General features: G+C 60.1%; 93 protein-coding genes, 1 tRNA gene and 4 pseudogenes (2 of these 98 cut by a window edge). 58 read left to right on the top strand and 40 right to left on the bottom strand.

Translation table 11 applies throughout. The annotated features are described in order from the left end of the window. Nucleotides 1-399: the 5' end (the start) of a phosphate ABC transporter substrate-binding protein PstS gene (pstS, locus tag NMB39_RS13715; protein WP_494339059.1), read on the bottom strand. 633 nt of this gene lie to the left of the window's left edge; the window shows 399 of its 1,032 coding nt (coding positions 1-399); its start codon is at nucleotides 397-399; its stop codon lies off the left edge, out of view. 431 nt (nucleotides 400-830) lie between these two features. On the opposite strand from pstS, the gene moaA reads away from it, so the two are divergent. Both moaA and NMB39_RS13705 read left to right on the top strand, forming a co-directional pair. Continuing rightward, complete coding sequence (moaA, locus tag NMB39_RS13710; RefSeq protein ID WP_306958000.1) at nucleotides 831-1,829, top strand: GTP 3',8-cyclase MoaA; 999 nt, start codon at nucleotides 831-833, stop codon at nucleotides 1,827-1,829. 538 nt (nucleotides 1,830-2,367) lie between these two features. Further along, on the top strand, nucleotides 2,368-3,264 hold the full coding sequence (locus NMB39_RS13705; protein WP_494339060.1) for a LysR family transcriptional regulator: 897 nt from the start codon (nucleotides 2,368-2,370) through the stop codon (nucleotides 3,262-3,264). Between the two features lie 48 nt (nucleotides 3,265-3,312). Here the strand turns inward: NMB39_RS13705 and NMB39_RS13700 are convergent, their stop codons facing one another. Further along, nucleotides 3,313-3,771 (bottom strand): Hsp20 family protein, encoded by a 459-nt coding sequence (locus tag NMB39_RS13700; protein WP_046068267.1) that lies wholly within the window; start codon nucleotides 3,769-3,771, stop codon nucleotides 3,313-3,315. Between the two features lie 229 nt (nucleotides 3,772-4,000). Between NMB39_RS13700 and NMB39_RS13695 the strand changes: the two genes are divergently transcribed. Then, nucleotides 4,001-4,429, top strand: a complete 429-nt coding sequence (locus tag NMB39_RS13695; protein WP_057023961.1) for a glycine zipper domain-containing protein — start codon at nucleotides 4,001-4,003, stop codon at nucleotides 4,427-4,429. 86 nt (nucleotides 4,430-4,515) lie between these two features. Here the strand turns inward: NMB39_RS13695 and treS are convergent, their stop codons facing one another. Together treS and NMB39_RS13685 are read right to left on the bottom strand one after the other, a co-directional pair. Then, nucleotides 4,516-6,579 (bottom strand): maltose alpha-D-glucosyltransferase, encoded by a 2,064-nt coding sequence (treS, locus tag NMB39_RS13690; protein ID WP_494339061.1) that lies wholly within the window; start codon nucleotides 6,577-6,579, stop codon nucleotides 4,516-4,518. Between the two features lie 168 nt (nucleotides 6,580-6,747). Further along, nucleotides 6,748-7,557 carry an AraC family transcriptional regulator gene (locus tag NMB39_RS13685; RefSeq protein WP_057023963.1) on the bottom strand — a complete coding sequence of 270 codons (810 nt, stop codon included), beginning with the start codon at nucleotides 7,555-7,557 and terminating at the stop codon, nucleotides 6,748-6,750. Between the two features lie 187 nt (nucleotides 7,558-7,744). Between NMB39_RS13685 and NMB39_RS13680 the strand changes: the two genes are divergently transcribed. Genes NMB39_RS13680 through NMB39_RS13660 form a run of 5 tightly spaced genes read left to right on the top strand, consistent with a single transcriptional unit; the run spans nucleotide 7,745 to nucleotide 14,172 of the window. Then, nucleotides 7,745-9,370: an APC family permease gene (locus NMB39_RS13680; RefSeq protein WP_306958002.1), complete on the top strand. Its 1,626-nt coding sequence runs from the start codon at nucleotides 7,745-7,747 to the stop codon at nucleotides 9,368-9,370. Nucleotides 9,371-9,381: 11 nt separating this feature from the next. Beyond that, a complete protein-coding gene (locus tag NMB39_RS13675) occupies nucleotides 9,382-10,308 on the top strand; it encodes a 4-hydroxyproline epimerase (RefSeq protein WP_057023965.1) in 927 nt (308 codons plus the stop codon). Between the two features lie 35 nt (nucleotides 10,309-10,343). After that, the gene (locus NMB39_RS13670) at nucleotides 10,344-11,291 is read left to right on the top strand and encodes a dihydrodipicolinate synthase family protein (RefSeq protein ID WP_494339062.1); all 948 of its coding nucleotides are present in this window, start codon (nucleotides 10,344-10,346) and stop codon (nucleotides 11,289-11,291) included. A 59-nt stretch (nucleotides 11,292-11,350) separates the two neighbouring features. Then, entirely contained in the window at nucleotides 11,351-12,922 is a 1,572-nt protein-coding gene (locus tag NMB39_RS13665; protein ID WP_494339063.1) for an aldehyde dehydrogenase (NADP(+)), read from the top strand. 2 nt (nucleotides 12,923-12,924) lie between these two features. Further along, nucleotides 12,925-14,172 (top strand): NAD(P)/FAD-dependent oxidoreductase, encoded by a 1,248-nt coding sequence (locus NMB39_RS13660; protein ID WP_494339064.1) that lies wholly within the window; start codon nucleotides 12,925-12,927, stop codon nucleotides 14,170-14,172. A 39-nt stretch (nucleotides 14,173-14,211) separates the two neighbouring features. Here NMB39_RS13660 and NMB39_RS13655 read toward each other — a convergent pair whose 3' ends face one another. Both NMB39_RS13655 and NMB39_RS13650 read right to left on the bottom strand, forming a co-directional pair. Beyond that, entirely contained in the window at nucleotides 14,212-15,195 is a 984-nt protein-coding gene (locus NMB39_RS13655) for a GlxA family transcriptional regulator (protein WP_198721147.1), read from the bottom strand. 355 nt (nucleotides 15,196-15,550) lie between these two features. Next, complete coding sequence (locus NMB39_RS13650) at nucleotides 15,551-16,159, bottom strand: LysE family translocator (RefSeq protein WP_057023969.1); 609 nt, start codon at nucleotides 16,157-16,159, stop codon at nucleotides 15,551-15,553. Between the two features lie 320 nt (nucleotides 16,160-16,479). Here NMB39_RS13650 and NMB39_RS13645 point away from each other — a divergent pair, with 320 nt between their 5' ends. Further along, complete coding sequence (locus tag NMB39_RS13645; RefSeq protein WP_057023970.1) at nucleotides 16,480-16,734, top strand: hypothetical protein; 255 nt, start codon at nucleotides 16,480-16,482, stop codon at nucleotides 16,732-16,734. A gap of 62 nt (nucleotides 16,735-16,796) precedes the next feature. Here the strand turns inward: NMB39_RS13645 and NMB39_RS13640 are convergent, their stop codons facing one another. After that, nucleotides 16,797-16,964 (bottom strand): hypothetical protein, encoded by a 168-nt coding sequence (locus NMB39_RS13640; RefSeq protein WP_164484823.1) that lies wholly within the window; start codon nucleotides 16,962-16,964, stop codon nucleotides 16,797-16,799. 227 nt (nucleotides 16,965-17,191) lie between these two features. On the opposite strand from NMB39_RS13640, the gene NMB39_RS13635 reads away from it, so the two are divergent. Further along, nucleotides 17,192-17,458: a hypothetical protein gene (locus NMB39_RS13635; protein WP_057023971.1), complete on the top strand. Its 267-nt coding sequence runs from the start codon at nucleotides 17,192-17,194 to the stop codon at nucleotides 17,456-17,458. Then, nucleotides 17,446-17,979 (top strand): hypothetical protein, encoded by a 534-nt coding sequence (locus NMB39_RS13630; protein ID WP_057023972.1) that lies wholly within the window; start codon nucleotides 17,446-17,448, stop codon nucleotides 17,977-17,979. Before NMB39_RS13635 ends, NMB39_RS13630 begins: the two co-directional genes overlap by 13 nt. A 144-nt stretch (nucleotides 17,980-18,123) precedes the next feature. Here the strand turns inward: NMB39_RS13630 and NMB39_RS13625 are convergent, their stop codons facing one another. Beyond that, nucleotides 18,124-18,939, bottom strand: a complete 816-nt coding sequence (locus NMB39_RS13625) for a DUF4377 domain-containing protein (protein ID WP_494339065.1) — start codon at nucleotides 18,937-18,939, stop codon at nucleotides 18,124-18,126. Between the two features lie 347 nt (nucleotides 18,940-19,286). Here NMB39_RS13625 and NMB39_RS13620 point away from each other — a divergent pair, with 347 nt between their 5' ends. Continuing rightward, a complete protein-coding gene (locus NMB39_RS13620; RefSeq protein ID WP_172833416.1) occupies nucleotides 19,287-20,249 on the top strand; it encodes a bifunctional GNAT family N-acetyltransferase/nucleoside diphosphate kinase regulator in 963 nt (320 codons plus the stop codon). 242 nt (nucleotides 20,250-20,491) lie between these two features. On the opposite strand, the gene NMB39_RS13615 is transcribed toward NMB39_RS13620, so the two are convergent. Together NMB39_RS13615 and pvdQ are read right to left on the bottom strand one after the other, a co-directional pair. Further along, nucleotides 20,492-20,565 (bottom strand) — tRNA-Cys (locus tag NMB39_RS13615). Nucleotides 20,566-20,779: 214 nt separating this feature from the next. Beyond that, the gene (gene pvdQ / locus NMB39_RS13610; RefSeq protein ID WP_494339066.1) at nucleotides 20,780-23,059 is read right to left on the bottom strand and encodes a bifunctional acylase PvdQ; all 2,280 of its coding nucleotides are present in this window, start codon (nucleotides 23,057-23,059) and stop codon (nucleotides 20,780-20,782) included. A 236-nt stretch (nucleotides 23,060-23,295) separates the two neighbouring features. Here pvdQ and NMB39_RS13605 point away from each other — a divergent pair, with 236 nt between their 5' ends. Then, a complete protein-coding gene (locus NMB39_RS13605) occupies nucleotides 23,296-23,676 on the top strand; it encodes a fe2+ zn2+ uptake regulation protein (RefSeq protein WP_198720064.1) in 381 nt (126 codons plus the stop codon). 1 nt (nucleotide 23,677) lies between these two features. Here the strand turns inward: NMB39_RS13605 and NMB39_RS13600 are convergent, their stop codons facing one another. The 6 genes from NMB39_RS13600 to NMB39_RS13575 form a co-directional block, all read right to left on the bottom strand. Further along, the gene (locus NMB39_RS13600; protein WP_043047691.1) at nucleotides 23,678-23,872 is read right to left on the bottom strand and encodes a hypothetical protein; all 195 of its coding nucleotides are present in this window, start codon (nucleotides 23,870-23,872) and stop codon (nucleotides 23,678-23,680) included. 117 nt (nucleotides 23,873-23,989) lie between these two features. Next, complete coding sequence (locus NMB39_RS13595; protein WP_164484852.1) at nucleotides 23,990-24,739, bottom strand: ABC transporter permease; 750 nt, start codon at nucleotides 24,737-24,739, stop codon at nucleotides 23,990-23,992. A gap of 17 nt (nucleotides 24,740-24,756) precedes the next feature. Further along, nucleotides 24,757-25,956 (bottom strand): ABC transporter substrate-binding protein, encoded by a 1,200-nt coding sequence (locus tag NMB39_RS13590; protein ID WP_057024015.1) that lies wholly within the window; start codon nucleotides 25,954-25,956, stop codon nucleotides 24,757-24,759. After that, nucleotides 25,943-26,746, bottom strand: a complete 804-nt coding sequence (locus tag NMB39_RS13585) for an ABC transporter ATP-binding protein (RefSeq protein ID WP_057024016.1) — start codon at nucleotides 26,744-26,746, stop codon at nucleotides 25,943-25,945. Before NMB39_RS13585 ends, NMB39_RS13590 begins: the two co-directional genes overlap by 14 nt. Next, nucleotides 26,743-27,804, bottom strand: a complete 1,062-nt coding sequence (locus NMB39_RS13580; protein ID WP_057012623.1) for an acyl-CoA dehydrogenase family protein — start codon at nucleotides 27,802-27,804, stop codon at nucleotides 26,743-26,745. Before NMB39_RS13580 ends, NMB39_RS13585 begins: the two co-directional genes overlap by 4 nt. A 40-nt stretch (nucleotides 27,805-27,844) precedes the next feature. After that, nucleotides 27,845-28,405: a carboxymuconolactone decarboxylase family protein gene (locus NMB39_RS13575; protein ID WP_043047696.1), complete on the bottom strand. Its 561-nt coding sequence runs from the start codon at nucleotides 28,403-28,405 to the stop codon at nucleotides 27,845-27,847. Between the two features lie 103 nt (nucleotides 28,406-28,508). Here NMB39_RS13575 and NMB39_RS13570 point away from each other — a divergent pair, with 103 nt between their 5' ends. Then, on the top strand, nucleotides 28,509-29,414 hold the full coding sequence (locus tag NMB39_RS13570; protein ID WP_124412379.1) for an AraC family transcriptional regulator: 906 nt from the start codon (nucleotides 28,509-28,511) through the stop codon (nucleotides 29,412-29,414). Here the strand turns inward: NMB39_RS13570 and NMB39_RS13565 are convergent. Beyond that, nucleotides 29,411-30,322 (bottom strand): LysR family transcriptional regulator, encoded by a 912-nt coding sequence (locus NMB39_RS13565; RefSeq protein ID WP_057024018.1) that lies wholly within the window; start codon nucleotides 30,320-30,322, stop codon nucleotides 29,411-29,413. The genes NMB39_RS13570 and NMB39_RS13565 overlap by 4 nt on opposite strands. Nucleotides 30,323-30,437: 115 nt before the next feature. Between NMB39_RS13565 and NMB39_RS13560 the strand changes: the two genes are divergently transcribed. The 23 genes and pseudogenes from NMB39_RS13560 (at nucleotide 30,438) to NMB39_RS13450 (ending at nucleotide 60,577) form a co-directional block, all read left to right on the top strand. Then, nucleotides 30,438-31,433 (top strand): aldo/keto reductase, encoded by a 996-nt coding sequence (locus tag NMB39_RS13560; RefSeq protein ID WP_494339067.1) that lies wholly within the window; start codon nucleotides 30,438-30,440, stop codon nucleotides 31,431-31,433. 135 nt (nucleotides 31,434-31,568) lie between these two features. Further along, nucleotides 31,569-32,654: pseudogene (locus tag NMB39_RS13555) on the top strand (cache domain-containing protein); the annotation flags it as partial. A 63-nt stretch (nucleotides 32,655-32,717) separates the two neighbouring features. After that, nucleotides 32,718-33,563 (top strand): methyl-accepting chemotaxis protein, encoded by an 846-nt coding sequence (locus tag NMB39_RS13550; RefSeq protein WP_371851108.1) that lies wholly within the window; start codon nucleotides 32,718-32,720, stop codon nucleotides 33,561-33,563. An 89-nt stretch (nucleotides 33,564-33,652) separates the two neighbouring features. Next, complete coding sequence (locus NMB39_RS13545) at nucleotides 33,653-34,111, top strand: SRPBCC family protein (protein ID WP_057024021.1); 459 nt, start codon at nucleotides 33,653-33,655, stop codon at nucleotides 34,109-34,111. 82 nt (nucleotides 34,112-34,193) lie between these two features. Then, nucleotides 34,194-34,640, top strand: coding sequence for a DUF411 domain-containing protein (locus NMB39_RS13540; protein ID WP_494339068.1), 447 nt, complete (start codon nucleotides 34,194-34,196; stop codon nucleotides 34,638-34,640). 3 nt (nucleotides 34,641-34,643) lie between these two features. Beyond that, a complete protein-coding gene (locus tag NMB39_RS13535) occupies nucleotides 34,644-35,087 on the top strand; it encodes a YqaA family protein (RefSeq protein ID WP_494339069.1) in 444 nt (147 codons plus the stop codon). A gap of 45 nt (nucleotides 35,088-35,132) precedes the next feature. After that, nucleotides 35,133-36,134, top strand: a complete 1,002-nt coding sequence (locus NMB39_RS13530) for an alpha/beta fold hydrolase (RefSeq protein ID WP_057024024.1) — start codon at nucleotides 35,133-35,135, stop codon at nucleotides 36,132-36,134. A gap of 25 nt (nucleotides 36,135-36,159) precedes the next feature. Continuing rightward, complete coding sequence (locus NMB39_RS13525; RefSeq protein ID WP_494339070.1) at nucleotides 36,160-37,113, top strand: D-2-hydroxyacid dehydrogenase family protein; 954 nt, start codon at nucleotides 36,160-36,162, stop codon at nucleotides 37,111-37,113. Nucleotides 37,114-37,600: 487 nt separating this feature from the next. Beyond that, complete coding sequence (gene glgA, locus NMB39_RS13520; protein ID WP_082636684.1) at nucleotides 37,601-39,157, top strand: glycogen synthase GlgA; 1,557 nt, start codon at nucleotides 37,601-37,603, stop codon at nucleotides 39,155-39,157. Nucleotides 39,158-39,177: 20 nt separating this feature from the next. After that, nucleotides 39,178-40,923: a malto-oligosyltrehalose trehalohydrolase gene (gene treZ / locus NMB39_RS13515; RefSeq protein WP_494339071.1), complete on the top strand. Its 1,746-nt coding sequence runs from the start codon at nucleotides 39,178-39,180 to the stop codon at nucleotides 40,921-40,923. Beyond that, nucleotides 40,920-43,004, top strand: coding sequence for a 4-alpha-glucanotransferase (malQ, locus tag NMB39_RS13510; protein ID WP_494339072.1), 2,085 nt, complete (start codon nucleotides 40,920-40,922; stop codon nucleotides 43,002-43,004). The genes treZ and malQ overlap by 4 nt, the downstream gene beginning before the upstream one ends. Next, a complete protein-coding gene (locus tag NMB39_RS13505) occupies nucleotides 43,001-45,751 on the top strand; it encodes a malto-oligosyltrehalose synthase (RefSeq protein WP_124356140.1) in 2,751 nt (916 codons plus the stop codon). Before malQ ends, NMB39_RS13505 begins: the two co-directional genes overlap by 4 nt. A 23-nt stretch (nucleotides 45,752-45,774) precedes the next feature. Continuing rightward, nucleotides 45,775-46,041 carry a DUF2934 domain-containing protein gene (locus NMB39_RS13500; RefSeq protein WP_494339073.1) on the top strand — a complete coding sequence of 89 codons (267 nt, stop codon included), beginning with the start codon at nucleotides 45,775-45,777 and terminating at the stop codon, nucleotides 46,039-46,041. 109 nt (nucleotides 46,042-46,150) lie between these two features. Continuing rightward, a complete protein-coding gene (gene glgX / locus NMB39_RS13495) occupies nucleotides 46,151-48,310 on the top strand; it encodes a glycogen debranching protein GlgX (protein ID WP_198720051.1) in 2,160 nt (719 codons plus the stop codon). Nucleotide 48,311: 1 nt separating this feature from the next. After that, a complete protein-coding gene (locus NMB39_RS13490; protein ID WP_057024032.1) occupies nucleotides 48,312-49,310 on the top strand; it encodes an acyl-CoA dehydrogenase family protein in 999 nt (332 codons plus the stop codon). Continuing rightward, nucleotides 49,307-50,065 (top strand): PIG-L deacetylase family protein, encoded by a 759-nt coding sequence (locus tag NMB39_RS13485; protein WP_057024033.1) that lies wholly within the window; start codon nucleotides 49,307-49,309, stop codon nucleotides 50,063-50,065. The genes NMB39_RS13490 and NMB39_RS13485 overlap by 4 nt, the downstream gene beginning before the upstream one ends. Then, a complete protein-coding gene (locus tag NMB39_RS13480) occupies nucleotides 50,062-50,661 on the top strand; it encodes an SAM-dependent methyltransferase (protein WP_494339074.1) in 600 nt (199 codons plus the stop codon). Before NMB39_RS13485 ends, NMB39_RS13480 begins: the two co-directional genes overlap by 4 nt. Next, entirely contained in the window at nucleotides 50,658-51,317 is a 660-nt protein-coding gene (locus tag NMB39_RS13475; protein WP_198720047.1) for a glycosyltransferase family 2 protein, read from the top strand. Before NMB39_RS13480 ends, NMB39_RS13475 begins: the two co-directional genes overlap by 4 nt. 179 nt (nucleotides 51,318-51,496) lie before the next feature. Further along, nucleotides 51,497-52,258 (top strand): PIG-L deacetylase family protein, encoded by a 762-nt coding sequence (locus NMB39_RS13470; protein WP_198720046.1) that lies wholly within the window; start codon nucleotides 51,497-51,499, stop codon nucleotides 52,256-52,258. A gap of 249 nt (nucleotides 52,259-52,507) precedes the next feature. Continuing rightward, nucleotides 52,508-55,075, top strand: coding sequence for an autotransporter family protein (locus NMB39_RS13465; protein WP_494339075.1), 2,568 nt, complete (start codon nucleotides 52,508-52,510; stop codon nucleotides 55,073-55,075). A gap of 293 nt (nucleotides 55,076-55,368) precedes the next feature. After that, nucleotides 55,369-57,522, top strand: a complete 2,154-nt coding sequence (locus NMB39_RS13460; protein ID WP_494339076.1) for a TonB-dependent siderophore receptor — start codon at nucleotides 55,369-55,371, stop codon at nucleotides 57,520-57,522. Between the two features lie 1,160 nt (nucleotides 57,523-58,682). Next, nucleotides 58,683-59,198 (top strand): annotated as a pseudogene (locus tag NMB39_RS13455) (methyl-accepting chemotaxis protein); the annotation flags it as partial. 251 nt (nucleotides 59,199-59,449) lie between these two features. Continuing rightward, nucleotides 59,450-60,577, top strand: a complete 1,128-nt coding sequence (locus NMB39_RS13450) for an ATP-binding protein (RefSeq protein ID WP_464005515.1) — start codon at nucleotides 59,450-59,452, stop codon at nucleotides 60,575-60,577. Between the two features lie 44 nt (nucleotides 60,578-60,621). On the opposite strand, the gene NMB39_RS13445 is transcribed toward NMB39_RS13450, so the two are convergent. From NMB39_RS13445 to NMB39_RS13425, 5 genes are all read right to left on the bottom strand, one after another. Then, on the bottom strand, nucleotides 60,622-63,051 hold the full coding sequence (locus NMB39_RS13445) for a TonB-dependent siderophore receptor (protein ID WP_198720042.1): 2,430 nt from the start codon (nucleotides 63,049-63,051) through the stop codon (nucleotides 60,622-60,624). Nucleotides 63,052-63,126: 75 nt separating this feature from the next. Next, a complete protein-coding gene (locus NMB39_RS13440) occupies nucleotides 63,127-64,095 on the bottom strand; it encodes a FecR family protein (protein ID WP_494339077.1) in 969 nt (322 codons plus the stop codon). Next, nucleotides 64,092-64,625 (bottom strand): sigma-70 family RNA polymerase sigma factor, encoded by a 534-nt coding sequence (locus tag NMB39_RS13435; RefSeq protein ID WP_057024044.1) that lies wholly within the window; start codon nucleotides 64,623-64,625, stop codon nucleotides 64,092-64,094. The genes NMB39_RS13440 and NMB39_RS13435 overlap by 4 nt, the downstream gene beginning before the upstream one ends. A 191-nt stretch (nucleotides 64,626-64,816) precedes the next feature. After that, complete coding sequence (locus tag NMB39_RS13430; RefSeq protein ID WP_306958021.1) at nucleotides 64,817-65,482, bottom strand: TIGR02466 family protein; 666 nt, start codon at nucleotides 65,480-65,482, stop codon at nucleotides 64,817-64,819. Between the two features lie 87 nt (nucleotides 65,483-65,569). Next, complete coding sequence (locus tag NMB39_RS13425; protein ID WP_494339078.1) at nucleotides 65,570-66,358, bottom strand: NAD(P)-binding domain-containing protein; 789 nt, start codon at nucleotides 66,356-66,358, stop codon at nucleotides 65,570-65,572. Between the two features lie 143 nt (nucleotides 66,359-66,501). Between NMB39_RS13425 and NMB39_RS13420 the strand changes: the two genes are divergently transcribed. Both NMB39_RS13420 and NMB39_RS13415 read left to right on the top strand, forming a co-directional pair. After that, nucleotides 66,502-67,122 carry a LysE family translocator gene (locus NMB39_RS13420; RefSeq protein WP_057024047.1) on the top strand — a complete coding sequence of 207 codons (621 nt, stop codon included), beginning with the start codon at nucleotides 66,502-66,504 and terminating at the stop codon, nucleotides 67,120-67,122. A 65-nt stretch (nucleotides 67,123-67,187) separates the two neighbouring features. After that, nucleotides 67,188-67,289: pseudogene (locus tag NMB39_RS13415) on the top strand (methyl-accepting chemotaxis protein); the annotation flags it as partial. A 78-nt stretch (nucleotides 67,290-67,367) separates the two neighbouring features. On the opposite strand, the gene NMB39_RS13410 reads toward NMB39_RS13415, so the two are convergent. After that, nucleotides 67,368-68,312 (bottom strand): aromatic alcohol reductase, encoded by a 945-nt coding sequence (locus tag NMB39_RS13410; protein ID WP_494339079.1) that lies wholly within the window; start codon nucleotides 68,310-68,312, stop codon nucleotides 67,368-67,370. Between the two features lie 47 nt (nucleotides 68,313-68,359). On the opposite strand from NMB39_RS13410, the gene NMB39_RS13405 reads away from it, so the two are divergent. After that, on the top strand, nucleotides 68,360-68,803 hold the full coding sequence (locus NMB39_RS13405; RefSeq protein ID WP_082636685.1) for a winged helix-turn-helix transcriptional regulator: 444 nt from the start codon (nucleotides 68,360-68,362) through the stop codon (nucleotides 68,801-68,803). A gap of 129 nt (nucleotides 68,804-68,932) precedes the next feature. On the opposite strand, the gene NMB39_RS13400 is transcribed toward NMB39_RS13405, so the two are convergent. Together NMB39_RS13400 and NMB39_RS13395 are read right to left on the bottom strand one after the other, a co-directional pair. After that, on the bottom strand, nucleotides 68,933-75,058 hold the full coding sequence (locus tag NMB39_RS13400; RefSeq protein WP_494339080.1) for a YDG domain-containing protein: 6,126 nt from the start codon (nucleotides 75,056-75,058) through the stop codon (nucleotides 68,933-68,935). 39 nt (nucleotides 75,059-75,097) lie between these two features. Beyond that, entirely contained in the window at nucleotides 75,098-76,870 is a 1,773-nt protein-coding gene (locus NMB39_RS13395) for a ShlB/FhaC/HecB family hemolysin secretion/activation protein (RefSeq protein ID WP_494339081.1), read from the bottom strand. A 448-nt stretch (nucleotides 76,871-77,318) separates the two neighbouring features. On the opposite strand from NMB39_RS13395, the gene NMB39_RS13390 reads away from it, so the two are divergent. Next, on the top strand, nucleotides 77,319-77,900 hold the full coding sequence (locus tag NMB39_RS13390; RefSeq protein ID WP_494339082.1) for a DUF6630 family protein: 582 nt from the start codon (nucleotides 77,319-77,321) through the stop codon (nucleotides 77,898-77,900). Between the two features lie 169 nt (nucleotides 77,901-78,069). Here the strand turns inward: NMB39_RS13390 and NMB39_RS13385 are convergent, their stop codons facing one another. The 4 genes from NMB39_RS13385 to curA form a co-directional block, all read right to left on the bottom strand. Continuing rightward, on the bottom strand, nucleotides 78,070-78,369 hold the full coding sequence (locus NMB39_RS13385) for a hypothetical protein (protein ID WP_057024052.1): 300 nt from the start codon (nucleotides 78,367-78,369) through the stop codon (nucleotides 78,070-78,072). Between the two features lie 106 nt (nucleotides 78,370-78,475). Further along, complete coding sequence (locus NMB39_RS13380; RefSeq protein ID WP_198721427.1) at nucleotides 78,476-78,838, bottom strand: VOC family protein; 363 nt, start codon at nucleotides 78,836-78,838, stop codon at nucleotides 78,476-78,478. 112 nt (nucleotides 78,839-78,950) lie between these two features. Further along, the gene (locus NMB39_RS13375; protein WP_057024054.1) at nucleotides 78,951-79,397 is read right to left on the bottom strand and encodes a GNAT family N-acetyltransferase; all 447 of its coding nucleotides are present in this window, start codon (nucleotides 79,395-79,397) and stop codon (nucleotides 78,951-78,953) included. Between the two features lie 57 nt (nucleotides 79,398-79,454). Next, nucleotides 79,455-80,486 carry an NADPH-dependent curcumin/dihydrocurcumin reductase gene (curA, locus tag NMB39_RS13370; RefSeq protein WP_057024055.1) on the bottom strand — a complete coding sequence of 344 codons (1,032 nt, stop codon included), beginning with the start codon at nucleotides 80,484-80,486 and terminating at the stop codon, nucleotides 79,455-79,457. Nucleotides 80,487-80,621: 135 nt separating this feature from the next. On the opposite strand from curA, the gene NMB39_RS13365 reads away from it, so the two are divergent. The 4 genes from NMB39_RS13365 (at nucleotide 80,622) to NMB39_RS13350 (ending at nucleotide 85,366) form a co-directional block, all read left to right on the top strand. Next, nucleotides 80,622-81,209 (top strand): TetR/AcrR family transcriptional regulator, encoded by a 588-nt coding sequence (locus NMB39_RS13365; protein WP_046068320.1) that lies wholly within the window; start codon nucleotides 80,622-80,624, stop codon nucleotides 81,207-81,209. Nucleotides 81,210-81,445: 236 nt separating this feature from the next. After that, on the top strand, nucleotides 81,446-81,886 hold the full coding sequence (locus NMB39_RS13360) for a bleomycin resistance protein (protein ID WP_494339083.1): 441 nt from the start codon (nucleotides 81,446-81,448) through the stop codon (nucleotides 81,884-81,886). A gap of 802 nt (nucleotides 81,887-82,688) precedes the next feature. Next, nucleotides 82,689-84,311 carry a methyl-accepting chemotaxis protein gene (locus NMB39_RS13355; RefSeq protein WP_057024057.1) on the top strand — a complete coding sequence of 541 codons (1,623 nt, stop codon included), beginning with the start codon at nucleotides 82,689-82,691 and terminating at the stop codon, nucleotides 84,309-84,311. Between the two features lie 302 nt (nucleotides 84,312-84,613). Then, complete coding sequence (locus NMB39_RS13350) at nucleotides 84,614-85,366, top strand: methyltransferase domain-containing protein (RefSeq protein ID WP_057024058.1); 753 nt, start codon at nucleotides 84,614-84,616, stop codon at nucleotides 85,364-85,366. Between the two features lie 110 nt (nucleotides 85,367-85,476). On the opposite strand, the gene NMB39_RS13345 is transcribed toward NMB39_RS13350, so the two are convergent. The 3 genes from NMB39_RS13345 to NMB39_RS13335 all read right to left on the bottom strand — a co-directional run bounded on the left by NMB39_RS13345 (nucleotide 85,477) and on the right by NMB39_RS13335 (nucleotide 88,519). Further along, complete coding sequence (locus NMB39_RS13345; protein WP_231989027.1) at nucleotides 85,477-86,169, bottom strand: PA1136 family autoinducer-binding transcriptional regulator; 693 nt, start codon at nucleotides 86,167-86,169, stop codon at nucleotides 85,477-85,479. A 23-nt stretch (nucleotides 86,170-86,192) separates the two neighbouring features. Beyond that, nucleotides 86,193-87,071 (bottom strand): glyoxalase III HchA, encoded by an 879-nt coding sequence (hchA, locus tag NMB39_RS13340; protein WP_494339084.1) that lies wholly within the window; start codon nucleotides 87,069-87,071, stop codon nucleotides 86,193-86,195. 233 nt (nucleotides 87,072-87,304) lie between these two features. Then, complete coding sequence (locus tag NMB39_RS13335) at nucleotides 87,305-88,519, bottom strand: aldose 1-epimerase family protein (RefSeq protein ID WP_057024061.1); 1,215 nt, start codon at nucleotides 88,517-88,519, stop codon at nucleotides 87,305-87,307. Nucleotides 88,520-88,984: 465 nt separating this feature from the next. On the opposite strand from NMB39_RS13335, the gene NMB39_RS13330 reads away from it, so the two are divergent. Both NMB39_RS13330 and NMB39_RS13325 read left to right on the top strand, forming a co-directional pair. Continuing rightward, nucleotides 88,985-90,346 carry a basic amino acid/polyamine antiporter gene (locus NMB39_RS13330; protein WP_231989057.1) on the top strand — a complete coding sequence of 454 codons (1,362 nt, stop codon included), beginning with the start codon at nucleotides 88,985-88,987 and terminating at the stop codon, nucleotides 90,344-90,346. 77 nt (nucleotides 90,347-90,423) lie between these two features. Then, nucleotides 90,424-90,966, top strand: coding sequence for an Hsp20/alpha crystallin family protein (locus NMB39_RS13325; RefSeq protein WP_057024063.1), 543 nt, complete (start codon nucleotides 90,424-90,426; stop codon nucleotides 90,964-90,966). Between the two features lie 62 nt (nucleotides 90,967-91,028). Here the strand turns inward: NMB39_RS13325 and NMB39_RS13320 are convergent, their stop codons facing one another. Beyond that, nucleotides 91,029-91,925 (bottom strand): universal stress protein, encoded by an 897-nt coding sequence (locus NMB39_RS13320; RefSeq protein ID WP_494339085.1) that lies wholly within the window; start codon nucleotides 91,923-91,925, stop codon nucleotides 91,029-91,031. A 315-nt stretch (nucleotides 91,926-92,240) separates the two neighbouring features. Here NMB39_RS13320 and fnr point away from each other — a divergent pair, with 315 nt between their 5' ends. Continuing rightward, nucleotides 92,241-92,987 carry a fumarate/nitrate reduction transcriptional regulator Fnr gene (gene fnr / locus NMB39_RS13315; protein WP_494339086.1) on the top strand — a complete coding sequence of 249 codons (747 nt, stop codon included), beginning with the start codon at nucleotides 92,241-92,243 and terminating at the stop codon, nucleotides 92,985-92,987. A 305-nt stretch (nucleotides 92,988-93,292) separates the two neighbouring features. Then, a complete protein-coding gene (locus NMB39_RS13310; protein ID WP_057024066.1) occupies nucleotides 93,293-93,856 on the top strand; it encodes a GNAT family N-acetyltransferase in 564 nt (187 codons plus the stop codon). A gap of 208 nt (nucleotides 93,857-94,064) precedes the next feature. Here the strand turns inward: NMB39_RS13310 and NMB39_RS13305 are convergent. Beyond that, nucleotides 94,065-94,979, bottom strand: a pseudogene (locus NMB39_RS13305) (universal stress protein). Between the two features lie 200 nt (nucleotides 94,980-95,179). Here NMB39_RS13305 and NMB39_RS13300 point away from each other — a divergent pair. Further along, nucleotides 95,180-96,139: a diguanylate cyclase domain-containing protein gene (locus NMB39_RS13300; RefSeq protein ID WP_057024068.1), complete on the top strand. Its 960-nt coding sequence runs from the start codon at nucleotides 95,180-95,182 to the stop codon at nucleotides 96,137-96,139. Here the strand turns inward: NMB39_RS13300 and NMB39_RS13295 are convergent. The 3 genes from NMB39_RS13295 to NMB39_RS13285 are packed head-to-tail and all read right to left on the bottom strand — an operon-like array spanning nucleotide 96,081 to nucleotide 98,687. Beyond that, nucleotides 96,081-97,319, bottom strand: a complete 1,239-nt coding sequence (locus tag NMB39_RS13295; protein ID WP_057024069.1) for an MgtC/SapB family protein — start codon at nucleotides 97,317-97,319, stop codon at nucleotides 96,081-96,083. The two genes, NMB39_RS13300 and NMB39_RS13295, sit on opposite strands and share 59 nt — an antisense overlap. 42 nt (nucleotides 97,320-97,361) lie before the next feature. Next, a complete protein-coding gene (locus tag NMB39_RS13290) occupies nucleotides 97,362-97,577 on the bottom strand; it encodes a hypothetical protein (protein WP_057024070.1) in 216 nt (71 codons plus the stop codon). Nucleotides 97,578-97,613: 36 nt separating this feature from the next. After that, entirely contained in the window at nucleotides 97,614-98,687 is a 1,074-nt protein-coding gene (locus NMB39_RS13285) for an NAD(P)-dependent alcohol dehydrogenase (protein ID WP_057024105.1), read from the bottom strand. A 259-nt stretch (nucleotides 98,688-98,946) separates the two neighbouring features. Between NMB39_RS13285 and NMB39_RS13280 the strand changes: the two genes are divergently transcribed. Continuing rightward, entirely contained in the window at nucleotides 98,947-99,873 is a 927-nt protein-coding gene (locus NMB39_RS13280; RefSeq protein WP_464006911.1) for a universal stress protein, read from the top strand. A 148-nt stretch (nucleotides 99,874-100,021) separates the two neighbouring features. On the opposite strand, the gene NMB39_RS13275 is transcribed toward NMB39_RS13280, so the two are convergent. After that, complete coding sequence (locus tag NMB39_RS13275) at nucleotides 100,022-100,915, bottom strand: LysR substrate-binding domain-containing protein (RefSeq protein WP_494339087.1); 894 nt, start codon at nucleotides 100,913-100,915, stop codon at nucleotides 100,022-100,024. 94 nt (nucleotides 100,916-101,009) lie between these two features. Here NMB39_RS13275 and NMB39_RS13270 point away from each other — a divergent pair, with 94 nt between their 5' ends. The 5 genes from NMB39_RS13270 to NMB39_RS13250 all read left to right on the top strand — a co-directional run bounded on the left by NMB39_RS13270 (nucleotide 101,010) and on the right by NMB39_RS13250 (nucleotide 105,990). Further along, nucleotides 101,010-102,215: an MFS transporter gene (locus tag NMB39_RS13270; protein WP_494339088.1), complete on the top strand. Its 1,206-nt coding sequence runs from the start codon at nucleotides 101,010-101,012 to the stop codon at nucleotides 102,213-102,215. Nucleotides 102,216-102,231: 16 nt separating this feature from the next. Next, entirely contained in the window at nucleotides 102,232-102,633 is a 402-nt protein-coding gene (locus NMB39_RS13265; protein WP_057024074.1) for an ester cyclase, read from the top strand. A 54-nt stretch (nucleotides 102,634-102,687) separates the two neighbouring features. Further along, nucleotides 102,688-103,170, top strand: a complete 483-nt coding sequence (locus tag NMB39_RS13260; RefSeq protein ID WP_057024075.1) for a VOC family protein — start codon at nucleotides 102,688-102,690, stop codon at nucleotides 103,168-103,170. A gap of 280 nt (nucleotides 103,171-103,450) precedes the next feature. Then, entirely contained in the window at nucleotides 103,451-104,827 is a 1,377-nt protein-coding gene (locus NMB39_RS13255) for a pyridoxal-phosphate dependent enzyme (protein WP_057024076.1), read from the top strand. Further along, a complete protein-coding gene (locus tag NMB39_RS13250) occupies nucleotides 104,824-105,990 on the top strand; it encodes a cystathionine gamma-synthase (RefSeq protein WP_494339089.1) in 1,167 nt (388 codons plus the stop codon). Before NMB39_RS13255 ends, NMB39_RS13250 begins: the two co-directional genes overlap by 4 nt. A 1,744-nt stretch (nucleotides 105,991-107,734) precedes the next feature. Here the strand turns inward: NMB39_RS13250 and NMB39_RS13245 are convergent. Continuing rightward, on the bottom strand, nucleotides 107,735-109,933 hold the full coding sequence (locus NMB39_RS13245; protein WP_494339090.1) for an OsmC domain/YcaO domain-containing protein: 2,199 nt from the start codon (nucleotides 109,931-109,933) through the stop codon (nucleotides 107,735-107,737). A 145-nt stretch (nucleotides 109,934-110,078) separates the two neighbouring features. After that, nucleotides 110,079-113,582: an AAA domain-containing protein gene (locus tag NMB39_RS13240; RefSeq protein WP_494339091.1), complete on the bottom strand. Its 3,504-nt coding sequence runs from the start codon at nucleotides 113,580-113,582 to the stop codon at nucleotides 110,079-110,081. A gap of 375 nt (nucleotides 113,583-113,957) precedes the next feature. Here NMB39_RS13240 and NMB39_RS13235 point away from each other — a divergent pair, with 375 nt between their 5' ends. Beyond that, nucleotides 113,958-114,518, top strand: coding sequence for a cysteine hydrolase family protein (locus NMB39_RS13235; RefSeq protein ID WP_494339092.1), 561 nt, complete (start codon nucleotides 113,958-113,960; stop codon nucleotides 114,516-114,518). Between the two features lie 13 nt (nucleotides 114,519-114,531). Continuing rightward, nucleotides 114,532-115,343: the 5' portion of an NAD(P)/FAD-dependent oxidoreductase gene (locus NMB39_RS13230; protein WP_494339093.1), read on the top strand. 241 nt of this gene lie beyond the right edge of the window; only the first 812 of its 1,053 coding nucleotides appear in the window; the start codon lies at nucleotides 114,532-114,534; its stop codon lies beyond the right edge, outside the window.

Raw genomic sequence — 115,343 nt, 5'->3', positions numbered from 1 at the left:
CAAAAAGATATTCGAGTAAACGTCGCGTGGCAGCTTGAGGCCCTTGGGATTGCCCGGCAGGTTATACGCCAGCACGATTTCACCCGCAGTCATCGGCAGCAACTGCACGCCTTCAGCAACCTTGGCGATGTCTTCGTCTTTCATGGCCGAGTCACTAGCGGCGAAATCGACGGTTTTGTTCAGGAAGTCCTGCACACCGGCGCCGCTGCCCTTGGATTGATAATCCACGGTGACGCCAGCGGTCTTCTTGCTGAAATCCTTGAACCAGGTGAGGTAGATCGGTGCAGGGAAGCTGGCGCCGGAACCGGTGAGGCGCACGCTCTCGGCGGCGAAGGTCACGGAGGAGGCACAAAGAGAAACCGTAACGGCCAGTGCTGCAGACTTCATCAAGCTTTTCATTAAAAGGAACTCGTTGTGGTGACGGGCTCCCGAACTGTGCAGCAGGGTTGTTACATTTTTATGAAAATTGAGTGGCAAACCGGGGTTTTGTCCCGGTTTGCCACTACAGCCCGGTATTTTTAGGCCATTGGTTAGTAACAAAATGCGACTGCAACGCTGCGATCCCGAACATTGGCAAAACTGAATGCATGCAACCTGCCCTCCAACGAACAGCTGTACAGATGAGCCGCTTCGTCATTATTTTTCAGCGGATTAAAAACTCGACCCACCTAGATTAAACCGCCATAGATTTCATCGATCAGCCGGTTGGCGATAGTGATTAGACGCCCCTCAAAAACAACTTTAGCCTGCAGCCAAACAAGGCTTTTATACCTATCAAGGCCTCCAAAACACTGCCATGACCACTCACTGGGTCGCCGCCGGAGGTTTTAATGAGCGATAAAATCCTGATGGATCGATATTCTCGCCGGGTCGACTACCTCAGAATGTCGGTGACCGACCGCTGCGATTTCCGTTGTGTGTATTGCATGGCCGAAGACATGCAATTCCTGCCGCGCCAACGCATCCTCACGTTGGAGGAGCTTTATCAGTTGGCTGAAAGCTTCGTCGCCCTGGGCACGCGCAAAATCCGCCTGACCGGCGGCGAGCCCCTGATTCGCCCAGGGGTGGTTGATCTGTGCCAGCGCATCGCCGCCCTCCCCGGTCTGCGCGAGCTGTGCATGACCACTAACGGCTCGCAGTTGGGCAAGCTCGCCATCCCCTTGTTCGACGCCGGCCTCAAGCGCCTGAATATCAGCCTCGACAGCCTGGACCCAAAACGCTTTCGCGAACTGACGCGCACCGGCGACCTGGCCAAAGTCATCGCCGGTATCGACGCCGCGAATGCTGCGGGTTTTCAACACACCAAACTCAATTGCGTGGTGATGAAAGGCCGCAATGATCACGAGATCAACGACCTGGTGGCGTTCGCCATCGAACGCGGCGTGGATATCAGCTTTATCGAGGAAATGCCCCTGGGCGAGATCAGCGAACACAGCCGTGCCGAGGCGTTCTACTCCAGTGCGCAAGTGCGCGAGCGCATCGCCGAACGCTACACCCTGATCGACTCCGCCGAATCGACCCAGGGCCCGTCACGCTACTGGCGCCTGGCCGAAGCGCCGCATATCCGCCTGGGCTTTATTTCCCCCCACAGCCACAACTTCTGCGGCACCTGCAACCGCGTGCGATTGACCGTGGAAGGCCGCTTGCTGCTGTGCCTGGGCAACGAGCATTCGGTCGACCTCAAGGAGGTGCTGCGCCGTTACCCGGGTGAACCGCAACGGTTGGAAAACGCCATCCTTGACTCGATGAAGATCAAACCTTATCGACACAACTTCGAGCTAAATGACGACGTGCAGGTGGTGCGTTTCATGAGCATGACCGGCGGCTAGCTGGTGCGATTTTCCTTGTGTGGGCGCCTGACGCAGGAGCGCTGGACACTTTTGATTTAGCGGTTGGGCACGGATTAAAAGTGGGAGGGACGTGCCCTTGACGAGGCTGTGTCAGCAAATGCACCTTTGACTGACTCACCGCCATCGGGGGTAGCCCTAATGCCAGCCAGTTAAGGCTTTTGTAGGAGCGAGCCCGCTCGCGAAAACCCACAGGCACCGCGTTCATTCAGGAAGCACGCGTTATCGTTGACGTATCTCGCGAGCAAGCTCGCTCCTACAGAGGGCGATGTACGCTTAACTGACTGGCATTAGGGCAAGCCCCACCCACATTTGGATCTCCAGCGAGGTAGAGACGTCGTTACTGCACTTGAACTCCGTTACGGCTGAACAGGTTATCGAGCGAATCAATCACTGCGTCAATACTTGGACGTGCCTGCCGTTACAATGAGATCGTCTGTTCATTCATTCGCCGGGTTACGCGGGTTTCCAGCACCTCGCGCCTTGAACGGCTTCTCATTTATTCCCAGGCAGGTGCCTTATGGACATAAAGCAACTTAAATTCCTGATCGCGCTGGAGCAGACCCGGCACTTCGGCCAGGCTGCCGCACGCTGCCATATCACCCAGCCGACCCTGTCGATGCGCCTGCGCAACCTGGAAGATGAGCTGGGCCTGGAACTGGTTACCCGCGGCCAACGCTTCGAAGGCTTCACCCAGGCCGGTGAGCGCGTGCTGGCCTGGGCCAGGACCCTGCTCGCCGCCCATGACGGCCTGTTTGCCGAGGCCGCCGCGTGCCGTGGCCAACTGGTCGGTAACCTGCGACTGGGCCTAGTGCCGCTTAGCGCATTCAACCCGATCAGCTACATCCAGGGCTTGTCCCACACCTTTCCGGAGCTCAAGTTCAGCCTGACCTCCATGAGCTCGGACAAAATCATCGAAGCCTTGGGCACCAACCAGCTCGACCTGGGCGTGTGCTACCTGGACCATGTGAACGCCAACTACCTGGATTTTTTCGAACTGGGCGAGACCCGCGTCGGCCTGCTGTATGACACCCGTCATTTCCATTTCGACGGCACGGAAATGAGCTGGGAAGACGCTGCCGAATTGCCCCTGGGGATGATCAGTAATGGCATGCACTACCGCAAGTCCATCGACCTGAGCTTCCGCAGCCGCGGCCTCGATCCGCAGCCCATCCTTGAAAGCGATTCGACGTACCAACTGTTCCAGGCCATCCACGAAGGCTTCTGCTGCGCGATCATGCCCCTGGACAGCGGCCTGGAAAGCCCGATCGAGAACCTGGCGTTCATCAACCTGCCGGACGCCAGCGTCCTCGCGCCCCTGGGCATGGTGATGCGCAAGACCGAACCACGCTCGGCCATTGCCGAGAAGTGTTTTGCCGAGGCCAGGAAGTTGTTCGCAACCAAGACCGAGGTCTGACGCGCATAAAAAAGGCGCTCCGTAGAGCGCCTTTTACCGCCGTTTGCTTTACTGCACACTTACCTGACGCAGTTCAGGCTTGGCCTCGCCGCCAATCGTGATGCGTTTTGGCTTGGCCTCTTCAGGCACCTCGCGCAGCAGGTCAATGCTCAGCAACCCGTTGGTCAGGGCTGCGCCACGCACTTCGATGTGGTCCGCCAAGCGGAACGACAACCGGAACGCACGTTGGGCAATGCCCTGGTGCAGGTAAGCGACCTTATCGTCGGTTTCGCGTTTTCCGCCGGAAACCGTCAAGACGCCCCTTTCGACCTGGATATCCAGGTCCTCCTCGGTCAGGCCAGCGACGGCGATGACAATGCGGTAGGCGTCGTCACCGTGCTTTTCCACGTTATGAGGCGGATAGGAATTCGGAGCCTCGCTACGCAGCGCTGACTCGAACAGGTCATTGAAGCGATCAAAGCCCACCGATTGACGGAACAGTGGGGCCAACGAAAGGGTAGTAGCCATTTTAAAATCTCCTGAGTTTCTCCAAGTGATTTAGTACGCGACCCGAATTCGGCATCGCGTGATGAAAAATTTATGGACGCGGAAACGGAATTCAAGAGGGCCACAAGAAATTTTTTTCTTGCGTCAATGACTATCGCAAAAACCGCAGTGATACCGCATGTGCTCTAATCTGAATGCCGGGCGTGCTTTAAACCGTGAGCGCCTGAGACAGCCCTTGAGGTAAAAAAAAATGAAAATGACATTCCCTGCCCTGGCATTGGGCATCCTGATTTCCCAGGGGGCCCTGGCCGCCGGAGATGGCACTGCCGCGCTGGGCGGCGGTGTCGGCGGCGCGTTGGGCAATGTGGTAGGTCAACAGCTCGGCGGATCGACCGGCGCGGCCATCGGTGCAGGCGTGGGCGGCGCAGCGGGTGGCGCGGTTGGCGCGCAAAAGGGCAATAAAACCGAAGCGGCGATTGGCGGCGGGGTCGGCTCTGCCGGCGGCTCGCTGATCGGCAACCGCTTGGGTGGCAGCACCGGTTCTACCATCGGCGCGGGTGTAGGTGGCGCCGCAGGTGGTGCGCTGGGTAATAACCTGGCCGATGACGAGAGCAATCATCGTTCAGGCGGTGCGAAGCACAAAGGCAACAAGCATAAGCACAAGAATAAGCATCATTGATCGTCTGATGCTGTTCTGATTGCAAACAAGCCGGGCTCAAAGGCGTTGAATTCTTTTCAACCCGGCTTGTCAACACCCGCCCCGTGTTATATCGGCGAGCTGCTCACTACCCGCAACGCCAAGCCTTCATAGGCATCCAGCGTGATAGTGAAATCACCCTCGGCGCTCAGGTCGCCTTCCACCCGTTCATTGATGATGTCCACTACCATCCCCGCCGCGATATCGGGCAAGTGCAAGGTTTCGGTGATCGGCGTCGCACCGAAGTTCAGCGCAGTGATCTGCGTGCCCTTACCGGCCGGCAACTCGTGGACCATGATCAACAACGCGGGGTTTTCCACGTCGGGCACCAGTATCTGGCGACTGGCGGCAATGTCGTAGGCGCGGCGCACGGCGAGGATTTTTTGCAGTTGCGAGGCAAATGACTCCGGGTCTTCCAACTGGCTGTTCAGGCTGCCATACAGACTTTTCGAGCGTGGCATCTGCCCGGCCGACAGCTCGGCATCGGGGTTGAGATCGACCAGGTCATAGGCGCCGCGATGGATCCAGCGGGTATCGCCATCGGCCATCAAGTGCGCAACCTCTTCGGCCGCCAGCGGCAGCGCGCCCACCAGGTCCCAGCCGGATAATGCAAACACGCCGGGCTGCATGGCGTTGTACATCACCAGCAGCAGATGGATCTGGCGGATCTGCTGGATATCGGCCGGGGTGATCGCTTCGAGGTCGCGAATCCCCAGGGCGGCGGTGATGATGCTCGCAGTGGTGCAGGACACGCCATTGGTGACGAACTTGAGGTTATACGGCGCATGCTCGCCGGTCAGGCGTTCGTACATCTGCTCGCGGATGTGCTCGCGCAGGATGTTGCCGGGAAAGGTCTGGCCCTGGAACATGAACGTGTCATGGGCGTGCAGCGTCCAGAAATGCACCAGCTCCAGGGTCAGTTCGTCATGGTTCTGCAAGGCGTGGATCAGTGACCCCGGATCAATGCCAAGGTTGTGCATCTGGCGCAGCATCAGGCGCAAGAATTCGGTGTCGCCCATCAACAACGCATGCTGGTAGGCCGGCCGGGTGATGAAGTCATAGGACAGGTCGGCGCCGCCGTGGGACATGGAAGCGATGTCGTCCACGGTCAGGTTGAGTTCCTGGAAGCTGAACCCGCCAGCCTTGCGGATCGCCCCGCCGAGCAATTGGTTGCCGGTGATCGACAGCGGATGGCTTTCCGACCAGGCCGTGCCGTCGAGCTTGCGCTCCACGCCGAGAAAACCGTTGGCGTCCAGGCGCAGGATCTTGGCGCCCATCACATCAATGGCGTGCAGCGCATCGCCGATGATCATCTGCTGCGCGGCGAACGACGGGTCCAGCCAGTTCAGCGACGGTTGGCCTTCCTTGAAGTAATGCAGGTACACCCAGCGCCTCGGCTTGCCATCCACGCCGAGCACCACAGGTGTGGCGCTCCAGTCGGTTTCCTTCACCCCGGGCTCGAAGAAAATCACTCGTTGCAACTGGCCGACGATGTAGTGTTTGTCACGCAGCGCGTCCACCTGCGCCGGGCTGAGGTTCTGCGCATCACGGCCCTCGGCCACGTCAGGCAGCAACGGCCAGTCTTCCTCGCGGATTTCCACCATGTGGTAAAGCCCGGGGTAGTCCTCGTAGGCCATCTCCGCCAGGCGAAAATCGGCGCCCTTGCCGGTGTGGGATGGGATCACGTCGTCGATAATCACCGCATTGTGCGCGGCGGCCATGCGCGTCAATGCCTGCAACTGCGCCTCGGTGCCCAGCTGTGGGTCGATATCGAAGCTGATACGGTCGAAATTTCCGTCGATGGTCGGCGTGTGCTCGGTGCCAGACAGGCCACCGGACTTCTTCAGCGGGCCGTTATGAATGCCCTGGATACCAATTTTTGACAGCGCATGCCACAGGCTTTCATCCCCCAACGCCTCAAGCACCGTGCCGTCTTCGCGGGTGACGATCGACGCCGGGTATGCGGTGAACCACACCGATGACAAGGCTGAAGCGTCACGCGGACGTGTATGTGCGTACGGCTGCTGCCACAAACGACCCTGTCCGGAATACAGTTTGGCCCGCTGTCGCGCCGCATGCAGCATGGATTGCTGCACCAGCCAGTTCACATGGTCGTTGTTCGCCGCAGTCATAAGCTCGATACCTGTGGTGGTCAAAAGGTTACTCGTAAGCATAGGAGGGGCGGGCGCGCCATTCGTTGCATTGAAATGGAGCCAAGGCAGGCAGCCATCCAAAAATGTGGGAGGGGGCTTGCTCCCGATAGCGGTGCTTCAGTCGATTCTTGTGTGACTGACACACCGCTATCGGGAGCAAGCCCCCTCCCACATTGGACTTTCGTGTGTCCGCCCTCCTGGTGTTGCTTGTCGATACTGCCTGGGGGTGAACCCGGTCAATGCCTTGAACTGCCGGGTAAACGCGCTGTGGTCGGTGTAACCGCATTGCAGCGCCACCTCGGTAATCGGCAGGTCGGTATGCAACAGCCGCCGGGCATGTTCCAGGCGCACTTTCTGGATCATTTGCCGCGGCGTGAGGTGGAAGACGCGCTTGCAGTAGCGTTCCAACTGCGCCACGGATATGCCGGCGATACGGGTCAACTCACCAAGGGTCACACGGCGGTTGAAGTGGTTGCGGATGTGTTCGTCCACTGCCGCCAGGCGTTGATAGGCCGGGTGGGTTTCGCTGGCCGATTGCAGGTCGACCGAGATCCCGGCCAGGCCGATGATCGCGCCGAGATGGTTGTATAGCGGCCATTTATGCGTGAGGCACCAGCCGGGCTCGCGGGTCCCGTAGAGGTGCAGCTCAAGCTGGTCTTCAAGCACCAGCCCTTGCTCGAGTACACGCCGGTCTTGTTCGGTATAGCCCGGCCCCAGTTGGGCAGGAAATACCTCGGCGCTGGTCTTGCCCAGCAGCGGTTGCAACTGCCGCAGGCCGCAGCGCTGCACCAGGGTGCGGTTGGCGAGCACGTAGCGGGCGTCGATGTCCTTGATAAAAATCGCGGCGTTGGGCAATACGTCGAGCATCGGCAGCAACTGCTCTACACCGCTCAATAGCTGTTCGATGCTGTGGGGTCGACTGCCTTGGAAAAGCCTCGCAAACGCGCTGTGCAACATGACTATCACTGCCCTTTTCATACTTTTACAACGCGCAGATTGCGCCATGCGCCAGGCGCTGTCGAGCGCGACAAACTGTGCTGAATTCGTCATCCATGCCCACGCAAAACATCAATCGCCGCCATGTCGATGGGTTCACGATAACGCCACTGCATGCCTATCCAATAACTCACAAGAAGGCGCCGCTATGTCAGGCCAAGGCAAGTTCAAGAAACAGCTGTCACTGATGGACCTCACCTTTATCGGGTTGGGTGCCATCTTCGGTTCGGGTTGGCTGTTCGCCGCCAGCCATGTGTCGGCCATCGCCGGTCCGGCAGGGATTTTTTCCTGGTTGCTGGGTGGTTTCGCCGTACTGCTGTTGGGCATCGTCTACTGCGAACTCGGCGCCGCCCTGCCCCGCGCCGGTGGCGTGGTGCGTTACCCGGTGTACTCCCATGGCCCGCTGCTGGGCTACCTGATGGGCTTTATCACGCTGATCGCGTTTTCCAGCCTGGTGGCGATTGAAGTGGTTGCTTCGCGCCAATATGCCGCGGCGTGGTTTCCCGAGCTGACCAAGGCCGGTTCCAGTGACCCGACCACCCTTGGCTGGCTGGTGCAGTTCGCGCTGCTGTGCCTGTTCTTTGTCCTCAACTACCGCAGCGTCAAGACGTTCGCCATCGCCAATAACCTGGTGAGCGTGTTCAAGTTCATCGTGCCGTTGCTGGTGATCGGTGTGCTGTTCACTTTCTTCAAGCCGGCGAATTTCCAGATGCACGGCTTTGCCCCATTCGGCCTCTCAGGCATCGAGATGGCGGTGTCGGCAGGCGGGGTGATCTTTGCCTACCTGGGGCTGACGCCGATCATTTCGGTAGCCAGCGAAGTCAAGAACCCGCAGCGCACCATTCCCATCGCATTGATTCTCTCGGTGCTGCTGTCGACCGCCATCTATGTGCTGCTGCAAACCGCATTCCTTGGCGGCGTACCCACGGAGATGCTCGCCAATGGCTGGGCCGGGATCAGCAAGGAACTGGCCCTGCCCTATCGCGATATCGCCCTGGCCCTGGGCGTGGGCTGGCTGGCCTACCTGGTGGTGGCCGATGCAGTGATCTCCCCCAGCGGCTGCGGCAATATCTACATGAACGCCACCCCGCGCGTGGTGTATGGCTGGGCGCAGACCGGGACCTTCTTCAAGATCTTCACGCACATCGATGAAAAGTCCGGCATCCCGCGCCCGGCGCTGTGGCTGACCTTTGGCCTGTCGGTGTTCTGGACCCTGCCGTTCCCGTCTTGGGAAGCACTGATCAACGTAGTGTCCGCGGCGCTGATCCTCAGTTACGCGGTGGCGCCGGTGACCGTCGCTGCCCTGCGCCGCAATGCGCCGGACATGACGCGCCCGTTCCGGGTCAAGGGCATGGCGGTGCTGGGCCCGCTGTCATTCATCATCGCCGCGCTGATCGTGTACTGGTCGGGCTGGAGCACGGTGTCCTGGCTGCTGGGCCTGCAAATCCTGATGTTTGTGGTGTACCTGCTGTGCGCACGCTGGGTGCCGACCGCGCACCTGAATCTCAAGCAACAAGTGCGCTCGTCGGCCTGGCTGATCGGCTTCTACGCCGTGACTATCCTGCTCTCCAAGCTCGGCAGTTTTGGCGGCATCGGTGTGATCAGCCACCCGTTTGACACTCTGGTCGTGGCGGCCTGCGCCCTGGGCATCTACTACTGGGGCGCCGCCACCGGCGTGCCGGCCCACCTGGTGCGCCTGGAACACGAAGACGATGAAAGCGAAGCCGTCAACGACGCGCCTTACCGCGCCCCACTGTCCCCGACTACCCACTGATGGAGCGTTCTATGAAACGGCTGCACGTGATCGACTCGCACACCGGCGGCGAACCTACGCGCCTGGTAATGAGCGGGTTCCCTGAGTTGCTCGGCGCCTCCATCGCCGAGCAACTGGAACACCTGCGCACCCACCACGACCAGTGGCGCCGCGCCTGCCTGCTGGAGCCACGGGGCAATGACGTACTGGTCGGCGCGCTCTACTGCGCGCCCGTTACGCCGGGCGCGACCTGCGGGGTGATTTTCTTCAACAACGCCGGCTACCTCGGCATGTGCGGCCACGGCACACTCGGCCTGGTGGCCTCACTGCATTACCTCGGGCTGATCGCCCCGGGTGTGCACACCATCGACACGCCGGTGGGCCCGGTGGCCGCCACCCTGCACGAGGACGGCAACGTGACCCTGCGCAACGTGCCGGCTTACCGCTACCGCCAGCAGGTAGCGGTGCAGGTGCCTGGACATGGCACGGTGCTGGGCGACATTGCCTGGGGCGGCAACTGGTTCTTCCTGGTCTCGGACCACGGCCAGGCGTTGCAGATGGACAACGTGGAGGCCTTGACCGACTACACCTGGGCGATGCTCAAGGCCCTCGAAGCCCAGGGCATTCAGGGCGCCGATGGCGCGCTGATCGACCATATCGAACTGTTTGCCGACGACGACCACGCCGACAGCCGCAACTTCGTCATGTGCCCCGGCAAAGCCTACGACCGTTCCCCCTGCGGTACCGGCACCAGCGCCAAGCTCGCCTGCCTGGCCGCCGACGGCAAACTTGCCGCAGGAGACACCTGGGTACAAGCCAGCATCACCGGCAGCCAGTTCCAGGGCCACTATGAATGGGACGGCGAACGCGTGCGTCCCTTCATCACCGGCCGTGCGTACATGACTGCCGACAGCACCTTACTGATCGACGAGCAGGACCCGTTTGCCTGGGGTATCTGAGCCTTTTATTTATTGACCTGAATGGAGTTAGCACCATGAGCGACAACATCTTCACCGGCTGCATGCCCGCCCTGATGACCCCCTGCACCGCCGAGCGCCAGCCGGACTTCGACGCGCTGGTCGCCAAAGGGCGCGAGCTGATCGATATCGGCATGAGCGCAGTGGTGTATTGCGGTTCCATGGGCGACTGGCCGCTGCTCACCGAGGCACAGCGCCAGGAAGGCGTGGCGCGCCTGGTCGCGGCCGGCGTGCCGACCATCGTCGGTACCGGCGCGGTGAACAGCCGCGAGGCGGTAGCCCACGCGGCCCATGCCGCCAAGGTCGGCGCCCATGGCTTGATGGTGATTCCCCGCGTGCTGTCCCGTGGGGCTTCGATCACCGCGCAAAAGGCCCACTTTGCGGCGATCCTCAACGCTGCGCCCAACCTGCCGGCCGTGATCTACAACAGCCCCTACTACGGCTTCGCCACCCGTGCCGACCTGTTCTTCGAACTGCGCCGTGAGCACCCGAACCTGATCGGTTTCAAGGAGTTCGGCGGCGCTGCCGACCTGCGCTACGCCGCAGAAAACATCACCTCCCAGGACGATGACGTGACCCTGATGGTCGGTGTCGACACCCAGGTGGTGCACGGTTTCGTCAACTGCAACGCCACCGGCGCGATCACCGGCATCGGCAACGCGCTGCCACGGGAAGTCCTGCAGCTGGTGGCCCTGAGCAAAAAAGCCGCCAAGGGCGATGCCAAGGCCCGTCGCCAGGCGCGCGAGCTGGAAGCCGCGCTGGCGGTGCTGTCGTCGTTCGACGAAGGCTGCGACCTGGTGCTGTATTACAAGCACCTGATGGTGCTCAACGGTGACCAGGGGTACGCCCTGCACTTCAACGAAACCGATGTACTCAGCCAGGCCCAGCGTCGGTATGCCGAGCAACAGTACGCGCTGTTCCGCCAGTGGTATGCCAACTGGTCGGCTGAACAGAACGTCGCCTGATTTGTGGTAGGCGCGGGCTTGATCGCGCCTACCTCCTCTATTTTTTCCAGGATGACCCCATGACTCTGACAGGCAAGATGCTGATCGGTCAGCAATCCCTCTCCGGCCATCGCGACGCGATCCGGGCCATCAACCCCGCCACCGACACGCCACTGGAGCCCGCCTATGCCGGCGGCGATGGCGAGCAGGTCGAGCAGGCCTGCGCACTGGCATGGGCCGCGCTCGATACTTACCGCGAAACCACCTTGGCAGACCGCGCCGGGTTTCTTGAAACCATTGCCGACAACATCGAAGCCCTGGGCGATGAATTGATCGAACGCGCCAGCGCCGAAACCGGCCTGCCCCGCGCACGCATTCAAGGTGAACGCGGTCGTACCTGCGGGCAGTTGCGCGCCTTTGCCCGCACCGTGCGGCTGGGTGAATGGCTCGACGTGCGGATCGATACCGCGCAACCCCAGCGCCAGCCGCTGCCCCGCGCCGATTTGCGCCAGCGCCATATTGCCCTGGGCCCGGTCGCAGTGTTTGGCGCCAGCAACTTTCCCCTGGCCTTCTCCGTGGCGGGCGGCGATACCGCATCGGCACTCGCTGCCGGTTGCCCGGTGGTGGTCAAGGCCCACAGCGCCCACCCCGGCACCAGCGAGCTGGTGAGTCGCGCCGTTGCGCAGGCGGTCAAACAGTGTGGTTTGCCCGAAGGTGTGTTTTCACTGCTTTATGGCTCGGGTAACGAGGTGGGTATCGCCCTGGTAACCGACCCACGTATCAAGGCCGTAGGCTTTACCGGTTCGCGCAGTGGCGGTATCGCGCTGTGCCAGGCCGCCCAGGCACGCCCGGAACCGATCCCGGTGTATGCGGAAATGAGTTCGATCAATCCGGTCTACCTGTTTCCTGCCGCGCTTGAAGCACGGGCTGAAGCAATGGCCGAAGGCTTTGTCGCGTCACTGACCCAAGGTGCCGGCCAGTTCTGCACCAACCCTGGCTTGGTAATCGCCGTGAAAGGTAGCGCCCTGGACCGCTTTATCAAGGTCGCCAGTGATCTGCTTGCACGTTGCCCGGCCCAGACCATGCTCACACCGGGCATTTTCAGCGCCTACGAAACCGGCGTGAGTGCATTAGCCCAGCACGCCCAGGTTGCCGCCAAGGGCGTGGCGGCCGCCGGGCCGAACCAAGGCCAGGCCTATCTGTTCGTGACCCAGGCCCAGGCATTCCTGAACAACGAACAACTGCAAGCCGAGGTCTTCGGCGCCGCCTCGCTGGTGGTGGAATGCCGCGATGTCGAGCAAGTGCGCCAGGTATCCGAACACCTGGAAGGTCAACTCACCGCGACCTTGCATATGGATGACCAGGATCTGCTGCAGGCGCGCGCACTGCTGCCGGTACTGGAACGCAAGGCCGGGCGCCTGTTGGTCAACGGTTGGCCGACTGGCGTGGAAGTCTGCGATGCGATGGTGCATGGCGGGCCGTTCCCGGCGACCTCGGATGCGCGCAGCACCTCGGTGGGCATGGCGGCGATCCACAGGTTCCTGCGCCCAGTGTGCTATCAGGACTTCCCCGATAGCCTGCTGCCCAATGCCCTCCAACAGAACAACCCGCTGGGGCTGCGGCGCCTGCTTGACGGCCAGAGAGAGGCGTAGCCATGGCCAAGCCCAATCAAGCAGACATTGTGGTGGTCGGCGCCGGCATCATCGGCGTCGCCTGTGCCTTGCAACTGGCGCGTCAGGGTCGGCAAGTGCTGGTGGTTGACGCGCAGGCGCCGGGCATGGGCGCCTCCTACGGCAACGCCGGTCACCTGGCGACGGAGCAGGTATTCCCCATCGCCGACCTGTCGATCCTCAAGCGCTTGCCGGCAATGCTCCTGGACCCCATGGGCCCGCTGCGGCTGGACTGGGCCTACCTGCCCCGCGCCCTGCCCTGGTTTATCCGCCTACTGTTGAACCTGCGACCGGCGAACTTCCAGCGAACCGTGGCCGGCCTGCGTACCTTGAACGAAGGCAGCCTGGGTGCGTGGCAGCGTTTGCTGCGGTCGATTGGGCAGGCGCAACTGCTGCGCGAAGACGGCTCGCTGCTGGTGTTTGAGCGCGCCGAATCCCGCGTCGCCCTGGATGCGTTGCAGCAACGCATGCAGCAGCAAGGCGTAGCCGTGGAGTTCTGGAGCGGCGAGGCGGTGCGCACGGTCGCGCCGCAATTGAGCGACGCCATACAAGGTGGTTTGTTTTTCCCCGGTACCGGGCATTTTCTCGACCCTTATACCGTGGTCGGCGAGCTGGTGAATGCGGCCAAGGCCGAGGGTGTGCAATTTCTCCAGCAGCGTGTTCTGGATGGGCGCCTGGATGACAGCGGTGTTTCACTGATGATCGATCAAGGCGTAGTGACGGCGCGCCAAGTGCTGATCGCCTGCGGCGCCCACTCGGCGAAACTCACTGCGGCCCTGACAGGCAAACAGGTACCGCTGGACACCGAGCGCGGCTATCACCTGATGCTGCCCCACGAACACCAGCGCCTGCCCTTCGCCGTCACCTCGCTGGAACGCAAGTTCATCATGACGCCCATGGTCGGCGGCCTGCGCCTGGCCGGAACGGTCGAATTCGCCGGCCTCGAACGCCCGGCGAATATGCAACGGGCCTGGCAGCTGCACCGCTTGAGCCAGGGGCTGTTTCGCCACGACCTGAACGACAGAGATGCCACACCGTGGATGGGCTTTCGGCCGTCCCTGCCCGACTCGCTGCCGATCATTGACCGGGTGTGCGAGGGCAAGGTGCTGCTTGCGTTTGGTCATCAGCATCTGGGGCTGACTCAGGCGGCGGTGACGGCTGAAAGGGTCGGGCAACTGGCGGCAGGAGAGTCAATGCCTGAATTACAGCCCTATCGACTGGACCGCTTCTGAGACAACTGATCCCGAAACACAAGGGTGGGAGCCGTCCTGCTACTTGACCAATCGCTTTTCCTTGGAGGGGCGATAGCCGAAGTACGCGCTGTAGCACTTGCTGAAATGACTTGGCGAAACAAAACCGCATGCCACCAGTACATCCACCTGTGACAACTCGGTGTGCTGCAACAGGCGGCGCGCTTCGGTGACGCGCAGTTCCATGTAGTAGCGCTGCGGCGTGGTGCCCAGTTGCTCCTTGAACAGGCGCTCCAACTGGCGACGGGAGCGGCCGGCGTAGACGGCGAGCTGATCGAGTTCAAGCGGTTCTTCGAGGTTGGCGTCCATCAGCTTCACCACTTCGCGCAGAGGCGCGCTGACGCAGACGTTCTCTGTTGGCTTGATGCGGCGGTAGCGTGATTCCTCGAACGCCAGGATGTCCTCGATGCCTTCGACCAGCGCCTTGCCGTGCAGGCTCTTTATCCAGTCCAGGGCCATGTGGAAGGCACCGGAGGGGCTCGACGCGGTGAGGCGATCGCGGTCGATCACATAGGGCTCGCTGGTGACCTGGGCCCCCTTGGACACTTCCGCCAGCGCCGGGCGGTGTTCGGGGTGGATAGCGCAGCGGTAGCCCTGCAACAGGCCGGCGCGACCAAGGAACCAGGAGCCGTTCCACAAACCGGCAAGGCGGACGCCCGCCTCCGCAGCGCCGCGCAACAGTTGAATGAACGGGTCGCTGGCCTTGAGCTCGGTGCGGAAACCACCGCAGATGACCAGCAGGTCTAGATCCTGAAGTGCCGACAACTCCAGGCTTGCATCGGGTCGGATCACCAGCCCGAGGTCGCTGATCACTTCGCCCTCGCCCCAGCCGAAGGTGCGCGAGGCAAACAGCTCGGGGCGCAGCAGGTTGGCGGTCACTAGGGTGTCTAGGGTTTGGGTGAAAGCCGGCAGGGAGAAGTGTTCGAGCAGCAGGAAACCGACTTGGGTGACCGAGGTTGCCTGCTGGGTTTTGTCATTAAGGTAGCGCAGGTTCTTGCCTTGCATGCCACCGCTGAACTGGCGTCTTTCCATCGAGGGTTGGCCCACTCTTATTGTTGATGCAATGGGCGCTATCTTAGGGGCAAACGCTGTCACTGTCTCAATCGGCGTACCTGATATTGATAAATCCAAGAGGCTTCAAAAGCCGCAGCCCAGCTAGTGCGGCACCATCTGATATGGTTTTTTCTCTGTCATCTGCACCTGTATTGAACGCCGTCCCAGGCGGACAATAGGCGCCATCCCTGTCGTTCCCCGCCCCTCGGAGGCCTTATGACCAAAATGGCAATTTTCCTGTTCGGCTTTTTGGTATTGACCATCGGCATTGGCTTGCTGGCAACTATTTCGCCGGTCTGAGCCTGAATCAGCTCACAAAAAGCATCGGATACAACGACAACACCAGCAACCCAGCCATGGACCAATTGAATATCCGCAGCCAGCGCGGCTCGCGCAATACATTGCGCAGGCCGCTACCGCAACCGAGCCACACACACACGCTTGGCAGGTTGACCACGGCGAACACCACCGCAATCACCAGCACATTAGCGGCGTAACCCTCAGCCGGCGTATAGGTGGTGATTGCACCCAGCGCCATGATCCAGGCCTTGGGGTTAACCCACTGGAAAGCCGCCGCACCCAGGAAGGTCATCGGTTTGCCCTGTTCGTTATCACTCTCCGACATCCCGCCCGCGGTAGCGATCTTCCACGCCAGGTACAGCAGGTAGGTGGCGCCAACATAGCGCAGCAGCGTGTACGCCCACGGGAACAGCTTGAACACTTCCCCCAGGCCCAACCCCGCGCAAATGACCAGCAGCATGAACCCTATGCTGATGCCCAGGGCGTGAGGGATTGAACGACGAAATCCAAAGTTCACCCCAGACGCCAGCAACATGGTGTTATTGGGGCCAGGGGTGATGGAAGACACAAAGGCAAAAAGCACAAAGGCTGACAACAAGCTGGTAGACATCAACATGGGGCGCGGTATCCAAACGACAGTCATATGCCGCGACACTAGTGGGTTGTGGCATCCATCGCCCCATACAGCTGCAGACGGATCGAGGCGTACACTTTGGCGGTCTACATCACTCATGCCGACGCAGGTCACCAACGCGTTTCACAAACCTTTCACAGACCAGCATTTATGGTGGTCTCAGCTCCTTAATGAACTCCTTTTAGCCCGCGCCCCATCGCGGGCTTTTCTTTGCCTGTTATTCGCGCCAGGCTAAAAACATTGACCACCTGGATGAATATCATGCCCTACGCATCTATTCGTTTTAACCCAAACAGACCAGAGTGAACGCTTTGATAGAAGACCTCGACGGCCCCAGGACTGCGCAACAGGAATTGTTCTACGACCTTGAAGACGCCAGCGCAGTTATCGGATGGTCGGTGGTTGAGCTGACGGCATTGGCCGCTGGCGGGCATTCAAGTGATGCGGCTGCTTTAACGAAGGTCTGCGCATTACTCACTGCACAGCAGCAAAAGCTTGAAGCCTATGCCAATGAAGTCAAAGCACAGAGAATCAACAGATCCGAAGCGATTGGCTGACGCCGAGCCTCGGATCATAGGGCGGAGGGCCGGCACAATGACTGGCGCAGGTTTACCGGCAATCAGTGATTTTGAGGCGAGGGTTGCTTATCAGGGCTATGTTGTTTTTTTACACGCTTGCGAGCCCTGAGCTCATATTGATGGTGAAAAAACCAGGCAATCAAAAGCACGCCCGTCACGCCAAAAACCAAGATCAATAGCTCTAATGCGGTACCTTCATGTGAAAACATTTTTCGTTCCTCATCCTGAAGTCGCTTGACTGAAAAATAGCCAAACCGAAATTGTTTGTAATAATTCAAACATTTTCAGGGTAATCGGCAAATGCCCGTGTGACAACCCCAACCGGGCTGGGACCCTTGATCTAGACATGTCACTCGTCGAAAATGCCGCAATGGTGCCGCCGGTTGCTTGACGGTATCCCGCTCAGATTTTCCCGCGTGGAGAAAGGAATTCCCAAGTGCCATTTTCATTGGAAGAAAGAACCGCGCTACTTGCGCTCAAAGGCGTTGGCCCTACCGTGATCGCACGGCTGGAGCAAATGGGTATTGGCTCGATGGAGGTACTCGGAAGGTCGCAAGTGGGAGATATCCTGGCGAATGCTTCTGCCGCATTGAAGTCTAGGTGCTGGAAGAACAGCCCTCAGGCCCAGGCGGCAATAGCGGCTGCGGTAGAGCTTGCGAAGGCTCAAGCGATAACACAGGAGAATTTGATATGCGCCAACTGAAAAACGACCACCACGATCCAGTCAAGCCGTCGCGCTGGGGCCTGCTCAAGGACGGAACATGGTTTGCCGCTTTCATAACGCTGGCTATCTACGCATTTACGGTTGTAGAAGACCGCGGCCAGCTGCGAAGCGACGTAAGACATTTAAACGACTCATTGACGCAGACCCGCAAGGAGCTGGACGCCGCTCGCTTGGACAACAAGCAATTGGCGGACTCTCTGCGAAAGGCTGAAGTAGATCTCGCCAAAAAAGAAGTTCGGTTCAACGAGACAGAAAAGCAGCTGACTTCTGCGAGCCAGGCCGCGCTCAACTCCCAATCCGAAGCACAAACCTATAAAGCCTTGGTGGCTGCAGACAAGCGCTGCGCGCCCTACAGGGAAGAGATTGCACATCTGGAGGACAGCCTGGCGATGTCGGGCCTTGATGTGTATTCACCCAAAGGCGCTCGTCGCCAGGAGCTATTAAATAACCTCGAAAGAAGCAAAGACGCCTACGATGCATGCATGGGACTCAAGCGTTAGCTCCCGCCGCGCACAGCCTGTTACTTTGCGCGACACTTGATAAACGCCGGCAATAACCCCCCGTAGACACCCATCTACGGGGTTTCCAGGAGTGCAGACCGTAGTCGGAATCGACTTACGCACACCGACCTGCCCTGGCTCTCCCTACTTTTCAGCTCCGGAAGCGTCCTGCTCGACCACCAGATCCAACACATAGACCGTCGAAGGCGCATCTGCTGGCGGATTCTTCCATTCGTATTGCTTGACCCGCAACACATTGCGCACCCCATCACGATGCTCAAAACCTTCAATAGACTGATACAGCGGGTGCCATGGGTCCTGGGTCGGAAGTTGCAGGCCAGCGTCGTCATAGCGGCGCTCGCGCACTTGCAAGCACTGATACTCAGGGATCATCGGGTGACTGCACTTGACAGTCTTGGGCGCCACTTCCAGGAACTTGACCTCGCCCTTGCTACCGTAGCGGGTCTCTGGAGTAGCTTCACCCTGTAGCTTGAGCACCGAGCCGTCCACTGTAATCAGTTGCAGCATCGGCTCGGTGTTATCACCAGTGATAACGGCGCGCAGATCACCCTTGAACAGTCGGCCTACCTGGGCGTCAAGATCCATCAGGTCCTTGTCGCAGGCCATAAGCGTGGAGGCCAGTGACTGTACCTTTAAAACCCCTCCCTGATAGTGATAGCCGCCGAACTGGCCATTGCAGCCACCGCTGATGTTCAGATTCTTTTCACCGAAGGAAACGCGCAACTTGCGTTCGACACCTTTGTTCAAAGCAACGAGAGGTTTACCGGAAGCATCAGTCGCCGAGACCAGGTTCCAATAGTAAGCGGATAAGGCTGGCTGGGTTATAGCCGCCGAAGTAGCAGCGGGCATGGAAGGTGACTCTTCATGGCTTTTGGAGGTGGCGGCACAGCCTTGGATCAGTGCAGCACAAACGGCCACAAGAAGAATGTTCTGTTTCATGGTTACCTTGTCAGCTTTGATGAGTACGGGCGTAATCCTGCGCCGGCAGGATGAACGCGCGGCTAAATCGGCATTTTGAGGCCTTACAAGCAATCAATGGAAGCGGCCGTCAAATCCTAGCCAATAAAAAATCCCGTAGACGTTAATCGTCGGTGTTTCCAACAGTGGAGGCCGAGGTCGAAATCGAACCGGCGTAGGCGGATTCGCAATCCGCTGATTTTTCCTTCTCACAAATAGTTGACTAAACAGTTCCGCCCCCCTGGTAAGCAGTGGCCTCCTGGAACTCTCTGGGATATTCGCCATTACTCGCGGCATGTCTTAAAATATCCGGTTGCCGAAGAACCGCCATGACCATATCCATGAAGGGCTTCAATCCTTTACAAATAAGTGTGGTTAAGATGAACAAGCCTTTCATTTCGCTGTGTCCTGAAATTACTCGGGCGCATGCACTGACATTGATGAATTGGTTAGAGGATGAGCGCGTCACCTGCTACCTGAGCGATTCGCGTCATGTCTCCCGCTCCATCGAGCAAGCCGTTGATCGGACTCAGTTGCCGATCCTGACCCATCTATTCAACCGGGACGGCAGATTCTTTATGGCCTATGACCGGCATGACGCCCCGGTGGGCTTTGTCCGCCTGGTCAAGACCGATTCAAATTGCGAGATAGTCCTGGTCATCGGAGACAGCGAAAAATGGGGCCGAAACCTAGGCGCCCGTACGATCCGCGAAGGCATGAAACTGGCCTTCCTCGACATGCGGGCCGAGAAACTCATCGCCAAGATCCACCCGGACAACTCGCGCTCTCTGAAAGCCTTTCTGCGCAGCGGCTTTATGCTTGAGAGCGAAACGCCGACATTGAAGTCGTTTTCCATGACGGCGGCCCGCTATTTCCAGTTCTTGCGCGAAGGAGCCGGTGGCGACTCCGCTAGGATTTACATCACTGAAATCGACAAGGCCAGGCTCGAGGAATTAATCGCTTTCGAGCAAGGCCCGGCGGCTGTTGAACTCGAACATGAGCTTGAGCGAGCCATTGTCGTCAAGCCGCAGCAGGTGGCGTGCAATGTCATCACGATGAACTCCAGGGCGTTGCTGCAACTGGACGACGAAGAGTACGAAGTGGCCTTGGTCTACCCTGAAGACGCAGACAACAACGCAGGGAAACATTCCGTGTATTCCGACATAGGCGCCGCCATCCTTGGTTATCAGGAGGGGGACGCCATCGACTGGCGAATTTCTGATCGGACCCGCCGGATTGAGATCAAGAAAGTGCTTTACCAGCCGGAGGCTGCGGGCCACTTCCACCTATAATTGCGCCTTGTGCTCAGTATTCGCCCACCAGACGCGAGGACTCCCCAAAGGACGGCGCCTCGCTTTCCGTGCCTGAGCGGCCCGTTGCAGGGTCAAGGGTAATTGGATGGACTCGCCCAAGCCGAGGCGTCTATGCGCCACGATGGCATTCTTATAGAACCCAACGACAGCGAGGGCGAGCCTATGAAAAGCATTAGCCAATAAAAAACCCCGTAGACGTTAATCTACGGGGTTTCCAAGAGTGGAGGCCGAGGTCGGAATCGAACCGGCGTAGGCGGATTTGCAATCCGCTGCATAACCATTTTGCTACTCGGCCTCAAACGATCAATGCCCTTGCTGCTGACATTCACCGCATACAAACTTGAGTGGGCTATGTGAAGCTTGCCTCTACTCTAAATCATTGAATACATTGAAGTTTTTAATGCTTCATTGCGTTCGATGGGCGCCATTATGTACTCATTTGCCTATGCCTGCAACCCCTTGATTTCAAAAAATATTCTGCCTTGGCATCAAGGGGTTGCATGCCTGCCCTACTCCTTCACTGCCTGGACTTGGTACTGTGGATCGGCCTTGATCTGGGCGTCAGTGAACGGCAGTGGGCGCAGTTTTTTCTCGGAGAAGGCTTGGGTCTGGTCCTTTGAGTAGTTGGACGCTGGGTTGCTGGATTCGGAAAACGCCAGCACGCCTACCGCGTTGGGACCTTTGTCGTCGAAGGTGACGATTTGCAGGTAGCTGGTGCCGCTGACGACTTCGCGTTTGCCGTCGGCGCGGGGCACGGTTTGCATGGCGTTGTAGATACCCAGTTCCTGCGGGCCGCCGTGGATGGGGATTTGGCCGGAGACTTGGATATCGCCCCAGCGCTTCAGGCCAAGCTTGTTGACCTCTGCACTGGAGGCCAACATGGCTTCACGCAGGGCCTTGGCAACGGGGGCGCGGTCGATGGCGAGGCCGGTTGGGGTGGTCAGAGGGCGGGCCGGGTCGAAGGCCACGCGCCAGGCGTCGGGGATTTGCTGCAGGTGCTGCATCAGGTTGATGAAGTGCACCAGGCCCACGCCGCTATCGAGGTTGGCGTGCTGGTCCCAGTCTTTCAGGCTGGCACACAGCGGTTGTAGCGCAGCGGCGTCGGCGCCCAGGTGTTTGGCGCAGAACGCCAGCAGGTCGGGCATGACTTGGCCCGCCAGGTACACTTGGTTGCCCATCACCATGTTTTGCAGATCTGCGATGCTGATGGGGTGTTTGTCCAGGGATTGCAGGCGTTGGATGGCGAAGCGGGCGCGTGGGCCGAGGCCGATGTTGTCCTGGCTGATCACCGGCGAGAAGCCTGTCAACGGCGCCTTGGGGTTGGCTATCCAGGCGGAATCGTTAGAGTGCTGCACATAGTCGGTGCGCTGCAGCTGTGGCAACTGGTCGGCCGGGAAGATGCCGGCTTGGGCAGCGCGCGGGTCGATGTCCCAGGCGCAGGCGCTGTGAGCGCCGTCGAGCATGATCATTTGCAGGCCGGCCCGCGGGTCGCTGCATTGGGCGAGCTTGGCGGCGCTGACGTTGGGCACCACCGACAGGTTCATGTACAGGCTTTGGCCCTGGTCATCGGCGGCCAGGGTATTGACCCAGGGAATGCCTTGCAGGGTGTGTACCGAGGTTTGCAGTTCCTTGAGGCTGCCGGCGCGGTTCATGGCGTACCACTGTTGCAGCACCCGGTCGTTACCCAGGTTGGCATCGCGCAGGCTGAAGGCGTAGTGGCTGTCCCAGTCGAGCTTGCCCGGCCATTGCACAACGGGGCCGAACTGCGAACTGTAGACCGTATGGGTCACGTCCTTGAAGCTGCCGTCAGCTTGCTTGACCTGTACCGTCACAGTCGTCTTGTCCAGAGGGATGGACTCGCCGTCCAGCAGGTAACGGGTGGAGTCCTTGGGGTCGAGGGTCAGGCGGTACAGGGTGAAATGCTTGGACGTATCCACGGTATGCGTCCACGCCACATGCTGGTTGAAACCGATATTTACCACCGGCAGGCCCGGCAAGGCAGCGCCCATCACATCCAACTGCCCGGGGATGGTCAGGTGCATCTCGTAAAAGCGCATGCCGCCTACCCAGGGGAAGTGCGGGTTGGCCAGCAGCATGCCACGGCCATTGAAGGAACGGTCACGGCCGACGGCGACGGCATTGCTGCCTCGGTCCAGGGTGAAGCGCTGCTGGCTGGCGGCGGCCAGTTCAAAGGCTTTGGCACTGGGTTGCACACTGGCGATGGCTTGAGGCGGTGTAGCCCCCACCAAGGCTTCGGCGAATTGGCCGACACCCCCTTCCGCCAATAGCCTGCGGGTCAACTTCACAAGATCTTCAACCACCAACGGCCGAACCCAGGCTGCCTGGCATTGTGCCGGGGCGCCCTGCTCCTTGAGATAACGGTTATAGCCGGCCACGTAGCCTTGGATGCGCTGTTGCAGCTCGGGGGTTTGCGCTTTCCAGAAGGAGGCCACCGCTTCGGGGTTATTCAGCCAGGCGAAGAACACATCGCTGGCGAGGTTGTTGCGCTCTTCCAGGGTGGCTTGTTCCGGGCCGAAAAACTTGGCGCGCTCGCCATTGACCGTCACTATTTCATTAGCCAGCAAGCACAAGTTGTCCTGGGCATAGGCGTACCCGATACCAACTCCCAGGCCACGCTCATCGTTAGCGCGAATATGCGGTACACCGTAACTGGTACGGCGGATATCCGCCGACGCCTGCGTTACTGGTTCCCGTGCCGATGCGGCCAGGCTCACCCCCAGCAACAGCCCTGCCACACCTACCCTGGACAACCCGTTGGAAATAATCACACCGACTCCACAGTCAAATTGAACACCCTTACGAGGGATGGTTACCCCACCGTAAGAACGCGAATAGCCAGGAGTAATTTAGTCGGCAGAGACGATTATCAGTGGCGGTCGAGGTGTGTCCAATCCGATACCGACAAATTTTCTACATCCACCGTTTCATGATTTGCGCCCCTCGTTCGTCTTATTACTTAAGAGCGCCATCTTTTTCTGATCCGGCTCTGAAAAGGAGTTTATGCATGTATAACCCGCAAGTGCCCACGGATGGACATTCACCGACTGCCGATTCCAGCTTCGGCAGTAGCACACAAGCGTTCGGCAAGCTGCCCGAACAGCAGGGCAACCAGCGCATTCGCCATTTGCTCAAGTGTTTCGGTTTGCGCACCAGCCTGATTCGGCTGAAGGTCATCGACGCCCTCCTCACCGCTGCCGACAACCAGCGCACGCTGGGGGTGCGGGGTGTGCACAGCCATTTGCTGGAGCTGGGTATCCCGTTGTCGTTTCTCAGTGTGCGAGAGGTGCTCAAGCGTCTGTGCAGCGAGGGCGTGATCACATTGAATGCCGACAAGAGCTACAGCCTCCATGAAGAGGCTGCCAAAGTGCTCGAGGATCGGGCCTGACTCAGAAGTTGGGCTTGACCTTGCGGCGCATGATGCCGTTGATCACCACGACCACCACGGCAATCGCAATGGCCAGGTACTGGAAAGTTTTTTCGCTGATCACCCCGATATTCTGCAGGTAGGACAGGCCAAACATCGACGCCAGCACTACCAGGGAAATCAGGATCGAATATTTCAAGCGTTGCTTTTGTGTCATGACGGGTTCCTGGACCTTGGATATGTAACAAGATTACTTCCCCGTAGACGCGAACAAGCTCGATCCTACAGGGAGGGTTATGTTACAGCCGATGATTCGCTTTGGCTCCCTTGGCGTTCAACTCGCGTGCACCCATCGCTGATGCAGCCATCGCGCAAACGCATCCAGGGCAAACCCCAGCAACCCGATTAACACAACCATCGCCATCAATTCCGAATACGCAAGGCGGTCGCGGGTATCGAGGATGTAATAGCCAAGCCCTGCACTGACCCCAAGCATTTCGCATGGCACCAGTACGATCCACAAGATGCCAATTGCCAGGCGCACGCCAGTCAGCACATGCCCGACCACGCCCGGAATGATCACCCGGCGCAGCGTCTCCCAACGCGTGGCGCTCAAGCTTTTACTCAACTGCAACCAGCGCGGGTCCAGCTGACGTACGCCCGCTGCCGTGTTGAGCATGATCGGCCACACCGCGGCAAAGGCCAGCAGGAAGTAGATGGGCTGGTCCCCTACCCCCATCAGCATCACCACGATAGGCATCCAGGACAGTGGCGAGATCATCCGCAGAAACTGGAAGGCCGGTGTAGTCGCCGCCTCCAGGTTACGCGAACTGCCTACCAGCAGCCCCAAGGGTACGCCCACCAACAGCGCCAGGAACAACCCTACAACGATACGCTTGAGGCTCACCGCGATATGCAGATACAACTCGCTGCGCCCAAGCAATTCCCATAGGCTGCTGGCGGTGGACGCCAGGGAAAAGCGCGCCGACAAACCATCGGCCTCGCCAAACACCTTCACCCCCAGCCACCACAACACCAACAAGCCTGCCAAGCCACTGATACCGAGCAGCCAACCTGGCCACACGACGGTTTTGCCGTTGTTCAAACGCCAATCTCCTCGTGCCGCTCATAACCGTCCGGCAAGCCGAACGTCTTCATGCCACCCACTGCTTCGATCGCATGACGGACGAAACGGTCGTCCACCAGATCCTTGGCGACGAAGGCCGGATCAAGGTCGGCGAGAAATTTCTTGTCGCCTTCGATCAGCGTGTCTTTCAGTCGCCTGACCAGTTCCTCGGTATAGCTGGGGAATGGGTAAGGCTGGAAGTCGATGCGGTGTTCGTCCCAATTGGCGTGCTGGATCGCACCGTCCGCGAGGTAGCCAGCGCGGTCGCTGGCAGCCGGGGCCAGGACTTTGCTCAACACCGGCTCGGCATGTGGCGTGTAACGGTTCGGGCCGTCCTTGGACAACAACTTCACCGCCTCTTCGCGGTTGTCCCGGGTCCATACCTGGGCCTTGACGATGGCGTTCACTACCTTCTGCGACCACTCCGGGCGGTTGGTCAGGTCATGTTCGTGCATGAACACTACGCAGCACGCGTGGTTGCGCCAGACGTCGCCAGTAAAGCGCTGCACACGACCGACCTTGAGGTTCTCCGCCAGGGCATTGAACGGCTCGGCGACGATGTAGCCGTCGATGCGCTTGCTGGCCAGCGCAGGCGGCATGTCCGACGGCGGCAATACGATCAGGTTGACTTCATTGGCGGCAATCGCGCCGCCGGTCGCACGGCTGACCGGCGTGAGGCCATTGTCGCGGAACAGTTGCTGCACCACCACGTTATGGATCGAATACCAGAACGGAATAGCCACCGACTTGCCGCCCAATTGCTTCACGTCGGTGATACCTGGCGATACGGTCAAGCCCGAACCGCCGACATGGTTCCACGCCACGACCTTGGCCGGCACCTTGCTGCCGTAGCGCGCCCACACGGTCATCGGCGACAGCAGGTGAATCACGTTGACCTGGCCCGAAATAAACGCCTCGATCACCTGGGCCCAACTACGTAGCAGTACCGGGCGTTCAGCCTTGATGCCTTCGGCTTCGAACAGGCCATTATTGTGCGCAACCAGCAGCGGCGTGGCGTCGGTGATCGGCAAGTAACCGATGCGTACCGGCGCGTCAGGCTCATTGGCGGCACGGGCCTGCAGGCTGCTCAACAGCGGCAAGGCGCCGGCAGCACTGAGCACGGCAGACAGTTTGAGAAAGTCACGGCGCGAGTGGGTCAAGTCATCCAGACACATGGCTAAGCTCCTGTTGTTCCAAGGGGTTGGGTTGAGTGCGGCTCGCCTGCCGTAAGGTTTTAAGAATATCGATACGCAGCGCGCCGATGGCCTCGACCTGTTCATCTCGCGGTTGTGGCAGGTCAATATGCCATTCGCCCAGGGTCCGCGCCGGGCGGTTGCCCAGGAGTAGGATGCGGTCGGACAGCAGCAGTGCCTCATCGATATCGTGGGTGATCAGTACCGCCGCCGAACCTTGCTCACGATTGACCTTGAGCAACAGGTGCTGCATATCGGCGCGGGTCACTTCATCCAACGCGCCGAAGGGCTCATCGAGGAGCAACACCTGGGGCTGACGCGCCAGGCAGCGGGCCAGCGCCGTGCGCTGAGCCATGCCGCCGGACAGCTGCGCAGGGAACTGTTGCCGCGCATGCTCCAGGCCAACGGCGGCAATCGCACGGTCGACGCGGTGGCGTCGCTCTTCTGTGGCCAGGTGCGGCTGGCGGGCGAAATCCAGGCCGAAAGCCACATTCTTTTCCAGGTTCAACCATGGCAACAGGCTCGGGTCTTGAAACGCCACCGCCACCCTGGGATGGGGACCGCGCAGTGGCTCGCCCAAGACCTGCACACTGCCACCCTGGGCCACCTGCAAACCGGCAAGCACGCGCAACAGGCTGGATTTTCCCACGCCGCTGGGACCGAGGATCGATACCACTTCGCCCGGTTGCAGCTGCAAGTCGAAGCCTTGCAGCACCGGCCCGCTGGCATACCCCAGGCAAATTCCCTGGGCCGTCATGACCGCATGGCTCATAGCTGGCCCTGGCGATGCAACTCGGTGCGCAATTGCACCAGGCTTGGCGTCACAATTGGCACGAACGCCGATTCGCGCCAGCGCCGGGCAAAGCCGCTGCCATGTGCGGTCAGGTAAGCCTTGCCACCGCTGGCTTGCAGCTCAAGCTGCACGGCGCCGGCGGCCGTTTCGGCCAGGGCGATACGCAATTTGAACAAGGGCACAGGGTCGGCGGCGAAGCGCCCGGCCAGCAAGCCAGCCTTGAGCTCGGTGACCAGATGATCCAGCGTCAGGCGCAATGCTTCCAACTCTTCACGCAATACCGTACGACTAGCGCCCAGGTGGTGGGCCACCTCAGCCAGTGAACGGCGGGCCAGGCCAATCGACATGCCGCACTGCAAGCCCAGGAACGCCGGGCGCACGGCCGGCAGGAACTTGCGCGCATCTTCATGCAGCAACCAGTCGCGGCTCAACTCCACGCCTTCCAGGCCAAGCGCTGCGGTATTGCTTGATTGCAGCCCGAGCAGCTCCAGGTCTCGGGAACGCTGCAAGCCTGCCACCGAATCCGGGATCGCCAGGATAAACGGCGTGCCGCCTCCCGCATGCTCAATGGCCGCTGCCGCGACAAACCCGTTCTTGCGCAGGTTGGTCACCCAATGCAAGCGACCATTGAGCGTCCACCCATGCTCGTTGGGCTCGGCGCTGATCTGCAACGCCTCGATGCCCGATATGAACTTCATTGCATTCGACAGCCCGGTTGCCCCGGCCAACTTGCCACTGAGCAGGTCCGGCATCAGCTGCTCGCGCAACCGTTCATTCGGGCTCTGCAACAAATACTCGATAAACGAGCGCTGGCCCCAGCATACAAACGCAGCCGCCAGGGAATGGCTGGCAACATTGGCAATGGCCTCGACCGCACCTGCCACATCACCGCCCAGGCCGCCCAATTGGGTGGGCACGCCGATTTTCAGAATATTGGCCTCTGCCAGGCGCGGCAGCACTTCCTGTGGATCGCAACTGCCCACGTCCAGGGCCTGCGCTTGAACATCGAGCCAACGGCTCAAGATTGGGTCAAGCATTCATGTATCTCCTTATTACAGCAGGTGGACCAAGGCCGCTTCAGCTTGCCGGTTTTTCCCAACGGTATTGCGCCAGCTCCGGGTTCAGCGGGGTGCGGGCAAACACGTTGGCGAAGTTGCACAGGGTTGCCAGGCTCACGCCCAGGATGACTTCCAGCGCGTGGCCGTCGGTGTAGCCCGCAGCGCGGAACGCCTCAAAGCCGGCATCACTGACATCACCACGAGTGGCGATCACTTCCCGGGTAAAAGCGGCGAGTGTCTCATAGCGAGCGTCCGGTAGCTCACCACGCCGGCGCAAGGCCTCGATCACGTCTTCAGGCAGCTTGGCTTTGTTGCGCGCCACGGCAGTGTGACCGGCCACGCAGAAATCGCAGCCATGGCTGGTGGCGGCAATCAGTTGCACCACTTCGCGGTCGGCCAGGCTCAGTTCTGCCTTGGCGTTCAAGCCGGAGACGGTGATATAGGTCTCAAGCGCAGCCGGTGCGTTGGCCAGGACGCCCAGCAGATTCGGGATAAAACCCGAGCCTTTCAGCGCGTTTTCAAGGAAGGGCCTGGCCGCTTCCGGGGCGGTTTCGGGGGTCAGTAACGGTACGCGGGACATGGCGAGGTCTCCTAGTGGGATCTAATGCCCCAGTCTGTTGGTTCTAAAAAAATCGCTCAATAGGCTAAAGTAGCGATTACTTGCTCTTGAGTCTTTCCATTAGATGAATTCGTCCAATGTTCTTGTCGACTGGTTATTAGATAGCCTCGAACTCAACACCAGTCTGTTTCACGTGGGTCGCTATTGTGGCGACTGGCACGCAAGCACCCACGGCCTGGCCCAGGCGAGCTTCCATTTGATTGTGCAGGGTGAATGCTGGCTGCATATCGACGGCGATCCAACGCCTCAGCACTTGAATAATGGTGACGCGGTGTTTCTGTTGCGCGACTTTGCTTATCGACTGTCCGGGGAAGCCACGGCAGCCGGCGCCCAGGAATGCCCACGTCGTCCGATGCAGGCCCTGGACAGCAACGCCACGGATGGTGTGGGATTAGTCTGCGGTTTCTTTCATTTCCAATCCGGCCTGTCGACGCTGATTGTCGATACCCTGCCCAGCTGGATCATCCTGCGCGCCGGCGACCCGTCGCTGACCGCTGCACGCAATCTTTTCGAGTTGATCCTGCAAGAGTGCAACCGCGCGCCCGCGCCCTCTTCGGCATTGCTGGAACGCCTGTGCCACTTGCTGTTCCTGTATGTACTGCGCCAGCAGGTCATCGATAACACTGGACTGGGCGGCCTGGCGGCGCTGGGCCGCACACCTGCATTCGCGCAGTTGCTGGAACAACTGATCGCACGCCCAGCCGAGCCCTGGACCCTCGAAGACATGGCTGCCTGCGCCGGGCTGTCACGTTCGGCATTTTTCAAACGCTTCAATGAACTGTGCGGCCAGTCACCGGGCCAGGTGCTGCTGATGATCCGTATGCGTCACGCCTGCCAGCTGTTCAAGCGAGACCAGACCGTCGCCCAGGTGTCGCTGGCGGTGGGCTACCAATCAGTGGCGGCCTTTACACGGGCGTTTCATAAAGTCACCGGGCAGCAGCCTGGCGCCTATCGCAGGGCGCAGGCCTAGCGTTGCAACCCCGTGCCTGGGCGAGCACACAGCTGCACCAGCCAATCGACAAACACACGCACCCGCTGTGACAGCTGGCGGTGTGGCGGGTACAGCGCGGTCAACGCCATTTTCGGCACGGCCAGCTGCGGCAGCACCTGCACCAAGGTGCCCGCCGCTAGCTGGCGCATGGCGTGGTAATGCGGCGCCTGGATCAGCCCGTAGCCGGCCTCGCACGCGGCGAAATAACCGTCGGAACTGTTGACAGCGATGCGTTTCGGCAAGTGGACCTGACGCAGCTCGGTGCCGATCTGGAACTCCAGGCCAAAGCGTTTGCCGCTGGCGCTGGAGAGGTATTCGACCATCTGATGCCGGCCGAGGTCATCCAGGCTGCTGGGCATGCCCATGTGTTCAAGGTAGTTGGGGCTGGCCAGGGTCAACTGATCCATCATCGCCAGCGGCCGCGCCACCAGCGATTCATCCAGGGCCGGGCCGCCGCGCAAGACGCAATCGACTCCCTCGCGGATCAAATCCACCGGGCGGTCGTTAAGGCCGATTTCCAGCTCGATCTGCGGGTACAGCGCAGTGAACGTAGGCAATGCTGGGATCACGATCAGGCGACCGATGCCCGAGGGCATATCAATGCTCAGCGTGCCACGGGGATTCTGGCGCCGAGCGGAAAATACCGCCTCCGTTTCTTCCAGGTCGGCCAGCAATTGCACACAGCGTTGGTAGTAGGCGGCGCCGTCCAGGGTCGGGCTGACTTGGCGCGTGGTGCGCTGCAACAGTTGAACACCGAGGTGCGCTTCCAGTTGCTTGATCAGAACCGTCGCCGAGGCTCGGGGCACTTGCAGGCTGTCGGCGGCCTTGGCAAACCCGCCCAACTCCACGATTCGGGTAAACACGCGCATGGCGTTGAATCGGTCCAAAGGGCGCTTCCTCAGGGGATTATTTAGATATTGCGAATACTGATAGCGTTTCTAACCGGTTTATCCCGTTTTTGTCGAGCGTCACACTGTGCCTTCACCTTCAGGAGCACCTGCCATGCACACACGTCAACTCGGTAAAAACGGCCCCCTTGTTTCCGCCATCGGCCTTGGCTGCATGGGCATGAGCGATTTCTATAGTCCCGGCATTGATACCCGTGAAGCCACCGCAACCTTGCACCGGGCCTTGGAATTAGGCGTCAACTTCCTCGACACCGCCGACATATATGGCCCTCATACCAATGAACAACTGATTGGCAAAGCCCTTGCCGGCAAGCGCAACCAGGTGTTCCTGGCCAGCAAGTTCGGCATCGTCCGCGATCCGACGAACCCGGCACTGCGCGGCGTGAATGGCCGGCCCGACTACATCCGCGACGCCATCAACGGCACGTTGCAGCGCTTGGGCGTGGAAACCCTGGACCTGTACTACCAGCACCGCATCGATCCGGAGGTAGCCATTGAGGAAACCGTCGGCGCCATGGCCGAGCTGGTGACGCAGGGCAAGGTGCGCTACCTGGGCCTGAGCGAAGCATCGGCCGCGACATTGGAGCGGGCACATAAAGTCCACCCCATCAGTGCCCTGCAAAGCGAGTATTCGCTATGGAGCCGTGACCAGGAAGACAACGGCTGCCTCGCCGCCTGCCGGCGCCTGGGCATCGCATTCGTGCCATACAGCCCCCTCGGCCGCGGCTTTCTCACCGGAGCACTGAAAAGCCCGGATGATTTCGGCGCGAACGATTATCGCCGCTTCAACCCGCGCTTCCAGGGTGAGAATTTCGCGAAAAACCTGCAATTGGTGCATCAGGTTCAAACTCTGGCGGCAGACAAAGGCGTCACGGCTGGGCAGTTGGCATTGGCATGGGTAATGGCCCAGGGTGACTACATCGTCCCAATTCCAGGGACCAAGCAGCGCAAATACCTGGAAGAGAACGTAGCAGGTGCATCGATCCTCCTCACCCCGGCTGAATTGGCGGCGCTGGATGCCATGTTCCCCAGCCATGCAACCGCGGGCTTGCGCTACCCTCAGGAAGTCATGGCGATGTTAGATATCTAATCGTGTGGGCGCCGTTCGGCGGCGCCTTCAGCTTCTTGTACCCAGGTACCTAAAGCTCCTTCCAGCCAAGCCGATAGCCCTACGAAGCTGTAAAAAAGCCGCGTCGACAATAACGCTTCGTAAGGACGACCCCCCATGCCCCCACTGCGCTCGATCCAAGCCCGCTACACCCTGTTCCTGGTGCTATTCGTCCTGGTGTTATTCGTATTGACCGTGGTCGGTATCGGCCAGTTGGTCGCCCCCAAGCTGCAGCACACCGAAGAACAGGTGGTGCTCAACCGCGTGTCCGAAGTGGCCGAACAGATCCAGGGCGAATTGAACAAGGTCCAGGCCCAGCAACGTAGCATCACCCAGACCATTCCCCTGCTCGACAGCGATGCAATCGACAAGGTCTTACCTGGCCTGGTGGATCAATACGGCGAGCTGAAAGTATTTGGCGGCGGTATCTGGCCGTTGCCCAATCAGCGGACACCGGGGCGCAACAAGCACAGCACCTTCTGGCACCGCGATGCCTCCGGCAAGCTGGTGGTCAACACCTTCTGGAACAGCGACCCTGCCCCCAACTATTACGACCAGAGCTGGTACAAGGGCGGCCTCGCCTCCCCACGCGGCCAATGTGCCTGGGCCGCCGCCTACAAGGATGATGCCAGCCAGGAGCCGCGCACCAACTGCGCCATGGCGATCCAGCGTGACGGCGCGGCCTATGGCGTGGCCACCATCGACGTGACCCTGGGTTTCTTCAACGAGCTGGTGGCCAGCAAGGAAAAAGACATCGGCGGGCAAATGCTGATCGTCGAGGCCGATGGCAAGATCATCAGCAACAGCACCCGTTTGAGTAGCCCGGTAGTGTTGAAGAACATCAGCGAACTGACCGGCACCTCGGCCTTCGCCGCGCAGGTCAGCAAAGCCCTGGCCCATCGCGACCAGGGGCCGCAACGCAGTGAATTCGACAACCAGGGCGTGGCCAGCACCTTCTACATGCGTGCCATCGAGGGCACGCCGTGGTTCCTCGCCACCGCCCTGCCCACCTCGCTGATCACCGCCCAGCGTAATGATGTGCTCGGCAGCCTGGCCCTGGTGCAGATCCCCATGGTGTTACTGCTGGTGCTGCTGGCCGCCTATGCCATCCGCCAACTGGTGCAGCGCATGAAAACGCTGAAAACCAATATTGACGCCCTCTCTACCGGCGACGCCGACCTGACGCGACGCATCACCATCCGGGCCGAAGACGAGTTGGGCGCTATCGGCCACTCGGTGAACCGCTTTATCGTTTACCTGCAAAACATGATCGGCGAAGTGACCCAAGCCACTGGCGCCATGTCGTCCGGGCTTGAGCAGTTGCAACGAACATCAGCCCATACCAACCAGATCCTGGTCAGGCATGCCTCGGAAACCGACCAGACCGTCACCGCCATCACCGAAATGAGCTCCACCGCCGACACCGTGGCGCAAAACGCCGCCGAGACCGCCTCGTTCACCCAGCGTGCAAACGAACATGCCGACCGCTCCCGGGTGGTGGTGGGTGAAGCGTCCACCAGCGTCAGCGCGTTGATCGGTGAAGTAGCCAGCGCCACCCACACCGTGGAAAACATGCGCCAGGATGCCGCACGCATTACCGAAACCCTCGGCGTGATCGGCGCCATTGCCGGCCAGACCAACCTGCTGGCGCTCAACGCTGCGATTGAAGCGGCGCGGGCCGGCGAGCAAGGCCGGGGTTTTGCCGTGGTAGCCGACGAAGTGCGCGCACTGGCAGCCCGCACCCAGGCCAGCACCTCGCAGATCAACGAGATGCTGGCACGCCTGACCACCGGCGTGAGTTCCTCGGTCGCCGCCATGGAAAACACCCAAGCCAGTTGCCAATCAGCAGCGGACGCCACGGCGCGGGTCAATACCGGCCTGGATGAGATGGCCGGTTCGGTCAGCCATATCAACAACCTCAGCACCCAGATCGCTACGGCCGCCGAGCAGCAAAGTGCGGTGACCGAGGAGATCAACCGCAGCATGGTGCAGATCCGCCATATGGTCGATGAACTGGTACAAAGCGGGCATACCACGCAAATCAATACCCAGAGCCTGCTGGAGGCCAATGGCCGGGTGATCAGTTTGATGGGGCGCTTTAAAGTGCGCTGATCAATGCTCCGAATACTCCCGTGCTAAGCACGGGAGTCGACTATCCTGAGAGCTCCCAGTGTTATAACCCGCCACACAGGAGGTGTGCCATGCATGCGACTGAGCATTCGATCCGCTTGGAGCGGATCAGTCAGGAGCGCTTCATCCAGGCACCTATCGATAGCGTCTACGCCTATGTGACCCAGCCCGACCGCTGGCACGAATGGCACCCCACCTCTCTCAATGCCGACACTGGCACCACCGGCTCAGTGCAGGTCGGTGCGCGTTTTACTGAAACCATTGACTTGCTGGGCATACGCGTCCCCATGAGTTACCGCGTGCAAATCGCCCGTTGTCCCAATGAGTTCAAGGCCGTGTTTACCTCATTGGCTGTGGACGGTGATATCCATTATTTCCTGCAACCTCATCGTAACGGCACACTGTTCAAGCGCGTACTGACATATGAGACCGAGTTGCAACTCGCGACCTTGCACGAAAACATTGCCAAGCTGTCCGCCATCGCGCTGGATCAGCTCAAGTGCCGCCTGGAAAGCCCCGGCTTCGTATAATTTAGAAACATTACTGCGTCGCCCCGATGCGAAAAGCAGGGAGAATGCCCGGTTTATTGCCGCGCTTTCAGTGAGACCCACGATGAAAAACCCATTGCGACTGGCCCTGCTTTCCTGCGCCCTGCTCTCCACCCTGGCCCAGGCCGCGGACCTGATCCCCATCGATGTGCACCGCGACGCCAACTGCGGCTGCTGCAAAAAGTGGATCAGCCACTTGCAAAGCAACGGTTTCAAGGTCAATGACCATGTCGAAGCAGACATGAGCGCAGTCAAGCAACGCCTGGGCGTCGCCCCACGCCTGGGTTCATGCCATACCGCAGTGATCGACGGCAAATTCGTCGAAGGCCATGTGCCCGCCGAGCAAGTGCTGGCCTTGCGCACACGCGACGATCTGCTAGGCCTTGCCGCGCCGGGCATGCCCCTGAGCTCGCCAGGCATGGAAGTGGAAGGTCGCAGCGAGGCGTATCAAGTCATCGGCCTGACCCGTGACGGTAAAGACGTAGTGGTGGCCGAATACCCGGCACACTGACCGGTGCTGATGGGTTACCTGGGGCTGTTCGCCGCGGCATTCGGCGCCGCGACATTACTGCCCTTGCAATCGGAAGCGGTGCTGGTCGGCCTGCTGCACAGTGGGCATTATCACCTGTGGCTGTTGCTGGGTATCGCCACCCTGGGCAACGTGTTGGGTTCGGTGGTCAACTGGCTGCTGGGGCGTTCGGTGGAGCGCTTCAAGGCGCGACGCTGGTTTCCGGTAAGTGCCAGGCAATTGGACAAAGCTCGCAGGCATTACTCGCGCTGGGGGCATTGGACGTTATTGCTCAGTTGGATGCCCATTGTCGGCGATCCGCTGACCTTGGTGGCCGGGGTGATGCGTGAACCGCTGTGGCGTTTCTTACTGCTGGTCACCCTGGCCAAAGGCGTACGTTATGGGGTGCTCGCAGCGCTGACCCTGCAGTGGGTGTTAATCCCCAGTTAATCTCGTCCAAAGAGCATCCGGTCATCTCTCTTGGAGCTGGAACCCATGCCTTTTATCCGTGCGTTGTGCGTTGCTGGCCTGTTGTCAGGCGCTGCCGCTCCCGTGTTCGCCGCCACATATGGCCCCGAGCTGCAAGGGTTTCAATACCCTTATCCGCTGGAGCATTTCACCTTCCAGTCCCAAGGCAAATCCCTGCAAATGGGCTACATGGACGTCCCCCCCAAAGGCATAGCCAACGGGCGCAGTGTGGTGCTGATGCACGGCAAGAACTTCTGCGGTGCCACCTGGGAAGGTTCGATCAAGGCCTTGAGCGACGCCGGTTACCGCGTGATCGCGCCGGACCAGATCGGCTTCTGCACTTCCAGCAAACCCGACCACTACCAGTACAGCTTCCAGCAACTGGCGACCAACACCCACCAATTGCTGGAAAAACTCGGCATCCAGAAGGCCACGGTGATCGGCCACTCCACCGGCGGCATGCTCGCCACCCGTTATGCGCTGATGTACCCCACCCAAACCGAGCAGCTTGGGCTGGTGAATCCTATCGGCCTGGAAGACTGGAAAGCCCTGGGCGTGCCCTACCAGAGCGTCGACCAGTGGTATCAGCGTGAGTTGAAGATGAGCGCCGACGGCGTGCGCAAATATGAGCGCGACACCTATTACGTCGGACGCTGGAAACCCGAATACGAGCGCTGGGTGGATATGCTCGTCGGCCTGAACAAGGGCCCGGGGCACACCCAGGTCGCCTGGAACTCGGCGTTGATCTACGACATGATCTTCACCCAGCCGGTGTACTACGAATTCAAGGACTTGCAGGTGCCCACCTTGCTGCTGATCGGCACCAGCGACACCACCGCCATCGGCAAAGATGTCGCGCCGCCGGCGGTCAAGGCCAGGATTGGCAATTACCAAGTGCTGGGCAAGCAGGTGGCCAAGCTGATTCCCCACGCCACCCTGGTGGAATTCCCAGGCTTGGGCCATGCGCCACAGATGGAAGAGCCGGAGCAGTTTCATAAAGCGCTGTTGCAGGGTATGAAAACCCTTTGATCCAACCTTTGCGAGGCACGCGTAAATGTCGGTACAGATTGCAGTGATGGATGATTGGCAGAATGTAGCCAGGGGTGTGGTGGATTGGTCGGTTCTGGACGCCGTGGGCCAAGTGCATTTTCTCCACGATTACCCCGCCGACACCGCCACGATGGTCGAGCGTCTGCAGGGCTTCGACGTGATTTGTGTGATGCGCGAACGCTCAACCTTCGACAAGGCGCTGCTGCAAGGCCTGCCGACGCTCAAATTGCTGGTGACCGGCGGCATGCGCAATGCGGCTATCGACATTCCCGCCGCCATGGCCCTGGGTATCCAGGTGTGCGGCACCGACAGCTACAAACACGCGGCACCGGAACTTACTTGGGCTTTGATCATGGCTTGCACGCGCAATCTGCTTGCCGAAGCCAACTCGCTACGCGCAGGCGGCTGGCAGGTTGGCCTGGGCGGCGATCTGCATGGCAAGACCTTGGCAATCCTCGGCCTGGGCAGTATCGGCCAGAAGGTCGCCCGCTTCGGCCAGGTGTTCGGCATGCGGGTGATAGCCTGGAGTGAGAATCTCACGCCGCAGCGGGCGGCAGAATCTGGGGTCACCTGGGTCAGCAAGCGCGAACTGTTCGAGCAGGCCGATATCCTGAGCATTCATTTAGTGCTCAGTGAACGCAGCCGTGGCTTGGTGGATACCCAGGCGTTGGGCTGGATGAAACCGACGGCGCGCCTGGTCAACACCGCACGCGGGCCGATTGTGGACGAGCAGGCCCTGGTGCAGGCGCTGAGCAGCGGTCGCCTGGCCGGAGCGGCGCTGGACGTATACGCCGAGGAACCGCTGCCCGCTGACCATCCGTTGCGCAGCTTGCCCAACGTGCTGGCGACGCCCCACATCGGGTATGTGAGCGAGCAGAATTACCGGCAGTTCTATCAGCAGATGGTCGAGGATATCCAGGCCTGGGCCAATGGCGTGCCCGTTCGGATACTCGGTTGACGCACCAGATCAGTGCGCGCGCCGTGCTGGGTCTGCCCCCTGCAGGAGCTAGCTTGCTCGCGGAAACCGTCATTGATTCAAGGTGTGCGCGGCGCTCTTGAGTGCTTCGCGAGCAAGCTCGCTCCTACAGTAGAGAGGAGGCTAATCGCCAGCAGCATAAGCTTAAAAGATTTTTGTCCTACAAAATCCCGCTGAAAACCCTACAGGCGCTGGGATCTGTCCTAGACTGATGACCGATGGGTCCGTTCCAAAACAAAAACCCCGCAAAAAATCGAAACTTTCGAACTCTGCCGCAGGTCCAGTTTTAGGTAAGGACGAGCATACGCGTCTCACGCCAAATGCCCGTCCATCCAATCTTTTTTAGCCTGAGCCGCAACTGGCATACGCCTTGCCAGTTTGTACAGCGCTTGTGTGTCTGGCCGCAGGATGCGGTCAATCGGAACTGATGGCAGCGGGCCATCAGCCAACCAACAGATGGGAGTGCATTATGATCAGTGCCGCAGTAGATACTCAGGGAGAGCGTTTTAGTCAGCCGGCAGGGGGGCCTAAGTCTTTGGCCGACCTGCCCAACACTGTGCGGCCGATCGTGAGTCAGAACCCGAATCGAAAGAAAGTGTTGTTCGTCACCTCCGAATTCGCCGACCTGGTAAAAACCGGTGGCCTGGGCGATGTGTCCGCCGCCCTGCCCCGCGCCATGGCCCACCTGCACGATGTGCGGGTGCTGATCCCCGGATACCCGCAGGTGATGGAAAGCGACAACCCGATTCACATTGTCGGTGAGCTGGGCGGCCACGCCGCGTTGCCACCCTGCAAGATCGGGCGCATGGACCTCAAGGACGGCCTGGTCATCTATGTGCTGATCTGCCCCGAGCTGTACGAGCGTGAAGGCACGCCCTACGGCGCCAACAACGGTCGCGACTGGCCCGACAACCATATTCGCTTCGCTCGCCTGGGCCTGGCCGCCGCCGATATGGCCGCCAACCTGGCGCAAATCCACTGGTGCCCGGACCTGGTGCACGCCCACGACTGGCCCGCTGGCCTGGCCCCGGCGTATATGCACTGGCGTGGGTCACGCACGCCGACGCTGTTCACCATTCATAACCTGGCCTACCAGGGCGTGGTGAGCCTGGCGTCGACGCCCGAGCTGGGCATTCCGCCCCACGCCTTGCAACAGGAAGGCATGGAGTTCTACGGCAAGATGTCGTTTCTCAAGGCCGGCATGGCCTATTCAAGCCACATCACCACCGTGAGCGCCACCTACGCCCAGGAGATCACCACCCCGGAATTCGGCTGCGGGCTGGATGGGTTTCTCGCCAGCAAGACCCAGCAAGGACTGCTCAGCGGGATTCCCAACGGCATCGACGAAAGCTGGGAAACCTCCACCGACACGCACCTGACCCACAACTTCAATATCGGCGACTGGGAAGGCAAGGCCATCAATGCCGCCCATGTGCGCGAGCTGTTTGGGCTGCAGCCGTCCAGCGGCCCGCTGTTCGCGGTGGTGTCGCGCCTGGTCTACCAGAAGGGCTTGGACCTGACCGAGGCGGTCGCCGGTTTCATCGTCGAAAACGGCGGCCAGATCGCGATCATCGGCCGCGGCGAGCCGGAAGAAGAACATGCCATGCGCGAGCTGGCGTTGCGATTCCCGGGCCAGGTGGGCGTGCGCATCGGCTTCAACGAGACCGATGCTCGGCGCATGTTCGCCGGCAGCGACTTCCTGCTGATGCCGTCGCGCTATGAGCCGTGCGGCCTGAGCCAGATGTATGCACAGCGCTTCGGCTCGTTGCCGGTGGCACGTAACACCGGCGGCCTGGCGGACACCATTGAAAATGGCGTCACAGGTTTTCTGTTCAACGAGTCCACTGTGGACAGCTACAAGGAAGCCTTGAGCCGCGCCTTCAAGGTCTTTGCCCTGCCTGGCCTGCTTAACGCCATGCGCAGCTGCGCCATGACCCAACCCTTCAACTGGTGCCAGGCGGTAGAACCTTACGCCGAACTCTACGAACAACTGGTGGCCAAGGCCCTGGGGAAATCGACTAAATAATCATTGGGAGGGCTTCATAGATGCCACTACGGACTCTGGAAACCTCGCCCCACGGCGCAATCATGCTGGACGCGCAACACACGCGTTTTGCCCTGTGGGCGCCAGACGCGCTTTATGTCAGCGTTGAATTGGAACACGGGAAATCCATTGCCATGCTGCCCCAGGCAGATGGCTGGTTCGAAGTAAAGGCGGCGTGCCCCGCCGGCACGCTCTACCGCTTCAACATCGATGGGGAAAAGGCGGTGCCCGACCCCGCGTCCAGGGCCCAGGCCGTGGATGTGCACGGTTGGAGCCGAGTGGTTGACCCGCACGCTTATGAGTGGCGCCATAGCCAGTGGCAAGGCCGCCCCTGGCATACGGCGGTGATCTACGAACTGCACGTCGGCGCGATGGGCGGTTACGCCGAGGTGGAGAAGCACCTGCCGCGCCTGGCCGAGCTGGGCATCACCGCCATTGAGCTGATGCCTCTGGCGCAATTTCCTGGCGAACGCAATTGGGGCTACGACGGCGTGCTGCCCTACGCGCCCCACGCCTCATATGGCTCACCCGAGCAACTCAAGCACCTGATCGACAGCGCCCATGCCCACGGCCTCGCCGTGATCCTGGATGTGGTCTACAACCACTTCGGGCCCGACGGCAATTACCTGGGCCAGTACGCCCAGGGGTTCTTCCAGGAAGACGTGCACACGCCCTGGGGCGCCGGCATCGATTTCGAACGCCGTGAGGTACGGGATTTCTTCCTCGATAACGCCTTGATGTGGTTGCTGGAATACCGCTTCGACGGCCTGCGCCTGGATGCGGTGCACGCCATCGATAATCCCGGTTTCCTGAAGGAACTTGCGCAGCGAGTGCGTCAGCGGGTCGACAGCGGGCGTCACGTCTGGCTGATGCTGGAAAACGAGCTGAACCAGGCCAGCCTGTTAAAGGAGGACTTCGACGCCCAATGGAATGATGACTTTCATAACGTGCTGCATGTACTGCTCACCGGCGAAACCGATGCTTATTACAGCGACTTTGCCGAACAGCCTACCGCCAAGTTGGCGCGTTGTCTGGGCGAAGGGTTTATCTACCAGGGCGATACCACCCGCCATGGTCATGCACGCGGCGAACCCAGTGCCGACCTTCCGCCCAGCGCCTTCGTGGCGTTCCTGCAGAACCACGACCAGGTCGGTAACCGCGCCCTGGGCGAACGTCTGCACCAGCTATGTTCGCCCCAGGCGCTCAAAGCGGCGACCGCCCTGTTGCTGCTGTGCCCCATGATCCCGATGATCTTCATGGGCGATGAGGTCAACGCCACCGAACCCTTCCTGTTTTTCACCGACCATCACGGTGAACTGGCCGAGGCGGTGCGCGAAGGCCGGCGCAATGAGTTCGCCGATTTCGCCGCATTTCACGACCCCGAGCAACGCGAGCGCATCCCCGACCCCAACGCGTTGCCCACCTTCCTGCAATCGATGCCTTCATTTGTCGAGAACGACCACGCCCAGCTCTATCGTCACCTGCTGAGCCTGCGCCACCTGCATGTGGCGCCGCATTTGTCCGGCGCCACGGCCTTGGGCGCACAGGTGCTGGCCGAGGGCGCCGTAACGGCTCGTTGGCGCCTGGGCAACGGCAGCCTGTTGCAAATCGACCTGAACCTTGGCGAGCAACCCATCGATCACTCGCCGCCCCGACACCTCATCTTCCAAACGCCGGCCGAGCAAGGTGCGCAGTTGCCACCCCACAGCGCCCGCGTGTCCTTATCCCCTGCTGGAGAACACTTTTGAGCGAAGCGAACCTGGAACTACTCGCCAGCCGCGCGGGCCTGGCCGTCGATTGGATCGATGCCAACGGTCGCCCGCAACATGTGCAAGCCGATGCCCTGCGTGCGGTCCTCAAAGGGCTGGGGCACCCGGCCGATACCGATGCCGAGATCGACGCCAGCCTGCGCGACCTTGAGCAAGTACAACAAGACACCCACCTGCCGCCGTTGATGACCACCGACAGCGGTGAAGGCCTGGACCTGGCGCGCTACTTCGCACCGGACACCCCGTGTCGCGTCAGCCTCGAAGGCGGTGAAACCCTGGAGCTGCGCCTCGACGGCGATGCCGTGTTGCCCGGTGTGATCGCCCTCGGCTACCACCAGGTACATATCGACGGGCAAACCTTCACCCTGGCCGTTGCCCCCGCCCACTGCTTCAGCGTGGCTGACGCGGTGGACAGCCGCCCCGCCCGCGCCTGGGGTTTGAGCGCGCAGCTGTATGCCCTGCGCCGCCTCGGCGATGGCGGCTTCGGCGACACCCTGGCCCTGGAGCATCTGGTGCGTGCGGCGGCCGAGCGCGGTGCCGAGGCGGTGGCGATCAGCCCGATGCACGCGATGTTCAGCGCCGACACCGAACGTTTCAGCCCTTATTCGCCGTCCAGCCGCCTGTTTCTCAACAGCCTGTATGCTTCGCCCGTGTGCATCCTGGGTGAACGTGAAGTGCGCAACGCCATCGAAGCCGCCGGGCTGGCGGACGAACTGCATGCACTGGAGCAACTGCCCCTGATCGACTGGCCCGCCGCCGCCAGGGCCAAGCAACGCCTGTTGCGTACGTTGTATGAAGACTTCCGCCACGGCGCGCACCCGCAGCATGCCGACTTCCAGAGCTTCCGCCAGTGCGGCGGCGAAGCCCTGGAAAACCACTGCCGTTTCGAGGCCATACAAGCCCAGCGCGCCGCCGCAGGCGAAGACCTCGACTGGCGCCATTGGCCCGAAGCCTGGCGCACCCCGCAAAGCCCGGCCCTCGCGCAGTTTGCCGAGCAAAACCGTGACGAGATCGGTTACTTCGCCTTCACCCAATGGCTGATCGCCCGCAGCCTGGAGCGCGCACAACAAGCCGCCCGTGGCAGTGGCATGGGCATCGGCCTGATCGCCGACCTGGCGGTGGGCGCGGACGGCGGTGGCAGCCAGGCCTGGAGCCGCCAGGATGAGCTGCTGGCCGATCTGACCGTGGGTGCGCCGCCAGACATTCTCAACCGTGCGGGCCAGGGTTGGGGCATCTCGGCGTTCTCCCCCGAAGGCCTCAAGCGCAACGGCTTTCGCGCATTTATCGAAATGCTGCGGGCCAACTTTGCCCATGCCGGCGGCCTGCGGATCGACCATGTGATGGGCTTGCAGCGCCTGTGGGTCATTCCCCTGGGTGCCTCGCCCCATGAAGGTGCCTACCTGTATTACCCGGTGGACGACCTGCTGCGCCTGCTGGCCCTGGAATCCCATCGCCACCAGGCCATCGTCCTCGGTGAAGACCTCGGCACCGTGCCCGACGGCCTGCGCGAGAAGCTCAGCGCCCGCTCGATCCTGGGCATGCGCGTGCTGCTGTTCGAACAGAACCATGAAGGCCAATTCAAGCCAATTCTGGACTGGCCCGACAACGCCTTGGCCACCACCAGCACCCACGACTTGCCCACCCTCAACGGTTGGTGGCACAGCCGCGATATCGAATGGAATATCCAACTCGGCCTGATCGACGCCCCGACCGTGGAGCAATGGAGCGAGCACCGCCTGCACGAACGCCAGGCGCTGCGCCAAGCCTTGGGCCAGGACCCGCAGAACTTTGTCGATGAAATACGCAACGACACCGACCATATGATCGACGCCAGTGTGCGCTACCTGGGGCACACCCGCGCGCCACTGGTATTGCTGCCGCTGGAGGACGCACTGGGCGTCCAAGAGCAAGCCAACCTGCCCGGCACCCTCGACACCCACCCCAACTGGCGCCGTCGCCTGCCAGGCGAGGCCGCCAGCCTGCTCGACAATAATAGTGCTGCACGCCGCCTCGAACTGCTGGCGGTAGCGCGCAACCAAGCTTATGAGCGTGACCGATGAAAGCACTGCCCCTGCGCGCAACCCAGCGCCTGCAATTTCATAAAGACTTTACCCTTGATGACGCGGTGCCGCTGGTGCCGTATTTCGCCCAGCTTGGCATCAGTCATCTGTATGCCTCGCCGCTGCTGAGCGCCCGCGCCGGCTCCATGCATGGCTATGATGTGGTCGACCCCACCCGTGTCAACCCGGAGCTGGGCGGCGAAGCGGCGCTGCGGCGCCTGGTCGCCGCACTGCGCGAGCACGATATGGGGCTGATCCTCGATATCGTCTCCAACCATATGGCTGTGGGCGGTGCGGATAACCCCTGGTGGCTGGACCTGCTGGAGTGGGGCCGCTTGAGCCCCTACAGCGAATTCTTCGATATCCAGTGGCATTCGCCCGACCCCCTGCTCAAAGGCCAATTGCTCATGCCGTTCCTGGGCAGCGATTACGGTGAAGCCCTGCAGAGCGGTACGCTGACCCTCAAGTTCGATGCCGCTCACGGAGCCTTCTACGCCGAACACTATGAACATCGCTTTCCGATCTGCCCAAGGGACTACGCCTTGATCCTTGGCCACGACGAGGGGCTCAAGCCGCTGGCCGAGCGCTTTGCCGCCCTCGCTTATCAGGACGACGCCTACGCCGAAGCCGCCTGGCTCAAGCAAGCGCTGGCCGAACGCGCTACCGAAGTACTGCCGGCTATCGAACAACGGCTGGCCGCCTTCGATGGTCGCCAGCCCGAGGGCTTCGAGCGCCTGCATCATCTGCTCGAACAACAGGCCTACCGCCTGGCCAGCTGGCGCACCGCCGCTGACGATATCAACTGGCGGCGCTTCTTCGACGTCAATGAGCTGGGCGGCCTGCGTGTGGAACGCACGGCGGTGTTCGAAGCCACCCACGGCAAGATCTTCGAGCTGATCAGCGAAGGCCTGGTGGACGGTCTGCGCATCGACCATATCGACGGCCTGGCCGACCCGCGTGGCTATTGCCGTAAGTTGCGTCGCCGCGTGGATGCTTTGTCGCCCCAGCGCCATTTGCCGATCTTCGTGGAAAAGATCCTCGGTGACGGGGAAACCCTGCGTGAAGACTGGCAGGTCGACGGCACCACCGGCTACGAATTCATGAACCAACTGTCATTGCTGCAACACCACCCAGAGGGCTTTGCCCCGCTGGCCGAATTGTGGACGCGGCACAGCGAACGCCCTTCGGCGTTTATCGAAGAGGCCCGGCTGGCACGCCAGCAGATCCTCAACGGCTCGTTGGGCGGCGACTTCGAAAGCGTGGCCCAGGCCTTGCTGCAAGTGGCCCGCGACGATGTGATGACCCGCGACCTGACCCTGGGCGCCATCCGGCGGGCCTTGCAGGAATTGATCGTGCATTTCCCGGTGTATCGCACCTACATCAGCGCCAGGGGCCGCAGCGCGGCCGACGACAGGATATTCCAGCAGGCCATGGACGGTGCGCGCAGCACCCTCAACGAAGGCGACTGGCCGGTGCTTGAGCATCTGGAAAAATGGCTGGGCGGCCAGCCTTGGCGCAATCGCCCGGTGGGCCGTGAACGCAAGATCCTCAAGCATGCCTGCGTACGCTTCCAGCAGCTGACTTCGCCCGCCGCCGCCAAGGCCGTGGAAGACACCGCGTTCTATCGCTCGGCAGTGCTGCTGTCGCGTAATGATGTGGGCTTCAGCACCGAACAGTTCAGTGCGCCTTTGGCGGACTTCCACGCCGCCAATCAACAGCGCCTGGAGGCCTTCCCCGACAATCTGCTGGCCACGGCCACCCATGACCATAAACGCGGCGAAGATACGCGTGCGCGCCTGGCGGTGCTCAGCGAGTGCGCGCCCTGGTATGCCGAACAGGTCGATCACTGGCGCAACCTGGCCACGCCCCTGCGCGAGCATGCCGACAGCCCCTCGGCGGGTGATGAGCTGATCCTGTATCAGGTGCTGCTCGGCAGCTGGCCGCTGGAGCACAACCCAGACTTGGAGGTCTACCAGCAACGCCTCTGGCAGTGGCAGCAAAAAGCCCTGCGCGAGGCCAAGTTGCAGAGCAGTTGGAGCGCCCCCAACGACGCCTATGAGCAAGGTGTCGAAGGGTTCCTCAAGCGCCTGTTACTCAGTGACGCCGGTGCGCCGTTGCGTAGTGCACTGGACAGCGCCGCCCAAGCCATCGCTCCTGCCGGCGCCCTGAACGGGCTGGCGCAAACCTTGCTTCATCTCACTGTGCCGGGCGTACCGGATGTGTACCAGGGTGATGAGTTCTGGGACTTCAGCCTGGTGGATCCGGACAACCGTCGCCCGGTGGATTTCGCTGCGCGCCAACACGCGCTCGATACCCCACCGGATATCGGCGAACTGTTGTTCAACTGGCGTGACGGGCGTATCAAACAGGCGTTGATCGCCCAGGTGCTGGGCTTGCGCAAAACCTATCCCGAGCTGTTCCGCCACGGCAGCTATACCGCGCTGGAAGTGGTCGGCCAGCATGCCGAGCGGGTGGTCGCGTTCTATCGCCAACATCAAGGCCAACAGCTGGTGGTAGTGGTGCCACGTTGGCCTTATCAGCTGCTTGAAAACGGCATGTTTCCCCAGATCAATGCGCCGGTTTGGGGCGACACGCGGGTTAAATTACCGTTCGCCGCCACAACACAAAACTGGAAGGGACTTTTTCAAACGCGCGCAGTCACACCCAACAAGGAGCTGTTGATCAACGCTGCCCTGGGGGATCTCCCGGTCAATGTCTTTATCAATCCTGATAATCAAGAAAGCTGAACATTTTCTGTGAGGAGTTTGTGATGAGTAAAGAAGAGGAACGCATTCGCGAATTGGCGCATCAGATCTGGGAGTCCGAAGGCAAGCCACACGGCGAGGATGCTCGCCACTGGGAGATGGCGCGCAAGTTGGCCGAAGCCGAAGCGCTGACCCCTAGTAAGCCCAAGCCAGCCGCCAAGCCGAAAACCGCGACCAAGGCCGCCGCCAAGCCTAAGGCCGCACCTGCCCCAGCAAAGCCTGCGGCGAAAAAACTGGCCGCGCCGAAAAAGCCCAAGCCGCCCGCCCCATGATCCCTTGGGCCTCCGTACTGGAGGCCCGTTTGCGTCCACGTCATTCGCTGAAGCACCGTCAGTACGGTTGCGCTCGGCCCGAAAAAAGACTTTTTGCAGGAGCAACTCAATGAGCAAACCCGATAAAACCACAGCGACGCAGGAACATGAACCGTCGCGGATTCGTGAAGGTTTGCCCTTCCCACTCGGTGCCACCTGGGATGGCCTGGGCGTCAACTTTGCACTGTTCTCGGCCAACGCCACCAAAGTCGAGCTGTGCCTGTTCGACGATGCCGGCGAGGTAGAGCTGGAGCGCATCGAACTGCCCGAATACACTGACGAGATCTTCCACGGCTACCTGCCCGACGCCCATCCCGGGCTGATTTACGGCTACCGCGTGTATGGCGCTTATGACCCGGCCAATGGTCACCGTTTCAACCACAACAAACTGCTGATCGACCCCTACGCCAAGCAGCTGGTGGGTGAGCTTAAGTGGTCCGAGGCACTGTTTGGCTACACCATTGGCCACCCCGACGACGACCTCAGCTTCGATGAGCGTGACAGCGCGCCCTTCGTGCCCAAGTGCAAGGTCATCGACCCGGCCCACACCTGGGGCAATGATCAACCGGTCCGGGTGCCATGGGACCGTACGATCATCTATGAAACCCACCTGCGCGGTATCAGCATGCGCCACCCGTCGGTGGGCGAGTCGGTGCGCGGCACCTGCGCAGGCCTGATGGAAGACGACGTGCTCAAGCACATCCGCCAACTGGGTATTTCCTCGGTCGAACTGCTGCCGGTGCACGCCTTCGTCAACGACCAGCATCTGCTGGAAAAAGGCATGACCAACTACTGGGGCTATAACAGCATTGCGTTCTTCGCCCCCGACCCGCGCTACTTGGCCAGCGGCAAGATTGCCGAGTTCAAGGAGATGGTCGCGCACCTGCATGAGCAGAAGCTGGAAGTGATTCTCGACGTGGTCTACAACCACACCGCCGAAGGCAACGAGCGCGGCCCGACCCTGTCCATGCGCGGCATCGACAACGCCTCCTACTACCGGCTGATGCCCGATGACAAGCGCTTCTACATCAATGATTCGGGCACCGGCAACACCCTGGATCTGAGCCACCCCTGTGTGCTGCAAATGGTCACCGACTCGCTGCGCTACTGGGCCACCGAGATGCATGTGGACGGTTTCCGCTTCGACCTGGCAACTATTCTGGGGCGCTACCGCGATGGCTTCGATGAGCGCCACAGCTTCCTCGTCGCTTGCCGCCAGGACCCGATACTGCGCCAGTTGAAACTGATCGCCGAGCCCTGGGACTGCGGCCCCGGTGGTTATCAAGTGGGCAACTTCCCGCCAGGCTGGGTGGAATGGAACGACCGCTTCCGCGATACGGTGCGCGCGTTCTGGAAAGGCGACGACGGCCAACTGGCGGATTTCGCCGGGCGCATGACCGCTTCGGGCGAAATGTTCAACCATCGCGGACGCCGGCCCTACAGCTCGGTGAACTTCATCACCGCCCACGACGGTTTCACCTTGCACGACCTGGTCTCGTACAACGACAAGCACAACGAGGCCAACGACGAAAACAACCAGGACGGCAGCAACAACAACCTGTCTTGGAACCACGGCGTCGAAGGCCCCACCGACGATCCGGAAATCAACGAACTGCGCCTGCGCCAGATGCGCAATTTCTTCGCCACCCTGCTGCTGGCCCAAGGCACACCGATGATCGTCGCCGGGGACGAGTTCGCCCGTACCCAGCATGGCAATAACAACGCCTATTGCCAGGACAGTGAGATCGGCTGGGTCAATTGGGACCTGGACGATGACGGCAAGGCCCTGCTCAAGTTCGTCAAGCGCTTGATCAAGCTGCGCCTGGCGTATCCGATCCTGCGCCGCGGGCGCTTCCTGGTCGGCGACTACAACGAAGACATCGGCGTGAAGGACGTCACTTGGTTGGCGCCGGATGGCAACGAGATGACCACCGAGCAATGGGAAGACAGTCAGGGCCGCTGCCTGGGCATGCTGATGGATGGCCGCGCCCAGGAAACCGGGATTCGTCGCGCCGGTGCGGACGCTACCTTGCTGCTGGTGGTCAACGCTCATCACGACATGGTCAATTTCTGCCTGCCGCCGGTGCCAGAGGGTGAGTTCTGGACCTGCATGCTCGACACCAACGACCCGGCGGTACGCGGTCAGGAGCGCTTTGATTTCGAGCATGAGTACGCGGTAACCGGCCGCTCGCTGCTGTTGTTTGAACTGCAACGCGAAGGCGAGGTGTGAGATGGCGTTGCACGGTTTCCTTCAGGGCTACCGGGGTTATGCGGATACGCAGGCCCTGGGTGACGCACTGAAGGCACTCCAAGAGGAAGGTCTGGATCAACTGCCGCTGCCCGGCAGTGGCCAGACCCTGGCCCGCTTCAGCGGGCTGGCGCAGGTGGCGGGGCATGATTTGCGCCTGTGCAAGTTGTTCGAAGGCCATACCGATGCGCTGGCGATCATTGCCGAACTCGACAGCCCGCTGCCGCCGCTGGGCAGTACATGGGGCATGTGGGCATCTGAGCCGCCGACGGCCAAAGTGCGGGTGCGACACGCTGGCCAGCGGCTCGTGGTAGATGGGCGCAAGGCGTGGTGCTCCGGCGCGGCGGTGGTCAGCCATGGTTTGCTGACCGCCTGGGACGAGGAGGATCGCCAGCAACTGGTGGCGGTGGCAATGGATCAACCTGGCGTGACGGTCACCGATGAGGGGTGGAGTGCCGTGGGCATGGCGGCCACGGGCAGCGTCGAAGTCCTGTTCCGCGAGGCCTGGGGTGTTGCGGTCGGTGGCCCGGGCGATTACCTGTCGCGCCCAGGTTTCTGGCACGGCGGGATCGGCATTGCCGCATGCTGGTACGGCGCCGCGCAGCGCCTGGGTGAAGTGTTGCGCGCCCATTGTGCCCAGCGTCCCGAACCCCATGCCCTGGCCCATCTCGGCGCCGTCGACAGCGCCCTCAACAGCGCCGCGTGCGTGCTGCGCGCCAGCGCCGGGCAGATCGACCGCGAGCCCGGCGCAGATGCCCGGCAACTGGCGCAACAGGCACGGGCCTGTATCGAGGACACCGTCGAACAAGTCATGCATCACGTTGGCCGTGGCGTCGGTGCGGGGCCTTATTGCAAAGACCCGCACTTTGCCCAGTTGATGGCGGATTTGCCGGTGTATGTGCGGCAAAGCCATGCCGAACGCGACCTTGCCGCCCTGGGCGAACAGGTTGCCGGCGAACCCTTAGGGAGGTGGCAGTTATGAAGCCCAATCCGATTGTCGGCCAAGGTACTTCGCTCAATCACTGGCAAACCTCGACGCGGCTGGCCGAGCTGCCGCACATCAGCGTCGCGCAGTTGGTACCCGAGGGGCATCGCGCGGTAATTATCGCCCCGCATCCGGACGATGAAGTGCTAGGCAGCGGTGGCTTGCTGCAAGGTCTGGCGCTGCTGGGCCGGCCCATCCAGTTGATCTCCGTGACCGACGGCAGTGCCAGCCATCCCGGCTCCCGGCGTTGGCCGGTGGAGCGCCTGAGCGTAGTGCGCCCCCAGGAGTCGGCACAGGCCCTGCATCGCCTCGGCCTGCCGCTGCACAGTTTGAAATGGCTGCGCGCCGGGTTTGCCGACAGCAAAGTGGCCGAGCGCGAAACCCAGCTCTGCGAGTTTATCCAGCGCCACCTCAAACCCACCGACGTGGTGTTCGCCACCTGGCGCGAAGACGGCCATTGCGACCATGAAGCCGTAGGCCGCGCCAGCGCCAAAGCGGCCCAGGCCGTCGGCGCGACCTTGTATGAACTGCCGGTGTGGACGTGGCACTGGGCCACGGCTGAAGACGACATGGTGCCTTGGCATCGGGCACGCAAAATCCCGTTGACCATCGAGGCCGTGGCGCGCAAACGCCACGCGATCCACGCCTTCGCCAGCCAGCTGGAAGGCGATCCGCAAATCGGCCTGCCACCGGTACTGGCGCCCTATGTGGTGGAGCGTTTGCTGCAACCTTTTGAAGTGGTGTTCGTATGAGTGTGGCAACCCCCTACTTCGACCAACTGTTTGCCGGCAACGACGACCCCTGGGCCTTTCGTCAGCGCTGGTACGAACAACGCAAGCGCGCCCTGACACTGGCCCTGCTGGCCCGGCCGCACTACGTCTCGATCTTTGAACCTGGCTGTGCCAACGGCGAATTGAGCGCTGAACTGGCGAGTCGTTGCGATCGCCTGGTGTGCTGCGACGCGACCCAGGCGGCGGTGCTGCTGGCACAAACGCGGCTGGCAGATTTCCCCCACGCCCTGGTGGAACAGCGTCGCCTGCCCGGGCAATGGCCCGCCGGGAAATTTGAGCTGATCGTACTGAGTGAGCTGTGTTATTACCTGGACGCCGACGACCTGGATCACCTGATCGATTGCGCCCTCGCCGCCTTGACCGCTGACGGCCAGTTGCTGGCCTGCCATTGGCGCCCGCCCATCGAGGGTTGCCCGCAAACCGCCGAACAGGTGCACGCCCTGCTCCAGCAGCGGCTGGGTATGCCTCCCCTGGCGCAATACCATGACCAGGATTTCCTGCTCGACCTGTGGAGCCGCGACGGTACCTCGGTTGCACACCACGAGGGTTTGCGATGATCGGTATTCTGATCCCCGTGCATAACGAAGAAGCGCTGCTGGGCGACTGCCTCAGGGCCGCGCAGATCGCCGCCAACCATCCCGGCCTGCTGGGGGAAACGGTGCAGATCCTGGTGGTACTCGACAGCTGCACCGATGGCAGCGCTGCGATCGCCCTGGCGCATCGGGTGCACAGCCTGCCGGTGCAGGCGCGCAATGTCGGGCAAGCCCGAGGCGACGGCGCACAGCATTTATTAAACCTGGGCGCACGCTGGATTTCCTGCACCGACGCCGACAGCCGCGTGGCCCCTGACTGGCTGGTGGCGCAACTGGCCCTGGGCTGTGATGCCGTGTGTGGCACGGTGACGGTGGATGCCTGGAGCGAAGGCTTCGACTCGGCGGCACAGATTCGTTATCACCAGGCTTACCAGGCCCGCGATGGGCATCGGCACATCCATGGCGCCAATCTGGGAGTGAGCGCCAGCGCCTACGTGCAGGCCGGTGGGTTCGAACCGCTGGCCTGCCATGAAGATGTGCAACTGGTGCGTGAGCTGGAACGTTGCGGCGCCTCGATTGCCTGGAGCCATGCGCCGCAAGTGGTGACCAGTGCGCGCTTGGACTGCCGCGCCCAGGGCGGGTTCGGCGACTACTTGAAAAGTCTGATGCAGGTTTCGTAAAAAAACGGCACGCCAACGTGTAAAAGCGCCAGATCCTTGTCTATGCTCATAACGCTTTGCACGGCACGCCAGGATTGGCGTGCCGTGCACTCACCCCAGCGGAGCCTGGGGTGAAAACAAGAGCGTCGTCCCGTCAACGGGGTACGACCCAGCATTGACCGACAAGGATATGTCACCCCATGAAGCCTGCCTCCCTAAGCGAAGCCCGTCGCGGCCCCGCGCAAATCTGGAACAGTGCGCCGCAGCTGGCACAGGTTCCCGCCATCGCACTCACCAGCCTGGTGCCGCCCGGCGCACGCGTCGTGGTCATCGCCCCGCACCCGGGCGATGAACTACTGGCCTGCGGTGGTTTGCTGCAACTGCTCAGTACCCGCGAACACCCTTTGCAATTGATTTCCATCACTGACGGCAGCGCCAGCCATCCCGGCTCCCAGGTGTGGCCGGCCAGCCGCCTGAGCGTGGTGCGCCCCCAGGAAAGCGCCGAAGCATTGCGCCGCCTGGGCATGCCGTTGCACAGCCTGAAATGGATCCGCGGCGGGTTTCGCGATGACGCGTTAGCCGCCCACGAACAGGCGATGAGCCAGTTCATCGCGCGCTACCTGCAACCGGGCGACAGGGTATTTACCACGTGGTGCCACGACGGCAACGACGATCACGATGCCGTCGGACGCGCCAGCGCCAAGGCCTGCAACCTGGTGGGGGCAAAGCTCTATGAACTGCCGGTCTGGGCCTGGCACTGGCCGGCACGGGAGGCTTCCATGATCCCCTGGCAGCGCGCACGCAAGGTACGCCTGGATACCTGGAGCGTCGCGCGCAAGCTGCACGCGACCCATGCCTATGCCAGTCAATTGGTCGGCGATCCGCAGATCGGTTTACCGCCCAAGCTGGCCCAAGTGTTGCTCGAGCGTATACGCGAACCCTACGAGATCGTGTTTGCCTAGGGGCTACTCGTCCATACCTGTTATTTCTTACAGTAGCAGCCCATCAAATCTACGGCTAAGGTGCAAAAAGTCCTGCACAGGTTAAGGTGCAGTCGAGAAAGCCATGCCAACCCTTTGCATTGGCCGGTGTTTTCAGATGCAGGTAACCCGTAGTCCCTGATCCGTATCGCGTTCGACGTTGCCATGGTCTTGAACCGCGCCTGGTGTGCCAGGTGCCGGGACATCATTGTGCTCAAGCGAGGACCGACCATGCGCACACGGATCACTTCTCTGTTGTACTCAGGCATTGCCTCAGCGATCGTACTGGCGGCCTGGCCGCTGGCCTCGTATGGGGTGTGTACCATCAACAATACGGCAGGCAGCGACGCCTCCAGCTGCGACAGCGCCACCGCGCCGGGCTTTAGCGATACCGGCGGCGATAACACCCTTGAAATCACCGCAACCGGCAGAGTGAGCGGAAATGTGGTGTACGGGGGCGGCAATGATCTGGTCGATGTGAACGGCCCGAGCGCCGGGATCGATGGCAGCCTCGACCAAGGCGACGGCAACAATATTTTCCGGCTCAACCTGGGCAGCATCACCGGGTCGGTCAGCCAGGGCTCGGGCGCCGATATTGCGCAGATTTCCGGAGGCCAGGCAGGTAAAGTCACCCAGGGGTCAGGCATCGACCGTTTTGCCATGAGTGGTGGCACCATCGCCTCGCTGGAACAAGGCGACGGGCTGGACGTGTTCTTCATGAGCGGCGGTACGATCACCGGCGCTTTCGAGGACGGCGACGAAGCGACAATGACCGGCGGCACCATTGGCCGGGTCAACATGAAACTCGATGACAACCGGTTCGATATGTCGGGCGGCAGGATCATCGGCAACCTGGTAACGGGGTTCGGCAGGGACACCATCCTGATCTCGAAAGACGCGCTTGTCGACGGCGATATCAGCGTCAGCGGCGGTGCCGATCAGGTGAACATCTCCGGTGGTACCGTCAAAGGACGACTGCTGCTCAGCTTTGGTAATGATGACTTCATCTGGTCCGGCGGCAACCTGCATTCATCCGTGCTGATGGGGGAAGGCGACGATACCGCATTGCTTCAGGGGCTGGTGGCAGCGCAGGTGGCTGCGGCGCAAGTGTTGGATGGGGGCCTGGGCATCGACACCCTGACCCTGGACAACACCAAGGTCGGTGACCCTGCCCTCTTCACCCAGTGGGAAAACATCCGCCTGGACAACGGCTCGCAAATGACCCTGGGCGGGGCGTTGAAGCTGGGGGACAGCGAAACCGGTACCGGTGCCCTGACCATCGATGGCAGCAGTGCGCTGCTGGTCGGCACCGGCAGCATCGACCCATTCACCGCCGGCCAACTGGTCAATGTGACCAACAGCGGCACCCTCGACATGACCACCGGCAGCTCCACGGCCAACGACACCTTGACCATCAACGGCAATTACACCGGCAACGGCGGGCGTCTGGCGTTACAAAGCGTGCTGGGGGCAGACGACTCGGCCAGCGACAAACTGGTGGTCAGCAACGGCACATTCGCAGGCAATACCGGCGTGCTGATCAACAACCTTGGGGGCGCGGGTGCGGCGACAGTGCGAGACGGCATCCTGGTAGTGCAAGCGCTTAATGGCGCCAGCGGACCTGAAAGCGCGTTTACCTTGGCCAACACAGTAAGCGCCGGGGCGTATGACTACTATCTGTACAAAGGCGGGGTCACCCCTGGAACGGCAGAGAACTTCTATCTGCGCTCCACTACACCGCCCGCCCCCCTGCCCAACCCTGACCCTGAAGTACCGACCATCCCAGTGCCGGAACCGGTGGAAGGAACTCCGCCTCTGCCTGGTCCCACTGACAAGGAGGTCCCGATCTATCGTCCCGAAGTACCGCTGTACGCTGCGCTGTTTCCCGCCGCGCAGCAAATCGTGCAAGGCATGCTCGGTACTTATCACGAGCGCATGGGCGATCAGAGCCGCCAGCAGCATACCGGCATCATGCCGGCGGGTTGGGGCCGGGTCTACGGCAACAGCAGCCGCCAGGGTTACGCCGGTACGGTCAGCCCTACCCTGGACGGTTCGCTGACAGCCTTCCAAGTGGGCACCGATGTGTTCGCCAGCAGCCTGGACAACGGCCTACTGCAGCGCCTCGGGTTCTTCGTCGGTCATAGCCGCCTCAAGGGCAATGTGAAAGGCTTCAACAGCGGCTGGGAGGACAAGGACGCCGGCAAGACAACATTGCGCGGCGATAGCCTGGGGGCCTATTGGACGCTGATCGGCGCCAACCAGGCTTACCTCGATCTGGTGCTTATGGGTACTCGCTTTGATGGCAACACCGAGTCCGACCGTGGCGTGAAGATGAAAACCCGCGGGCATAACGTCACCGCCTCCGCCGAAATCGGCTGGCCGCTGGCGCTTAGCGCCGACTGGGTCGTGGAGCCCCAGGCGCAGTTGATCGTCGGCAAGACCAAGCTGGATAGCCAGAATGATGGCATTTCAGACGTTTCCTATGACGCCGATACCAACGTCACCACGCGCCTGGGCGTGCGCCTGCGCGGCGATTACAGGGTCAATGGCATGCCGCTGCAGCCCTATGTAAGGGCAAATGTCTGGCACGCCAGCGCCGGAGACAACAGTGTGCTTTTCAACCATGAAACCCGTATCGACACCAAGCAGAAATCCACCACTGTGGATGTCAGCCTTGGCGCTACCCTGGAAGTTGCACAGGGTGTGAGCCTGTATGGTGAGCTCGGCACCGAAAAGAATCTGGACAGCAATATGCTCCGCGGCCGCCAGGGCACGTTCGGTCTGAGAATGGCGTTCTGAGGCGATCTTTGTACCGCAGTGTGTACGAGAGCCACTGCGGTACATAACCCTTGCACAACTATTTCTACCAAGTTGGCCCCCTGAACGCCTGAAAACTGCAGAACGGTGCCCCGCCGGAGAAACCCGGCGGGCATCAAATAATGGCTAAACGCCTGCCCGCAACTCATGGAGAATTTCGTTAACTAATTCTTCCCCAAGGCTTTTTCCTACGGATTCAATCTGCCACACTGATGAGAATAATTATCAACAGATTTATTATTCGCCACGGATGGCCTCTGGGGAGCCCTATAACAATGTTTGTGCAACAACGCGGCGGCAACGTTTTTTCACCCAGCTTGATGGCAATTGCTATCTGCCTGGCAACCTCGCACGCGGCCCTGGCCGCCGATGCCGAAGCACCGGCCACCATTGAACTGGGCGCCACCGAGGTCTCCGGCCAACAGCTGGGCCAAACGACCGAAGGCACCGAGTCGTACACTACTGGCTCGATGAACACCGCGACCAAGCTTCCCCTGACCCTGCGCGAAACCCCGCAGGCCGTGACCGTGATCACCCGCCAGCGCATGGACGACCAGGCGATGACCAGCATCAACGATGTGGTCAACGCCACGCCCGGGCTGTTCCTGAACTACTCCAACGGCCCTGGCCGCCAGGCCTTTACCGCCCGCGGTTTCGACATCGACAACCTCATGTATGACGGTATCCCCAGCGGCTATAACGGCGCGTCGGTAGGCGCGCAGCCGAACCTGGCGATGTTCGATCGCGTCGAGGTGGTGCGCGGCGCCACCGGCTTGGTCACCGGCGCGGGCAACCCTTCGGCGGCCATCAACCTGATCCGCAAGCGGCCGTTGTATGAGCAGAAAGTCACCCTGACCGGTGCCGCCGGCAGCTGGGACGACTACCGCGGCGAGCTCGATGCCTCCAGCCCGCTCAACGACAGTGGTACCTGGCGCGGCCGGGTCGTGACCTCCTACCGCGATGCCAACAGTTTCATCGATAAAGCCGAGCAGGATCACGGCCTGTTCTATGCGGTGACCGAAGCCGACCTGAGCGAAGACACCAGCCTTACCCTCGGTTTCTCGAACCAGAAGGACAAGACCAACTACTTCTGGGGCTCGTCGATGATCGGCCAGGATGGTCACCACCTGAACCTGTCGCGCTCCTATAACCCGGGCACCGACTGGGAGAACAAGGACCAGGAAATCAACACGGTATTTGCCGAGCTGCGCCAGCGCCTGGCCAATGACTGGAACCTGCAGGTCAACGCCAATTATTCCGAACAGGATGCGTTGTTTTCCGGCTCTTACCAGTCGCGCTGGACCAACAACACTCTGGCCCGCACGGTGTACCAGGCCACTTATGATGAAAACCAGGCGGGTCTCGACGCCTTTGCCAGCGGCCCGTTCCAGGCATTCGGGCGCACCCACGAACTGGTGGTGGGCGCCAGCAAGCGTATCTACGACATGACCACCCACAACTACAGCCCGTACGACATGAACTGGCCGCTCAATGCCGGCAAGCCGAATTTCGTCCACACCAACAACGCGCGCGACGTCACCACCCAGGATGGTTTCTACCTGACCACGCGCCTGAGCCTGGCCGACCCGCTCAAGCTGATCCTCGGCGGGCGCCTGGACTGGTACGACTACGATAACCGCGATGGCGATGGCGACTACAAGGTCACCCGCAACCTCACCCGCTACGCCGGCCTGATCTACGAGCTGGACGACCAGCACTCGGTGTATGTCAGCTACAGCGATATCTTCACACCGCAGAAGGAAAAGAACACCAGCGCCACCCCGCTCAAGCCGATTGTCGGCAAGAACTATGAAGTGGGTATCAAGGGCGAATACCTGGGCGGCGCGCTGAATGCGAGCCTGGCGGTGTTCCGCGTCGACCAGGAAAACCGCGGCGTACAGATCGTCGTGCCGGATTGCCCGCAGGCCTCCTGCTACCAAGCCTCGGGCGAAATCCGCAGCCAGGGCATCGACTTCGAACTGCAAGGCGCCTTGACTGAGAACTGGCAGGTCGGCGGTGGTTATACCTACGCGCGCACCCACACCATCAAGGACGCCGCCAACCCACAGAAGGTCAACAAGCAGTTCGACACCGACACCCCGGAGCATCTGTTCAAGCTGACCACCCGCTATAACTTCCAGGGCCCGCTGGAAAAACTTCGCGTGGGCGGCAACATTTCCTGGCAGAGCCGCATGTACAACGACATCGCACTGGCGGATGGCAGCCAATATCGGCTCAAGCAAGGCGGCTATGCCGTCACCGACCTGATGGCCGGTTACCGGGTCAACCAGCACCTGGACCTGCAGCTCAACGCCAACAACATCTTCGACCGCAAGTACTACCAGGCCATTGCCAACTCTGCGAGCTATGGCGGTGATTCCTATGGCGCTCCGCGCAACATGATGCTGACCGCCAAGTACAGCTTCTAAGCGCCCATGCCGCCGCGGCTGCCTGTTCGGGCAGCCGTTCTAAAGTCCGCAAAAGGCCTGCCGATAAAGCGTTGGCAACCGCAAAAATCCCGAACATCTGCTTCACTCCACAGCGGCAGGCCTTCGTGGCACGCTGCGTGCTTGCTTGACCTCGGCACCCCACCCTCATGGAGTAAGAGTGAATGCCCGTCCGCCCCCGTTTTCTTGAGCACTACCGCAAGGCTGACCGCATCATGCTGGCATTGATCTGGCTGATGTCGCTATTCTCCCTGGGCTTGGCGTTCTGGCATGACACCTGGCTACAGGCGCTGATCGTCGGTGGCGGCACCGGCGTGGTGCTGACGGCGCTCTACCGCGTCATCGGCGGCACCCGTGTGATGCGCTGCGCACTGGGCGCCGGCCTGATGGTAATGGCAGCGCTGCACATCAACCAGGCGCATGGGGTGATCGAAGCCCACTTCGGCATCTTCGCATTATTGGCGGTGTTGACCTTCTACCGTGACTGGCTGCCGATCCTGGTGGCGGCGCTGACCATCGCCGCGCATCACCTGGTGTTCCACGCGTTGCAACATCAGGGTTTTCCGGTGTTTGTGATGGAGCATCACGGTGGCTGGACGATGATCTTCGTTCATGCGTTCTACGTGGTGATGGAAACCGTCGCCCTGCTCTACCTGGCGGTGCACAGCCAGGCCGAAGCGGTCGAGAGCCAGGAAATGCTCGAGAAGATGCTCGCCGTCACCTCGCAGCTCACCGTGGAATCGGCCAAGGGTGAAGGCAAGACGCGAGTCTCCCTGGCCACGCGTTTCGACCACTTCCTGCAACAGCTCACCCAACTGATCGATGGCGTTGCCCGCGATTCCCACGGCCTGGGGCAACTCGGCCAGGAACTGGCCACCGCCAGCGGCACCCTGGAAAAAGGTGCGCGGCACCAACTGGCGCAGATCGGCGAGATGACCGGTTCGATGCAGCGCCTGGAAGACGCCATGGGCCACATCACGGTGCAGGTCGAACAAGCGGTGGAACACGCAGGCCAGGCCAGTCAGCAGATTGTTCGCGGCCAGGAAAGCGTCGGTCGCGCCCAGCATGAAATCAGCCAATTGGCGTCACGCATCAACGGTACTGAAACCACCGTGCAATCCCTGGCCGTGCAGGCCGAGCAAATCGGCTCGGTGCTGGAAGTGATCAGCAGCATCGCCAACCAGACCAACCTGTTGGCCCTCAACGCCGCCATCGAAGCCGCCCGCGCCGGCGAACAGGGTCGGGGCTTTGCCGTGGTGGCCGATGAAGTGCGCAGCCTGGCCCAGCGCACTGCCCTGTCCACCCAGGAAATCAAGACCATCATCGAGGGCCTGCAACAGGGCAGCCGCCAGGCCGTCGAAGCCATGCACGCCAGCCGCGAAGGCGTGGAGCGCTGTGTGGAAGACAGCCAGTTGGCGGTGGACATGCTCCACGCCGTGGGCCAGGACATTGCCCACATCGATCAACTCAACGGCCGCATTGTCACCACCACCCGCGAGCAGACCTCGGCAAACCTGGAAATTGTCGAGCGCTTGCAGTCTGTGCAAACCATCGCCCAGAACACCGCCGACGACGTCGAGACCCTCGCCCGCAGCAGCGAACGCCTGCCGCCGATTGCGGTGCGGTTGGATGCGCTGGGGCGCAGGTTTCATTCTTAAGTAGAGCTGCAGACACACGTGGGTGAAAATGTGGGAGGGGGCTTGCCCCCGATGGCCATAGGTATCTACACAAGGTCGGCTGTCAGGCCGCCTTCGGAGGCAAGCCTCCTCCCACAGTTGGACCGCGGCTAGAGTGCCCGCCACCGGTCGAGCTATTAAAGCAACCGACAACCTCCTACACTGCCGACATTCATACTTACCTGCGCAGCCTCGCTTTTCTGCCCGCCTCGCCTCTTACCAGGACCCCAGACATGCGCCTGCCCGACTTCATCCTTGAGCACCTCGAACCGATCCTGCAGGCCTGGGAAGACTTCGCCAGAACCATCAAGACGCCGGGCGGGGACCTCGATAGCGTGGCGCTGCGCGATCATGCCGAGCAGATGTTGCGGGCGATCGTGACCGACTTGCGCACCACGCAGACCAAGCGAGAGCAAATCGCCAAGGCCCAAGGGCTGATTCCGGCCGATGACCAGGAAACCGCCGCTGAAACCCACGCAATGACGCGCCTGATGGCCGGTTTCACGATTGATCAAATGGTCTCGGAATACCGCGCCCTCAGAACCAGTGTGGTCAGCCAATGGATGAGGCAGGTCAACGAGGGGACGCCGATCAATGTCGACGACATGACCCGGTTCCATGAAGCCATCGACCAGGCGCTCGCCGAGTCCATCGCCAGCTATTCACGTGCGGTCGAGGCATCACGCAATGTGTTCCTGGGCATACTCGGCCACGACCTGCGCACGCCGCTGGGCGCGATCCTGCTGGGAGCCGACGTGCTCAGGCGTTCAAAGGACATCGGCGCCAGGGACAACAAAATTGCCAACCAGATGTACACCAGTGTGCGCCGAGCGAGCCGGATTGTTGGCGACCTGCTTGACCTGACACGTTGCCAGATGGGCCCGGGCATCCCGGTAAAAACCGCGGATATCGATCTCTCACCGCTGTGCCAGCGGGTGGTGGAAGAAATCCAGGCGTTTCATCCTGAGGCCAATGTCGTTTTCGACATGAAGACTGCCGTTTCAGGAAAATTTGATGGCGCCAGAATGGAACAGGTCTTCTCGAACATCATCAGCAACGCGGTGGAGCATGGGGACACCACCTTCCCGATCAAGGTCGAGCTAGGCACCGTGGAGGCGTGCGCGGTATTCACCGTGCACAACCGCGGCGAGGCGATACCCGAAGACGTGCTGCCCTTCATATTCAACCCCATGGGCCGTTTCTCCCAGCGCTCGGTAACAGATCTCGGCTCCGCAGAAGGATTGGGCCTGGGCCTTTTCATTGCCTCGGAAATCGTGGCATCCCATGCCGGCTCCATCGATGTCAGCTCGGATGCAGAACAGGGCACGGTATTTAGCGTGAGGCTCCCCCTCGACCGGTAAGCCACCCACGCCGTTAATGGCTTGATCGAGCGATAAGAGCTTCACTAGAAACTGTAGCGCGCTGTCAATTTCAAATTACGTGGGTCGCCATAAATGTCGTACGGGCTATAGGCACCATTGGCCACGCTGCTGTAGTACACACGGTCGAACAGGTTGTTGAGGTTCATCTGCAAGTCCAATTGATCGCTGGCCTTGTAGCCTGCTACCAGACCGACCACGGTGTACGAGCCCTGTTCGTTTTTCCAGGCTGTGGCACCGGCGCCTCCCGCGGTGCGGATGCGGCTTTGCTGGTAGACATCGCCGCCAACGCGCCAACGTTGCAACTCACCAGGCAAGGTGTAGATGGTCGAGAGCTTGAACAGTTGGCGCGGTTTCTTGCGATCGAAGTCTTCGCCCTCGCGGGCCGCATTGGCATCGCTGACGTATTGGGTCTGGGTGTAGGTGTAGCCACCCGCCAACTGCCAGTTATCGGTGAGGGCGCCCTGGATTTCCATATCAATACCGCGACTGCGTACCAGGCCGGCAGCTTCATAACAGGCGCTGGCCGGGCCCGAGCCACAGCCTTTGACGTCAGTCAGTTCTTGGGCGCGATTCTTCTGGTCAATCTGGAAAACCGCCATGCTGGCATTCAATGCGCCGTCAAAATATTCGCCTTTGATACCCACTTCATAGTTCTCACCCACGACAGGAACGATGGCTTTTGCATCAACGCCTTTTTCGCTCTGCGGCTTGAAGATATCGGTATAGCTGACATACACCGAATGATGGGTATCCAGGTCATAGACCAGGCCGGCGTAGCGCGTCAGATTGCGCGTGACCTTGTAGTTGCTTTCGCTGTTTGCACTGTCGTCGAACTCATACCAGTCGACACGACCACCAAGGATCAGCGAGAGCGGCTCAGTCAAGCGCAGACGGGTGCTGGCATACACGCTGTCCTGGGTGGTGGTTTCAGGAAGGCCATTACTGCCCCTGACGTAATCCGGCTTGGCATGCCCACGTGGATCCCATATAAAAGGGTTGATGCTGGCGTCGGTGTATGCGCTCCAGGCTTTGCCGGAGCGATAATCCAGCTTGCGCCTGCTGACGCCCAGGGTCAGATCATGCTGTTGGCCGAGCAGTTGGAAGGGGCCGCTGAGCGCCAGGTCGTAGCCGGTTTCCTTTTGCTCCATGGCTTCCGTCCAAAGATACCGGCGGTTGTATTCCCAGATCGAAGAGGCCAGCACGTCGGTGTCGGTCTTGGACTGCATGGCGGCCGCACGCAGCGTCCAGTCATTGGGCAAGCCTTGCTCCAGGGTAGCGAAATAGCCGGTGGTGCGATTGTCCGAGTATTCCCAGTCCTGCCCCAGGAAGGTGTCGCGGGGCAGTCCAAGATGACCGCCGCCACGGGCCATGGGCAATCCCCCCCAGATATAGTTGGTGTGGCTCTTTTGGCGGTAACCGCCCAGAGTCAGGGTGGTCGTTTCACTCAGGTCGGCGTCGACCACGCCGTAGAACAGATCATTGTCACTCTCCACCGAGTCGCGAAAACTCTTGGCGTCCTGCCGCGAAACCACGGTACGCGCCCGCAGGGTGCCGCTGTCATTGAGCGGGCCACCGACATCCAGCGTACCGGAGTAATCATCCCAACTGCCGGCACTGCCGGTGAATGTGCCCTGGAATTGAGGGGTGGGACGCTTGCGCACCAGGTTGATAGCACCCGCAGGGCTGCCGGCGCCCTGGGCCAGCCCGTTGGGGCCGCGCACGATCTCCACCCGGTCATACATCGCCAGGTTGGCCTCGCCGCTGGGCAGATAGGTGAGGAAGCTGGTGGGAAAACCGTCGTACATGATGTTGTCGACGTCGAACCCCCGTGCGCTGAACGTCGGCCGCCCAGCACCGCCGGAGTTATTCAGGAAAAGCCCCGGAGCACTTTTGACCACGTCGCTGATGCTGGTCATGGCCTTGTCATCCATGCGCTTGCGCGTCACCACGCTGACCGATTGCGGCGTTTCGCGCAGGCTCAAGGGCAGTTTTGTGGCAGTCTGCATGGTTCCGGTAGTGTAGGAGCCGCTGTTTTCGGTCGTCGCTGTCAGACCTTGACCGGTGATGCTGGTCGCACCCAGCTCCAGGGCTGTATCCGCCACCTGCGGTGTCAACACGTAGAGACCATTACCCTGCGCCGAGGCTTGCAGGCCGGTGCCCTGGAGCAGTTGCTGCAGGCCATCGTCCACGCTGGTGGCGGCATGCAGGCCAGGGCTGCGCAGACCTTCCACCATCCCAGGCTCGATCGGCAGGGTGATACCCGCCTGGCTGGCAAAGGTAGAGAGTGCACTGCTCAGGTTGCCGGCCGGCACTTGATAGGCCCGGCTCTGCTGCGCGCCCTGCTCGGCGGCCAGCAGCGTAGCGCAAGTCAGGCCGCCACCCGCAATGATCAGGCCCAGTGCGGTCGCGTGTACCGCCCGCGCCAATGGTTGCATGCCCAGCGTCGTCGCCATGTGTTCGTCCCCGCCCATGAAAGTGATGTTGTTATGAGAGGGACACGTAGCTGGGCAAAAACACGACACGCTTATTTACGCGTTTCTACGCGTGGTGACAGTCACCCAGTAGGGCGTGCGGTAAAGGACGCTTACCGGCAGCGTCTGGCTGAGAGCCTGGAGAATCTGGTCGGTATCGCGCAACTGGAAGGTGCCGGAGATCAGCAACCCTGCGACGGCTGGATCGCAACGCAGCAGGCCGGGACGATAGCGATTCAACTCAGTGATGAAATCATCCAGGCGCATCTTTTCTGCGCGCAGCACACCGGCAAGCCAGTCCAGACGGTTATGCGCCAGTGTCATCGAAGGTTCCACGGCCTGGTTGTTGACGTAGGTCTGCCGGCCCGCTGCCAGGCGCATCATGCCCTCCTCCCCGGGTAACAGCCGCGGGCGCACCACGGCTGTGCCGTCCAGCGCGGCGAGGTAAGTGCGCTGCGGGTATTGGCGCACCATTAGGCGGTTGCCGAAAAGGACGATGTGGGCTTCGGCGGTGTCGACGATAAACGGCGGCCCCGCAGTCATGTGGGGCACCTCAAAGAGCATCTCGCCAGCGATAAGACGTATGCGACGAACGCTGCCGTCGTAGGCAATGTCGACAGCGCTGCCAGTGTTCAGGCGAATCTGCGCGCCATCCGGCAGGTTCAGGGTGCGCTGCTCGCCTGCGGCGGTGCGCTCGTCCGCCTGCCACTCGCGCCATGGCAGCCCCCGATGGGCGGCAAGGCCCAACGGAGCGGCAGCGATCAGCATCGCCAGGGTCTTGAGCACCTGCCGCCGCTCCAGGCCGCGTGGGCGCTCAAGCGCTGCGCGCTCTGCACGTGCGGCAAGCTGCTGGGCTCGGCCGCAAAACTGTTCGGCCAGTTGCCAGGCCCGTTCGTGGTCGGCATGCAGCGCCCGCCACTCGGCGCCAGCGGCATGCTCGGCGGCGCACGTGTTGCTGTTCTGCAAGCGTACGTACCAGTTGGCCGCTTCGCGGGCAATACGCCGGTCGATGGGCGTGTTATTCATGCCGCGCTCTGGCTGGCGAGCACAATGCATTCTTCCAGAGCCCGCGCAAGGTAGCGCTGTACCGAACGCACGCTGAGACCGAGCCGGCTGGCGATCTCTTCCTGCGTATACCCCTCCAGTTGTGACATCAGGAACGCTTGCCGGGTTTTGGCCGGCAAGAGCGCAAGTACCTGGTCGATCTCGTCGAGGGCTTCAAGCACCAGCGCCTGATGTTCCAGCGACGGCGCCAGGTCTTCCGGGGTTTGCGCCAGCGCAGCCAGGTAGGCCTGTTCCAGTGAGCGACGGCGGTAGAGGTTGAGGGTGAGGCGATTGGCAACAGTGGCCAGATACGCACGTGGAGTTGTGAAGTTCAGCGGCTCGCCAGGCCCACTGCTGAGCAAACGCACGAACGTATCCTGGGCCAGGTCTGCCGCATCAGCCGCATTGCCCAGACGCCTGCGCAACCAACCCTGCAGCCAACCGTGGTGGTGGCTGTAGAGTTGCCCGATAGATTGAGACACGTGATGATTGGCTGGTGAAGTTGGTTGCACGGTATAAGACAGATGTTAATGAGAATTCATCGCATTCTATCAGTGAAACGTCTTACCCGTACACGTAAAAAGTCCTGCAATGAAGCAGCGGTATTGACGGGCAACAATCGGCGATATTCTGAGGGGTATTCCACGACCCTGACGCCCGATGCTATCTCTACTCAGGCGGCTGCGCCCCCGGCCGGGCACGCTCAAACCCCAAAGTTGAACGCAATTGAGATCCGCGGCCGCGTACCTGAAAAGCGTCGTACCGAGTGCATCAGCCAAGACGGAAACATGACAAAGGTGCCACTGGCCGCCGCGCAGGTACTACTGAACCCGGCAGTCAGGCAGTCCTCCACTCTCATTCGCAGGGCCGGGTTATAGGTCGAGGCCACCATGCCGCGCGGGTCGAGAAATTCCAGGTCCCCACCCACTGCCGGGTCGTCCTCCCGGCCACCGGCATCGACCCAATACACCCCGGACCAGAATGCTCCCGGGTGGCCGTGCAATGCATTGCTGTGCCCGGCCTCATTCACGTTCACCCAGGCATTGATCTTCCATTCGAAACCGGGCTCGATAAAGCCGTATTGCTCGCTATGCACTGCTGTCAGTTGAGTGGCGAACTCTGTGGCAAACCTCACCAGCGTCTCGCAGGCTACCCCGCCCCACTCCGGGAAATCATGGGCGGACTGCCAACCGCCGGTATTGCTGCGCTGCGCCCCCAGGGTGTCGGCGGCCATGCGCTGGGCAATCAGGTCTTTGAGCTCGCCGTTGAGCCATTGCGCATCCGGCACCTGGATGCTGGCCAACGGGCTTGGAAACAGCCGGCGGATGGTGATGAGCTGCGGATCCAACCGCTGATGACAAGTCTGCATCGAGGCACTACCCGGTTACGCAAGTGGCTGAAAAACATACCGAATGAGCGCGCCCAGTGGTGTAAACCTTTGTTAAGAACTTGAGGGTTATTGATCGCCGGAGTGCCCCTGCGACGTTTTCTGCAGGCGCGCCAGCACCTCATCACACGCCGCTGCCCACGCCTGCGGCGCGCCTTTGTCGCGCAGCACTTCGAGCCCGGCAGCCGTGAAGGTGCCCGGCGTCGCGATGGCATTGCCCAAGGTGTCCATGCGCGCCTGGGGCTGATGACCGGCGCTGGCCAGGCAGTCCTGCATATTGCCCATCACCAATTGCCGGGCATGCTCCGGACTCAGTCCTTTATCGGTAAACCACTGCTGAAGATCATTGAGAAAGAAATAGAACCAGCCGTTCATGCAGGCTGCTACCGTGGCCAGTTCGAAGGCGTCTTCCTGATCCAGCACGATCAACGATCCAAGGGTGCCCAACAACGCCTCATGGGCCTGCCCCGCTGGCGTGACCACCACGGTCGACTGGTTGATCTGCGCGGCATAGGACAGCATCGCCCGCACGGGCTGCGCCTGTGGGAAGCAACGCAGCAGGTCATTCAATTTCATGCCGGCGACCAGGGAAACCAGGGGTTGCCCTGGCTTGAGGCGGACCTCCCTGGAAAGCGCCTCCACCACCTCAGGGCGCACACCCAGGAACAACAGGTCCGCCTGATCGACCACGTCCTGGTTGTCGGCCATGACCTCACCAGCCCAGGCCCTGCCCAACTGCCGGGCGCGCTCACGGTTGCGTGGCGACAGCAGCACCCGCCCACTGAAACCGCCGCGACGCAAGCCGATCACCACTTTTTCAGTCAATTCGCCGACGCCCAGGATGCCGATGCTCAGCAAGGTGTTTCCTCCGTTTCGAAAGCCCGTGAAGGGTGTCGCAGCATCATAGCCAGATTACAAGGCAGCGGGCCAACGCAAGGATTGTCCAACCGCGCCACGTAGCCTTATGCTCATGCCTCTGCCACCTGTCACCTGGAGCCGCCATGGACCTCGCCACCCTCGCCCTCTTTCTCCCCGCCTGCTTCGCCCTGAATATGGCGCCCGGCCCCAATAACCTGCTGTCGGTGAGTAACGCCACCCGCTACGGCTTTCGCACCTCCTGCCTGGCCGGTCTCGGCCGCCTGCTGGCCTTCGCCGGCATGATTGCCCTCGCCTCTGCCGGGTTGGCGGTGGTGCTGCAGACCTCGGAATTGTTGTTCTACGCAATCAAGATTCTCGGCGCGGCGTATCTGTTTTACCTGGCCTATCAGCTATGGCGTGCGGACCCACAGGCAGAGACCCAAACGGCCACCAACAAAGTCGGCTTATTGGCCTTGGCGCGACAGGAGTTTCTGGTGGCGGCGGGCAACCCCAAGGCTATCCTGATCTTCACCGCCTTCCTCCCCCAGTTCGTGGTGCCCGGCCAACCCATCACCACGCAATTCGCCCTGCTGGGCGCGATGTTCCTGGCCCTGGAATGGGTCGCCATCAGCGCCTACGCCTATATGGGCCTGCATATGCGCCGCTGGTTCGCCGAGCCACGTGGCAAGCGCCTCTTCAATCGTTGCTGCGCGGGGTTGTTGTCGGCGGCGGCGACGGTGTTGTTGACTGCGCGCAGGGCTTGATCCGGCCGTAGGCGCCAGGCAGCACGAGCAGAATGCGCTGCGAGAGGCGCAAGTCACGCATCAGCGGACATGGGCGCGGTTTCGCTGTGGTGGCCGACGAGGTGCGTAAACTCGCGACACGTACCACCGAAGCAACCGAACAAGCAGCCGGGATGATTGCTCGGTGAGCCGCGTCGCGCCTGTGATACAGCCCACCAATGAATTGCCGGTGCTGAGGTGGCGAGCAGTTTAATGTTGCCGCAAGCCTAGAATCCCTCGCGACGACTTAAATTAGACTGCGCCCATTGTTCCGCGCTGGTCACAGGTAATTCATGGGCTCCATTGAATGTCAGCGCTACATCCCAGGCGACACCTCGGCCCATCGCGAAAACAGCGCGGTATTTGCGTAGATTATCGTCAGGCATTTCCTCAAGGTCTGCCAGCAATCGCTGTACGCTAAGCACTCGGCGCTGGATTTTTTGTCCGGTGACGCGCTCAAGCAGATCGGCCACGTCGCCGTAACTGAGGGTGTCGCCAGCCGTGTATACCACCTGATTGACGATGCGCGGGTGCTGGAGGACGATGGCCGCGGTGAGCTTGCCGATGTCTTCTGGCGTCGTCACCGTAACCCTGGTCTCGACGCTGCCCAGCGCATTGACCTGTCCGCCGTGCAGGTCAACGACCCCGAAAGCCGGATCGAACAGAAAGCTGGTGAACATGCCGGTTGAAATAATCACCCACTCAGTCCGCGATTGCGCACGCAACAGGTCGCGGACATCCAATTGCTCATCGAACAGGTCTTGCGGGCTGCCACGGCCAATCACGTCATAGTCAACGCCGAACTGCCAGGGAATGTAGCGTTTCACACCTGACGCGAGCGCGGCCTCGGTCACCTTGCGCTGGGTGCCCCGGCCCGCCGCAAACCCCACGCAGCTGATCACTGTATCGAAGCGTCCCAACACCGCGGCAAGTTCTTCCTCGCCGGCCTGCGTGATGTCGGCTGTCTCGATGTCGACACCGAGCGTCCTGATCGCTTCGATTTCCCGTTGTTTTTCCTGGGATGAGCTCTGCAACGCTGCCTGGCGCAGCAGCACGCTGATGCTCGCCAATTCGGTTGATCGAGCGGCCAGGCCTTGTAGCACGGCAAGCCCCAACTCACCGGCACCTAATACCAGAATACGTTGTTTGACGTTTGAAATAGCAGCCTGCATGGTAAGCCTCTGATTGGCGCAATTGACTTGAAGATGGGGATCTTGCCATGGGCATCGATGCGCAAAAAGTAGGTACATCGGTGATACCGAGCGGCCTGGACGCTCAGGAAATCGTGCGGCTTTCGCAGGGTGCCTGTCGCGCGCTCAGCGACGACGAGGATGGTCTTAAGCGCGATATCCTGGGCCATTCAGGCAATCGGTGGTCACTGGGCGTGGTGCATGCATTGGGCGTGACCAGCCCCTTGCGACACGCGGAGTTACGTCGCCGATTGCACGGCGTCACTCAACGCATGCTCACTCACACACTGCGTCAGCTGGAGCGCGACGGGCTGATCTCTCGTCACGATTTTGGCGAAAAGCCCTTACGGGTCGAGTACGCCCTGACCGATCTTGGTATGGGCTTATTGGTGCAGATGATTCCGCTGTGGACGTGGGTGATCGAGCAGTCGGGGCATTTTAACGAGGCGCGCAGGCGTTATGACGAACAGTAAGGGCCGGATATCGACTAAGCCATCGGCGCCTGATTACTCTAAAGAACCGGACCAGCAAAAAAAACGCCCGATGCAGCGCATCGGGCGTTTTTGTCAGGGCCCACCTATTCGCCCATCAGGTGGGATCAATCAGCGGCTTACCACCCCCGTATGGTGGATTTGACCGGCGCTTCCCTGGCGCGGTGAATGTTCGATCACCACGTTTTTTATCGAGTCGACGGTGACGCCCAAATGTTGTTTCGCGATGGCCAGACCATAGGTCGCAAGCTCCTCGTTCGACAGCGCCTGGGTGACCGGCTCGGCCTCCACCAGCAACGTGGCGTCCTTCAGCATGCTGACGCTGATCAGCAGAAGCTCGCCCGTGCCCAGTGCCACCGAACCTTGCGATCGCGATACACCTTGCTCTTGCAGCATCGGCAGGTTACGCAGGGTCGATGCCACTTTCTCCAGCAAAATATTGTTGCCCATGTCGCTCGCCGCGTATTTCCCTTGGCCCAGCAGCTCCTTGCCGGCGTGCGAACTGTACAAATTCAACACGTTTTTCGTGGCTGGGGTAGAAACGCCATCCTCGACGACCAGGCTGAAGTTGCCGTTTGCACTCAACAGGTCACCACGCAATGGCGCGTTCGCGCCGATGTCCAAGGCGCGCGGCGTGATCGCCGACTCATTGGTCACCAAGGCCGTTGCTGCCATTGGCTGCGTATAGCGCGCAGCGGCTTGGTCAGGGCGGGTCTGCGGCTGGTTTGCCGTCAGCGCGGTGCCGTTGGCGCCTTCGGTTTTGCCCAGCAATCCAACAGGGGTGTAGAGCGGTGCATCGACCGATGCGCTGCCGCTGACGCGATCACTTGCCAGTTGGTAGTTGGCAAAGTCATTGCCGATCAATTGCAGACCGATCACCGCGACAGGCTTGTTACGGCCAGCCCCTGGAGTCAGGAAGTCGGCACTGCCGATGGCCCCGACACTGTCGCCCGCGACAACGCCGCCCAACGTCACGTCGCGAATCGTCGCCGTGGTGCTCCCATCGTGCAGTTTGTCGGCAATATCAACCGCTGCCGTCAAGGTTTTCTTATCGATAACGCCGGTGCCGATTTGCGCGCCGGTATTGAAGCTGTAGTTGCCCGCCTCTTCACCCGCCAGGCTGATGCCCGTACCGGTTACCGACTTGTCCACACCTGCATTCTTGTCGATAAAGCTTCCCTGGTTACCGACCACTTGCAGTTCGTCAGCATCGCCGTCAACCACACCCACCAACTGGACATTGCCCAAATTGGCGGTGGTATTGCCGTCGTAGACCTTGTCGGATACATCCGCCGTGGCGGTCAGGGTTTTCTTGTCGATAACGCCAGTGCCGATTTGCGCGCCGGTATTGAAGTTGTAGTTGCCCGATTCTTCACCCGCCAGGCTGATGCCCGTGCCGATAACCGACTTGTCCACGCCTGCATTCTTGTCGATAAAGCTGCCCTGGTTACCGACCACTTGCAGTTCGTCAGCATCGCCGTCAACCACACCCACCAACTGGACATTGCCCAGGCTGGCGGTGGTGTTGCCGTCGTAGACTTTGCCGGATACATCCGCCGTGGCGGTCAGGGTTTTCTTGTCGATAACGCCAGTGCCGATTTGCGCCCCGGTGTTGAAGCTGTAGTTGCCCGCCTCTTCACCCGCCAGGCTGATGCCTGTACCGGTAACCGACTTGCCCACACCTGCGTTCTTGTCGATAAAGCTGCCCTGGTTGCCGACCACTTGCAGCTCGTCAGCATCGCCGTCAACCACACCCACCAACTGGACATTGCCCAAATTGGCGGTGGTATTGCCGTCGTAGACCTTGCCGGAGACATCTGCGGTGGCGGTCAGGGTTTTCTTGTCGATAACGCCGGTGCCGATTTGCGCCCCGGTGTTGAAGCTGTAGTTACCCGCCTCTTCACCCGCCAGGCTGATGCCCGTGCCGGTAACCGACTTGCCCACACCTGCGTTCTTATCAATGAAACTGCCCTGGTTGCCGACCACTTGCAGTTCGTCAGCATCGCCGTCAACCACACCCACCAACTGGACATTGCCCAAATTGGCGGTGGTATTGCCGTCGTAGACCTTGCCGGATACATCCGCCGTGGCGGTCAGGGTTTTCTTGTCGATAACGCCAGTGCCGATTTGCGCCCCGGTGTTGAAGCTGTAGTTACCCGCCTCTTCACCCGCCAGGCTGATGCCCGTACCGGTTACCGACTTGTCCACGCCTGCATTCTTGTCGATAAAGCTGCCCTGGTTACCGACCACTTGCAGTTCGTCAGCATCGCCGTCTACCACACCCACCAACTGAACATTGCCCAGGTTGGCGGTGGTGTTGCCGTCGTAGACCTTGCCGGAGACATCTGCGGTGGCGGTCAGGGTTTTCTTGTCGATAACGCCGGTGCCGATTTGCGCGCCGGTATTGAAGCTGTAGTTACCCGCCTCTTCACCCGCCAGGCTGATGCCCGTACCGGTTACCGACTTGCCCACACCTGCGTTCTTGTCGATAAAGCTGCCCTGGTTGCCGACCACTTGCAGCTCGTCAGCATCGCCGTCAACCACACCCACCAACTGGACATTGCCCAAATTGGCGGTGGTATTGCCGTCGTAGACCTTGCCGGAGACATCTGCGGTGGCGGTCAGGGTTTTCTTGTCGATAACGCCGGTGCCGATTTGCGCGCCGGTATTGAAGTTGTAGTTGCCCGATTCTTCACCCGCCAGGCTGATGCCCGTGCCGGTAACCGACTTGCCGATGCCTGCGTTCTTGTCGATAAAGCTGCCCTGGTTGCCGACCACTTGCAGCTCGTCAGCATCGCCGTCAACCACACCCACCAACTGGACATTGCCCAAATTGGCGGTGGTATTGCCGTCGTAGACCTTGCCGGATACATCCGCCGTGGCGGTCAGGGTTTTCTTGTCGATAACGCCAGTGCCGATTTGCGCGCCAGTGTTGAAACTGTAGTTGCCCGCCTCCGCGCCACCCAGGCTGATGCCCGTACCGGTAACCGACTTGCCGGTGCCCGCGTTCTTGTCAATGAAGCTGCCCTGATTGCCCACCACATCCAGGTTGCCCACATCGCCACTGATCACACCGACCAACTGAATGTTATTCAAGCCGGCTGCGGTATTACCGTCATAGACCTTGCCGGAAACGTCTGCGGTCGCCGTCAGGACTTTTTTGTCGATGTTGCCGATATCACCACTGGCAGTGTTGGAGACCAACTGGTAGCCGTACACCTTGGCATTACCGTTCTGCGCTTCGCCAAGGCTGATGCCGTTCACGGTGACGGTCTTGGCGCTTCCGGCGTTTTTGGTGTCGTAGCTTGCCGTGTCATAGCCGGCGATGATAAGGCTGATATCGTCACCATCGATAGCGCCTGAAGTCGCGGTGAAGTTGTTGGCCTTGACGGTGGCGTGGGCATCACCATCGTAGGTTTTGCTGACCTCGCCGGTCAGGCCCACCGCGACTTTGGGAGCGACGGTGTAGATGTGGCCGTTTCCGCCAGACTGCGCCAGTGTGTCGCCGTAATGAGCGTTGTATTGCTTGAAATCAAGCGGCAGGCCGCCGCGTACGTCCGCCTCCGGGCTGGTCGAATAGGTCAGCCAGCGCCCATTGCTATTGGAGGCATTCAGCGCCGCACTGCCTGCGTTATTGATGAAGTTGCGCGCAGCACTCAAGACCACCGCGTCGCCGCTGCCTTTGCCGGTAACGCTGCCTGCGTTGCCGATCACCACATCCGCCTGGCCCGCACGGGTGATCACATGCCCGGTCGAACTGGTGTTCTGCAGGGCACCGTCGACCTGGATGCTGCCATTGAGCAAGGTCAGGCTGTTGTTGGCCTGGAAGCCGAACCCGCTGTTGTTCACGGTCGTGGTGCCGGTGCCGTCCAGCCGGCCAATGGTCAGGTTCATGATGTTGTCGAGCTTGCCCAGCGTATTGGCCGTCGCAATGCCGTCGTTGCCATCCAGGGAGATATTGGTGGCGATGTTCCAGGGCTCCAGCCTGAGGCTGGCGGTCGACACATTCTGCAGCGTGGCTTGGGTGAAATCGATATTGGTCGCACGCAGGGTCAGTGCGTCGTTGCCGGTATCGAGCTTGACGTTGCTGGTGAAGTTAATGTTGCCGTCGGTGTAAATCGATGCACCGCCGAGCATGGTCAGCGGCGTCGAGAAGTTGACGTCACCATTGAGGGTGAGCTTGCCGCCCAGGCGCTTTTCACCTGTCGAACCGCCCAGCCCTTTGGCCCCCATCGCATCGCCGAAGTACAGCCGCCCCGCGCCGAGGGCGATATCGCCCGTGAGCGTGGCAATGCTTTCCGGGTAGTTGGTTGCACCAAACGACAGATACAGATTGCCGCCGGCCGTGTTGATTGGCGTGTTGATGGTCAACGCCCCGCGCCCACCCGTGTCCGAGTCGCTGGACAGCCGCACATAACCGCCATGGGTGCTGACGGCGCCGGCGATGGTCAGGCCGTCGGCGCCGAGGAGCGTGATACTGCCTGCGCCGGGAACCCCGCTGCCGATATTCGCGACATTATGCGTAGGCAGGTCAGCGAGCGCCGGGTTGGCCCCCGCGCCGTGCGCAATCAGGTTGAACGAGTTTTTGATCGAGCCTGACCCGCTGCCGCCCGCTTGCATGTAGATACTGCCGGTACCCGATACTTCCAGGGTATTGGCCGCATTGGCGAAGCTGATCACCGCATCGCTGCCGCCCGCAGCTTCAGCGCGGAAACTGACATCATTCTGCATGGTGATGGTGCCATCGCCACCATTTTGCGTCAGATCGGCAAACGTAATGGAGTCGGTGGCTTGCAGCAGCACGTTAGCGGTCTGCGCCTCCAGTGCCTTTTCCGTTACGCTGCTGCCGGTAATTGCGTCACCCGCTGTACCGCCGCCGCGGACCGTAATAGTGGCGGGGTCCAGCAACAGATCGCCGGTACGCCCGTGAGAGGCGCGTGCATCGGTGACACCGCTGTACTGCAGTGTCTGTTTGCCGGACACCTCGGCCTTGCCGCCATTACCGCTTTGCGCGCCGCCACGTACCGAAACGGTGCCGGCGAAGCGCGTACTGTCATCCGCCCAGAACACTGCGGTACCGCCATCGCCCTGGCCGGTCGAATCGGCACGCACCGTCGTGCGTGCATCCACCGTGACCCTGCGCGCGTTGGCGATACTCGTGTCCTTGCCCTGCCAGCCGCCGCCCACCTTGACCGTGCCGCCGCCGTGGGTGCCGCTGGCATCCAGCGCAGCCCCCGTGAGGGCGATCTGCTCGCCGGTGATAACGATGTCGCCGCCCTTGCCCTGCTGCGAAGAGACATCGAGCACCCCAGCCACCTGGGTCGAGCCGCCCTGATCGTCACCGTCCAGCACGATACGGCCATTGCGCTTGAGCATGCCCTTGGCTTCGATGAGGCCAGTGTTGTTGACCACGCTGCTGATGGCTGCATCGGCCGAGCGTGCACTCAGCGTTACCAGGCCACCGTCAGCGCTGATCTGGCCGCTGTTCTGCACCAGCGCATCCAGCACGCCGCGGTCGACATTCACGCTGACCAGGCCATCGCCGGTGAAATCCAGGCTGACTTTGTCACCCGCGGCAAGCGCCGTGCTGCCGCCAGGCGTATGGATCACCCCGCTGTTGCTGACTTGCGGCCCGATCAATGCGACCACGCCACCTTCGGTGGTGGTGATACGCCCCTGGTTACTCACCGCGCCGGCACCGGCACCGCCGCCGAGGGTGGTTTTACCGGCCAGGAAATCTTCATCGCTGATCTTCAGCGAAGAGGCGACCAGCCCGCCCACATTGACCTGGGCGCCTTTACCGATGACCACGCCACTGGGGTTCAATAGCCAGACCTGGCCGTTGGCATTCAGTTTGCCTAGGATCTGGCTGGCATTGCCGCCCCCGACCACCCGGTTGAGCGCGACACTGGCGCTGTTTGGCTGCTGGAACGTCACACTGGCGTCACGGCCCACATCAAAGCTGTTCCAGTTGGTCACCAACTTGCCGGTGGATTGGTCAATCACCATGTGGTTGCCGTTCTGCGAGATGCTGCCAGCGCCACCGACTATCGTGCCGCCGGTCGGCAGGTCGGCCGCCTGGGCCACGCTCGCGCCCAAAAGGCCCAGGGCCGCGAGCGTAGCCATCAGCCCACCCCGCTTGCCACGGGCGTTGGTGTGTTCGGAAACAGCGACATAAGCCTGGGCGACATCGCTCCAGACCAAACGATAAACATGGTTCAACGAGGCGTTCTTCATAATGGAATGCTCTTGAGAATTCGGGGGCTGACGGCGTGATCAGAAAGCGACGGACGTTTGTAGCCAAGCGCGCCAGTCGCTGGAGCGACTGTCTGCGTCATGGCCCGACAGACTGCGACCGGGGTTGTCGCCCAGCGTGCGCGCGACCGCGGTGCGCACGGTCCAATTGCCGACCCAGAGGTTGGCGCCCAGCCCGACGGCATTGAGGTCATAACGGCTGGCGTTTTCGGCATTGTTGACCGAGCCTTCCCACTGCTTTTCATGCAGCCAGATACGGCCGGTGTCGAAGAAACCCAAGGCCTGGAACTTGGCCATCGGCAGGCCGAGATCGATCTCGCGACGCAACTCCAGTGTGCCCAGCCAGCCATGATCGCCGGCGGCCTCGCCAACCGGATAAGCACGCACGCCAGCCGGTCCGCCGAGCAGGAACTTCTCGGACGAATCGAGGTTCTGGCTGGCCCATTGAGTGGACACCGCGCCGAATACCGTCCAAGTGTCAGCGGCGCCCAGGCTTTGCAGGCGCGACAGGCGCACATTGACTTTATGGAACTGACCGTCGCTCTTGGCGCTCATGCGGTCGGCGAACTCATCATCGCGATTGCCTGAAAGGTCGAGCTTGCCAACGGTCAGGGCAACGCTGGCATCGGTCACGCCGCCGCCAGCGAAACTGTCGAAGCGGTTGCCGTTCAGGGCGAAGGTGAAGTTGTCCAGGGTGCGCTCACGCAGTTGGCTGCCCAGCCCACGGTCTTCGAGTTCGCGTCGCTCGTAGGTGGCGGTGACGTCGAGGTTTTGCAGGCGCGAGCGAATCAATGGATAGGTCAGCCCCAGGGAAGCGCTTTTGGCGTTGCCGCGCAGGTCCAGCGGCCTGAATACTTCCTGGTCGACGTCATAACGCAGGTAGGAAGCGGCCGCGAGCAGGCGCAGCCCCGACGGGCTGAGCGGCAAGCTATAGCCACCGCCCACCACCGAGCTGCCTGTGGTTTTGCTGAGCCCGAGGTACAAGCGGTCGCCGAAACCGAAGGGATCATCGACATTGAGTTGCGCGTTGCCGCGCGCCGTGCCGGTACTGCGGTTGCCGTAGTTGTCCGCCGAAACGCCGCCGCTGAAGATCGGCCCTTGCGTGGCATTGATCAACAACTGGCTGGTACCCGGTTCAACGCCACGATCCAGGGCCGACTGGGCCTTGATACCCGGCTGATCGTTGATCAGCAGCAGCGCCCGCTCCAACTCCTGGGCGCGCAGGACCTGGCCTTCAGGCAAGGCTGCGCTGGCAATGTCATGCAAACGCTGGGCAGACGTACGGGTTTGTCCGCTGACTTTGATACGTTCAGCCCCCGATTGCAGCTTGCCTTGGACGATCGCGATTTCGAGCACACCCTCGGTCAAGTCCTGGCGAGGCAAATACGCTCGCGCCAGGACGTAACCCTGACCGCGCAGATAACGGGTCAGGCTTTCCACCAGTTGCTGCAGGCCTGGGTGATCGAGGGTCTTGCCCAGTACCGGCGCGACCAACGCCTGGAGATTTTCGCGGTCGGCCAGTTGGGTATCGCCGCTGAAACGAATGGCATTGAGCTTGATGCGCAACCCTGAGTCTTTTACCGACGAGGTGCCCGATGGAATTTCGAAGGCCGGTGGCGGCTGGGTCGACTGACGTTCGGTCGGCGCGGTTTGCTGCTGCTCGTTAAGCAGTTGCCCGGCATCCGGAATTGTCAGTGCCAGCGTGAAGGGGGCGGTCGTTGAACCGATCAGGGCGATAGTCCACTGCAGCAGATGCCTGCTCACATACATCGAGTCCTTGTGAGAATTGCGCATCGTTGGTTACTCCGTTGGAAACTGTCCGCCCCGACATGGAACGGGAAATGTACGGCGCGCAGTTTTCCAAGCTGCGCACCACAGCGTGTTTGAATGACGGAGTAAAACTTTTGCTGGAGCGGATTCGGACCAAATAGCCTGAAAAAAGATCAAGCGGCGAACGAACGGTTGCTGCGTTTCAGAGGGACACGAAATGCTCGGATGCTCATCGACGGCATGGTCTACAGGTCAATACGCATGATCAGGAGATAACTGATCATGCTCTGGAACCAAGAGTCCCCCCATGAATCAACGAATCAGACCGGTCACTGACTGGTTTTCTGGCAACTACACCAAAAGCCAGCTGGCACGCCGTTTTAACGTCAGTCGGCCACTTGCCATCCCGGGTTTTGAAATGCTCATGTAGTATTTAAACGCGATGTTTTCCTCACCGGCATAAGGGACTGGCATGGGCATTTTAGATCGGCTTTTTGGTGGGCGCTTTACCATGCCTCCACCCGAGGAGATAAACCTCAGCGCTTCAGCAATCATGAAGGAACTGCGCCCCGAGCGAAGCGATTCCGGTCAAAAAAAAGCACTGGAGGCTTTTGCCTGGGCACTGGTAGCGTTCATTCCGGAAAAAGAAGGCGCCAGACTTGTTAGACGTGTCATGCGTAGGTACGCAATGGGGGACGACGCACCCAGTGCTCTCACGGAGGGATTCCTGAATGACCCAAAGGGACAAAAACTTGAACACCTTCTCCTTAGCCTGGATTGGAGAGGCTACGACGTATTTGAGTATCAAGCGCCCTATCTGGTCAGCGCCAGTGGTGTGAAAGTACCCTACGCGTGTGTGCGCGAAGGCGCCTCATCAATGCCAGAGGTGCTCCACAACTTTGATCATTGGCTGGCGCGGTTCGGTAAACGTTACCTTCACCTGGACACCGGCGGTGAGAATTACGACGGTGTCATTGTTGACGCTGATCGGCTGGGAGCGATTACTGAGCTGGCTGGACGAGCTGGAATCAACGTCAGTCTTGAGAGCTTCTAGCGAAAGCACGCCCTCCTTCCATGACCGCTCAGTGCGGACTGGCAGTCGGACGCACCACAAAAAAGCCCATCGCAATTGAGCGGTGAGTACAGTGGCCAGTTCGGGTGTCCGCCATCCAAAGACACCAACCGGGCTCGCCGCCTTGCGTGAACGTCTAAAGAGCGGCCCACTATCGATGAGTATCCACTTCTTCGGCCGGATAAAACTCGCCCTTCTTCCCCATCTTTTCCAGCCGTTCGCGCGCGATCAACTCAACGCTGGCCACTGCGGCCTGATCGTCAGGGTTAACCAACTGCAAGCACAGGCGTCGCACATTCTGATCGTGGGTGCCCTCGCTGAGCATTTCGTGGGTGAAGACTTGTTCGCCACGCCATAGGCATAGCTGGGTATGCGTGCCGCCGAGCCATATCTCGTTGATGGATCTAAGGTCAGTGGTAGCCAGTTGATCCACAGTGATTGTCTTGTCCATTGCCCTGTACCTTACCCATGAGTAGATACAGGTAGACTTCCAGGCACAGTCGGTCGTTCCCGGCGTGTGCGGTTCAACTTCGCCAATGGACAGTGACGTCGAAGGTTTAAGGCTCAGGATCAGCTGACCACACCGCCAGCTCGTAGCCATCTGGGTCGATGAAGTGAAAACGGCGTCCACCTGGGAATGAGAAAACCTCACGGCTGATCGTAGCGCCCGCTGCTTTGAGCCTGAGTTCGGTTCGGTCCAGATCGTCGGCATAGAGAATGACTAAAGGACCTCCCGGCCTCACCGGCTCTCCCGTGGTGAATCCACCGGTCATACGACCGTCGCTGAACTCGCAATATGTCGGGCCATAGTCCACGAAGCTCCAATCGAATGCGCTTGCATAAAACTCCTTGCTTCGGGCTATGTCGACGACATTGAACTCGATGTTGTCGATCTGACGGTCTTTTCCTCGGATTCCCATTAACGTTTCCTTGCTGACTGGAAAGAGACAAGCTAAGGGCATAACGATGTCCCTATGCACCGGTGTGAATTGCTCGGCTTGGTGAATGACCGCCGGCCGATAACTGCCCGCCTCAGGTGTCCCCAAGCAACATGATATGGGTGGCGTGGGCATCATCTGTTCGCTTGAAACCACAGTGCGTATAAAACGCGTTTCCTTCAGACGTATCAGTGGAAAGACGCACGATCTGAAACCTGAGCGCGGCACGTGCAACCAGCGCCTTTACTAGCGTCTGTCCCACATGTTGCCCCCTTGACGAAGCTGCGACGTATACCCGTCGTAGTCTAGCCGCATTATTTCCAGCGTATGGATCAACTGACAGACCTCCAATGCCTATCAGTTGCTGGTTCAAATAGGCCCCCATCAGGCACTCGCCGGGGGCGTCAAAGCGGTTTGCTCCAGAGTGCCACTCGGTAATCAGGCGTGTGAGGAACCTGAAACCTTCACCAACGGCCTCTTTTTCCAGCGCCAGGATCTGTGGTGGAAGCTGCGCGATCTGTTGAATCTCAAATCGTTTCATAACACCCCTATCCTGGTATGAGCTCGTTTTAATGGGCAGGGCTTCAGCTAGACCGGTTTACGCCTCACTGACCTGGACAATCGTCTTGCCAAAGTTACGTCCCTTGAGTTGGTCGATCAAAGCTTGCGGTGCGGTATGCAACCCATGGGTAATCTGTTCGCGATAACTCAATTTTCCATCGGCGATCCACTGGCCCGCCTCCTCGAGAAAATCAGCTAGCTGCTCTTGGGCATATTCCGTCTGGATGAAACCACGCAGGGTCAAGCTCTTGCCCATAATCTGCGCCATCGTATTGGAGAGGCGATCGGTGTTTTCCTGGGCGCCGGACGGTTTCTCGTATTGAGAAATAACCCCGCACACAGGTACGCGAGCGTAAGTATTCAAGAGCGGCAGCACGGCATCCCAGATTTTTCCGCCGACACTTTCAAAGTAGACGTCAATTCCGTCCGGGCAGGCTTTGGCCAGTTGTTCCGCGAAGTCTGGCGCGTTGTAATCGGCCACTGCATCGAAATGCAGCTCGTCCTTCACGTAAGAGAGCTTCTGCGCCCCAGTAGTGATGCCTACCGCTCGTGCCCCACGCAGACGGGCGATTTGTCCGACCATAGAGCCGACCGCGCCGCTGGCAGCTGCAACCACTACGGTTTCGCCAGGCTTGGGCTTGCCAATGTTACGCAAGCCCGCATAGGCCGTGAAACCAGTCATTCCAAGCACGCCCAGTGCGGTGGAAGGCGGCGCCAGGTCTGGCTCAAGTCGACGCAGGTCGCTGCCGTCTGAAACAGCAAAGCGTTTCCATCCGGAAAAAGCCAATACCCAAGCACCGATTTGCCAATCGGGGTGATGGGACTCTCTCACACGGGACACCGTAGCACCGACGATGACCTGGTCGATCTCGATAGGATCGTTGTATGACTTTTCAGCCCTCATCCACCAGCGCATATATGGGTCAATGGAAAGGTAAATGGTTTCCAGCAGAACTTCGCGCTCGCCAGGGATCGGTACTGCTACATCCTCAAGACGTAGGTCGGATGGCTTCAAATCTCCATCTGGACGCGCCGCCAATACGACCTGCTGATTCGATAGTTTTGTCATGACATTCTCGCGCTTGGGTTGACCAAATGATGCGGTAGGCAGCTCCCGCCGCACTCACATACAAAATGTATGCGATTAATGTATTAACATACGCACTGCATGTCAATGCATTCATGATCTAGTAAGGAGAGCCTGATGGCGCGACAAAAACGTGCAGATATGATTGCGTCAACGCGCAGCAAATTGATCGCGGCAGGCCGCAAAGCCTTTGCAGAGAAGGGCTACGCCGAAACTGCCATGGAGGATCTGACCGCGGATGCCGAATTGACACGCGGCGCGCTCTATCACCACTTCGGTGGCAAGAAAGGCCTGCTGGAAGCCGTGATTGCTCAGATAGACGAAGAATCCTCGGCGCGCCTACGTGCAGTCGTGGAAACAGCAGATACGCCGTGGGAGGGTTTCGTTGAGGAGTGCGTCGAGTGGATCAAGCTTGCACTCGAACCGGAAATTCAACGTATCGTGCTGCTGGATGGTCCTGCGGTTCTTGGCGATCCGGCGCGGGCTGCCAGCCAAAGCGCGTGCCTGGCCAGCACCATGCACAGCATTCAGGTGTTGATCGATCAGAACGTCATCAAGCCCGTGGATGCACAGGCGACTGCTTACCTCGTCAACGGCGCTGCCTTGAATGCGTCTCTGTGGATCGCGAGTGCGGCTGATCCACACCTGGCATCGACGCAAGCAATCGCCAGCTTTCGTATTTTGCTATCGGGGCTGCTTCGATAGGGGAGTAAGCTTGCTCTCCCTGGAGCCTGACAACCGACCGCTATCTAACTGATACTCTACGATCCAAATGTGGGAGGGGGCTTGCCAGCGAAGACGTCAGCCCAGCAAACATTGATGTTGACTGACCCACCGCTATCGGGAGCAAGCCCCCTCCCACATTTGAATCGCGGCGCATTTGTTGGATACTGACACCTGTCCGCCTGCAGAAATGGGCCTTGTGAAATGGAAGTCATCTCATGTTCGAACGTAACAAACTGGTTCCGGAGTTAATGGTCACCAACCTGCAGAGCAGCTTGGCTTTTTGGGTCTCTTGCCTGGGGTTCAAAGTAGCTTATCAACGCCCGGAAGATGGGTTTGCATACCTTGATTTGAATGGCGCTCAAGTCATGCTTGAGCAGATTGATTCGCACGCGGGTCAATGGCTGACGGCGCCGTTGAGCAGGCCGTTTGGAAGAGGCATGAACCTACAGATTGATATTGAAGCTGTCGCCCCCGTCATCCAAAGACTTGATCAGGCTGGTGTTTCACTCTATCGAGAATGCAAAGACACCTGGTATCGGGCTGAAAATGTAGAAGTAGGTCAGCGAGAATTCATCGTCCAGGATGCCGACGGTTATCTCGTAAGGTTGGTAGAGCGGTTGGGCGAGCGTCCGCTCTCGGTCGAAAATAGTCGTTAGTAAGCGGCAGCTATCGGCTAAAAGCAGACATTAACGTCGGATATAATTGGCGGCAGATAAGCTGGCAAAATCGACCAATTAGACGTTCATGTCGATCAGTCCGCTAGTCCCTCTCATGCTCGGCCAGCCGGCATGAATGTCCCGCAAGTGGGGCAGTCAATACCATCGCTCGCCATTTGCATAACCCCCTCGCACGTTGGGCAAACCTGCCCCGCCATCTCGCATGGAGATCCGAGATGAACTCGCCCCCCATAACCGGGAGCCATCTCTCGCAGCATCGCGGCTCGCGATAAAACGGCAACAGCCCCTAGCGCAGCGCATGCTCACAATTAGCGCGCCCTAGCTCACCCCATACAAAATACTTGTACAGAAATAGCGCTACGCATTTTTACAGGCGCAGGATTCTATCGGCCCAAAGATGGCCTTGGCTGTATCGCCGCCAAACAGTAGTCAGCCCGATAGCCAGACCTCTATTTCTCGCGGCTGCCAGAAATTGGAGGTTACTGACCGCTCATCGGGATCGCATGATGTCATGACGACATCACAGCAAAATAGCTGTACAAGAGTTGTACAAGTATCAACATTTGTACAACTTTTAGCTAGCCAGGAAAGCGCCGCTACTCGTTGCCGTCTAACAAAAGAATACCTGCGCAGGATGCGGACCAAGGGCGAATACATACCCTTGCAGGTGCCCCTGATTGTTCCTCCCATTTCGCAGGTACCTCATGCCATCGCACACTTCCGGGCTCTCTACACGGACCAGTCTCTATGCCGGCTACCTACCTTTCCAAGAGAGTTAAACATGAACGTCAGGAATATGAACCTTGCTCCACGGTCGACCTGCTTCTTCTCACTCATTATCCTGGTGGTATTTGCTCTAGGCATTGTCGCTTTGATGCAAATGGGCAAGCTTAGGGACTCGGAGCAGGTCGTCGAAAATAATTGGATGGCAAGCATCCGTGAAATCGGCAAGATGCAGGTAGCCATCTTTCGTCTGCGCCTTGAAAGCGTCCGCATCGTAACAATCGACGAGCAACAGCGCCAAACCCGCATCGCTGCGTTGAGCGGCTACCGCAGCACGGTGCAGAACACCATTAGCCTTTACGCCCCCCTGATCAGCGGGCCGGCAGAGCGTGAGCTCTACCAGGCAGTGGCCGACGATATTCAGCAGTATTTCAAGCTGCTGGATGAGCTTGAGCCGTTGCTGCGAAGTGGTGATAACGCCGCAGCCATCGTCTTGATCAATACCCGTATCAGTACTATGACCAATGGCCTGCAAGACAAGCTGAACAAGCTCGCAGATTTTAACGATGACGGCGCCAAGCGTGCAGGTCTGGATGCTTCCGCGACTTACAGCAATGGTGTGACACTGGTAATCGGCCTGCTGGTCGCGACCGTCATATTGACCATCGTACTGGCTGCGATGCTGACCCGCAGCATTACGGCGCCGATCAGCGAAGCTTTGGCCGTGGCCGAGCGCATCGCCGGCAGCGACCTGTCCCGGGAGGTAGTGATCAATGGCCGCGATGAAGCCAGCCGCCTGCTCGCCGCCTTGGCGAAGATGCAGAGCAACCTGCGCGAAACCATCGCCCGTATCGCCGATTCCTCCACCCAATTGGCATCCGCCTCTGAAGAGATGAGCGCGGTGACCGAAGAGGCCAGCCGTGGACTAGCGCGACAGAACGATGAGGTCAATCAGGCCGCCACCGCCGTGACCGAAATGAGTGCAGCGGTGGACGAGGTGGCACGCAATGCCGAAGCCGCCGCCCAATCTTCCCGCGAATCAACGGAATTCACCCGCTCGGGGATCGAGAACGTGGCCCAGACCCTAAAGGCCATCGAAGGTCTGGCCAGCAACGTGGCCAGCACTGGTGAACAGGTCAAGGCCTTGTCCGGCAGAGCACAGGACATCAGTAAGGTGGTCGAAGTGATTCGCGCGGTTGCCGATCAGACCAATCTGCTAGCGCTAAATGCGGCTATTGAAGCTGCCCGTGCGGGCGAGCAAGGCCGCGGTTTTGCGGTCGTTGCCGATGAAGTGCGTGCTCTGGCCCATCGCACCCAGCAGTCCACCCAGGAAATCGAACAGATGATCAACGCGATCCAGGACGACTCGACCCAGGCGGTGAGAGCCATGAGCGTCAGCGCCCAGATAGCCAGCAGCTCAATCGCGGTGGCCCAGAATGCAGATCTGTCGCTCAAACAGATCGCCCAGGCCATAGCCCAGATCAACGAGCGCAACCTGCTGATCGCCACCGCCTCAGAAGAGCAGGCTCAGGTGGCCCGCGAGGCTGATCAGAACCTGACCACTATCCGTGAACTGTCAATCCAGAGCTCAGCAGGCGCCAGTCAGACCGCCAGCGCCTGCAGCGAGATGGCCAACCTAGCTATTGAGCTCAATCACTTAGTGGCGCGCTTCAAGGTCTGACACGCGTCGTTGCCTTAGCCTGTGCACACTTTAGTGTCTTCTGCGATGGCGTTCCTGTCGCAACACCTTGCGCAAGGTGAATCGCCCTCAGTTTTCCAGACACATCCAAGGTCTGCAATTGGCCGATTTCTGCGCTGGTGACGGGCAGCAATCGGCCAGAAGCGGACATCCCAGTCCACATACCGCCAGCGTCACACTTCATGCATTGGAGACTCGCCACTGACTGGGTGAAACCTTCTACACTGCCAAAAAGCACGGCAATAAGAGCTTACGCTTACTTATAAACTTATTGAGGCTTAGTAATGTCGACCAACCTACCCGACTTCACCACACGTTTGCTGATCGACGCAGGAATCGCAAAAGGGATGCGAATTCTGGACGTTGGCTGCGGCTCGGGGGATGTTTCATTTCTGTTGTGTAATTTGGTGGAGAATGACGCAGAGATCGTCGGAATCGATCGTGACGCCGCAGCCATCGCCAGTGCACGCCAGCGCAATGCATCACGAAACCACCCTTCGCTGAAGTTTTTGCAGTGTGATGTTTCAGAACTGCAGGACTCTCTCGGCACTTTTGACGCAATCGTTGGGCGGCGTGTCCTGATGTATCAGAAGGATGCGGTGGCAACGATTCGTGCGCTGTCGAGGTACTTGCGCCCCACTGGCATCGTGGTCTTTCAAGAGCACGATACGACGATGGTGCCCACAAGCCTGGATCCCTTCCCTTTGCATAAAACGGCGCAATCCTGGATACAGGAAATGATTGCTCGCGAAGGAGCCGATCTACACATCGGTTTTAATCTGCACGGCATTTTTACACAGGCAGGCTTGACTGTTGAAAGCGTGCGGGCTGAATGCCTGATACAAACACCTGATACACCCTACAACCTTGGCGCCATCGTTCGAGCGTGCTTACCGCGGATCACTGCATTAGGGGTGGCCAGTGCAGAAGACGTCGACATTGAAACGCTGCAAGAGCGCTTGGATCAGGAGCGTTCAGCCTCTTCAGGCATCTACATCGGCGATGTGATGTTCGGAAGCTGGGCACGCAAAGTTTGACTCTTTCAAATGTCGATGCTGCCCCAACGCTTTTGCCAATCTCCGCTCCAGGACAAGCGTCGTGGGCCGTCACCGTGTATTAACTAACGTGTTTTCAAAAAACCTCTTGTTCAACCCTCAATCTCCCCCTTGCGAATCGCAATCCTGACGGCCTGCGCTGTCGTCGCCACCCCAAGGCGCCGGCGCGCCGAGCGCAAGTGATTCTCCACGGTGCGCTCCGATAAACCGAGGGTTGCCGCGATATCGGCCTGGCGCCGGCCGGCAGCCGTCCAAGCCAGCACTTCCCGCTCACGCAGGGAAAGCTTGCCTACCCATTCAGCCACCGGCGGCTCAAGCAGCCTGCGTGCGCAGAAAAAAGCCGCCGTGGCGACCATGCTCAACCCCAGGCGTACTCGCGCCGAGCCGTCCACCCGCTCGCCGCCCAGGCTCATGGCACCTTCAAGCCCTTGCGGACCGAACACCGGCACCTGCAGTCCTTGCACGCCAGGGCCGCTTGGAGCACGAACCACGTGGTAGCGCTCCCCGCCTTTGTCCTGCACCTTGATCCAGAAGAAGGCTTCGCGATTATCCAGCACATGGCGCGTGATCGGGCAGCGACGCACATAGGTCTGGGCATCCACATCCTGGCCACTACCGAACCAATCGCCCTCCACCCAATAGATGCGCTCCACCACTTCTTCACTCGCTGACGAGGCGGAAAACAGCACAAACCGATCATAGCCGTAGGCCTCGGCGAAACCACGCACCGCCTGCTGGATGGCCTCCAGCGTCTGCGCCGCCTCGATAGCGAAAACGGCACGCATCGCCCTCTCCGCAGTGGCCTCAGTCACCCCGCCGCGACCGCTTTGAGCAATGCCTGCGCGGCCAGCTTACCGAGATTGTTGCCTGCAAACGGGCTGTCGCCGGTCAACAACTTGCGATCCTGCAGCGTCGCCCCGGTAATGTCCTGATTGACGATCTCAACCCCCAGCGCTTGCAGTTGCTCGCCGAATTTCCAGGTCAGATGGCCCGGCATATAACCGATATCAGGCGTCGTGGCATCGAGCGCATCGGGAAAGGCGCAGATCCTGTAACCGCTGAACAGATAGGAATCCCTGGACTCGCCCACACCCGCTGCGAGCAGCGCGGCCGGGCCATGACACAGCGAAATCACGAACTTGTCCTTCGCGACCATCCACTCCAGTACCGCCTTCACCTCGGCACTCTGCGGCAAGCCGATCAACGCTCCATGCCCACCGGGGATAAACACGCCGATATAGTCCGAGTCCTCACCCAGCGCATTCTCGATCACCTCGGCCAGCTTGAGCGGGCGCTTGAACTGCTCGCGGTATTTGGCATAAAAGCCCTGCACTTCCACATCTTCGGAAGGCATGGCCCAAAACTCGAACTTCACCGGGTTGCCCGACAGCGTCGCGATATCGAACGTGAAGCCGGCTTTATCCAGGTGATACATGGGCAGCAGGGTTTCCACCGGGTGGTTGCCGGTGGAGAACATCGTGCCGTTGTCGGTGAGCAGGTAACGCTCATCGGCGCCGATCACCAGGACCTTCCAACGCCCGCCCTTGTAGGGGTCGGGGTAGTCGGCGCCACTGAGGTCGGATTTGGGTGAGGTGAACTGGCTGAGGGAATAGGGAGAGGGGAAAAATGCGTTGTTTTCTGCAGGATCCGGGGTGGGTTGCTTGTCGTCATGTTGTTGGGTCGTCATGAGCTTTCCCTCTGAACTGGCTGGGTGTCGAGGCTCATGCTAGTGGGGTGATGGAGGTGCTGCAATGAGGGATTTCCCGCAATGCGGGCCAGAGCCCTGCGTGGGTTTAGCGCATCCATACCGATCAACCGCTCAAGGTCGAGCACGCTGGCTGACCTTGAACAAGCCGAAGGGATCAGACGCGAACAAGTGGCCCAGGAGCTGCAATATCGTCCGCACCGATCCCGCCTGTGTTACCCCTTGGTCAAATCAACCAACGGCGTCTGCCGCACCTCAGTCTCCCGCCCAGCCTGAATCTCGCTCACCTGCTTCAAGGCCTTGTCTACCGCCGCCTTATCCGCCAACAAGCTGTAGCTGATGCGGAACTGCTTGTGTTCCTTCGGCCCAATGGTAGGCACCAGGTTCAGTGGCCGCTGATACCGGCGGTTATAGGAAAAACTCGTCCCCGGCTCCAGCCCTGTGACATAGCCCTGGCCTTGGGTATCGGTGTTCTTCCACAGGGAAAATACCGGCAGTGTCTGCGTATTGAAGCCTACCGAAACGCCCAGGCTGCCGGCCTTGTTATGCAACACGGTCAACGTATCGCCCTTGGCGTCGGCATACGGCACCACGTTGTAAACCGTTTCATCGTAGTCCTTGGTGGGTGCGCGGTAGGTTTGCCAGTCGGCCAGTTCGCCCTTGGCCTTGTCGTTGAACGGCGACACCTGTTTCACCGGCGCAGCGAAACGAGCGCCCTGCTCCAGGAACGGCGTGCTGAAATTACTGTGATACAGCGCCTGGTATTCTTTCGGATAGTCGCCGTTGTTGGTCAGGGTGTCGTTGAGGGCGAACACCACGCTGCCAGCCTCGGTGACCAGTTCGGTCGCGACGGAGAAGTCGACCTTCTTGAAGGCCTGCTCCTTCAGCTCGCCACGCAGGGTGATGGCGTACGGTGGTTTTTCATCGATGTGCAGGGTGACTTTGTTCGCCGGAATGTTGGCGGCCCGACCGTGCAGGGTCAGCAGTTCGCCATTGTCGATGCCGGGGTGGCCGACCCATTCGTATCCGCAGCGGGTGACCAGCTCATTGAAACCTTCCAACCAGCCCAGGCCGCCACGGCCATTGAGTTCAATGAAGGACGGATTGACCACTTCCTTGACCGGCGAATCCCAACCCATGCGCACATCGCCGACCGAGGCCTGCAACACGTTCATCCCGCGTGTCGGCACCACCGAGAGTTTCATCGTGCCGTTATCGATATCGACGATGCTGACGCCCTCCTGCCGACCGCCGTGCAAGGTGCGCAGGGAGACGCTGAAGGGTTTGTCGGTTTGTATGCCGAGTTGCTGGCTGGTGACCTGCCAGTTCTGGGCGGCTTTATCGGTGTCGAGCAGAACGTAATCCCAGGCCATGGCGTGGGAGGTGACGGAGAGTGTGCTGAGGGCGATGAGGAGTTTGAGTGGGGTCATGACGGCAGCCTTTCTTGGAGTTGTGTCAGTTTTATAAACTCGATGAAACGTTTCAGCAAGCTTAAAAAGCGACATATCTCGGGAAAGTGCTAATGAGACTTGGGATACCTCGGCTGGTTGAGTTGATGCCATAGCAGGCATGCTGGACCGAACAAACGTGTTGGACGGCGTGTACGCCTCAGTCGATCCGTGCCGGTTCAAACGCGCGCTTATTTTGACGATTCTGATTTAAATCAAACACACGCAATCGGTTCCCGCAGAAATTGACAGCCATGGTTCTCGCCACCGTATTCGCGGTAAAGCGCACGACCTCTCGTCTTGTGGAGATATCCCATGGCTACCGAGCTGCACGTCCCGCAACCGATTCCTTCCGTCGCGTCACGCCCCACCTTTGCCGATAGTGCGCGAAAGATCGAACCCAAGCGGTTGTCATTAAGCCTGTTGATTGCATTGGTAGTGGGTTCAATGATCGGCAGCGGTATTTTCAGTCTGCCGCAAAATATGGCGGCCAGTGCCGGTGCCGGGGCAATTCTGATTGGCTGGCTGATCACAGGCGTTGGCATGTTGTGCCTCGCGCTGGTTTACCAGATGTTATCCAACCGTCAACCGTCCCTGGATAACGGCGTGTTTGCCTACGCCCGGGAATTGGGCGGTGAGTTTCTTGGGTTCAATTCCGCCTGGGGCTATTGGATCAGTGCCTGGATTGGCAACGTCAGCTATCTGGTGATTCTGTTCGCCGCGCTGAGTTACTTTTTTCCGCTGTTCGGTGAGGGCAACAACAAGGCCGCTATTGTGGGGGCATCCGTGGTGCTGTGGGGCTTGCACTGGATGATCCTCAGGGGCATGCGTACCGCGGCGCGGGCCAATGCGTTGACGACCGTGGCGAAGATCGTACCATTGTTGCTGTTCATCGGCCTGGTGATCGCAGCGTTCCAGCGTGAGACCTTCAGCCTGGATTTCTGGGGCGCTCCCGCGCTGGGCAGCACGCTGGATCAGGTCAAAAGCACCATGCTGGTGACGGTGTGGGTGTTTATCGGTATCGAAGGTGCCAACGTGTTCTCTGCCCGTGCGGCGAAACGCAGCAACGTCGGTCGCGCCACAGTGATTGGCTTCGTGATCACACTGTTGCTGCTGATTGCCGTGTCATTGCTGTCGCTGGGCATTCTCAAACAACCGGAACTGGCAGCCTTGAAAAACCCGTCGATGGCCGGCGTGCTTCAAGCGGCAACCGGTCCATGGGGCGCAGTGTTGATCAGCATTGGCCTGATTATTTCAGTGGGCGGCGCCCTCCTCGCCTGGACCCTTTTGGCCGCCGAGTCTGTGTTTACACCGGCGAAGGAACAGGTTATGCCGGGTGCATTGGCCGTGGAGAACGCCCAGGGCGTGCCGGCCAATGCCCTGTGGGTCACCAACGGTTGCATTCAACTGTTCTTGTTGTTGACGCTGTATTCGAGCGCCAGTTACCTCGCCCTGATCTCCCTGGCCACCTCCATGATCCTGTTGCCGTACCTGTTCAGCGGGCTGTACGCGTTGAAGCTGACCTGGAAAGGCCAGACGTACGCAGGTCATCGTCGCCTGCAGTTGCGTGACCTGGCCATCGCCGCTGTTGCCACCCTTTATTGTCTGTGGCTGTTATACGCCGCCGGGCCCAAATACATGCTGCTCAGCGCGTTGCTCTATGCCCCTGGCACATTGATTTACCTGATGACGTTGCGTACGCGCCAAGGCTGGCATTTCAGCGGCCCTGAAACAGGGTTATTGGTAATTATCTGGGGGGCGGCAGCAGTCGCCGGCTGGATGCTGTGGTCAGGAACACTGACGTTATAGCCACCCTGTTTTTTCCGGGGAGGGCTGATATCCAGCGTTTCTCAGCCCTCCCCCTACTCAAGAGGAGTGTCCAAAAAATGAGCAGTACAGTGAAAAAGATGCCCGTACCTACAGACGATAAAGCCACCCACCCATCTCTCGCCACCGAGCCTTGGCGCCCAATGGAGAAGTTGCGCCAGCAGGTCGACCACCTGTTTGAAGAGTTCAATCGCGGCTCGGCGCTTTTCCCTTTCGGGCGTGGTCTGTTTGATACGGAGCCAGTTTGGCGCCGCGAGCTGATTGGGCACAACCTGCCCGCGGTGGACATCAGCGAGAAGGAGAAAAGCTATGAAATTACAGCTGAGTTGCCCGGTATGGATCAAAAAAACATCCAAATCACGTTGTCCAACGGCAGCTTGATCATCAAAGGAGAAAAGAAAGAGGACAAGGAAGTAAAGCGCAAGAGCTACCACCTGAGCGAAAGGCATTACGGTACGTTCGAGCGAGTGTTTAGCCTGCCCAAAAGCGTCGATGCAGAGAAAATTGACGCGAGCTTCAGTAAAGGCGTGCTACGCATCTCACTGCCAAAGAAGCCCGACGCCATGAAAGCAGATAAGGTCGTAGCCATCAAAGACGAATAACGCTTTACCGAGATGCCCCTTACCATCTCTTGGCAAGGGGTCTTTTTTGCCCATGCTCGGGCTCACGGTTGCACAATCAACAGACTGCACGGCGGATGATTGAATACACGCTCGGCTGTGCTGCCGATGAACAGGTCGCCGCCACGAACATGAGTGGCGCCTAGCACTAAGATATCGAATTCATCCTGCCGGGCGAATTGCTCTATGACCGCGTGGGGGATACCCGTCAGCAGGTGCCGGCGGTTTTCGTCAATGCCGTAGCGTGAAGCAAGCAACTCGAACGCCTCCTCCTGCGCGTCATTGACCGCGTCTCTAAGGCTGTCCTTCAGACTCAGTGTGGGCACACTCCTGGACGTATCGTGCACTACCGACCAGTTGCTGATACTCAGCAGGCTCAACCTGGCACCGCAGGAGGCCGCCAGTGTCGACGCCAGGTCAAGCACTTGCTCATTGACGCCCTGAGTTAGCTCCTCAAGATGGGACAAGTCGATGGCAACGAGTACTTTCAGAGGCTTTGGGTGCCTGGCTTCAGTCACCAGATGTAAGTGCGCCTGACAATCGCGTAGTAACCGCCAGTCCAGTGGCTGGTGAAAGGCCCGCTCAAGTGCAGGCACGTGGTGAGTATCCTTGATCACAAGATCTGCGTGAAAGTCATTCACATAATCGAGTACATGGCCTGGATTTGCTTTAGCCCAGACTACCTCACAGGTCACCTGGGTTCCCGCAAGGCGCGCCTGCTGTTCCAGCCAATGCCGATGCGTTTGCAAATAACCCTCTCGAGCACGAGTCATCGCGTCATGGTCGAACAAGCCTGCTACAGCCAATGCCTCGACGTAATCGAACGCGACTATGTGCAACAACGCTCCGGTGGCGCAGGCCAGTGCCTGCGCGCGGTCGAATGCTGGAGTACGGGTCATTTCGGTCGGTACGATCAATAAAATACGTTTCAGTTTCTGCATCACCGCGATCTCCTGACAACAGCGTTGTGTCTGACTGCAAACCCGACATCCCTGTTCGGACTTCATGCGCAGCTGTGACTGCAGTATCGGATTCGGCCCAGGGCAGACTCTGATCTTTATCAAGTAAATAATGGGCAGCCAGCACTCGTTGCCAGTTCAGATGCACCAGTCAACTTGGGGAACATGGAGCGGCAGGACTACTCGTTCGAATAGCTTTCGCCTCCACTCATCACCTTTTAACCTGAAAAGGGTAATTAGAGTGCGCCCCCCCACACACACTCTATGCTCAGGAGATACCTAGCGGAGCGACGCCCGATGACTGAAACCCGTCCGTTGCAAGTCCAGAGCCTCAAATCAGCCTGTTCAGAGTGCAGTGTTCTGGAGCTTTGTCTGCCAATAGGTCTATCGGGCGATGAAGTGCAACGCTTGGACAAACTTATCGTGCAGCGTTTCAAGGTCAAAAAAGGTGCTGCGTTGTACCGCACAGGCGACCCCTTGCGCTCGCTTTACGCCGTGCGAATTGGTTCATTCAAGACCAGCATGGTGTCGGTCGACGGTCGTGAGCAGGTCACCGGTTTTCAAATACCTGGCGAGATGCTCGGCCTGGACGCTATCAGTGCTGACACACATGCTTGCAGCGCGTTTGCCTTGGAAGACAGCGAAGTGTGTCCCATCCACTTTGCGCAACTGGAAAAACTTTCGCAAAGCCTGCCGTCGCTGCAACACAATCTTAACCGTTTGTTAAGCCGGGAAATCGTGCGTGACCAGACAATGCTGATGTTGATGGGCAACATGAACTCGGATGAGCGCCTAGCGGCCTTCCTGCTCAACCTGTCACAGCGTTTGAACATTCGTGGTTATTCTTCCAAGGACTTTGTTCTGAAAATGCGCCGAGAGGAAATCGGTTCCTACTTGGGGCTGCGCTTGGAAACCATCTGCCGCGGTATCGCACACCTGCGGGACCTGAACCTGGTGGTTATTACCGGTCGGAACGTCAAGATTCAGGACATGGCGGGCCTTAAACAACTGGTAGCAGGCTGCAATCGACCGGCCATGCTTTAACTCCCGAAAATGTGGAACCCCGTTGCATGCGCCAGGGTGCTGCAAATCCCGTCAGCATATTGAATGCACAAACGCGTCCTACTCCGGCTTCGAGCCCAAGGCAACCAGCGCAGGGTAAGTTTATGCGATCAGATGCATTTCACTGGATGCCATCACGATGGCGGTCTGACTGGATCCCTCATGATCGAACGCCGGCCTCACGGGTTTCTGATTTAGATCAGAATCAAGCAGCCCCATCGAAGTAGAAAGGAATGGCCCGCGCGGTATTCACGGCGCGCCGATTTGAACTGGATGGAGGACTTCTCATGCAAACTGTCAAAGAACACAATGAACGCGCCGTCGATGTCTACGCCAAAGTGGCCGGCCACCATTGGATCGAATCACTTAAGGACGGCCGCCACGTGCTAATACGACCGCTCACAGATGAAGACCGTGATCGTGAGTATGCGTTTATCAAACGCCTGTCTCCCGAGTCCCGCCATATGCGATTTCTTGCCCAAATCACTGAGCCGAGCAAAGCGCTGCTGGATCAGTTGATGGACACTGATAACGCCCAGCGCATGGCCTACATCGCACTGGTTCACGACAACGGCACGCTTACCGAAATCGGTATCAGTCGGTATGCCGACATCGGAGAACATGTATGTGAATGCGCAGTCACTGTTGCTGATGAGTGGAAGCATCTGGGTTTGGGCACGCATCTGATGACACATTTGATCAAAGCAGCGCGTCGGAACGCTTTCACCCAGATGTACTCGATTGACGCGGCAAGCAATACGCCGATGCGTGACCTGGCAAGAACCTTGGGATTCGACACCTCCAGCGACCCCGACAATTCATCTCAGGTTATTCATCGTCTCTATCTGTAAAAAAATGCCCCGGGATGCTTAGGTCAACGCTACATCGCGGGGCTCCCCTAGCCGATCGAAATCCCCTGTAGGCGCGCGGCATTGTTCTGCGCCGCATTCAGCCGTGCATCAGCTCTTTGGCATGTTGATGGCCGCAACTGACAATAGCTGCCAGCAACAGTGCCCGCAGCATCTCTTCGCCTGTCAGATCTTCCAGCTGGGCCGCATATCAGTCGCACGACGGTTTTATCGCCCATACACTGCAAGGAGCCCTATGCAAAAGCTGCTCGGCGGTTGTACCTAAGAGTTTATCCAAACCATTGTGCTGCACCGTCCCCATGACAATCACGTCAGTACCGTATTTAGTAGCAAACTCACAAATGCCTTAAACAGGCGCACCTTCGATAAAGTGACGGTTCTGCGGTGACACATGATGGCGCTCGGCTAACGCAGCAAATGCCTCACGTTCTGCGCTGCCCAATGCCTCATAAAGACCCGTGGCCAGCGGTAACGCACCAACGCCCAGGTCCGTCGCATACACCGCCATCCAGTCATAGACATGTACCAACTCCAATGTGGCATCACATTGCTCGGCCAGCTTCACGGCTGCGCCGATGATCTGATCGTTGAATACCTTATCTTGTTCTTCGCTGCGCAGGACATCGACAATAGCCATGATATGGCGGGGTAAAGCATGCAGGTCATTGATTACCAGATGCACCGGCACAGGACAATCACGCAGTAACTGCCAGTCCAGCGGGGTATAAAATATCCGTTTTAGAGCGAACTCTTCGTGAGCATCCTTGATGATCAGTGCCAGTGGCAGCTCACTGACGAAACGCAAAATTTCTTCATAGGGATGCTGTACCCACACCACTTCACTGGAGGCCACAACTCCATCTTTGCGCATCCGTTCGGTCTGTTCCTCGAGCCACTGTCGATGAGTGTGCAGATACCCTTCCCGCGCTATCCCTATCTGTTCGGGGGCAAATAAGCCTGCCACCGCCAGCGCTTGCAGATAATCGAACGCGACGATGTGCAACGGCAGTTGCATCGCCTTAGCCAGAGCCGTGGCACGGTCAAAGGCCGGGGTGCGGATCATGGCTGGAGGGGCAATTAATAATAAACGCTGAGTCTGTGACATGGGGCACCTCGGCACAGGGCCATCTGGATAGATACCTCTCAAGGTTGAGCGTCACAGGCTTGCGCTGTTTGATATATGTCAGGTATGCCGGTCGTAATGATGAACATCACCCCATATAAACTTGATATTGATCAACAAGTACCCCGTTGCGCCCTCTTAGCCTGAACCAAAGCGTCCTGTGTCAATAGAGAGAATGGGCAATGATCGAAAATGACCAGCAGGTGTTGGTAAGGGCATTGGACGCCGCAACGAACCCGGTGCTGATCACCGAGCGCAGTGGATGCATCGTGTGGATCAATAGAGCGTTCTGCCTAATGAGCGGCTATTCCAAGCTCGAACTGGTGGGCAAGACCCCGCATCTGCTGTCCTCAGACAGACAAAGCACTACGTTCTATCGCAATCTATGGATGACAATTATGGCGGGGCTGACCTGGCAGGGCGAAATGGTCGAGCGGCGTAAGGATGGAGGCACCTTTACTGTCAATCAGATCATCACCCCGGTGCTCGATCCGCACGGCGTGGTGACGCACTTCATCGCCATTCTGCACAACTTCAGCCTCATCGACGATGAGCGCACCGCCATGCAGCAACTGGCATACCACGACGCCCTCACGGGATTGCCCAACCGTTTGCTGTTCCTGAACCTGCTCAACCAGGCAGTCAATGGCGCGATGGAACATAAGCAGCCATTGGCGCTGATGTTTATCGATGTGGATCACTTCAAATCCATCAACGACACACTCGGCCACGCTTGCGGAGATAGGCTATTAGTCGCTGTGGCTGAGCGCCTGGGCCAGTCGGTGCGCCGCTCCGATCTGGTCGCCCGCTTGAGCGGTGACGAATTCGCTATCCTGATCTGCGGCATCAACCAAATTGACCAACTTGAGCCATTGGCCAACAAATTAGTCGCCGCCATCCATCAGCCATTTATGCTGGACAATCATCGGATCGAAACAGCTATAAGCATCGGTATCAGCCTGTATCCCGGCGATGGCAGCAGTGTGGATGATTTGCTCGCCCGAGCAGACAGCGCGATGTATCTGGCCAAAAGAAACGGTGGCAACGCTTGCCGTTTCAGCCTTGCGGACATACCGGCCGAACTTAATGCAGCAAAGTGCCCGCCCACATGGCCAGCGTCAGCAACACCTGACCCGGAATGACATAGGCGGCAAACCGTTTGCCACCACTGACCCAGGCCATCAGGCATTTGCTCAAAGAGTTGCTGCTTACGGCAACCAGCGCCGGGCCGACGATGGCATCGAGCGGCAACAAACCAGCCTTGGCGAGGGAGGCGATGGACGCGGTCGAAGAATGCGCGTCGGCAAAACCGGTCAAGGTCGCAGTCAGCAGTATCCCGACCTGACCGAAATGGTGAAGCATCGCTGATGAAACCAAAGTAATTCCCGTCATGGTCAACGTCACAATCAAGGCAAGCTTGAGATCGAACGCGCCCCCTACCTTGACCGGCTCGTTGGTCCCCCTGCGCTGGACGGGAAACATCAGGCACGCACCATATAAACCCGTGGCAGCAAATCCGCAGGCCAATGGGCCCCATATGCTGCGCAAAAGCGCGGGATCAACCAGGCCAAAAATCAGCCCGACCTGAATGACTGTGGCCAAATTGGATAATATCGCCGCGGCACTCAGGGAGCGGATATTGCCCGGCTCTGTAACGACGCGATGCCCCATAGAGGCGATCGTCACGGTACTGGAGGCGAATCCGGAGGCGATAGCACTGATGGCGTAGCCGTAGCCGGCTCCCAGGGTACGCACAGCGATATGCCCCATGGCGCCCACCAGCATCAACAAAACGGTCAGACTGCAGATGGTGCGCAAATTGAGGGCTGCATAAGGGCCGATGTAACGATCCGGGAGCAATGGCAACACCACCAACGCCGTAATCAGTAAGACGAGGCCATCGTGCATTTCAGGCTCGGTCAACTGGCTTTTGGCGAAATGATGCAGTTTCTCCCGATACGTCAGCAACCCAGCAGCCACCACACCAATAGCGACGGCCAGCTCGGGAGCGGTGCTGCACAGCGCGCCCAGGATCAGCACCGTGAGCAACGCCACTTCGCTGGTCACGCCGGGGTCTTCACTCAAACTTCGCCAATACGCGACACTCGCCAACGCCGTTAGACTGATCGCTACCATTCCGACCAGCAACGCATCTCCCACCTGCATCGCCACATATCCCAGCAGCGCCGTGATCGAGAACGTTCTCAATCCCGCGCAATCTCGGGTATCTCCCGTGCCTTTGTGACGTTCACGCTCAAGACCGATAAGCATGCCGATCCCCAGCGCGGCCGCCGCCCCTGCCATGCCAAAGGTTTCATTCACGGCGGTTCCCACCAAGTAGCGGCTTGCGCCTGCGATTATTTTTCACTTGATCGCCGCAGCCACCTTGCGTGGCGCCAGAGTGCGCTCAAAAGTCTCTCGGGGCCCCGCATGCGGCCATACATGTGGCGCTGCAATACGCGCTTTGAGCTGGGCAACGAACGCGTTCGCCTGCTCCAGACTGTTGAAGTTCACGGCCAGATCATCCAGATACACGACCCAGCAATGGGGTTTTCGTGCTTGCGTGATCTCAATGTTCATGAGCACCTCTACAAAGACGGTAGACAACACTGGTCCTTAAGGAGTGATCGCCACTTTCATCACGCCATCACGCTGATTGGCAAACAGCTCATAGGCCGCCTCGATGTCATCGAGTTTAAAATGGTGAGTCACCAGCGGCGACAAATCGACGGCGCCGCTTTGCACCACTGCCATCAACCGGCGCATCCGCTCTTTGCCGCCGGGACATAGCGTCGTAACGATGCTGTAATCACCGAGGCCGGCGGCAAAGGCACCGAGCGGAATGCGCAGGTCGCTGGAATACACCCCAAGACTGGATAAGCGGCCGCCAGGACGCAGCACGCGCAATGCCGACTCAAAGGTACCTTGGGTACCCAGAGCCTCGATCGAAACATCAACTCCCCGGCCATTGGTCAGGGCCATGATCTGATCGACCACATTTGAGTCCTTGAAATTGACCACGTGAGTCGCGCCCAACTGACGGGCAACGCTCATGCGCTCTGCCACCGCATCGACGCCGATGATGGTGGTAGCCCCCTTAAGACGAGCACCGGCCACGGCGCACAAACCGATCGGCCCGAGGGCAAATACGGCGACCGTGTCACCGATACTGATCTCGCCGCGCTCCGCGCCAGAGAAACCGGTGGACATGATGTCCGGGCACATCAGCACATGTTCATCGCTCAAGCCGTCAGGGATCGGGCACAAATTGGCTAGTGCATCTGGCACCAGCACGTATTCGGCTTGGCAACCGTCTATGGTATTGCCGAATTTCCAGCCACCAGTGGCGCGAAATCCATGCCGGGTGTCTGGACCATCCTGTGAGCCGCAGCCGCAAAGGCAGGCGTAACTCTGGCCACTTGGGGTAATCGCCCCAGCGATTACCCGCTGTCCTTCGACGAAGCCGCGCACCTGCGAGCCCAGCCGTTCGATGACGCCCACCGGTTCGTGACCGATGGTCAAGCCTTTGGCCACCGGGTACTCTCCGCGCAGGATATGCACATCGGTGCCACAGATTGTCGTGGTGGTGATGCGAATCAATGCATCCAGAGGGCCGACCTCGGGGATCGGTTTGTCCTCGAGCACAATGCGGTTCTTCTCAACGAATATTGCGGCTTTCATGGTGGCCATCATCGATTCCCCTACGCAGACCGAGTTCTTGAGTGCTGCACTAACCCGAGACTGCGCCTAGACAACCTCTAGGAGATTGATAATGGTCAACAATCAGTGAACCAACGCGTTTGCCTCACATCTTCTGACCGGCGCCCTCCCTCGTTTCTTTGACAAAAATCAAACCCGTTATCGTAGCCAGAGCGACCATAGGCTCAAGGCTCACTGGCCGGACGCCCGACTGACGAGCGTTTGAGCGATTATCTATGGGAGATTTGCCATGTCTGCGCAACCACGCTTCATGCTCGTTGTCTCGCCCCTCATGAAAAACAGCCCGGCCCTCGAGCGCGCCGCCGCTCTGGCCAAGGCCTCGGATGCGGCCTTGCACATCGTGGCATTCGACTATCTGGAGGGACTGGCGACTGCTGGCCTGGTCAATGAACAAGCTCTGGAGCAGATGCGCTTGGGATATGTCGAGCGCCACCACCAATGGCTTGAGGATCAGGCCCGCCCCCTGCGTAAGCTCGGCGTACACGTCACCACTGAAGTTGTCTGGGTGGAAAGCCCCCTGCAAGAGATTCTCATCCACCTTCGGGAACAACCCATGACAGCACTCGTGAAGGCTCTGGAGCACGAGTCAGTCCTGTCACGCCTGATGTTCACACCGTTAGACATTCATCTGCTACGAGAATGCCCAGTGCCACTGCACTTTGTCAGTCATGTGCACCACGCCCTTCCGCGTAGAATTGTCGCTGCGGTCGATCCTTTCCATCGCAATGACCATTACAAAGGCCTCAACGACAGGATTCTGCACGAAGCGGTAAAACTGGCGAACAACTGTAATGCTGAGCTCGAGGTTATTTACGCCCACGATCTGTCCTCGATCAGTGCGGCTGAGTTCGGTTTCAATAATGCTTCGGCGTTCTTCTCTTCAAGCGCCGCCAAGGCACTGTTCGATGCGCAGAGCGATGCTTTCCGTGAGCTGGCCACACGCAATAACATCCCAGCGGAAAACCAGCACATGATCATGGGCAACCCAGCCAAGGTGCTTTCCAGCTATGCGGATGCATATGACATTGACGTTATTGTCATGGGACGAGTCGTCCATCGTGGGATCGGCCAATTGATCGGCAGCACGGTGGAACAACTGTTATACAAAATGCCTTGCAGTGTTTGGGTTGTTTCGCCGGAGGATGTCGCCGACTGAACAGGGCTCCTTGTATGAGTCGTCCACTTCAGCGATTCGTGGCTAATAGTTTGAGTGCTTCGAGTGGGCGGCTTGACCGTATGACCCAGCTTTGAATATCCCGCTCCGGGCAAATACGCTCCGTCCAAAGTTCCAAACCCACGCCTCGTCAAACGCAATGCCGCTCCACCAAAAAATCCACAAACGCCCTAACCCGCACCGGCATCGCCCCTCCCCCCACAAACACCGCATGAATCGGCTCCACATCCCCCGGGTTATACTCCTCCAGCAACACCACCAACTCCCCCCGCCTCACCTCCTCCACCACACTGAACGCCCCAATCCGTGCAATCCCCGCCCCCAGCTTCGCCAACTGCGCCAACGCTTCCCCACTATTGCCTTCAATCGTCCCCGCCACTTTCAACGAAAACTCCCGCCCTTCCATCCGAAACGGCCAGTCAGGCGCCGCCCGGCGGAAGTTGAAGCGCAGGCAGTTGTGGTTGAGTAGATCCTGCGGCGCAACCGGGGTGCCGTGGCGCGCCAGGTAGTCGGGTGAGGCGACGATAACCTGGCCGGTGGAGCCGATGTGGCGAGCGGTCAGGGGGCTGTCGGCGAGTGGGCCGAAGCGGATGGCGACGTCGGCCTGGCCGCCGAGGATGTCCACGACTTCATCGCCGAGCATCAGGTCGACGACGATGGCGGGATAGCGGGCGCTGAACGCGGCGATCAGCGGCACGATGGTCATACGGCCATGGGCCAGGGCGGCGCTGACTCGCAGGCGGCCGCGGGGGGCGCCTTGGTCGGTGATGGCGTCTTCGACTTCGGCCATGTCCGCAAGGATGCGCCGGGCGCCGCGCAGGTAGGCTTCGCCTTCGGCGGTGAAGGTGATGGCGCGGGTGGTGCGCAGCAGCAGTCGGGTGCCGATGCGCCGCTCGGTGCGGGTGATGATGCGGCTGATGGACGATGGCGTCAGCCCCAGGGCTCGCGCAGCGCCCGACAGGCTGCCGTGCTCGGCGACCATGGCGAACACTTCCATCTCTCCCGAGCGACCACCGATGTCCATTTGTGCCTCCTGCGCAAAGCTGTAGTTCCCAACAAAGGGCTACTGCTGCAAAAGGCTGGATTGTAGCATTTGACACACAGATGAGGAGTCAACCATGCGTATCAATCCACCCCTTGTAGCCTTGTCCATCGGTGCCTTTGGCATCGGGGTCACGGAGTTTGCACCCATGGGCATGTTGCCCGGTATTGCCGCCGATCTTGGCGTATCCATTCCCGCCGCGGGGCTGTTGGTGAGCGCCTATGCCATGGGCGTGCTGATCGGCGCGCCGATCATGACCCTCGCCACGGCCAGGGTGCCACGCCGTTACCTGCTGATCGGGCTGATGGCGATTTTCACCCTGGGTAATGTGCTCTCGGCGTTGGCCAACAACTACCAGACCTTGATGATCGCCAGGCTGGTGACGTCGCTGAACCACGGAGCGTTCTTCGGCATTGGTTCGATTGTGGCCGCGAGTGTGGTCGCGCCGGAGAAGCGCGCGGGGGCGGTCGCGGCGATGTTCCTGGGGCTGACCCTGGCGACCATTGGCGGTGTGCCCCTGGCCACTTGGTTTGGCGAGAACTTTGGTTGGCGCACGGCGTTCTGGGGCATCAGCGGCATCGGTGCGGTGGTGATGGCGGCGCTGTGGTGGGCGCTGCCGAATACACCTGCGCCGAAAGGCGGCAGCCTGATGGCGGAAATTCGCGTACTGGGCCGCGGGCCGGTGCTGGCTGCGTTGGCGCTGACCGTGGTGGGTTCCAGTGCAATGTTCACGGTGTTCACCTATATCGCACCGATTCTGCGTGACGTCACCCACGCCTCGACCAACTTCGTCACCGGCATGCTCGTGCTGTTCGGTATCGGCCTGACCCTGGGCAATGTGTGGGGTGGCAAGTCTGCGGACCGTTCGGTGGACCGTACCTTGATCACCTCCCTGGTGGTGTTGATCGCCGTGCTGCTGGCCTTCTCGGTGCTGATGCAATGGCCGCTGCCTGCTGCCGTGTCGATCCTGCTATGGGGAGCCGCGAGTTTTGCCTTGGTGCCGCCCTTGCAGATGCGTGTGATGGAGGCCGCCAAGGATGCGCCTAACCTGGCCTCCGCGATGAACATCGGCGCATTCAATTTCGGTAATGCGATTGGCGCGGCGTTGGGCGGCGCGGTGATCAACGCCGGGCTGGGCTACCCGGCCATTTCCCTGGCAGGCGCGCTGATGGCCGGCCTGGGTTTGCTGATGGTGCTGGGTTTGAGCTGGCGTTCGCGGCATACCCGGTCACGCACTTGCGGGGACATCTGCTTGCCGGCGATAGTGGACGAGCGCGCTTAAACCAGGAGAACGGCCCATGACCCGCGACCAACTCGCCAGCTTCTACCGAGGCTATATCGATTGTCTGAACCGTCAGGATTGGCAGCACCTGGGCGATTTTGTCCATCCTGATGTGACCTACAACGGCAGCCCGGTTGGCCTGGAGGGCTACCGGGCGATGCTGGAGCGCGACTTTCGGGAAATCCCCGACCTGGTGTTCCGTGTTCAGCTGCTGGTTGCCGACCCGCCGACGGTCGCCAGTCGGCTGAACTTTAGGGTCAGTCCCAGGGGCGAGTTTTTCGGGCTGCCGATCAACGGCAAGACGGTCGTATTCGACGAGAACGTTTTTTACGAATGCGTCGACGGTAAATTCGCTCACGTCTGGTCGGTGATCGATAAGGCAGCGGTCGCCCATCAGCTGAAAGGGAACGCCGGCTGACAGGGCGGCACCCTCGTCTAGACTTCATACTCCTATCAACCCGAGGAGTTTGCGATGAACAACAAAAATACCGTCTGCCTCTGGTACAACGGCGACGCTGTGGAGGCCGCCACTTTTTACGCCGAAACCTTCCCCGACAGCAAAGTGAACGCGGTGCACTACGCCCCTGGCGACTACCCCTGCGGTAAACAGGGTGATGCATTGACGGTGGAATTCACCGTCATGGGCATTCCGTGCATCGGCCTGAATGGCGGTTCGGCGTTCAAGCACAGCGAGGCGTTTTCCTTTCAGGTGTCCACGGACGACCAGGAGGAAACCGACCGGTTGTGGAATGCCATCGTTGGCAATGGCGGAAAGGAAAGCGCCTGCGGCTGGTGCAAGGATAAATGGGGTTTGTCGTGGCAGATCTCGCCACGGGTGTTGGTCGATGCGGTGACCAGCAAGGACACCGCCGTCGCCAAGCGTGCGTTTGAGGCGATGATGAAGATGACCAAAATCGACATAGCGACTATCGAAGCTGCCATTGCCGGTCACTGATGTGGGAGCGCACGAGCTTTAGCGAGGCCGCGACGGCGGCGGCACTGCTGGCATTTGTGCTGCCTGACCCACCGCCATCGCGGCCTCGCTAAAGCTCGAGCGCTCCCACATTTGCTCTTCATCGGGCTCCTACATTGCGCCCGCCCTCGCATCACCCATGCGCCAAAAAAAGTCATGCATCGGACCGCCAGGTTGCGACCTGGGCGATACCGGCCTATGTTCGAAGTCATGCATTTTGCTGTCCCCCTACCCTACGCCCATCCCGTAACCAGGTAACGACATGCCCACACCTTCACGCCCCGCCGTGCTTGAGCTGATCGGTAACACACCGCTGGTCAAGGTCAGCCGCTTCGACACTGGCCCTTGCACACTGTTTCTCAAGCTTGAATCACAAAACCCCGGAGGTTCGATCAAGGACCGCATAGGCCTGGCGATGATCGACGCCGCCGAACGCGACGGCCGCTTGCGCCCTGGTGGCACCATCATCGAAGCCACCGCCGGCAACACCGGCCTGGGCCTGGCGCTGGTGGGCCGGGCCAAGGGGTATCGGGTGGTGCTGGTGGTGCCCGACAAGATGTCCACGGAAAAGGTGCTGCACCTCAAGGCCATGGGCGCCGAGGTGCATATCACCCGTTCCGATGTGGGCAAGGGCCACCCCGAGTATTACCAGGACGTTGCAGCACGCCTGGCCAAGGATATTCCGGATTCCTTCTTCGCCGACCAGTTCAACAACCCGGCCAATCCCCTGGCCCACGAGACCAGCACCGCGCCGGAGATCTGGGCGCAGACCCAGCATGATGTCGACGCAATTGTGGTGGGCGTCGGCTCGGCCGGCACCCTCACCGGGCTGACCCGTTTCTTCAAGCGCGTGCAGCCTGAGCTGGCCATGGTACTGGCCGACCCGGTGGGTTCGGTAATGGCCGAGTACAGCCGCAGCGGCCAGCTGGAAACGCCCGGCTCCTGGGCCGTGGAAGGCATCGGCGAGGATTTCATCCCCTCGATTGCCGACCTCTCCAGTGTGCGCCACGCCTACTCCATCAGCGATGAAGAGAGCTTCGACCACGCCCGCCAGTTGCTCAAGGCCGAAGGCATTCTCGGGGGCTCATCCACCGGCACCCTGCTAGCCGCCGCCCTGCGTTACTGCCGTGAGCAAACCACGCCCAAGCGTGTGGTGACCTTCGTCTGCGACACCGGCACGCGGTACTTGTCGAAGGTCTACAACGACCAATGGATGAACGACGCCGGCCTGTTGCAGTACAAGCATTACGGCGACCTGCGCGACCTGATCGCCCGCCGCTTCGAAGACGGCCGCGTGATCAGCGTCAGCCCCGACGACACCCTGCTCACCGCCTTCCAGCGCATGCGCCTGGCTGATGTGTCGCAACTGCCGGTGCTGGTAGACGGCCAACAACTGGTGGGCGTCATCGATGAGTCCGACATCCTGCTGGGCTTGCACCACGACGCCGCGGATTTTTCCATGACCGTCGCCAGCGCCATGACCGACACCCTGCACACCCTGGCCCCCAGCGCCAGCCTGGCCGAACTGCAGGCAGAACTGGATCGCGGCCTGGTCGCCATCATTGCTGACGCCTCAGGCTTCCATGGCCTGATTACCCGCGTCGACCTGCTTAACCACCTACGGAGATCCCTTGCATGAGTCAGCCCGATAAAAGCGCGTTTGCCACCCGTGTGATCCACGCCGGGCAGTCACCCGACCCGACCACGGGCGCGCTGATGCCGCCGATCTACGCCAACTCCACCTACCTGCAAGACAGCCCCGGCGTGCACAAGGGCTTCGACTATGGGCGCTCCCACAACCCCACGCGTTTTGCCCTGGAGCGCTGCGTAGCCGACCTTGAAGGCGGCAGCCAGGCGTTTGCGTTTGCCTCGGGGCTGGCGGCGATTTCCACGGTGCTGGAGCTGCTGGATGCCGGCGCACATATTGTCTCGGGCAATGACCTGTATGGCGGCACGTTCCGCCTGTTCGACAAGGTACGCCAGCGCAGTGCCGGGCACCGTTTCAGCTATGTCGACCTGAGCGACTTGTCGGCCTTTGAAGCGTCGTTGCAGGACGACACGCGCATGGTCTGGGTCGAGACCCCGAGCAATCCGCTGCTGAGCCTGACCGACCTGCGCGCAGTTGCGCGTATCTGCCGTGCCCGCGGGATTATTTGCGTGGCCGACAACACTTTCGCCAGCCCGTGGATCCAGCGGCCGCTGGAGCGGGGTTTCGATATTGTGGTGCACTCCACTACCAAGTACCTCAATGGGCATTCCGATGTGATCGGTGGTATCGCCGTTGTGGGCGACAACCCTGAGCTGGCAGAACGCTTGGGCTTTCTGCAGAACTCAGTGGGCGCTATTGCCGGGCCGTTCGACGCGTTCCTGACCTTGCGCGGGGTAAAGACCCTGGCGCTGCGCATGGAGCGCCATTGCAGCAATGCCCTGGACCTGGCCACCTGGCTGGAACAACAGCCTCAGGTATCGCGTGTTCACTACCCAGGCTTGAAATCCCACCCACAGCACGAGTTGGCAAAACAGCAGATGCGCGGGTTTGGCGGGATGATTTCGGTGGATTTGAACAGCGACCTGGCCGGTGCAACGCGCTTCCTGGAAAACATCAATATCTTCGCCCTGGCCGAGAGCCTGGGGGGCGTGGAAAGCCTGATCGAACACCCGGCGATCATGACCCATGCGAGCATCCCGGCGGCGACGCGGGCGCAGTTGGGAATCGGCGATGGGCTGGTACGGTTGTCGGTGGGGGTTGAGGATGTAGAGGATCTGCGCAAGGATCTGGCCCAAGCCCTGGCGCACATCTAACGCCAAACATCGATCAAAATGTGGGAGGGGGCTTGCCCCCGATGGCGGTGCATCAGTCAGCTTATTTGCAACTGACCCACCGCTATCGGGGGCAAGCCCCCTCCCACATTGAATGCGCAATCAGCTCGAGATTATGTTGGTGCGGGTTGAGAATGTGGAGGACCTGCGCGCCAATTCAGCCCGAGCCCTGGCGCACATCTAACGCCAAACATCGATCAAAATGTGGGAGGGGGCTTGCCCCCGATGGCGGTGCATCAGTCAGCTTATTTGCAACTGACCCACCGCTATCGGGGGCAAGCCCCCTCCTACATTGAATGCGCATCAGCTCGAGATTATGTTGGTGGGGGTTGAGGATGTAGAGGATCTGCGCAAGGATCTGGCCCAAGCCCTGGCGCACATCTAACGTCAAACATCGATCAAAAATGTGGGAGGGGGCTTGCCCCCGATGGCGGTGCATCAGTCAGCTTATTTGCAACTGACCCACCGCTATCGGGGGCAAGCCCCCTCCCACATTGAATGCGCAATCAGCTCGAGATTATGTTGGTGCGGGTTGAGAATGTGGAGGACCTGCGCGCGAATTCAGCCCGAGCCCTGGCATACATCTAACATCAAACATCGATCAAAAATGTGGGAGGGGGCTTGCCCCCGATGGCGGTGCATCAGTCAGCTTATTTGCAACTGACCCACCGCTATCGGGGGCAAGCCCCCTCCCACATTGAATGCGCAATCAGCTCGAGATTATGTTGGTGCGGGTTGAGAATGTGGAGGACCTGCGCGCGAATTCAGCCCAAGCCCTGGCATACATCTAACATCAAACATCGATCAAAAATGTGGGAGGGGGCAAGCCCCCGATGGCGGTGCATCAGTCAGCTTATTTGCAACTGACCCACCGCTATCGGGGGCAAGACCCCTCCCACATTGAATGTGCAATCAGCTCGAGATTATGTTGGTGCGGGTTGAGAATGTGGAGGACCTGCGCGCGAATTCAGCCCGAGCCCTGGCATACATCTAACATCAAACATCGATCAAAAATGTGGGAGGGGGCTTGCCCCCGATGGCGGTGCATCAGTCATGCTTATTTGCAGCTGACCCACCGCTATCGGGGGCAAGCCCCCTCCCACATTGGATGCGCAATCAGCTCGAGATTATGTTGCTGCGGGTTGAGAATGTGGAGGACCTGCGCGCGAATTCAGCCCGAGCCCTGGCATACATCTAACATCAAACATCGATCAAAAATGTGGGAGGGGGCTTGCCCCCGATGGCGGTGCATCAGTCAGCTTATTTGCAACTGACCCACCGCTATCGGGGGCAAGCCCCCTCCCACATTGAATGCGCAATCAGCTCGAGATTATGTTGGTGCGGGTTGAGAATGTGGAGGACCTGCGCGCGAATTCAGCCCGAGCCCTGGCATACATCTAACATCAAACATCGATCAAAAATGTGGAAGGGGGCTTGCCCCCGATGGCGGTGCATCAGTCATGCTTATTTGCAGCTGACCACCGCTATCGGGGGCAAGCCCCCTCCCACATTGAATGCGCAATCAGCTCGAGATTATGTTGGTGGGGGTTGAGGATGTAGAGGATCTGCGCAAGGATCTGGCCCAAGCCCTGGTGCACATCTAACGTCAAACATCGATCAAAAATGTGGGAGGGGGCTCGCCCCCGATGGCGGTGCATCAGTCAGCTTATTTGCAGCTGACCCACCGCTATCGGGGGCAAGCCCCCTCCCACATTGACAGTGTAAATCAGCCAAGGCTTACGTTGGCCCGCGCCGCATGCAGCTTCTTGTAGCTGTCGATCAGGCGCAAATGCCGATCCAGCCCTTCCAGCTTCATGCTCGTCGGCGTCAGCCCATAGAACCGCACGCTGCCGTCCACCGAGCCGATCACCGCATCCATGCGCTCATTGCCAAACATGCGCCGGAAGTTGGCTTCGTAGTCGGCCAGCTCCAGGTCGTCATCCAGCTCCATCTCCAGCACCGCATTCATCGCCTGGTAAAACAGGCCACGCTCGGCGGTGTTGTCGTTGTACTGCAGGAACATCTCCACGCATTCCTTGGCCTCTTCATACTGCTTGAGGGCCAGGAAAATAAGCAGCTTCAGCTCAAGGATGGTCAACTGGCCCCACGCGGTGTTGTCGTCGAACTCGATGCCGATCAGGGTAGTGATATCGGTGTAGTCGTCCAGCTCGCTTTCGATCAGGCGCTCGACCAGTGCCTGCAACTCGTCCTCGTCGAGGCGGTGCAGGTTGAGGATGTCTTCGCGGAAAAACAGCGCCTTGTTGGTGTTGTCCCAGATCAGGTCGTCCACCGGGTAGATTTCCGAGTAGTCCGGCACCAGAATACGGCAGGCGGTGGCACCCAGGTGCTCGTACACCGCCATGTAGCTCTCCTTGCCCATGCCTTCGAGGATGCCGAACAGCGTCGCGGCCTCCTGGGCGTTGGAATCTTCGCCGTGGCCTGAGAAGTCCCACTCGACGAATTCATAATCGGACTGGGCACTGAAGAAGCGCCACGACACCACGCCGCTGGAGTCGATAAAGTGCTCGACAAAGTTGTTCGGCTCGGTGACCGCCTGGCCTTCGAAGGTCGGCTGCGGCAGGTCGTTCAAGCCTTCGAAGCTGCGGCCTTGCAGCAGCTCGGTGAGGCTGCGCTCCAGCGCCACTTCCAGGCTAGGGTGCGCGCCGAACGAGGCAAACACCCCGCCCGTACGCGGGTTCATCAAGGTCACGCACATCACCGGGAACTCACCGCCCAGGGACGCATCCTTGACCAGCACCGGGAAGCCCTGGGCTTCCAGGCCCTGAATGCCGGCGAGGATGCCAGGGTATTTGGCCAATACTTCGGCCGGTACGTCCGGCAGCGCGAATTCGCCTTCGATGATTTCGCGCTTCACAGCCCGCTCGAAAATCTCCGACAGGCACTGCACCTGGGCTTCGGCCAAGGTGTTGCCGGCGCTCATGCCGTTGCTCAGGTAGAGGTTTTCGATCAGATTGGAGGGGAAATACACCACCTCGCCATCGGATTGGCGCACAAACGGCAACGAGACAATGCCGCGGGCTTCGTTACCGGAATTGGTGTCGAACAAGTGCGAGCCGCGCAGCTCGCCCTCGCGGTTGTAAATCTTCAGGCAGTAGGCATCGAGGATTTCACTCGGCAGCTCGTCATTTTTGCCCGGCTGGAACCAGCGCTCATCCGGGTAATGCACGAACGGCGCATTGGCCAGCTCCTCGCCCCAGAACTGGTCGTTGTAGAAGAAGTTGCAGTTGAGCCGTTCGATGAACTCGCCCAGCGCCGACGCCAGGGCGCCCTCCTTAGTTGCGCCCTTGCCGTTGGTAAAGCACATCGGCGAATGGGCATCGCGGATATGCAGCGACCAGACGTTGGGCACAATATTGCGCCACGAAGCGATCTCGATCTTCATGCCCAGGCCGGCGAGGATCGCGGACATGTTGGTGATGGTCTGTTCCAGTGGCAGGTCCTTGCCGGCGATGTAGGTGCCTGCCTCAGACGTCGAGTTGGGCATCAGCAATGCCTGGGCGTCGGCGTCGAGATTCTCTACCTCTTCAATCACAAACTCCGGCCCGGCCTGCACGACTTTCTTCACGGTGCACCGGTCGATGGAACGCAGGATGCCCTGGCGATCCTTGTCGGAGATATCCGTAGGCAGCTCGACCTGGATCTTGAAGATCTGGTTGTAGCGGTTTTCCGGGTCGACAATGTTGTTCTGCGACAGGCGAATATTCTCCGTGGGAATATTGCGCGTCTGGCAGTACAACTTCACAAAGTACGCCGCACACAACGCCGACGAAGCCAGGAAGTAATCGAATGGCCCCGGTGCCGAACCGTCGCCCTTGTAGCGGATGGGCTGGTCGGCAATGACCGTGAAGTCATCGAACTTGGCTTCAAGCCGAAGGTTGTCGAGAAAGTTGACCTTAATTTCCATGCGGGCACACCAGAATAACGAGCTAAACAAATTGGCCGTCATTATGAAGATTTTCGCCGGGAAGTCTCAGGGTTTTGCGTGCGGGCTGCCGATCGGTGTCGCTATGCCAGCAGCCTGTAGCCCCCTGGCATAGCATTGCGCCAGGCTAAGGCTGGCTTGAGCTCAGGCGTCGCGCCAGACTCGTGCGGTTGATCGTCAGCTCACTGCTGACGTCCGGCCCGTGATAGACCATGGACGTTTCGTGGTGCACGTAATCGCCGGAACGTGCGGCGCTCAACCAATTGAATGAGCCGACGCAGAGTAACTCCTCATCGGCCATCACCAGCTTGCTGTGCACCTTGTTGACCACGCGCACCTGTACGGCATGGTGTTTGAGCGCCGCAATCGCCTCCTTGAATTCAGCGATTTTGCCCGGGTTGCCTTCGGACCTGCCGGGGTTGATGTCGGTGTTGAAGCGCAAGTCGGTGTAGACCGTCACCTGCACGCCCCGCTGCACCGTGCCGACCATTGCATCCAAGGCGCCGCTTTCGCGCATTCCGCGCAACTTGACCCAGGGCGTCACGATCTGCACCTGCTGGCGTGCCGTTTCCAGGGTGCGCAACAGGAACCGGTCATGCTCGGCAAATTCATGCAGGTGGCTCAAGCCGGTGCGCGCCGTGAGCAGGTCCACCCGGGGCTGGAAGTCGAACGCCAGTGCGTTCTCCGGGCTGTGCAACAGGTACTGGGCCAGGCGCCCACGAGGCTTACTGGCGGGTATCTGGCTGAACAGGTCCATGTCGCCGAACACCAGGAAACTGTCTTTGGCGCGAGACACGGCCACGTTCAACATGCTGTCCCGACGGTCGATGAACGCGCCGTCGGCGTGCTTGGAGTACACCGCCGAGAAAATCACCACGGGCCGCTCTGCGCCCTGGAAAGAGTGCACCGTGCCGACGGTCATTTCACCGTCAAGTTTGCCAGTGCGAATGCCCAATGCGCTGCAGGCCTCGATGATCGCTCGGGTCTGGGCGCCGAAGGGGGTTATCACCCCAAGAATCTCCCAGAGCTCTTTGTCGTAGCGCTCAACGAGCTGCTGTTCGTTGGCCTTGATCCAGGCCGCAATAGTCTGTGCCTCAAACAGGTTATGACGGCTGCCACCCTGTTTCTGCTGGCACATCCCGTCGATGTGCAGGTAGCCCAGCCCCGGCAAGCCACCTTGCGGCTTGGCGCCTCGGCGCGGTTGCAGCTTGCCCTTGTAGCAGAGGGCGTTGCAGTAATCGATGATCGAGTCATAACAACGGCGGTGTTCGTAGAGGTAAAGGCCGCGCGCCAGGTCAGGGTCGTAGTGATAGCGGCTGGTCGACTGCGCAATCGCCATGACACTGCCATTGGCGGCGCTGCGCCCGCTGTCACAGAACGCCTCGTAATCGTCGTCCACGCTGCTGCGTGACAACAGACCGGCGCTGAGCAAATTGCCGATATCCACTGCTGCCGGTATCGACCAGATGGGTTCGATCTGCTGAGTGTCGCCGATCACCAGAGCTTGCCTGGCCAGGGCGAAAGACGGCGCCGCCACCTCGGGGAGCACCTGGCCCGCTTCGTCGACGATCAGCAGGTCGATGAAGTTCAGCGCATAGTCTTTGACATAACCATCGCCATCACGACGGCTGCACGACAGCTCGCCCGGTAATCGGTGAAACGTCGCGACCACACAAGGCGTGAGTTTCATCCAGCGCCGCCAGTTTTTTTCCAGGGTCTTGCGGCCATTTTTTTTACGGCTTTTGAGGATCAGCGGCAACTCCTCGGCGACTTCCATCAACCAACGCCCCTCCCAATAATGGGTGGCCAGCAGGAAGGTCTCGAAGCGCAACGAAGTGTCCGCCCAGGCGTCGCAGTCCTCCAGCGTCACCTGTGCGGCAGGCTTGCCGGTCGCGCCGGGTAATACGCCAATCACCGCCTGCCAGTTCAACAGCTCGCGCTGCTCGCCGCGCAGCAACTCGTCCACCCGCTCCCGCTGAGCTTGGAGTGTGCTCAGGCTTTGCGCGGCGTGGCTCACGGCGGCGGTCAGGCGCCGCTCCATGTCATGCACATCGACGGCGCTTTGCAGCTCAGTGTCTGCCTCATCGACGTGAAGCTTGGCCAGGCGCAGGCGCTTGGCGGCAATCGGGCCGAACCAGCCAAACAGCGTGTAGATCAACGATTCATGGGCCAGGTAGTGCTTGAAGTCTTTCAAGCGAGCCTGGGTGCTCGCCAGCTGTTCGGTGTGCAGCCGCAGCTGGGTTTCAAGGCGACTGACGGCCGCCCGTGGGTCATCGCCGAGCAGATCCTGGATAGCTTTGCGGGCAGCCACCAGCCGTGGCCAAGTTTGCTCGATCGCGGCGAGTTGCTGCTGGCGCAGACGAATTTCGGCCTGTAGTTTGTCCACGGTATTTTTCAGCGTGGGTTGCGGGTCGCCAGCAAAAGCCATGGCCGCGCGGCCCAGGTAAGCCTGCTGGGCCCTGTCGAGATAGGCGTGCGACTCAAGCTCAAGGAAAAAGTTCTTGGTCTGGTAAGTGCGCGCCATCTCCGCTTCCGCCGAGGCTTTGGGAAAGTAAGCGCCGAAGCTATTGATGTCGGGCAACCAGCGCCCGGCGAAGGGCCCGGTGCCCGCGGCGAAGTCTTTACCGAACGCCTTGATGATGTTGGTGACCGCTTGATTGTTCGTCGAGCTGGCGACAATCACCGGCGGTTCGCCGCCTTCTGCGGCAGCCTTGGCCCAGAGCGAGGCCACCACGGACAGGACCAAGGTGGTTTTCCCGGTGCCCGGGGGCCCGTTGACCGCCAGTATATCTCCGGCGTCCCCGGCCAAAAGGTGCGCCAGGCTGTCGCGTTGGGCAGGCGCCAGCGCGTATTCGTCACCGGCATGCCCGCGTCGGCTGGCGAACAGGCTGTTGGCCGCAAGGCACGGCTCATCGGCGGTGGGCCCACGCTGTGCAAATCGCTCGAACAATGGCACATCGGGTTTGCTGGCACGCAGATGATCGTATAGCGCAACGATGTTGAAGCTGAAACCGTCAGCCTTCTGCTCCTTGAACAGGTACCAGTAGTTGACTGGGTCGAAGCCGTCTTCCGCCCCGTCCCAAGCGTTGCACACCGTGTGGAACATGTTCTTGCAGTAGCGCAGGTAGCTGATCCACTTTTCGCGATACTGCTCTGGGTCCACGTCGGTACCGGAAGCAGGCGGTTCGAACCGGGGCGCCTCTTGGGCGGCCAGAAAACGGTCCAGGTCGTACTGCGCACCGAGGGTGAAATTGTCGTGATCCAACGGCTCGAGGATGTCACGGGGCACCAATGCCGGCCCGGTCGCGTAGATGCGCCCGTCGCGGGTGACCGACACACGACAAAGAATCGGTGTGATGAACGCCGGCAACCCATTGCGCGCCTTGCGGTGTTCCGGGCGCGAGGCATAGACAAACGGTCGCAAGGTCACGTCGACGTGCAGCAACTGCGCAGGTTCGCCGGCAAATAGCAGCTCCACCTGCTCAGCCGGCAAACAGCCCGCGGCCAAGGCGGCCATGGGCAAGACCGTATAGGTTTTGACATGGCTGTTGAATAAAGCGCCATTGCCGTTTTCGGCATCGGCCAGGGAGTTTCGCCAGTAGTTCGCGAGCTTCAGAGAGTAATCGTTCATCGTCCTGATTCATGTAGACCGTGACTCACTGTCACAGCCGGTGGTTGGGGAATTGAGAACGAGGGTAGCGTTTCAGCAGCCAGAAGGCCAATCCAGAGCCGTTCGCTGATTGCCTGGCGCTCAGCAAGCGCCGAGGGTCAGGGCGATCTTCTGTGGGAGGGGGCTTGCTCCCGATAGCGGTCGATCAGTGACAAATAAGCTCACTGACACACCGCTATCGGGAGCAAGCCCCCTCCCACATTTGGATTGCGCCAAACCAGTTGAGTAACGGTCAAGCGTCAAGCTGCCATTGGCCCATCATGTTTTCGAACAGGCCTCTATATAAGCCCCGCATCGGCTGATATGTTTCGCGTCTCACCCGCAAAAGGACAGGCCATGGAACCGTTAGCGACGAACGCTGCACTGGTGATCATCGATATGCAGAAAGGCATGGCCGACCCCGCCCTTGGCCGTCGCAACAACCCAGACGCCGAGCTACGCATACAGCAACTGCTCAACGCCTGGCGCTATGCTCAACGCCCGGTCGTCCATGTGCGGCATATCTCCCGCTCTCCCGGCTCGGTGTTCTGGCCAGGCCAGCCCGGCTGTGAATTCCAGGACGCACTGCACCCCCTGGCCCACGAGCATGTGGTGGAGAAAAATGTACCGGATGCCTTCAGCGCCACGGGCCTGGAGCGCTGGCTGCACATGCGCTCGATCAAGCAATTGGTGATCGTCGGGGTCATCACCAACAACTCCGTGGAGGCCACCGTGCGCTCAGGCGGCAACCTGGGGTTTGAAGTGATCGTAGCGGCGGATGCCTGTTTTACTTTCGATCAAACCGACCTGTCGGGACGCCTGTGGCCGGCTGAAGATGTGCATGCGTTGTCGCTCAGTAACCTGGCGATGGACTATGCCAGGGTGTTCCAGACCAGCGAGATCCTGGCGGGTCATTAACAAGGAAGCGGATATGCATCAAGGTAAGCGCATTGTGGTGATTGGCGCCGGTATCGTGGGGGCTTCACTGGCCTATCACCTGGCCGGCAAGGGCGCGAATGTGACGGTGGTCGAGGCCGGCGAAGTCGCGTCCGGGGTCACGGCCACCTCATTTGCCTGGCTCAACACGACCCACGACGCACCCGACCCCATTGCCGCTTTGCGCAGTGCAGCGATTGACTCGTATCACCGCCTGGAGCATGAACTGCCCGCCGTGGAGATACGCTGGACAGGCGCCCTGTGTTACGGCGCAGACATTCAGCCTGGGGCGGATTCACGGATCACTCGCCAGCGTATCCAGGCACTTGAGCCGCGTTTGAGAAACCCGCCTGAGCATGCCCAATTCAAGGCCGAAGAAGGTGCGCTCGACGCGGTGCAAACCACCCATGCGTTAATTGCCGGAGCCCAGGCCCACGGTACCACGCTGCTGACACACACCCAGGTGTTGGGTTTCAGGATGCACGGCTCACAGGTCACCGGCGTTGAAACCAGCCTGGGCGTCATCGATGCCGACGTGGTGGTGCTCGCAGCCGGCACCGGAATCCCCGCGCTGACGAAGCTGTTGTGTGTGCCCTTGCCGATTGATGCCTCCCCCGCGATCTTTATCCGCTACAACGCCTCACCCGGCATCGTGCGCACGCTTATTTCCAACCCTGCAATGGAGGTGCGCGAAAGTGCTGAGGGGACCTGGCTGGCAGCCGAAGACTATCTGGACGACGCCCCGGAAAACCAGGCGGCCGCCATCGCTCGGCGCACCGCCCAGGCTATTGCGGGTGAACTCGAAGG

The sequence above is a fragment of the Pseudomonas sp. FBCC-B545 genome (genome assembly GCF_059134095.1).
Note: the sequence above shows the minus strand (reverse complement) of the source record. Positions and strands in the feature narration are given on the sequence as shown.

Bases quoted from the DNA above. Each gene is read 5' to 3' on its own strand.
- moaA (WP_306958000.1), top strand. From the start codon at position 831: ATGAGCGATAAAATCCTGATGGATCGATATTCTCGCCGGGTCGACTAC.
- NMB39_RS13705 (WP_494339060.1), top strand. From the start codon at position 2,368: ATGGACATAAAGCAACTTAAATTCCTGATCGCGCTGGAGCAGACCCGG.
- NMB39_RS13700 (WP_046068267.1), bottom strand. From the start codon at position 3,771: ATGGCTACTACCCTTTCGTTGGCCCCACTGTTCCGTCAATCGGTGGGC.
- NMB39_RS13695 (WP_057023961.1), top strand. From the start codon at position 4,001: ATGAAAATGACATTCCCTGCCCTGGCATTGGGCATCCTGATTTCCCAG.
- treS (WP_494339061.1), bottom strand. From the start codon at position 6,579: ATGACTGCGGCGAACAACGACCATGTGAACTGGCTGGTGCAGCAATCC.
- NMB39_RS13685 (WP_057023963.1), bottom strand. From the start codon at position 7,557: ATGTTGCACAGCGCGTTTGCGAGGCTTTTCCAAGGCAGTCGACCCCAC.
- NMB39_RS13680 (WP_306958002.1), top strand. From the start codon at position 7,745: ATGTCAGGCCAAGGCAAGTTCAAGAAACAGCTGTCACTGATGGACCTC.
- NMB39_RS13675 (WP_057023965.1), top strand. From the start codon at position 9,382: ATGAAACGGCTGCACGTGATCGACTCGCACACCGGCGGCGAACCTACG.
- NMB39_RS13670 (WP_494339062.1), top strand. From the start codon at position 10,344: ATGAGCGACAACATCTTCACCGGCTGCATGCCCGCCCTGATGACCCCC.
- NMB39_RS13665 (WP_494339063.1), top strand. From the start codon at position 11,351: ATGACTCTGACAGGCAAGATGCTGATCGGTCAGCAATCCCTCTCCGGC.
- NMB39_RS13660 (WP_494339064.1), top strand. From the start codon at position 12,925: ATGGCCAAGCCCAATCAAGCAGACATTGTGGTGGTCGGCGCCGGCATC.
- NMB39_RS13655 (WP_198721147.1), bottom strand. From the start codon at position 15,195: ATGCAAGGCAAGAACCTGCGCTACCTTAATGACAAAACCCAGCAGGCA.
- NMB39_RS13650 (WP_057023969.1), bottom strand. From the start codon at position 16,159: ATGTTGATGTCTACCAGCTTGTTGTCAGCCTTTGTGCTTTTTGCCTTT.
- NMB39_RS13640 (WP_164484823.1), bottom strand. From the start codon at position 16,964: ATGTTTTCACATGAAGGTACCGCATTAGAGCTATTGATCTTGGTTTTT.
- NMB39_RS13630 (WP_057023972.1), top strand. From the start codon at position 17,446: ATGCGCCAACTGAAAAACGACCACCACGATCCAGTCAAGCCGTCGCGC.
- NMB39_RS13625 (WP_494339065.1), bottom strand. From the start codon at position 18,939: ATGAAACAGAACATTCTTCTTGTGGCCGTTTGTGCTGCACTGATCCAA.
- NMB39_RS13620 (WP_172833416.1), top strand. From the start codon at position 19,287: ATGACCATATCCATGAAGGGCTTCAATCCTTTACAAATAAGTGTGGTT.
- NMB39_RS13605 (WP_198720064.1), top strand. From the start codon at position 23,296: ATGTATAACCCGCAAGTGCCCACGGATGGACATTCACCGACTGCCGAT.
- NMB39_RS13600 (WP_043047691.1), bottom strand. From the start codon at position 23,872: ATGACACAAAAGCAACGCTTGAAATATTCGATCCTGATTTCCCTGGTA.
- NMB39_RS13590 (WP_057024015.1), bottom strand. From the start codon at position 25,956: ATGTGTCTGGATGACTTGACCCACTCGCGCCGTGACTTTCTCAAACTG.
- NMB39_RS13585 (WP_057024016.1), bottom strand. From the start codon at position 26,746: ATGAGCCATGCGGTCATGACGGCCCAGGGAATTTGCCTGGGGTATGCC.
- NMB39_RS13580 (WP_057012623.1), bottom strand. From the start codon at position 27,804: ATGCTTGACCCAATCTTGAGCCGTTGGCTCGATGTTCAAGCGCAGGCC.
- NMB39_RS13575 (WP_043047696.1), bottom strand. From the start codon at position 28,405: ATGTCCCGCGTACCGTTACTGACCCCCGAAACCGCCCCGGAAGCGGCC.
- NMB39_RS13570 (WP_124412379.1), top strand. From the start codon at position 28,509: ATGAATTCGTCCAATGTTCTTGTCGACTGGTTATTAGATAGCCTCGAA.
- NMB39_RS13560 (WP_494339067.1), top strand. From the start codon at position 30,438: ATGCACACACGTCAACTCGGTAAAAACGGCCCCCTTGTTTCCGCCATC.
- NMB39_RS13550 (WP_371851108.1), top strand. From the start codon at position 32,718: ATGATCGGCGAAGTGACCCAAGCCACTGGCGCCATGTCGTCCGGGCTT.
- NMB39_RS13545 (WP_057024021.1), top strand. From the start codon at position 33,653: ATGCATGCGACTGAGCATTCGATCCGCTTGGAGCGGATCAGTCAGGAG.
- NMB39_RS13540 (WP_494339068.1), top strand. From the start codon at position 34,194: ATGAAAAACCCATTGCGACTGGCCCTGCTTTCCTGCGCCCTGCTCTCC.
- NMB39_RS13530 (WP_057024024.1), top strand. From the start codon at position 35,133: ATGCCTTTTATCCGTGCGTTGTGCGTTGCTGGCCTGTTGTCAGGCGCT.
- NMB39_RS13525 (WP_494339070.1), top strand. From the start codon at position 36,160: ATGTCGGTACAGATTGCAGTGATGGATGATTGGCAGAATGTAGCCAGG.
- glgA (WP_082636684.1), top strand. From the start codon at position 37,601: ATGATCAGTGCCGCAGTAGATACTCAGGGAGAGCGTTTTAGTCAGCCG.
- treZ (WP_494339071.1), top strand. From the start codon at position 39,178: ATGCCACTACGGACTCTGGAAACCTCGCCCCACGGCGCAATCATGCTG.
- NMB39_RS13505 (WP_124356140.1), top strand. From the start codon at position 43,001: ATGAAAGCACTGCCCCTGCGCGCAACCCAGCGCCTGCAATTTCATAAA.
- NMB39_RS13500 (WP_494339073.1), top strand. From the start codon at position 45,775: ATGAGTAAAGAAGAGGAACGCATTCGCGAATTGGCGCATCAGATCTGG.
- glgX (WP_198720051.1), top strand. From the start codon at position 46,151: ATGAGCAAACCCGATAAAACCACAGCGACGCAGGAACATGAACCGTCG.
- NMB39_RS13490 (WP_057024032.1), top strand. From the start codon at position 48,312: ATGGCGTTGCACGGTTTCCTTCAGGGCTACCGGGGTTATGCGGATACG.
- NMB39_RS13485 (WP_057024033.1), top strand. From the start codon at position 49,307: ATGAAGCCCAATCCGATTGTCGGCCAAGGTACTTCGCTCAATCACTGG.
- NMB39_RS13480 (WP_494339074.1), top strand. From the start codon at position 50,062: ATGAGTGTGGCAACCCCCTACTTCGACCAACTGTTTGCCGGCAACGAC.
- NMB39_RS13475 (WP_198720047.1), top strand. From the start codon at position 50,658: ATGATCGGTATTCTGATCCCCGTGCATAACGAAGAAGCGCTGCTGGGC.
- NMB39_RS13470 (WP_198720046.1), top strand. From the start codon at position 51,497: ATGAAGCCTGCCTCCCTAAGCGAAGCCCGTCGCGGCCCCGCGCAAATC.
- NMB39_RS13465 (WP_494339075.1), top strand. From the start codon at position 52,508: ATGCGCACACGGATCACTTCTCTGTTGTACTCAGGCATTGCCTCAGCG.
- NMB39_RS13460 (WP_494339076.1), top strand. From the start codon at position 55,369: ATGTTTGTGCAACAACGCGGCGGCAACGTTTTTTCACCCAGCTTGATG.
- NMB39_RS13450 (WP_464005515.1), top strand. From the start codon at position 59,450: ATGCGCCTGCCCGACTTCATCCTTGAGCACCTCGAACCGATCCTGCAG.
- NMB39_RS13445 (WP_198720042.1), bottom strand. From the start codon at position 63,051: ATGGCGACGACGCTGGGCATGCAACCATTGGCGCGGGCGGTACACGCG.
- NMB39_RS13440 (WP_494339077.1), bottom strand. From the start codon at position 64,095: ATGAATAACACGCCCATCGACCGGCGTATTGCCCGCGAAGCGGCCAAC.
- NMB39_RS13430 (WP_306958021.1), bottom strand. From the start codon at position 65,482: ATGCAGACTTGTCATCAGCGGTTGGATCCGCAGCTCATCACCATCCGC.
- NMB39_RS13420 (WP_057024047.1), top strand. From the start codon at position 66,502: ATGGACCTCGCCACCCTCGCCCTCTTTCTCCCCGCCTGCTTCGCCCTG.
- NMB39_RS13410 (WP_494339079.1), bottom strand. From the start codon at position 68,312: ATGCAGGCTGCTATTTCAAACGTCAAACAACGTATTCTGGTATTAGGT.
- NMB39_RS13405 (WP_082636685.1), top strand. From the start codon at position 68,360: ATGGGCATCGATGCGCAAAAAGTAGGTACATCGGTGATACCGAGCGGC.
- NMB39_RS13400 (WP_494339080.1), bottom strand. From the start codon at position 75,058: ATGAAGAACGCCTCGTTGAACCATGTTTATCGTTTGGTCTGGAGCGAT.
- NMB39_RS13395 (WP_494339081.1), bottom strand. From the start codon at position 76,870: ATGCGCAATTCTCACAAGGACTCGATGTATGTGAGCAGGCATCTGCTG.
- NMB39_RS13390 (WP_494339082.1), top strand. From the start codon at position 77,319: ATGGGCATTTTAGATCGGCTTTTTGGTGGGCGCTTTACCATGCCTCCA.
- NMB39_RS13385 (WP_057024052.1), bottom strand. From the start codon at position 78,369: ATGGACAAGACAATCACTGTGGATCAACTGGCTACCACTGACCTTAGA.
- NMB39_RS13380 (WP_198721427.1), bottom strand. From the start codon at position 78,838: ATGGGAATCCGAGGAAAAGACCGTCAGATCGACAACATCGAGTTCAAT.
- NMB39_RS13375 (WP_057024054.1), bottom strand. From the start codon at position 79,397: ATGAAACGATTTGAGATTCAACAGATCGCGCAGCTTCCACCACAGATC.
- curA (WP_057024055.1), bottom strand. From the start codon at position 80,486: ATGACAAAACTATCGAATCAGCAGGTCGTATTGGCGGCGCGTCCAGAT.
- NMB39_RS13365 (WP_046068320.1), top strand. From the start codon at position 80,622: ATGGCGCGACAAAAACGTGCAGATATGATTGCGTCAACGCGCAGCAAA.
- NMB39_RS13360 (WP_494339083.1), top strand. From the start codon at position 81,446: ATGTTCGAACGTAACAAACTGGTTCCGGAGTTAATGGTCACCAACCTG.
- NMB39_RS13355 (WP_057024057.1), top strand. From the start codon at position 82,689: ATGAACGTCAGGAATATGAACCTTGCTCCACGGTCGACCTGCTTCTTC.
- NMB39_RS13350 (WP_057024058.1), top strand. From the start codon at position 84,614: ATGTCGACCAACCTACCCGACTTCACCACACGTTTGCTGATCGACGCA.
- NMB39_RS13345 (WP_231989027.1), bottom strand. From the start codon at position 86,169: ATGCGTGCCGTTTTCGCTATCGAGGCGGCGCAGACGCTGGAGGCCATC.
- hchA (WP_494339084.1), bottom strand. From the start codon at position 87,071: ATGACGACCCAACAACATGACGACAAGCAACCCACCCCGGATCCTGCA.
- NMB39_RS13335 (WP_057024061.1), bottom strand. From the start codon at position 88,519: ATGACCCCACTCAAACTCCTCATCGCCCTCAGCACACTCTCCGTCACC.
- NMB39_RS13330 (WP_231989057.1), top strand. From the start codon at position 88,985: ATGATCGGCAGCGGTATTTTCAGTCTGCCGCAAAATATGGCGGCCAGT.
- NMB39_RS13325 (WP_057024063.1), top strand. From the start codon at position 90,424: ATGAGCAGTACAGTGAAAAAGATGCCCGTACCTACAGACGATAAAGCC.
- NMB39_RS13320 (WP_494339085.1), bottom strand. From the start codon at position 91,925: ATGCAGAAACTGAAACGTATTTTATTGATCGTACCGACCGAAATGACC.
- fnr (WP_494339086.1), top strand. From the start codon at position 92,241: ATGACTGAAACCCGTCCGTTGCAAGTCCAGAGCCTCAAATCAGCCTGT.
- NMB39_RS13310 (WP_057024066.1), top strand. From the start codon at position 93,293: ATGCAAACTGTCAAAGAACACAATGAACGCGCCGTCGATGTCTACGCC.
- NMB39_RS13300 (WP_057024068.1), top strand. From the start codon at position 95,180: ATGATCGAAAATGACCAGCAGGTGTTGGTAAGGGCATTGGACGCCGCA.
- NMB39_RS13290 (WP_057024070.1), bottom strand. From the start codon at position 97,577: ATGAACATTGAGATCACGCAAGCACGAAAACCCCATTGCTGGGTCGTG.
- NMB39_RS13285 (WP_057024105.1), bottom strand. From the start codon at position 98,687: ATGGCCACCATGAAAGCCGCAATATTCGTTGAGAAGAACCGCATTGTG.
- NMB39_RS13280 (WP_464006911.1), top strand. From the start codon at position 98,947: ATGTCTGCGCAACCACGCTTCATGCTCGTTGTCTCGCCCCTCATGAAA.
- NMB39_RS13275 (WP_494339087.1), bottom strand. From the start codon at position 100,915: ATGGACATCGGTGGTCGCTCGGGAGAGATGGAAGTGTTCGCCATGGTC.
- NMB39_RS13270 (WP_494339088.1), top strand. From the start codon at position 101,010: ATGCGTATCAATCCACCCCTTGTAGCCTTGTCCATCGGTGCCTTTGGC.
- NMB39_RS13265 (WP_057024074.1), top strand. From the start codon at position 102,232: ATGACCCGCGACCAACTCGCCAGCTTCTACCGAGGCTATATCGATTGT.
- NMB39_RS13260 (WP_057024075.1), top strand. From the start codon at position 102,688: ATGAACAACAAAAATACCGTCTGCCTCTGGTACAACGGCGACGCTGTG.
- NMB39_RS13255 (WP_057024076.1), top strand. From the start codon at position 103,451: ATGCCCACACCTTCACGCCCCGCCGTGCTTGAGCTGATCGGTAACACA.
- NMB39_RS13250 (WP_494339089.1), top strand. From the start codon at position 104,824: ATGAGTCAGCCCGATAAAAGCGCGTTTGCCACCCGTGTGATCCACGCC.
- NMB39_RS13245 (WP_494339090.1), bottom strand. From the start codon at position 109,933: ATGGAAATTAAGGTCAACTTTCTCGACAACCTTCGGCTTGAAGCCAAG.
- NMB39_RS13240 (WP_494339091.1), bottom strand. From the start codon at position 113,582: ATGAACGATTACTCTCTGAAGCTCGCGAACTACTGGCGAAACTCCCTG.
- NMB39_RS13235 (WP_494339092.1), top strand. From the start codon at position 113,958: ATGGAACCGTTAGCGACGAACGCTGCACTGGTGATCATCGATATGCAG.